At 73.3% G+C, this 115,343-nt stretch carries 95 protein-coding genes, 1 pseudogene and 1 riboswitch (1 of these 97 cut by a window edge); of the genes and pseudogenes, 65 read left to right on the top strand and 31 right to left on the bottom strand.

The features are described 5' to 3' along the window. From D7147_RS12845 to D7147_RS12830, 4 genes are all read left to right on the top strand, one after another. A protein-coding gene (locus D7147_RS12845; protein ID WP_120677140.1) for a polyribonucleotide nucleotidyltransferase crosses the window boundary here: on the top strand, positions 1-1,375 show its 3' portion. 983 nt of this gene lie to the left of the window's left edge; only the last 1,375 of its 2,358 coding nucleotides appear in the window; its start codon lies beyond the left edge, outside the window; its stop codon occupies positions 1,373-1,375. A gap of 91 nt (positions 1,376-1,466) precedes the next feature. Beyond that, positions 1,467-2,858: a M16 family metallopeptidase gene (locus D7147_RS12840; RefSeq protein WP_120677138.1), complete on the top strand. Its 1,392-nt coding sequence runs from the start codon at positions 1,467-1,469 to the stop codon at positions 2,856-2,858. Between the two features lie 140 nt (positions 2,859-2,998). After that, a complete protein-coding gene (dapB, locus tag D7147_RS12835) occupies positions 2,999-3,772 on the top strand; it encodes a 4-hydroxy-tetrahydrodipicolinate reductase (RefSeq protein ID WP_120677136.1) in 774 nt (257 codons plus the stop codon). Positions 3,773-3,830: 58 nt separating this feature from the next. Continuing rightward, complete coding sequence (locus tag D7147_RS12830; RefSeq protein ID WP_120677134.1) at positions 3,831-4,325, top strand: GNAT family N-acetyltransferase; 495 nt, start codon at positions 3,831-3,833, stop codon at positions 4,323-4,325. A 64-nt stretch (positions 4,326-4,389) separates the two neighbouring features. On the opposite strand, the gene D7147_RS12825 is transcribed toward D7147_RS12830, so the two are convergent. Further along, positions 4,390-6,513: an amylo-alpha-1,6-glucosidase gene (locus D7147_RS12825; protein WP_120677132.1), complete on the bottom strand. Its 2,124-nt coding sequence runs from the start codon at positions 6,511-6,513 to the stop codon at positions 4,390-4,392. A 144-nt stretch (positions 6,514-6,657) separates the two neighbouring features. Here D7147_RS12825 and D7147_RS12820 point away from each other — a divergent pair, with 144 nt between their 5' ends. The 4 genes from D7147_RS12820 (at position 6,658) to D7147_RS12805 (ending at position 11,008) form a co-directional block, all read left to right on the top strand. Beyond that, a complete protein-coding gene (locus D7147_RS12820; RefSeq protein ID WP_120677130.1) occupies positions 6,658-7,650 on the top strand; it encodes a LacI family DNA-binding transcriptional regulator in 993 nt (330 codons plus the stop codon). A gap of 25 nt (positions 7,651-7,675) precedes the next feature. After that, a complete protein-coding gene (locus D7147_RS12815) occupies positions 7,676-8,923 on the top strand; it encodes a sugar ABC transporter substrate-binding protein (protein ID WP_120677129.1) in 1,248 nt (415 codons plus the stop codon). Positions 8,924-8,994: 71 nt separating this feature from the next. After that, positions 8,995-10,116, top strand: a complete 1,122-nt coding sequence (locus D7147_RS12810) for a carbohydrate ABC transporter permease (RefSeq protein ID WP_120677127.1) — start codon at positions 8,995-8,997, stop codon at positions 10,114-10,116. Between the two features lies 1 nt (position 10,117). After that, positions 10,118-11,008, top strand: coding sequence for a carbohydrate ABC transporter permease (locus tag D7147_RS12805; RefSeq protein WP_120677125.1), 891 nt, complete (start codon positions 10,118-10,120; stop codon positions 11,006-11,008). A 69-nt stretch (positions 11,009-11,077) separates the two neighbouring features. Here the strand turns inward: D7147_RS12805 and D7147_RS12800 are convergent, their stop codons facing one another. Then, positions 11,078-11,683: a GNAT family N-acetyltransferase gene (locus D7147_RS12800; RefSeq protein ID WP_120677123.1), complete on the bottom strand. Its 606-nt coding sequence runs from the start codon at positions 11,681-11,683 to the stop codon at positions 11,078-11,080. A gap of 35 nt (positions 11,684-11,718) precedes the next feature. Here D7147_RS12800 and D7147_RS12795 point away from each other — a divergent pair, with 35 nt between their 5' ends. Continuing rightward, the gene (locus D7147_RS12795) at positions 11,719-12,993 is read left to right on the top strand and encodes a glycosyltransferase family 87 protein (RefSeq protein WP_120677121.1); all 1,275 of its coding nucleotides are present in this window, start codon (positions 11,719-11,721) and stop codon (positions 12,991-12,993) included. Here the strand turns inward: D7147_RS12795 and D7147_RS12790 are convergent. Next, complete coding sequence (locus D7147_RS12790) at positions 12,892-13,446, bottom strand: GNAT family N-acetyltransferase (RefSeq protein WP_120677119.1); 555 nt, start codon at positions 13,444-13,446, stop codon at positions 12,892-12,894. The genes D7147_RS12795 and D7147_RS12790 overlap by 102 nt on opposite strands. 79 nt (positions 13,447-13,525) lie before the next feature. Here D7147_RS12790 and D7147_RS12785 point away from each other — a divergent pair, with 79 nt between their 5' ends. From D7147_RS12785 to D7147_RS12770, 4 genes are all read left to right on the top strand, one after another. After that, on the top strand, positions 13,526-14,755 hold the full coding sequence (locus D7147_RS12785) for a winged helix-turn-helix domain-containing protein (protein ID WP_120677117.1): 1,230 nt from the start codon (positions 13,526-13,528) through the stop codon (positions 14,753-14,755). Continuing rightward, a complete protein-coding gene (locus D7147_RS12780) occupies positions 14,752-15,384 on the top strand; it encodes a DUF2752 domain-containing protein (RefSeq protein ID WP_407663335.1) in 633 nt (210 codons plus the stop codon). The genes D7147_RS12785 and D7147_RS12780 overlap by 4 nt, the downstream gene beginning before the upstream one ends. Before the next feature lie 157 nt (positions 15,385-15,541). Continuing rightward, positions 15,542-16,468 (top strand): 4-hydroxy-tetrahydrodipicolinate synthase, encoded by a 927-nt coding sequence (dapA, locus tag D7147_RS12775; RefSeq protein WP_120677113.1) that lies wholly within the window; start codon positions 15,542-15,544, stop codon positions 16,466-16,468. A gap of 52 nt (positions 16,469-16,520) precedes the next feature. After that, positions 16,521-18,209, top strand: a complete 1,689-nt coding sequence (locus D7147_RS12770) for a ribonuclease J (RefSeq protein ID WP_120677111.1) — start codon at positions 16,521-16,523, stop codon at positions 18,207-18,209. 51 nt (positions 18,210-18,260) lie between these two features. Here D7147_RS12770 and D7147_RS12765 read toward each other — a convergent pair whose 3' ends face one another. Both D7147_RS12765 and D7147_RS12760 read right to left on the bottom strand, forming a co-directional pair. Beyond that, entirely contained in the window at positions 18,261-19,802 is a 1,542-nt protein-coding gene (locus D7147_RS12765; protein WP_233563146.1) for a type III secretion system chaperone family protein, read from the bottom strand. Between the two features lie 182 nt (positions 19,803-19,984). Then, on the bottom strand, positions 19,985-20,464 hold the full coding sequence (locus tag D7147_RS12760) for a YbjN domain-containing protein (RefSeq protein ID WP_120677109.1): 480 nt from the start codon (positions 20,462-20,464) through the stop codon (positions 19,985-19,987). Positions 20,465-20,577: 113 nt separating this feature from the next. Here D7147_RS12760 and D7147_RS12755 point away from each other — a divergent pair, with 113 nt between their 5' ends. Then, positions 20,578-23,034 carry a DNA translocase FtsK gene (locus tag D7147_RS12755; protein WP_120677108.1) on the top strand — a complete coding sequence of 819 codons (2,457 nt, stop codon included), beginning with the start codon at positions 20,578-20,580 and terminating at the stop codon, positions 23,032-23,034. Beyond that, positions 23,027-23,404 carry a VOC family protein gene (locus tag D7147_RS12750; RefSeq protein ID WP_120677812.1) on the top strand — a complete coding sequence of 126 codons (378 nt, stop codon included), beginning with the start codon at positions 23,027-23,029 and terminating at the stop codon, positions 23,402-23,404. The genes D7147_RS12755 and D7147_RS12750 overlap by 8 nt, the downstream gene beginning before the upstream one ends. 66 nt (positions 23,405-23,470) lie before the next feature. Here D7147_RS12750 and D7147_RS12745 read toward each other — a convergent pair whose 3' ends face one another. Continuing rightward, positions 23,471-23,716, bottom strand: coding sequence for a hypothetical protein (locus D7147_RS12745; protein ID WP_120677106.1), 246 nt, complete (start codon positions 23,714-23,716; stop codon positions 23,471-23,473). Between the two features lie 141 nt (positions 23,717-23,857). Next, entirely contained in the window at positions 23,858-24,172 is a 315-nt protein-coding gene (locus D7147_RS12740; protein WP_120677104.1) for a DMT family transporter, read from the bottom strand. Positions 24,173-24,232: 60 nt separating this feature from the next. Beyond that, a riboswitch (guanidine-III (ykkC-III) riboswitch) is annotated at positions 24,233-24,299 on the bottom strand. A 121-nt stretch (positions 24,300-24,420) separates the two neighbouring features. Between D7147_RS12740 and D7147_RS12735 the strand changes: the two genes are divergently transcribed. From D7147_RS12735 to pspM, 7 genes are all read left to right on the top strand, one after another. Beyond that, on the top strand, positions 24,421-25,344 hold the full coding sequence (locus D7147_RS12735) for an ornithine cyclodeaminase family protein (RefSeq protein ID WP_120677102.1): 924 nt from the start codon (positions 24,421-24,423) through the stop codon (positions 25,342-25,344). A 106-nt stretch (positions 25,345-25,450) separates the two neighbouring features. Beyond that, the gene (rimO, locus tag D7147_RS12730; protein WP_120677100.1) at positions 25,451-26,956 is read left to right on the top strand and encodes a 30S ribosomal protein S12 methylthiotransferase RimO; all 1,506 of its coding nucleotides are present in this window, start codon (positions 25,451-25,453) and stop codon (positions 26,954-26,956) included. A gap of 77 nt (positions 26,957-27,033) precedes the next feature. Next, positions 27,034-27,633, top strand: a complete 600-nt coding sequence (gene pgsA / locus D7147_RS12725) for a CDP-diacylglycerol--glycerol-3-phosphate 3-phosphatidyltransferase (RefSeq protein ID WP_120677099.1) — start codon at positions 27,034-27,036, stop codon at positions 27,631-27,633. A gap of 125 nt (positions 27,634-27,758) precedes the next feature. Continuing rightward, positions 27,759-28,307, top strand: coding sequence for a CinA family protein (locus D7147_RS12720; RefSeq protein ID WP_120677097.1), 549 nt, complete (start codon positions 27,759-27,761; stop codon positions 28,305-28,307). 261 nt (positions 28,308-28,568) lie between these two features. Then, entirely contained in the window at positions 28,569-29,024 is a 456-nt protein-coding gene (locus D7147_RS12715; protein WP_120677095.1) for a helix-turn-helix domain-containing protein, read from the top strand. Positions 29,025-29,220: 196 nt separating this feature from the next. Continuing rightward, entirely contained in the window at positions 29,221-30,081 is an 861-nt protein-coding gene (locus D7147_RS12710; protein WP_120677093.1) for a PspA/IM30 family protein, read from the top strand. Positions 30,082-30,104: 23 nt separating this feature from the next. Continuing rightward, positions 30,105-30,890 (top strand): phage shock envelope stress response protein PspM, encoded by a 786-nt coding sequence (pspM, locus tag D7147_RS12705; RefSeq protein WP_120677091.1) that lies wholly within the window; start codon positions 30,105-30,107, stop codon positions 30,888-30,890. A 97-nt stretch (positions 30,891-30,987) separates the two neighbouring features. On the opposite strand, the gene D7147_RS12700 is transcribed toward pspM, so the two are convergent. Both D7147_RS12700 and D7147_RS12695 read right to left on the bottom strand, forming a co-directional pair. Continuing rightward, positions 30,988-34,638 carry a hypothetical protein gene (locus D7147_RS12700; RefSeq protein WP_120677089.1) on the bottom strand — a complete coding sequence of 1,217 codons (3,651 nt, stop codon included), beginning with the start codon at positions 34,636-34,638 and terminating at the stop codon, positions 30,988-30,990. A 272-nt stretch (positions 34,639-34,910) separates the two neighbouring features. Next, entirely contained in the window at positions 34,911-35,789 is an 879-nt protein-coding gene (locus D7147_RS12695) for a zinc finger domain-containing protein (RefSeq protein ID WP_120677087.1), read from the bottom strand. 110 nt (positions 35,790-35,899) lie between these two features. Between D7147_RS12695 and D7147_RS12690 the strand changes: the two genes are divergently transcribed. Continuing rightward, positions 35,900-37,147 carry a hypothetical protein gene (locus tag D7147_RS12690; protein ID WP_120677084.1) on the top strand — a complete coding sequence of 416 codons (1,248 nt, stop codon included), beginning with the start codon at positions 35,900-35,902 and terminating at the stop codon, positions 37,145-37,147. A gap of 60 nt (positions 37,148-37,207) precedes the next feature. Here D7147_RS12690 and D7147_RS12685 read toward each other — a convergent pair whose 3' ends face one another. Together D7147_RS12685 and D7147_RS12680 are read right to left on the bottom strand one after the other, a co-directional pair. Next, positions 37,208-38,044, bottom strand: a complete 837-nt coding sequence (locus D7147_RS12685) for an SAM hydrolase/SAM-dependent halogenase family protein (protein WP_120677082.1) — start codon at positions 38,042-38,044, stop codon at positions 37,208-37,210. A 62-nt stretch (positions 38,045-38,106) separates the two neighbouring features. Then, complete coding sequence (locus D7147_RS12680) at positions 38,107-38,598, bottom strand: GNAT family N-acetyltransferase (protein ID WP_120677080.1); 492 nt, start codon at positions 38,596-38,598, stop codon at positions 38,107-38,109. A gap of 214 nt (positions 38,599-38,812) precedes the next feature. Here D7147_RS12680 and D7147_RS12675 point away from each other — a divergent pair, with 214 nt between their 5' ends. Continuing rightward, complete coding sequence (locus D7147_RS12675) at positions 38,813-39,394, top strand: hypothetical protein (protein ID WP_120677077.1); 582 nt, start codon at positions 38,813-38,815, stop codon at positions 39,392-39,394. A 183-nt stretch (positions 39,395-39,577) separates the two neighbouring features. Here D7147_RS12675 and D7147_RS12670 read toward each other — a convergent pair whose 3' ends face one another. Further along, on the bottom strand, positions 39,578-44,206 hold the full coding sequence (locus D7147_RS12670; RefSeq protein WP_120677076.1) for an ATP-dependent helicase: 4,629 nt from the start codon (positions 44,204-44,206) through the stop codon (positions 39,578-39,580). A gap of 179 nt (positions 44,207-44,385) precedes the next feature. Between D7147_RS12670 and D7147_RS12665 the strand changes: the two genes are divergently transcribed. From D7147_RS12665 to D7147_RS12620, 10 genes are all read left to right on the top strand, one after another. After that, positions 44,386-44,805 carry a hypothetical protein gene (locus D7147_RS12665; RefSeq protein ID WP_120677074.1) on the top strand — a complete coding sequence of 140 codons (420 nt, stop codon included), beginning with the start codon at positions 44,386-44,388 and terminating at the stop codon, positions 44,803-44,805. Between the two features lie 674 nt (positions 44,806-45,479). Beyond that, on the top strand, positions 45,480-48,314 hold the full coding sequence (locus D7147_RS12660; protein ID WP_120677810.1) for a Na+/H+ antiporter subunit A: 2,835 nt from the start codon (positions 45,480-45,482) through the stop codon (positions 48,312-48,314). Next, positions 48,311-48,793, top strand: a complete 483-nt coding sequence (locus D7147_RS12655) for a Na(+)/H(+) antiporter subunit C (RefSeq protein ID WP_120677072.1) — start codon at positions 48,311-48,313, stop codon at positions 48,791-48,793. Before D7147_RS12660 ends, D7147_RS12655 begins: the two co-directional genes overlap by 4 nt. Before the next feature lie 28 nt (positions 48,794-48,821). Next, positions 48,822-50,327, top strand: a complete 1,506-nt coding sequence (locus tag D7147_RS12650; RefSeq protein ID WP_120677070.1) for a Na+/H+ antiporter subunit D — start codon at positions 48,822-48,824, stop codon at positions 50,325-50,327. Next, positions 50,324-50,929, top strand: a complete 606-nt coding sequence (locus D7147_RS12645) for a Na+/H+ antiporter subunit E (RefSeq protein WP_120677068.1) — start codon at positions 50,324-50,326, stop codon at positions 50,927-50,929. The genes D7147_RS12650 and D7147_RS12645 overlap by 4 nt, the downstream gene beginning before the upstream one ends. Further along, positions 50,926-51,189 (top strand): monovalent cation/H+ antiporter complex subunit F, encoded by a 264-nt coding sequence (locus D7147_RS12640; RefSeq protein ID WP_120677066.1) that lies wholly within the window; start codon positions 50,926-50,928, stop codon positions 51,187-51,189. The genes D7147_RS12645 and D7147_RS12640 overlap by 4 nt, the downstream gene beginning before the upstream one ends. Continuing rightward, on the top strand, positions 51,189-51,521 hold the full coding sequence (gene mnhG / locus D7147_RS12635; protein WP_120677064.1) for a monovalent cation/H(+) antiporter subunit G: 333 nt from the start codon (positions 51,189-51,191) through the stop codon (positions 51,519-51,521). The genes D7147_RS12640 and mnhG overlap by 1 nt, the downstream gene beginning before the upstream one ends. Positions 51,522-51,729: 208 nt before the next feature. Then, positions 51,730-53,088 carry a hemolysin family protein gene (locus D7147_RS12630; protein ID WP_120677062.1) on the top strand — a complete coding sequence of 453 codons (1,359 nt, stop codon included), beginning with the start codon at positions 51,730-51,732 and terminating at the stop codon, positions 53,086-53,088. A 106-nt stretch (positions 53,089-53,194) separates the two neighbouring features. Then, positions 53,195-54,259: a hemolysin family protein gene (locus D7147_RS12625; RefSeq protein WP_120677060.1), complete on the top strand. Its 1,065-nt coding sequence runs from the start codon at positions 53,195-53,197 to the stop codon at positions 54,257-54,259. A 147-nt stretch (positions 54,260-54,406) separates the two neighbouring features. After that, positions 54,407-55,336 (top strand): sporulation protein, encoded by a 930-nt coding sequence (locus D7147_RS12620; protein WP_120677058.1) that lies wholly within the window; start codon positions 54,407-54,409, stop codon positions 55,334-55,336. 21 nt (positions 55,337-55,357) lie between these two features. Here D7147_RS12620 and leuE read toward each other — a convergent pair whose 3' ends face one another. Together leuE and D7147_RS12610 are read right to left on the bottom strand one after the other, a co-directional pair. Next, a complete protein-coding gene (gene leuE / locus D7147_RS12615; protein ID WP_120677808.1) occupies positions 55,358-56,026 on the bottom strand; it encodes a leucine efflux protein LeuE in 669 nt (222 codons plus the stop codon). Then, complete coding sequence (locus D7147_RS12610; protein ID WP_120677056.1) at positions 56,026-57,294, bottom strand: bifunctional pyridoxamine 5'-phosphate oxidase family protein/GNAT family N-acetyltransferase; 1,269 nt, start codon at positions 57,292-57,294, stop codon at positions 56,026-56,028. Before D7147_RS12610 ends, leuE begins: the two co-directional genes overlap by 1 nt. Before the next feature lie 36 nt (positions 57,295-57,330). Between D7147_RS12610 and D7147_RS12605 the strand changes: the two genes are divergently transcribed. The 7 genes from D7147_RS12605 to rny all read left to right on the top strand — a co-directional run bounded on the left by D7147_RS12605 (position 57,331) and on the right by rny (position 65,898). Beyond that, a complete protein-coding gene (locus tag D7147_RS12605; protein WP_120677054.1) occupies positions 57,331-58,671 on the top strand; it encodes an aminotransferase class I/II-fold pyridoxal phosphate-dependent enzyme in 1,341 nt (446 codons plus the stop codon). A 358-nt stretch (positions 58,672-59,029) separates the two neighbouring features. Then, the gene (locus D7147_RS12595) at positions 59,030-59,734 is read left to right on the top strand and encodes a UdgX family uracil-DNA binding protein (RefSeq protein ID WP_120677049.1); all 705 of its coding nucleotides are present in this window, start codon (positions 59,030-59,032) and stop codon (positions 59,732-59,734) included. A 101-nt stretch (positions 59,735-59,835) separates the two neighbouring features. After that, a complete protein-coding gene (locus D7147_RS12590; protein ID WP_120677047.1) occupies positions 59,836-61,203 on the top strand; it encodes an MFS transporter in 1,368 nt (455 codons plus the stop codon). Positions 61,204-61,207: 4 nt separating this feature from the next. After that, positions 61,208-61,408 (top strand): DUF3046 domain-containing protein, encoded by a 201-nt coding sequence (locus tag D7147_RS12585; protein ID WP_120677045.1) that lies wholly within the window; start codon positions 61,208-61,210, stop codon positions 61,406-61,408. Positions 61,409-61,592: 184 nt separating this feature from the next. After that, positions 61,593-62,639: a recombinase RecA gene (gene recA, locus D7147_RS12580; protein WP_120677043.1), complete on the top strand. Its 1,047-nt coding sequence runs from the start codon at positions 61,593-61,595 to the stop codon at positions 62,637-62,639. Between the two features lie 8 nt (positions 62,640-62,647). Beyond that, positions 62,648-63,355, top strand: coding sequence for a regulatory protein RecX (locus D7147_RS12575; protein ID WP_120677042.1), 708 nt, complete (start codon positions 62,648-62,650; stop codon positions 63,353-63,355). A gap of 779 nt (positions 63,356-64,134) precedes the next feature. Then, positions 64,135-65,898 carry a ribonuclease Y gene (rny, locus tag D7147_RS12570; RefSeq protein ID WP_120677040.1) on the top strand — a complete coding sequence of 588 codons (1,764 nt, stop codon included), beginning with the start codon at positions 64,135-64,137 and terminating at the stop codon, positions 65,896-65,898. 134 nt (positions 65,899-66,032) lie between these two features. Here the strand turns inward: rny and D7147_RS12565 are convergent, their stop codons facing one another. The 5 genes from D7147_RS12565 to D7147_RS12545 form a co-directional block, all read right to left on the bottom strand. Continuing rightward, complete coding sequence (locus tag D7147_RS12565) at positions 66,033-66,341, bottom strand: hypothetical protein (RefSeq protein WP_120690349.1); 309 nt, start codon at positions 66,339-66,341, stop codon at positions 66,033-66,035. Positions 66,342-66,465: 124 nt separating this feature from the next. Further along, positions 66,466-67,434, bottom strand: a complete 969-nt coding sequence (locus D7147_RS12560) for an amino acid ABC transporter permease (protein WP_120677036.1) — start codon at positions 67,432-67,434, stop codon at positions 66,466-66,468. Continuing rightward, a complete protein-coding gene (locus D7147_RS12555) occupies positions 67,431-68,138 on the bottom strand; it encodes an amino acid ABC transporter permease (protein WP_120677033.1) in 708 nt (235 codons plus the stop codon). Before D7147_RS12555 ends, D7147_RS12560 begins: the two co-directional genes overlap by 4 nt. A 41-nt stretch (positions 68,139-68,179) precedes the next feature. Next, positions 68,180-69,064, bottom strand: coding sequence for a glutamate ABC transporter substrate-binding protein (locus D7147_RS12550; RefSeq protein ID WP_120677031.1), 885 nt, complete (start codon positions 69,062-69,064; stop codon positions 68,180-68,182). A 57-nt stretch (positions 69,065-69,121) separates the two neighbouring features. Continuing rightward, complete coding sequence (locus D7147_RS12545) at positions 69,122-69,877, bottom strand: amino acid ABC transporter ATP-binding protein (protein ID WP_120677029.1); 756 nt, start codon at positions 69,875-69,877, stop codon at positions 69,122-69,124. Positions 69,878-70,072: 195 nt separating this feature from the next. Here D7147_RS12545 and selD point away from each other — a divergent pair, with 195 nt between their 5' ends. Both selD and D7147_RS12535 read left to right on the top strand, forming a co-directional pair. Next, positions 70,073-71,062, top strand: coding sequence for a selenide, water dikinase SelD (gene selD / locus D7147_RS12540; RefSeq protein ID WP_120677027.1), 990 nt, complete (start codon positions 70,073-70,075; stop codon positions 71,060-71,062). A gap of 247 nt (positions 71,063-71,309) precedes the next feature. After that, on the top strand, positions 71,310-71,789 hold the full coding sequence (locus D7147_RS12535; protein ID WP_120677025.1) for a hypothetical protein: 480 nt from the start codon (positions 71,310-71,312) through the stop codon (positions 71,787-71,789). 236 nt (positions 71,790-72,025) lie between these two features. Here the strand turns inward: D7147_RS12535 and D7147_RS12530 are convergent, their stop codons facing one another. Next, positions 72,026-72,268: a DUF2277 domain-containing protein gene (locus D7147_RS12530; RefSeq protein ID WP_120677022.1), complete on the bottom strand. Its 243-nt coding sequence runs from the start codon at positions 72,266-72,268 to the stop codon at positions 72,026-72,028. 160 nt (positions 72,269-72,428) lie between these two features. Between D7147_RS12530 and D7147_RS12525 the strand changes: the two genes are divergently transcribed. Genes D7147_RS12525 through fxsT form a run of 6 tightly spaced genes read left to right on the top strand, consistent with a single transcriptional unit; the run spans position 72,429 to position 81,714 of the window. Next, positions 72,429-72,617 (top strand): hypothetical protein, encoded by a 189-nt coding sequence (locus tag D7147_RS12525; protein ID WP_120677020.1) that lies wholly within the window; start codon positions 72,429-72,431, stop codon positions 72,615-72,617. A gap of 3 nt (positions 72,618-72,620) precedes the next feature. Continuing rightward, a complete protein-coding gene (locus tag D7147_RS12520) occupies positions 72,621-75,059 on the top strand; it encodes an FxsB family cyclophane-forming radical SAM/SPASM peptide maturase (RefSeq protein ID WP_120677018.1) in 2,439 nt (812 codons plus the stop codon). Then, the gene (locus D7147_RS12515; protein ID WP_233563114.1) at positions 75,043-75,879 is read left to right on the top strand and encodes an aminoglycoside N(3)-acetyltransferase; all 837 of its coding nucleotides are present in this window, start codon (positions 75,043-75,045) and stop codon (positions 75,877-75,879) included. Before D7147_RS12520 ends, D7147_RS12515 begins: the two co-directional genes overlap by 17 nt. Before the next feature lie 53 nt (positions 75,880-75,932). Beyond that, entirely contained in the window at positions 75,933-76,589 is a 657-nt protein-coding gene (locus D7147_RS12510) for a TIR-like protein FxsC (RefSeq protein ID WP_147437393.1), read from the top strand. Beyond that, positions 76,586-77,857 (top strand): TIR-like protein FxsC, encoded by a 1,272-nt coding sequence (locus D7147_RS12505; protein WP_120677014.1) that lies wholly within the window; start codon positions 76,586-76,588, stop codon positions 77,855-77,857. Before D7147_RS12510 ends, D7147_RS12505 begins: the two co-directional genes overlap by 4 nt. Beyond that, positions 77,854-81,714 (top strand): FxSxx-COOH system tetratricopeptide repeat protein, encoded by a 3,861-nt coding sequence (gene fxsT, locus D7147_RS12500; RefSeq protein ID WP_120677012.1) that lies wholly within the window; start codon positions 77,854-77,856, stop codon positions 81,712-81,714. Before D7147_RS12505 ends, fxsT begins: the two co-directional genes overlap by 4 nt. Positions 81,715-81,873: 159 nt before the next feature. Here the strand turns inward: fxsT and D7147_RS12495 are convergent, their stop codons facing one another. Then, positions 81,874-82,782 carry an alpha/beta fold hydrolase gene (locus D7147_RS12495; RefSeq protein WP_233563113.1) on the bottom strand — a complete coding sequence of 303 codons (909 nt, stop codon included), beginning with the start codon at positions 82,780-82,782 and terminating at the stop codon, positions 81,874-81,876. Between the two features lie 212 nt (positions 82,783-82,994). Here D7147_RS12495 and miaB point away from each other — a divergent pair, with 212 nt between their 5' ends. Continuing rightward, complete coding sequence (gene miaB, locus D7147_RS12490) at positions 82,995-84,473, top strand: tRNA (N6-isopentenyl adenosine(37)-C2)-methylthiotransferase MiaB (protein ID WP_120677008.1); 1,479 nt, start codon at positions 82,995-82,997, stop codon at positions 84,471-84,473. A 100-nt stretch (positions 84,474-84,573) separates the two neighbouring features. On the opposite strand, the gene D7147_RS12485 is transcribed toward miaB, so the two are convergent. After that, positions 84,574-85,782, bottom strand: coding sequence for a DUF349 domain-containing protein (locus D7147_RS12485; protein WP_120677006.1), 1,209 nt, complete (start codon positions 85,780-85,782; stop codon positions 84,574-84,576). 152 nt (positions 85,783-85,934) lie between these two features. On the opposite strand from D7147_RS12485, the gene D7147_RS12480 reads away from it, so the two are divergent. Genes D7147_RS12480 through dapF form a run of 3 tightly spaced genes read left to right on the top strand, consistent with a single transcriptional unit; the run spans position 85,935 to position 88,505 of the window. After that, positions 85,935-86,708: a class III extradiol dioxygenase subunit B-like domain-containing protein gene (locus D7147_RS12480; protein WP_120677004.1), complete on the top strand. Its 774-nt coding sequence runs from the start codon at positions 85,935-85,937 to the stop codon at positions 86,706-86,708. Then, positions 86,693-87,652 (top strand): tRNA (adenosine(37)-N6)-dimethylallyltransferase MiaA, encoded by a 960-nt coding sequence (gene miaA / locus D7147_RS12475; protein WP_407663344.1) that lies wholly within the window; start codon positions 86,693-86,695, stop codon positions 87,650-87,652. Before D7147_RS12480 ends, miaA begins: the two co-directional genes overlap by 16 nt. Positions 87,653-87,659: 7 nt before the next feature. Continuing rightward, positions 87,660-88,505, top strand: a complete 846-nt coding sequence (gene dapF, locus D7147_RS12470) for a diaminopimelate epimerase (RefSeq protein ID WP_120677002.1) — start codon at positions 87,660-87,662, stop codon at positions 88,503-88,505. A 102-nt stretch (positions 88,506-88,607) separates the two neighbouring features. On the opposite strand, the gene D7147_RS12465 is transcribed toward dapF, so the two are convergent. After that, positions 88,608-90,074 carry an NAD-dependent malic enzyme gene (locus D7147_RS12465; protein WP_120677000.1) on the bottom strand — a complete coding sequence of 489 codons (1,467 nt, stop codon included), beginning with the start codon at positions 90,072-90,074 and terminating at the stop codon, positions 88,608-88,610. 262 nt (positions 90,075-90,336) lie between these two features. Between D7147_RS12465 and hflX the strand changes: the two genes are divergently transcribed. Continuing rightward, positions 90,337-91,785: a GTPase HflX gene (gene hflX / locus D7147_RS12460; protein WP_120677802.1), complete on the top strand. Its 1,449-nt coding sequence runs from the start codon at positions 90,337-90,339 to the stop codon at positions 91,783-91,785. 263 nt (positions 91,786-92,048) lie between these two features. Further along, positions 92,049-93,815, top strand: a complete 1,767-nt coding sequence (locus D7147_RS12455) for a hypothetical protein (protein ID WP_199734167.1) — start codon at positions 92,049-92,051, stop codon at positions 93,813-93,815. 108 nt (positions 93,816-93,923) lie between these two features. On the opposite strand, the gene lexA is transcribed toward D7147_RS12455, so the two are convergent. After that, positions 93,924-94,709, bottom strand: coding sequence for a transcriptional repressor LexA (gene lexA / locus D7147_RS12445; protein ID WP_120676999.1), 786 nt, complete (start codon positions 94,707-94,709; stop codon positions 93,924-93,926). 626 nt (positions 94,710-95,335) lie between these two features. On the opposite strand from lexA, the gene nrdR reads away from it, so the two are divergent. Together nrdR and D7147_RS12435 are read left to right on the top strand one after the other, a co-directional pair. Beyond that, on the top strand, positions 95,336-95,836 hold the full coding sequence (gene nrdR, locus D7147_RS12440) for a transcriptional regulator NrdR (protein WP_120676997.1): 501 nt from the start codon (positions 95,336-95,338) through the stop codon (positions 95,834-95,836). Positions 95,837-95,860: 24 nt separating this feature from the next. Next, on the top strand, positions 95,861-98,773 hold the full coding sequence (locus D7147_RS12435; protein WP_120676995.1) for a vitamin B12-dependent ribonucleotide reductase: 2,913 nt from the start codon (positions 95,861-95,863) through the stop codon (positions 98,771-98,773). 150 nt (positions 98,774-98,923) lie between these two features. On the opposite strand, the gene D7147_RS12430 is transcribed toward D7147_RS12435, so the two are convergent. Further along, positions 98,924-100,036 carry an FAD-dependent monooxygenase gene (locus D7147_RS12430; RefSeq protein ID WP_233563111.1) on the bottom strand — a complete coding sequence of 371 codons (1,113 nt, stop codon included), beginning with the start codon at positions 100,034-100,036 and terminating at the stop codon, positions 98,924-98,926. A 185-nt stretch (positions 100,037-100,221) separates the two neighbouring features. Between D7147_RS12430 and D7147_RS12425 the strand changes: the two genes are divergently transcribed. Then, positions 100,222-101,157 carry a DUF2332 domain-containing protein gene (locus D7147_RS12425; RefSeq protein WP_120676993.1) on the top strand — a complete coding sequence of 312 codons (936 nt, stop codon included), beginning with the start codon at positions 100,222-100,224 and terminating at the stop codon, positions 101,155-101,157. Between the two features lie 109 nt (positions 101,158-101,266). On the opposite strand, the gene D7147_RS12420 is transcribed toward D7147_RS12425, so the two are convergent. Further along, entirely contained in the window at positions 101,267-102,547 is a 1,281-nt protein-coding gene (locus D7147_RS12420) for an MFS transporter (protein WP_120676991.1), read from the bottom strand. A gap of 153 nt (positions 102,548-102,700) precedes the next feature. On the opposite strand from D7147_RS12420, the gene D7147_RS12415 reads away from it, so the two are divergent. From D7147_RS12415 to D7147_RS12405, 3 genes are all read left to right on the top strand, one after another. Further along, positions 102,701-103,690, top strand: a complete 990-nt coding sequence (locus D7147_RS12415; protein ID WP_120676989.1) for an asparaginase — start codon at positions 102,701-102,703, stop codon at positions 103,688-103,690. Between the two features lie 140 nt (positions 103,691-103,830). Continuing rightward, entirely contained in the window at positions 103,831-104,115 is a 285-nt protein-coding gene (locus D7147_RS12410; RefSeq protein WP_120676987.1) for a DUF5522 domain-containing protein, read from the top strand. Positions 104,116-104,199: 84 nt separating this feature from the next. After that, positions 104,200-104,748, top strand: coding sequence for a hypothetical protein (locus D7147_RS12405; protein WP_120676985.1), 549 nt, complete (start codon positions 104,200-104,202; stop codon positions 104,746-104,748). A 150-nt stretch (positions 104,749-104,898) separates the two neighbouring features. Here the strand turns inward: D7147_RS12405 and D7147_RS12400 are convergent, their stop codons facing one another. Further along, the gene (locus tag D7147_RS12400) at positions 104,899-105,585 is read right to left on the bottom strand and encodes a metal-dependent transcriptional regulator (protein WP_120676983.1); all 687 of its coding nucleotides are present in this window, start codon (positions 105,583-105,585) and stop codon (positions 104,899-104,901) included. A gap of 97 nt (positions 105,586-105,682) precedes the next feature. Between D7147_RS12400 and D7147_RS12395 the strand changes: the two genes are divergently transcribed. The 3 genes and pseudogenes from D7147_RS12395 to D7147_RS12385 all read left to right on the top strand — a co-directional run bounded on the left by D7147_RS12395 (position 105,683) and on the right by D7147_RS12385 (position 110,375). Further along, the gene (locus D7147_RS12395; RefSeq protein ID WP_120676981.1) at positions 105,683-106,528 is read left to right on the top strand and encodes a sulfurtransferase; all 846 of its coding nucleotides are present in this window, start codon (positions 105,683-105,685) and stop codon (positions 106,526-106,528) included. 97 nt (positions 106,529-106,625) lie between these two features. Continuing rightward, complete coding sequence (locus D7147_RS12390) at positions 106,626-107,807, top strand: acetoin utilization protein AcuC (RefSeq protein WP_120676979.1); 1,182 nt, start codon at positions 106,626-106,628, stop codon at positions 107,805-107,807. Between the two features lie 19 nt (positions 107,808-107,826). Further along, positions 107,827-110,375, top strand: a pseudogene (locus D7147_RS12385) (bifunctional acetate--CoA ligase family protein/GNAT family N-acetyltransferase). A 46-nt stretch (positions 110,376-110,421) separates the two neighbouring features. Here D7147_RS12385 and D7147_RS12380 read toward each other — a convergent pair. Together D7147_RS12380 and sigB are read right to left on the bottom strand one after the other, a co-directional pair. Continuing rightward, positions 110,422-110,829 (bottom strand): VOC family protein, encoded by a 408-nt coding sequence (locus D7147_RS12380; RefSeq protein ID WP_120676977.1) that lies wholly within the window; start codon positions 110,827-110,829, stop codon positions 110,422-110,424. A gap of 138 nt (positions 110,830-110,967) precedes the next feature. Continuing rightward, positions 110,968-111,984: an RNA polymerase sigma factor SigB gene (gene sigB / locus D7147_RS12375; RefSeq protein ID WP_120676975.1), complete on the bottom strand. Its 1,017-nt coding sequence runs from the start codon at positions 111,982-111,984 to the stop codon at positions 110,968-110,970. 246 nt (positions 111,985-112,230) lie between these two features. Between sigB and D7147_RS12370 the strand changes: the two genes are divergently transcribed. Continuing rightward, complete coding sequence (locus D7147_RS12370; protein ID WP_120676973.1) at positions 112,231-113,019, top strand: sporulation protein; 789 nt, start codon at positions 112,231-112,233, stop codon at positions 113,017-113,019. 156 nt (positions 113,020-113,175) lie between these two features. Here the strand turns inward: D7147_RS12370 and dtd are convergent, their stop codons facing one another. Together dtd and D7147_RS12360 are read right to left on the bottom strand one after the other, a co-directional pair. Further along, positions 113,176-113,598 carry a D-aminoacyl-tRNA deacylase gene (dtd, locus tag D7147_RS12365; RefSeq protein WP_120676971.1) on the bottom strand — a complete coding sequence of 141 codons (423 nt, stop codon included), beginning with the start codon at positions 113,596-113,598 and terminating at the stop codon, positions 113,176-113,178. Between the two features lie 100 nt (positions 113,599-113,698). Then, a complete protein-coding gene (locus D7147_RS12360; RefSeq protein ID WP_199734166.1) occupies positions 113,699-115,183 on the bottom strand; it encodes a DUF7782 domain-containing protein in 1,485 nt (494 codons plus the stop codon). Positions 115,184-115,343 lie beyond the last annotated feature (160 nt).

Below are 115,343 nucleotides of genomic sequence, written 5' to 3'. Positions count from 1 at the left end.
GTCCGAGGTCCGCAACCGGGTGCTGCGCGAGCAGATCCGCATCGACGGCCGCGGCCCGCGTGACATCCGTCCGCTGACCGCCGAGGTCGGCGTGCTGCCCCGGGTGCACGGCTCGGCGCTCTTCGAGCGCGGCGAGACCCAGATCCTGGGCGTCACGACGCTCAACATGCTCCGCATGGAGCAGGCGCTGGACACGCTCTCCCCGGAGAAGTCCAAGCGCTACATGCACAACTACAACTTCCCGCCGTACTCCACCGGTGAGACCGGCCGGGTCGGCTCGCCGAAGCGGCGCGAGATCGGCCACGGCGCGCTCGCCGAGCGGGCGCTGATCCCTGTGCTGCCCTCGCGTGAGGAGTTCCCGTACGCCATCCGGCAGGTCTCCGAGGCGCTCGGCTCCAACGGCTCCACCTCGATGGGTTCGGTCTGCGCCTCGACGCTGGGCCTGCTCAGCGCCGGTGTGCCGCTGAAGGCGCCGGTCGCCGGCATCGCCATGGGCCTCATCTCCGACGAGGTCGACGGCAAGACCCAGTACGTGACGCTGACCGACATCCTCGGTGCCGAGGACGCCTTCGGTGACATGGACTTCAAGGTCGCCGGTACGTCGGAGTTCGTCACCGCGCTCCAGCTCGACACCAAGCTCGACGGCATCCCGTCGGACGTGCTGGCCGCCGCGCTCCAGCAGGCGAACGAGGCCCGGCAGACCATCCTCGGCGTGATGCAGGCGGCGATCGAGGGTCCGGCCGAGATGTCGGAGTACGCGCCGCGGGTCACCACCGTCAAGATCCCGGTCGACAAGATCGGCATGGTCATCGGCCCGAAGGGTCAGACCATCAACGCGATCCAGGACGAGACCGGCGCCGAGATCTCGATCGAGGACGACGGCACGATCTACGTCGGCGCGACCAACGGCCCGTCGGCCCAGGCCGCGGTGGACCGGATCAACGGCATCGCCAACCCGACGCTGCCGAAGGTGGGGGAGCGGTTCCTCGGCACGGTGGTCAAGACCGCCGCGTTCGGCGCGTTCATCTCGCTGCTGCCCGGCCGCGACGGCCTGCTGCACATCTCGAAGGTGGGCGACGGCAAGCGGGTCGAGAAGGTGGAGGACTTCCTCAACGTGGGTGACCGCGTCGAGGTGGAGATCGCCGACATCGACCAGCGCGGCAAGATCTACCTGGACAAGGTGCGCCCCGAGGGCGCCGAGGCGCCGGTCGCGGCTGCTCCGGAGGCCGCCGGTGGCGAGCGTCCGGCCGGCCGCGAGCGGGCTCCGCGGGAGCGTGGTGACCGCGAGCGCGGTGGCCGCGGCGGCTCGGAGCGGGGCGAGGGTGGCGAGGGCGGCGGCGACTCGCGTCCGCGTCGCCGGACCCGGCACAGCTGATCACCGACCGGCCGGACGGCGCCCCGACGGGTGCCGTCCGGCCGGTTTTCTTCGTACCACCCACCCCTCGTCGAAGTGAGAGCAGGTTTCCGTGAGTCGGGCCCAGCGTGCGCCTTTTCCTGCGGGTCGACGGGGGGTGGCGGCGTCCGGGGCCGCGCGTTCCGGCGGCGCCGGCAAGGCGGTAACCCGGACCATCAGCGAGGACCCGCTGGGTGGCACCGTGCGCCGTACCGTGCTGTCGAACGGGCTGCGGGTGCTGACCGAGGCGATCCCGACGATGCGCAGCGTGTCGTTCGGGATCTGGGTGTCGGTCGGCTCGCGGGACGAGACCGGCCCGGACTCCGGGGCCGCGCACTTCCTGGAGCATCTGCTCTTCAAGGGCACCCGTAAGCGCAGCGCGTTGGAGATCTCCTCGTCGATCGAGGCGGTGGGCGGCGAGACGAACGCCTTCACCACCAAGGAGTACACCTGCTACTACGCCCGCGTGCTGGACGAGGACCTGCCGCTGGCGATCGACGTGATGTGCGACCTGGTGGCCGACTCGGTGCTCGAGGCGGCGGACGTGGAGACCGAGCGCGGCGTCATCCTCGAAGAGATCGCCATGCACGACGACGAGCCCGGCGACGAGGTGCACGACCTCTTCGCCCGGGCCGTCTACGGCGACCACCCGCTGGGCCGGCTGATCTCCGGCACGGAGGAGACGGTCACCCCGATGACGCGGCCGCAGATCCGGGACTTCTACCGCCGGCACTACACCGCGCCGCAGATCGTCATCGCCGCCGCCGGCAACCTGGACCACACGACCGTGGTCGACCTGGTCCGGCAGGCGCTGCACGGCACGCCGCTCGACACCGACCAGGGCACGCCGGCCCCGCACCGGCCGGCGAGCCCGGCGGTACGCACCCGTCCCGCCACCACGCTGGTGGAGACGAAGGAGACCGAGCAGGCGCACGTCATCCTCGGCTCCCCGGGCATCGACCGGACCGACGAGCGGCGGTTCGCCCTGGGGGTGCTCAACAACGTCCTCGGCGGCGGCATGTCGAGCCGGCTGTTCCAGGAGATCCGTGAACAGCGTGGCCTGGCCTACTCGGTCTACTCCTACGCGAGCCAGTACGCCGACAGCGGCCTCTTCGCCGTCTACGCGGGCTGCGCACCGGGCAAGGTGGACGAGGTGTTGGAGTTGACCCGCGCCGAGCTGGCCCGGGTCGCCGCGGGCGGGCTGACCGAGGCGGAGATCGCTCGCGGCAAGGGCATGTCGAAGGGCTCGTTCGTGCTCGGACTCGAGGACACCGGTTCGCGGATGAGCCGGCTCGCCAAGGGTGAGCTGCTCTACGGCGACCTGATGCCGGTGGACGCGCTGCTCGCCCGGGTGGACGCGGTGAGTCTGGACGACGTCAACGCCCTCGCCGCCGACCTGCTCGCTCGGCCGATGTCCCTGGCGGTGGTCGGCCCGTTCGGCGCCGGCGATTTCGCCACCGCCTGACCAGGCGCCCCCGGGAATCCAGCGAGGCGACCAAGGCACGGATCGGCCGGCCCGGCCGCCCGGGGCAGCCGTACCGGGCGGGTGCCCGGGTCCCCGGGTGCCGGGCTGGGTCGCGTCCCGATTGGGATAGGTTGTGCCCCGTGACTGACGAGCAGGAGAGAAACCCGGCCGAGCCGCTGCGGGTCGGCGTCCTGGGCGCGCGGGGCCGGATGGGCCTCGAGGTGTGCAAGGCGGTCGACGCCGCCGCCGACATGGAGCTGGTGGCGACGGTCGACCAGGGGGACGACCTCTCTGCCGTCGCCGAGGCCGGCGCCGAGGTGGTCGTGGACTTCACCACCCCGGACGTCGTCATGGAGAACCTGCGGTGGTGCGTCGAGCAGGGCGTCCACGCCGTGGTCGGCACCACCGGCTTCACCGAGGAGCGGCTGGAGCAGGTTCGCGGCTGGTTGGCGGACAAGCCCGGAGTCGGCATGGTGATCGCCCCGAACTTCGGCATCGGCGCGGTGCTGATGATGCAGTTCGCCGCGCGGGCGGCCCGGCACTTCGAGTCGGTCGAGATCATCGAGCAGCACCATCCCCGGAAGCTCGACGCGCCGAGCGGCACCGCGACGCACACCGCGCGGCAGATCGCGCAGGCTCGCGCCGAGGCGGGCCTCGGTCCGGTGCCGGACGCCACGAAGGACGAGGTGCCGGGCGCCCGAGGTGCGCAGATCGACGGCATCCGGGTGCACGCCGTACGCGCCACCGGGCTCGTCGCGCACCAGGAGGTGCTCTTCGGCACCACCGGCGAGACGCTGACTATCCGGCACGACTCGTACGACCGGGCCTCGTTCATGCCGGGCGTGCTGCTCGCCGTGCGCGCGGTGGGCGACCGGCCCGGCCTCACCGTGGGTCTCGACCCGCTGCTCGGCTGAGCGCTCCACCGGCGGAAATCGGTTCGCCGCCGGGTCGGCGTCCGCCTAGGCTGCCCCGATGATCAATGCTGGCTACCGGGATCGGAGCGGACGCGCCGTCACCCTGCGTCCGGTGGACGACGACAACTGGCGGGCGGTGGCCGACGTCGCGCCCCGCGACGACCAGCGCGACTGGGTGGCCGCGCTGGCCGCGCGCTACCTGCTGCTGACGATGCGCGGCGACGTGTGGAGGTCGCTCGCCGTGTACGCGGACGAGACGGTCGTCGGACACGTGATGTGGGGCGTCGACGACGACGGCTCGCACTGGATCGGCGGCATGATCATCGATGCCGCTGAGCAGGGGCGGGGCGTCGGGCGGGTCACCGTGGCGACCCTCGCCGGGTGGCTGGCCGGCCGGGAGGGGAGGCCGCCGGTGCGATTGTCGTACCACCCGGGGAACACGGCGGCCGCCGCCCTCTACACGTCCCTCGGCTTCCACCCCACCGGCGAGGTGGATGACGACGAGCTGATCGCCGAGCTGGCCGCCCCGCCGCCGCCCTTGTCGTCCAGCTGATCATGAGGTTGGCGGCGCTCCGGGAGATCGAAGTCACCGCCAACCTCATGATCAACGTTGTGGGTCAGCCACCGACCGGGTGGTCGGTGGGGGCCGAGCGGCGGGGGGTCGGGATGGTCGGCGTCGCGTCCACCGTGACGGTCAGGCCGGCGGGGAGGCCGGTGATCGTCGGCCGGCCGGCCCGGTCCACCGCCACGTCGACCGGGGCGCCGGCGACGGTCAGGTGCTCCGCCGCGACCGCGCCGAGCTGCGCGCCGGCGAGCGGGGCGAGCCGGACCGTGCCGCCGGGCACGTCGGGGTAGAGCCCGGTGGCGGCCTGGAGCAGCAGCACCGCCCCGGCCGCGGCCCACGCCTGCGGCCGGCACGCCGCCGGGTAGGGCACCGGCCGGCCGAGCAGCGAGCGGTCGTCGCCGCCGTAGAGCTCGGGCAGGCGGTAGTCGAACGCCTCGGCCGCCCCGAGCAGGCCGTCGGCGAGGGTGAGGGCGGTGTCCCGGAAGCCGGCGCGGGCCAGGTTGCCGAGCACGATCGCGGTGTCGTGCGCCCAGACCGAGCCGCAGTGGTACGACAGCGGGCTGAACCCGGCGTCGTCGGTGGACATCGTGCGCAGCCCGAACGCGCCGGCCAGCGCGTCGGTGCCGAGCAGGCGGGCCACCTGCGCCTCCTCCTCGCCGTTGAGCAACCCGGTGCCGAGCAGGTGGCCGATGTTGCTGGTCAGCGAGTCGACCGGCCGCTTGTCCCGGTCCAGCGCGAGAGCCGGCTGCGGCCCGTACGGCCCGTCGACCCAGAACGCCGCCCGGAACCGGCGCGCCAACCCGGCCGCGTGCTCGCGCCAGCGGTCGCCGCCGGGGCGGCCGAACGCGTCCAGCAACCGGGCGCCGTTGACCGCCGCCTCGTGCGCGTACCCCTGCACCTCGGCGAGCACGATCGGCGGCGCGGCGAGGGTGCCGTCGCGGAACCGGACTGCGTCGCCGGAGTCCTTCCAGCCCTGGTTCGCGAGGCCGCGTCCGGTGGTGTCGATGTACTCGACCAGGCCGTCGCCGTCGGCGTCGGCGTGTTCGCCGACCCAGTGCAGCGCCGCCTCCAGTTGCGGCAGCAGCGGCTCGATCTGCTCCGCGGGCAGGCCCCAGCACCACGCGTCGTGCAGCAGGTTGACCCAGAGCATGGTGGCGTCGACGGTGCCGTAGTACGCCGGCGGGAGGTGCAGCCCGTCGCCCGGGGCGAACTCGTGCCGGCGCAGCTCGTGCAGGATCTTGCCGGGCGCCTCGCCGGTGGCCGGGTCTACCCGGGCGCCCTGCCGTCTGGCGAGCACCCGCAGCGTGCCGCCGGCCAGGTCGGTGCCGAGCGGCAGCATCATCCGGGCCGCCCAGAGGCTGTCCCGCCCGAAGAGGGTGAGGAACCAGGGGACTCCGGCGCCGAGGAAGACGTCCTCCGGCGCGCCCGCCTCGGCCAGCCGCAGGCCGCGCAGGTCGTCGAGGCTGCGGTCGATCAGCCGGACCAGCCGGCGGTCGTCGGCGTGCAGGTCCGGCCGGGACCAGGCGGGCTCACCCGGTGGGCAGACCACCACGGCCCGCGGGTCGTCGACGTCGAGTCGCCAGCTCAGCTCCACCCGACCGCGGGGCGGCAGCTCGACCGGCCAGGTGAGTCGGGGCGTGGCGGCCCCGTGGCCCGTCTCGGTCGTGGCGCCGTCGCCGGTCACGGTGACCGTGATGCCGGCCGCGGCCCAGACCAGCTCGCCGGGCTCGCCCGTCTTGGCCTCCAGTGCCTCGGTGGCGCCGCCGGACTTGACCACCTCGATGGGGGCCAGGTCGCAGGCGAGTTCGACGCTCACGACGGCCCGGACCGGCACCGAGGCGGTGGAGACGACCTGGATCTCCTCGGTGAGTCCGCCGGGTGAGACGCGGCGGAGCCGCTCGACCCGGACGGTCGGGTCCGGCCCGGGGTCGCCGAGCCACCGGGTCAGCCCGACGAAACGTACGGCGTGCGGACCCACGGATCCCCGGGCCAGGCTCTCCGGTTCCCGGTCGTCGACCCGCAGCTCGGCCCGGGACAGCACCCGGGCGTCGGCGTGGAAGACGCCCTGGACGCCGGTCGGGCGGATCTGCCCGGCCGCGTCCCCCAGCGCGCTGGTGGGGGCGAGCACGACTCCGACCAACTCGTGCAGCAGGGGTTGCAGTTGGCGCTCGGTCACGATGTTGCTCCAGATCCTGTAGCTGCGAAACGACGTCTTGACAAGTCGCTCCGTCCGGTGCAAAGTGCGAAACATTCCAGAAACTTGAACGATCCAATCCTGCCTTATCCAAATTGGATCGTTCAAGATGGCGAGAGGGATTTTGTGGCTGAAAAGGTGACCATCGCGACGGTGGCCCGACACGCCCGTGTGAGCCGCCAGACGGTTTCCAACGTGCTCAACACGCCGCAGATCGTGCGGGAGGAGACCCGGCAGCGGGTCCAGGAGGCGATCGTCGCCCTCGGCTACCGCGTCAGCCAGGCCGCCCGGCAGATGCGCACCGGCCGCTCCCGTCTCATCGCCATGAGGATCGAGCCGACCCGGGACGGCATCAACGGCTCGGTGCTCGACCGCTTCCTGCACGGCCTCACCGAGAGCGCGGAGGTCGCCGGCTACCGGGTGATGCTCTACACCGCCGGCGACACCGAGCGGGAGATCACCGCCTACGACGACCTGCTCAGCGCGTACGACCTGGACGGCTTCGTGCTGACCGGGACGGACCACGGCGACCCCCGGACGGCCTGGCTGGCCGAACGGGAGGTGGCGTTCGTGGCCTTCGGCCGCCCCTGGGACGACCTCACCGCCCACCCGTGGGTCGACGTCGACGGCGCGGCGGGCACCGCCCGAGCGACCCGGCACCTGCTCGAACGCGGCCACCGCCGGATCGGCTTCCTGGGTTGGCCCGCCCCCTCCGGCGTCGGCGACGACCGCCGCGCGGGGTGGCGAGCGGCCCTGCACGCCGCCGGGATCGACCCGGCGGGGCTGGAGCGGGCGGTCGAGGACGGCATCGCCGAGGGGGAGTGGTCGATGCGTGACCTGCTCAACGCCGACGAACCCCCGACCGCCGTGGTCTGTGCCAGCGACTCCCTCGCCCTCGGCGCACTCCAGGCGGTACGCGCGAGCGACCCGGCCGTCGCGGTGGTCGGCTTCGACGACACCCCCGTCGCCGCCGCGACCGGGCTGACCAGCGTCAGCCAACCCCTCGGCGAGGCCGCCGCCCGCTGCGTGGACCTGCTCACCGCGGTCCTCGACGGGGACCAGCAGTCTCCCGAACCCGTGCTGCTCCAGCCCTCGCTGGTGCTCCGGCACACCGCGTAACCCATCCCCGAACAGGAGAAACCAGATGGCACCTCGACCCCTCGCCCGGGTGGCGGTGGCCGGCCTCGCCGCCGTCGCACTGCTCGGCTCCGCCGCCTGTGGCAGCGGCTTCGACGACAGCTCCGAGGGCACCGCCCAGTCCAGCGGCCCGGCCAGCCTGCAGATCCTGATCGGCTCGTCCGGCGACGCCGAGACGAAGGCCGTGCAGGACGCGGCGGCCAAGTGGGCCGGCGAATCGGGCAACACCGCCACCGTGACCCCCGCCCAGGACCTCACCCAGCAGCTCGGCCAGGGCCTCGCCGGCGGTACGCCGCCGGACGTCTTCTACGTCGACGCGGCCCAGTTCGCCGACTACGCGAGCGTCGGCGCGCTCGAACCCTACGGCGACAAGATCAGTAACACCGGCGACTTCTACGAGAGCCTGCGCACCGCGTTCACCTACGACGGCAAGCTCTACTGCGCGCCGAAGGACTTCTCCACGCTGGCCTTGCAGATCAACACCGACCTCTGGACCAAGGCCGGTCTGACCGACGCCGACATCCCCACCACCTGGGACCAGCTCACCGCCACCGCCCAGAAGATCAAGGCGAAGGGGCAGGTGCCGCTGGCGCTGGGCGACACGCGGGACCGCGTCGGCGCGTTCATGGTGCAGAACGGCGGCTGGCTGATGAGCGAGGACGGCAAGCAGCCCACCGCGGACACCCCGGAGAACCTGGCCGCCCTCCAGTACGTGAAGGACCTGGTCACCAAGGGGCTGGCCCAGTACCCGAAGCAGCTGGACGCCGGGTGGTCCGGCGAGGCGTTCGGCAGGGGCAAGGCGGTGATGACCATCGAGGGCAACTGGATCAAGGGTGCCCTGCAGAACGACTTCCCGAACGTGAAGTACCAGGTCGTCCCGCTGCCGGCCGGTCCGAAGGGGCCGGGCACGCTCTCCTTCACGCAGTGCTGGGGGATCGCCGCCAAGTCGAAGTACAAGGAGCAGGCGATCAAGTTCGTCGAGGCGATGACCGCCGGCGAGCAGCAGATGGCCTTCGCGCGGGCGTTCGGCGTGATGCCCTCCCGGCAGTCGGTCCACGACCAGTACGTCAGCGCCTTCCCCGCCGACAAGCCCTTCATCGACGGCGTCGAGTACGCGCAGGGCCCGGTGAACGCGCCGAAGATGGACAGCGTCCTGCGTGACCTCGAGGCGGGGCTGCAGGCCCTCTCGACCGGCGACCCGAAGACGATCCTGGCGAACTTCGACAAGAACGCCAAGGCGGCGCTCGGCGACTGAGGTGTGCTGTGAGGGCCCCGGTCTCGGCCGGGGCCCTCGCCCCGCACCTCCTTTCTCGTGAGGGAGGGACAATGGCAACGGAGGCACCGGCGGCTCGGGTGGTCGTACGCGGCGGCGCGCCTCGACGGCGTGGGCGTGGCACCCGGAGCAGCGAGAACCTCGCCGGTTGGCTCTTCGTCGCGCCGGTCGTGGCGATCCTCGGGCTCTTCCTGCTGCTGCCGATCCTGATGGCGCTCTGGGTGAGCCTCACCGACTGGAACGGCCAGGGCAGCCCCTTCACCCGGAACGTGCCGTTCGTCGGGGTGGAGAACTACACCCGGCTCTTCGCCGAGGACGGGCTGGCGCGGCGCGACCTGATGACGAGCCTGCGCAACAACATCTACTACGTCGGGATCGTCGTGCCGGCGCAGACCATCCTCGCCCTCGGCCTGGCGCTGGTCGTGAACAACCGGATGCTCAAGGGGAAGGGCTTCTTCCGGAGTGCCTTCTACTTCCCCTCCGTCACCAGCTCGGTGGCGATCAGCGTGGTCTTCCTCTTCCTCTTCGCCAACTCCGGGGCGGTCAACAAGCTGCTCAGCCTCTTCGGTGTCGCCGGCCCGCAGTGGTTCGCCGACTCCCGGGGCGTGCTGCACCTGCTCCTCGGCGCGCTCGGGGTGGACGACCCGCCCGCCGCGCTGACCGGCGGCGGACCGTTCGGGCTGAGCTGGTGGGAGTGGCTCTCCGGGCCGAGCGTCGCGATGGTCTCGATCATCACGCTGGTGGTCTGGACCACCAGCGGCACGTTCATGCTGATGTTCCTGGCCGCGCTGCAGAACGTGCCGGTGACGCTGGACGAGGCGAGCACCCTTGACGGCGCCGGCCGCTGGCAGCGCCTCCGGTACGTCACGCTGCCGATGATCAGGCCGACCATGTTCCTGGTGGTGACGCTCGGCCTGATCGGCTCCTGGCAGGTCTTCGACCAGGTGTACGTGATGAGCCAGGGCGACCCCGCCAAGACCACCCTCACCCCGGCCTACCTGTCGTACCGGACCGCGTTCCGGGAGTTCGACTACGGCTCCGGAGCGGCGATCTCGTTCGTGCTGTTCCTGATCATCATCGTGTTGACCCTGATCCAGCGCCGCGTGATGGCCGACCGCGATCCGGTCGCCCGGCGACGCGGCCGGTGGCGTCGACGCGTACCGGAAGGGTCGTGACATGGCCGTGCTGACCGACCGGCCGCCGGTCGCGGCGAAGCCCGCGCGGCGGCGTCGCGCCCGCCGCAGCCTGGTCTCCCGGGTCCTGGGGTACGCCACGCTGATCTTCTTCGGGTTGGTCTTCCTCTACCCGTTCGTGATCCAGCTCGGCAACTCGTTCAAGACCGAGCCGGACGCGGCCGCCAACCCGCTCTCGCCGATTCCCGACCCGCTCACGCTGGCCGGCTTCGAGCGGATCTTCGCGGGCACCAACTTTCCGCTCTGGCTGGGCAACTCGCTGCTGGTCACCGTGCTCGTGACGGTCGGCCGGGTCTTCTTCGACTCGCTGGCCGGTTACGCGCTGGCCCGGTTGCGGTTCCGGGGCCGCTCCTGGCTCTTCGCCATGGTCGTCGCGGTCATGGCGGTGCCCCCTGTGGTGCTGCTCATCCCGAAGTTCCTGGTCCTCAACCAGCTCGGCATCTACAACAGCTACAGCGGGCTGATCGTGCCGCTGCTCGCCGACGCGGCAGGCGTCTTCATCATGAAGCAGTTCTTCGAGTCGATCCCGGTGAGCGTGGAGGAGGCGGCCCGCATCGACGGGGCGAGCGTCTTCCGCACCTTCTGGTCGGTGGTGCTGCCGATGGCGAAGCCTGCGCTGATCACCCTGACGATCCTGTCGTTCCAGGGCTCCTGGAACGAGTTCCCGCACAGCCTCGTGGCGGTGCAGGACCCGGATCTGTTCACCCTGCCGCGCGGTCTGGCCGACCTGGTGAGCGGGTCGCTCGGCAAGGGCAGTCAGTACCCGCTCAAGCTCGGTGCCGCCCTGCTCGCCACGATCCCCGTGGCGATCATCTTCGTGGTGTTTCAGCGCTACTTCGTACGTGACGCCAACGACGGCTCCGACAAGGGCTGAGCCGCCCCGCCCGGTTCGCGGGCCTCCGGCACCCGGAGGCCCGCGACGCACTCCATTCGGAGGCGGCGCTCAGTCGACCGGCGCGGCTGGCGCCGGCGGGGTGGGCGCGGGCTCGGCGGGGAGCGCCACGTGCAGCCGGAGCTGCGGGACCAGCATGTCCTCCACGTCGAGGGCCCGGGCCGCCCCGTCGGCCGCCCAACCGGTGCTGGTCAGGAACTTGCGGGTCGCCTCGTCACCGTCGAACGCCCAGGCCACCGCGCTGGCGAAGCCGTCCGAGCGCCACAGGTCGACGCTGGCGGCGAGCAACCGGCTGCCGTGCCCACGCCGGCCCCACCGCGGTTCGACGAGCAGGTCGGTGACCGCCGCGACGTCGGCGCCGAGCGCCTCGGCCGGCTCGTTCGGCGCGAGCGCCTCGGCATCGGCCGGACCGAACGCCGTGAACCCCACCAGATACGATTGCTCGGCCTGTTCGACGGCGACCAGCACCCGGTGGGCGGCCGACGGCGGTTCCTGCACCGCGGCGGTCCACCGCCGGGCCAGCCACGCCTCGTCCAGGTTTTCGAGGACGTGCCGGGGCAGGATCCGGCGGTAGGCGACCCGCCAGGTCGCGAGCTGGATGCGTGCGATCTCGCCGGCGTCTTCCGGACGCGCCGGGCGGACGTACCCGAGAGCCATGGGACGTGAGCCTACGCAGGGCGAGGGAGGCGACGGTGCTGCAGGGTGCCAGTAGGACGGTCACGCAGGTGGTGGGCGTGCTCCTGCTCGCCGTCGCGGTGGCGGCCTTCCTCTCCGTCGCCGCCGTCCGGCACGGCTTCTTCGATCTCCAGGTCTACTACGGGGCACTCACCTGGTGGGTGCACGGCGGGGAGATCTACGACTACCTGCGGCCGCTGACCCAGTACGGCTTCACCTATCCGCCGTTCGCCGCCCTCGTCATGCTGCCCATGGCGTACCTGCCGTGGCTGGCCGCCATCGTCGTCAGCGTGATCGCCACCGTCGCCGTGACCGCGGTGCTCTTCTGGTGGCTGATCGACCCGATCTCGGTGCGCGCGGGCTGGACCCGCTGGTTCGCGCTCGCCGTCGCGCTCTGCCTGGTCGCCGCGTACGAGCCGATGCGCGAGACGGTCAACTTCGGCCAGGTCAACATGCTGCTGCTCTTCCTGGTCGCGGTGGACCTGCTGCGGCTGCTTCCGGCCGGGAGCCGCTGGGCGGGCGTGGGCATCGGGCTGGCCACCGCGATCAAGCTGACTCCCGGCATCTTCATCGTCTACCTGCTGGTGACCCGGCGCTGGCGGGCGGCCGTCACGTCGATGGCCACCGCGGCGGCCGCGAGCCTGGTGGCCGGCGCGCTCTTCCCCGACGCCTCGCGGGAGTTCTGGACCGAGGCGCTGTGGAACACCGGCCGCGTCGGCGAGCTGGCGTTCGTCTCCAACCAGTCGCTGCGCGGAGTGGTGGCCCGGCTCGACCCGGAGCACCCGAGCACCCTCGCCTGGCTGGCGCTGGCCCTCGGCACCCTGGCGCTCTGGGCGTGGCGGTCCCGCCGCGCCGCGGCCGCCGGCGACGAGGCGACCGGGCTGGCGCTGACCGGCGCGGTGATGTGCCTGATCAGCCCGGTGACCTGGGTGCACCACCTGGTCTGGCTGTTGCCGGCGCTCATCCTGCTGGTCGACAACGCCATGGCCGCGCCCGCCCGTACCCACCGGCGCCGGCTGCTCCTGGCCGCCGCGCTCGCCGGGTACGCGCTCCTCACCAGCCGGATCGTCTGGGCCTGGGAGCAGGACTTCACCGGGCTGGACGGCTTCCTCGGCAGCAACACGTACGTGTGGATCAGCCTCGCGCTGCTGGCCTTCCTGCCGGTCCGCCGCCGGCTGGTCGCGCCCGGATCAACCGCCGAGAGGTCCGGCGTACCGCAGCTCGACGAGCCGGACGGGCGGGCGCCCGCCGCTGAGCGGCACCGGATAGGTCGTCCACTCTCCGTCCGGTGACAGCCCGGCCCGCGCGTAGAACCGCCGGGCCCGTTCGTTCTCCGCCAGCACCCAGGCCCGGTACGTCGGGAAGCCCCGCGCGGCCAGCCCCTCGCGGGCGGCGGCGAGCAGCGCCGTCGCCGTGCCGTCGCCCCAGTGCCCCGGCTCGACGTAGAGGGCGAGGAGTTCGCCGTGCGTCGGGTCGAGGTTGGCGCGATCCTGGTCGACCCGGTACGGCCCGAAGGAGGCGAACCCGACGACCTTCGAGCCGCCCGCCTCGGCCAGCAGGGTGGTGAACGGATGCTCCGGGTCGGCGGTGCCCAGGTCACGTCGACGCTGTGCCCAGGCGGAGACGTTCAGCCGCCCCAGCACCTCCTCCGGCATGATGGCGGCGTAACCGGCCTGCCAGCCGTGCACGTGCACCTGGGCGATCGCCTCGGCGTCATCGGGCTCCTCGGGTCGGATCGTCAGCACGGGTCCGTTCTATGCCCCTATAGGCGAGCCGTCCAGCGTCCGCGCCGGGATGTCGGACCGCTGAGCTAGGGTCGCCGCGATGGCCGCTCCGGAATCGCTCTCGCTCGCCCAGGCCCGCCGGGTGGCGCTCGCCGCACAGGGCTTCGCCGATCCCGCGCCCGCCGGCGTGCCCACCCGCCGCCACCTGCGGCGGGTGCTCGACCGGGTCGGTCTGATCCAGATGGATTCCGTCAACGTGCTGCAGCGGGCGCACTACCTGCCGCTCTACAGCCGGCTCGGGCCCTACCCGACCGCCCTGCTCGACACCGCGGCCTACCGCCGGCCCCGCGACCTCTTCGAGTACTGGGGGCACGAGGCGTCCCTGGTCCCGGTCGGGCTGCACGCGGCGCTGCGCTGGCGGATGGCCCGCGCCCACAGCGAGGCCTGGGGCGGCATGCGCCGGATCGCCCAGGAGCAGCCCGAACTGGTCGCCTGGGTCCGCGCCGAGGTGGCCGCCCGGGGGCCGCTGACCGCCGCCGAGATCGAGCACGACGCCCCCCGGGAGACGGGCAACTGGGGCTGGAACTGGTCGGCGGTGAAGCGCGCCCTGGAGTTCCTCTTCTGGGCCGGCGAGGTGAGCGCCGCCGAGCGCACCAGCTCCTTCGCCCGCCGCTACGACCTGCCCGAGCGGGTGCTCCCGGCCGCGGCGCTCGACGCGCCGACCCCGACCGACGCCGAGGCGTACCGGGCGCTGGTGGCGGTCGCCGCCCGGTCGCTCGGGGTGGCCGCCGAGCCGGAGCTGCGTGACTACTTCCGGCTCCCGGTCGCCGGGGCCCGCCAGGCGATCGCCGAGCTCGCCGAGGCCGGTGAGCTGCTGCCGGTCACCGTGTCGGGGTGGCGGCAGCCCGCCTGGCTGCACGCCTCGGCCCGGCTACCCCGCTGGGTGCGGGCCAACACCCTGGTCAGCCCGTTCGACCCGCTGGTCTGGGAGCGCAACCGGGCCGAACGGCTCTTCGACTTCAGCTACCGCATCGAGATCTACGTGCCGGCTCCGCAGCGCGTCCACGGCTACTACGTGCTCCCGTTCCTCCAGGGGGAGCGGTTCACCGCCCGGGTCGACCTGAAGGCCGATCGGAAGGCGCGTGCGCTGCTGGTGCCCGCCGCCTGGGTCGAGCCGGGCGCCGACCCGGGCGAGACGGCCGTGGCGCTCGCCGCCGAGCTCTACCGGCTCGCCGGCTGGCTCGGCCTGGACTCGGTGGCCCCGCCCGTCGTGGGCGACCTGGCCGCCCCGCTCGCCGCCGCCCTGGTGGGCGTCGCGGGTGTACGGTGATTCGCGTGTCGAGCGTTGACGGGCCCGCCGTTCCACCGCAGCCGCCGACCGGTGCGGTCCCCCCACCCGGCACGGCCGCCGCGCACGGGGCTGTCGCGGCACCCGAGGTGATCCCGCCGGCCGGCTGGCCGACGGAGGCGGGCGCCGGGGCCTATCCGATCCCGCCCTATCCGGTGCCGGAGCCGGACCGCTTCACCCGGTTCGTGGTCCGGCTCTACGACCGCTCGCCCCGGTGGGCGGTGCCGCTGGCCGCGCTGGGCTGCGTCGCGCTGGGCATCGGCTACACGTTGATCACCGACCCGACCCGGTCCGACCCCACGGCCGCGCCCAGCTGCGTGCTCAAGCTGACCACCGGCCTGGACTGCCCGGGCTGCGGCGGCACCCGCGCGCTCTGGTACGTGCTGCACGGCGACGTTCCCGCCGCCGCCCGCCACCACTTCCTGCTGGTCTTCGCGCTGCCCTTCCTGGCGTACCTCTTCGTCGCCTGGGCGGGCCGGCAGGCGTTCGGCTGGCGGCTGCCGGAGCTGCGCGTCAGCAACAAGCTGATCGGTGGCTTCCTCGCCGCCTGGCTGGCCTTCTCGGTGCTGCGCAACCTTCCGCTGGCCCCGTTCACCTCGCTGTACGTCTGACCCTCGGCGGGCAGCCGGTCCGTGCCGGGTCTTCGCCGACTCGGTGCTCGCCACTGCGCCGGGACGGCACCGACCGAGGTGGCGTCGAGCCCGTACGCCGCGCTCTCCTGAGCCCTTCCCCGGCGGGTGCTCCCGGGTCGTCCGCTAGGTTAGGAGGATGACGCACGACCACCCTGACACCCCCGCCCGGGCGGCGTCCCGCCCCTTCGGGCGGGTGCTCACCGCAATGGTGACTCCGTTCACCGCTGACGGCGAGCTCGACCTCGACGGTGCCGCCCGACTGGCGAACCACCTGGTCGACGAGCAGGGCAACGACGCGCTGGTGATCAACGGCACCACCGGCGAGTCGCCCACCACCAGCGACGCGGAGAAGGAGCGCCTGATCCGGGCCGTCGCGGAGGCGGTCGGCGACCGGGCCAGGATCGTGGCCGGGGTGGGGACGAACGACACCCGGCACACCATCGAGTTGGCCGCCGCCGCCGAGAAGGCGGGCGCCCACGGGCTGCTGGTGGTCACGCCGTACTACAACAAGCCGCCGCAGAGCGGCCTGCTGCGCCACTTCACCGCCGTGGCGGACGCCACCGGCCTGCCGGTGATGCTCTACGACATCCCGCACCGCGCCGGTGTGCCGATCGCCACCGAGACGATGGTGCGTCTCGCCGAGCACGGGCGAATCGTGGCGGTGAAGGACGCCAAGGGCGACCTGACCGCTACGAGTTGGGTGACCAGCCGCACCGACCTGGCCTTCTACAGCGGCGAGGACTCGCTCACCCTGCCCGCCCTCGGCGTCGGCGCGGTCGGCGTGGTCGGTACCTCCACCCACTTCACCGGCGCGCTGACCAAGCAGATGATCGAGGCTCACGACGCCGGCGACAACGGTGCCGCGCTCGCCCTGCACCGCCGGCTGCTGCCGCTCTACACCGGCATCTTCCGCACCCAGGGGGTCATCCTGGTGAAGGCGGGGCTGAACGCCGCCGGCCTGCCCGCCGGCCCGGTACGGCCCCCGATGGTGGACGCCACCGACGACGAGATCGCCCAGCTGCGCGCCGACTGCGCCGCGGCGGGCCTCGCACTGCCCGAATGATCGAACGACACGACGGACGCCCTATGACGGCGTCGCAGAATGAGGTGAACGCGTGACCGAGGCGCACATCGAGGCGGAGCTTCCCCCACCGCTGCCGGAGGGCGGACTGCGGATCATTCCGCTCGGCGGACTCGGCGCCATCGGTCGGAACATGACCGTCTTCGAGTACGACGGCAAGCTGCTGGTGATCGACTGCGGGGTGCTCTTCCCCGACGTCGAGCAGCCCGGGGTGGACCTGATCCTGCCCGACTTCGGGCCGATCCTGGACCGGCTCGACGACGTGCAGGCGATCGTGCTGACCCATGGCCACGAGGACCACATCGGCGCGGTGCCGTACCTGCTCGCGCACAAGCCGGACATTCCGCTGGTCGGCTCGCAGTTCACCCTCGCCCTCGTCGAGGCGAAGCTCGCCGAGCGGCGCATCCAGCCCTACACGCTGACCGTGCGGGAGGGCGGCCGGGAGCAGCTCGGCCCGTTCGAGTGCGAGTTCTTCGCGGTGAACCACTCGATCCCGGACGCGCTCGCGGTGGCCGTGCGTACCCCCGCCGGCCTGGTGCTGCACACCGGCGACTTCAAGATGGACCAGCTCCCGCTGGACGGCCGGATCACCGACCTGGCCGGGTTCGCCCGGCTCGGCGCCGAGGGTGTGGACCTGCTGCTGTCGGACTCCACGAACGCGGAGATCCCCGGCTTCGTCACCCCGGAGCGCGAGATCGGTCCGGTGCTCGACTCGATCTTCGGGAAGGCGCGAGGGCGGATCATCGTCGCCTCGTTCGCCTCGCACGTGCACCGCGTGCAGCAGGTGATGGACTCGGCCGCCGAGCACGGCCGCAAGGTCGCGCTCATCGGCCGGTCGATGGTGCGCAACATGGGCATCGCGCGTGACCTGGGTCTGCTCAACATCCCACCCGGTCTCGTCGTCGGCCTCGACGAGGCGACCGCGATGCCGCCGGAGCAGATCGTGCTCATGTCCACCGGTTCGCAGGGCGAGCCGATGAGCGCGCTGGGCCGGATGGCCAGCGGCGACCACCGGCACATCACCATCGCCCCCGGCGACACCGTGGTGCTCGCCTCCTCCCTGGTGCCGGGGAACGAGACCTCCGTCTACCGGGTGATCAACCGGCTGGCCCGGGCCGGCGCGGTGGTCGTGCACAAGGATGTGGCCAAGGTGCACGTCTCCGGTCACGCCCCGGCCGGCGAGCTGCTCTACCTGCTCAACGTGGTGCGCCCCAGCAACCTGATGCCGGTGCACGGCGAGTGGCGTCACCTGCGCGCGCACGCCCGGCTCGGTATCGAGTCGGGGGTGGCGGCGGACCGGGTGGTGCTCTGCGAGGACGGCGACGTCGTCGACCTGGTCGACGGGCGGGCCAGTCTGGTCGGCCGCGTGAAGAGCCGGTACGTCTACGTCGACGGTCTGGCCGTCGGTGACGTGAGCGAGTCTTTGCTGACCGAGCGGCGGATCCTCGGGGACGGCGGGTTCATCGCCGCCACCGTCGTGGTCGACTCGGTCACCGGCAAGGTGGTCGCCGGCCCGACCGTCTCCGCGAAGGGCTTCTCGGAGGACCCGGAGGCGTTCAACGCGGTGGTTCCGCTGGTCACCGAGGCGCTCAACCGGGCCGCCGCGGACGGGATCACCGACCCCCACCAGCTCCAGCAGATCGTCCGCCGGACGGTGGGGCGCTGGGTCAACGACGCGTACCGGCGGCGTCCGATGATCGTGCCCACCGTCGTCGAGGTCTGACCCGACCGACGCCTGCGACCGGCCCGACGCCTCGGCGCGGGCCGGTCGCCGTCAGGGCAGGGCCGCCACCGCGTCGGCATAGGCGACGCCCGTGGTGATGGCGGCGTTCAGCAGCACGGCCAGCTGCGTCGAGGTCACCCCGTGCGTCAGGTCCGTGCTCACGTCGCCGGCCAGCACCAGCTCACCGCCCGGGTCGTGCACGTACGCCTTCGGCAGCAGCCGGTCGTGGTTCCACCCGTTGCAGAACGCGTACGCCTCCGCGCGTCGGCTGGCGGGCAGGCGGCGGGTGGCGAGCGACCGGGCGTGCAGGATCTCGCCCCGCTCCCCGAGCCGCCGGAACTGGATCACCGCGTCGCCCCAGCGGCCGACCACCGTCGCGCCGGGCTCCACCGCGTACCGGTCGCCGCGCCGATCCAGCGCGCTGGTGATCATCTCCAGGGTCAGCGGCGCCGGCTCCAGGTCGGCCGGCCCAGGATCGTCCTCCGCGCCCTCGGCTTCGTCGATCGGGTCGTCGGCGGGGAGCGGCACCGCCCCGGCCACCGGCCGCTCGGCCAGCCACGCGGCGATCCGGCCCGACTGGTGCCCGGTGCCGTTGCGGGCGTCGAAGCTGCCCGCCAGTTCGGTGGCGACCGCCAGCAGCACCGCGCCGAGCGTCCCGATCTCCAGGTCGGCGGCGGAGCGCTGCCCGTACGCCGGCCGGCGCACCGTACGCCCGCCCAGCCCCGCCTCGACGGCGAGGTGGCAGACCAGCGCCCCGGCGGCGGCGAACTCCATCGCGGAGAGGTCGTCGTACGGGTGGTCGAGCCGGGGCAGCTGCTCGGCGAGGATCTCCAGCGCCCGACCCGGGTGCCCGCCGAGCGCGCAGAAGCGCAGGTGGGTGGCGAGGTACGGGAAGGACCCGCGCTCGGTGCGGTGCCGCCGGTACGCCCGCACGTGCGCGACGCCGGCCCGCTCCGGCTCGCCGCTCCTCAGCCACGGCAGCAGCGCCGCGGTGAGCGACCGCTCCGGCTGGTCGGTGCAGTCGACCGCGCCGTCGAGGACGTCGGCCAGCTCGGCCAGCGCGGCGGCCTGGTCGCCCCAGTCGGAGAGTAACTCCGCCCGCCGGACGGGTGCGCAGCCGGGACAGCCACCCGTCACGTCGGGATCGGCGCCCGCCCAGCGCTCGTACCACTCGCGGGCGGTCGGCTCGTCGCCCAGGTGGTCGGCGATCCGGCAGCGCAGCTCGGCCACCGCCTCGGCGTCGGCGCCGACCCGTCGGGCCAGGTCGTCGACCGCGCGGAGCTGGTCGAGCCCGACCCGCGGAGTGCCGAGCAGCGCCTCGATCGCGTACCGCTGGTAGCGCGTCAGCAACTCGCCCTCGCCCTCGGCGAAGATCTCGGGACGGCGGTCGAGCACGGCGAGGCAGCGCCGGGCCGGCTCGACGAGTCGCCACCGTTCACCCTGGACGAGGGCCGTCTCGATCAGCGCGAGCCGGGCGTCGACCGCGGCCCGGTCGTCGCCGGCCGCGTCGGCCGCCGTGGCGATGCGCTCCAACTCCATCATCCGCTCCGGGCCGTCGGGCAGGTCCCGGGCCTCGGCGAGCGCGCTGATCAGCTCCCGGCTGCGGCCCGCCGGCGCGCGGCCGGGCCCGACGAGGCCGACGTCACCGAGCGGCGTGGCCCGTACGCCGGGCCCCCGCGCGCCCCGGTCCGGGCGACCGACGGGGCCGCTGGAGTCGCCGCCGCGCGGACCACCGGGCCCGCTCACCTCACGACGGGGCCGCCCGCCGGGCCCACTCACGGCGCGGTTTCCCGGGGGAGTTGCCCGACCGCCGTGGCGAGTTGGCACCCGGTGGAGATGCCGCAGTCGAGCAACCGGTCGAGCTGGTGCGGGGTGACGCCGCGCTCCAGGTCGGTGATCACCTCGCCGCAGACCCGGGCCCGGCCGTCGTCGTCGACGTGCACGAACGCCTTCGGCCAGAGCCGGTCGTGGTTCCACGAGTTGCAGAAGGCGTGCAACCCGGGGACCTGCTCGATCGGGAAGGTCGACGCGATCAGGGTGCGGATCTGGAGCAGCTCCCCGGCTTCGCCCAGCCGCAGGAACCAGACCAGGTTCTCCCCCCAGCGACCGACCAGGTCGCCGTCCGCGTCGGCGGTCACGGCGTACCCACGGTTGCCCAGCACCGCGGCGATCAGCTCGCGGGTCAGCGGTCGCAGCTGTCGCGGGTGCCCGGCCAGGGGATCGTCCGGACCGTCCTCGATTCCCGGCGACGCCATCGGGCATCCCTTCTGAGGCAGATATCACGTCATGTGGCGGAGTCCGTGCTGCGACGCGCGGACACGACCCGGAAAAGCGGCGATCCGCCGGGCCGCGCCGTTACGGTGATGCTATGGCGGGCCGTACCTCTCAGGCGAGCCGGCGGCGCGGCGCGTCGCCGCGCGGTGCGACGAACAACCGCGCACGTCAACCGGCGAAGAAGACCCGGACCCCGGTGCGCCGCCGAACCCGGCCTGCCCGCCCCAGCCCCGCCGTCTACGTCGGACGCGCGGTCGGTGCGCTGTGGATGGGTCTGGCGCACGGCATGGGGTGGGCCGTCCGGGCCGCCGGTCGCCAGGCGGCCTCGGCCCGGGAACTCGACCCGGAGCACCGCCGCGACGGGGCCGGGCTGCTGCTCTTCGGCCTCGCACTGCTCAGCGCCGTGGGGATCTGGTTCTCCGGCGCCGGCCCGGTGGGGGAGCGGCTGGCCGACACCGTCCGGCTCTTCCTGGGCGCGATCGCCGTCGTGGTGCCGGTGCTGCTGGGGATCGGCGCCTGGCGGCTGATGCGCCAGCCGGTCGATCCGCAGCACCGCGGCCGGGGGCTCGTCGGCTGGGGGTCGATGCTGCTCGCCACGGCCGCCATGCTGCACATCGGACAGGAGCCGGTCGACCCGGCGCAGCGCGACTACGCGGGCGGCTTGATCGGCGCGGGCATCGGCGGCCTGCTCGAGCGGGCGGTGACCGCCTGGGTGGCGATGCCGCTGCTCGTCCTGCTGCTCCTCTTCGGACTGCTGGTCGTCACCGCGACCCCGATCAACAAGATCCCGGAGCGGCTCGGGCTGCTGGCCGGCACGCTCGTCGCGCCGTCCACGAAGGAGGAGGAGGCCGAGGAGGCCCCGGCGAAGCCGGCCCGCAAGCGGCCGGCGAAGCGTACGCCCTCGCCCGTCGACCCGGACGACTTCGACGACCTGGACGGCGTCGACCTGCAGGAAACCCTCGTGCTGACCCGTACGCCCCCGACCAAGGTGCCGGTCAGTCGCAAGCCGGTGGAACCGCCGGAGCACTCGCCGCTGCCCACCCGGGCCGAGCAGCTCGCACTGACCGGGATGGCGGGCGACTACACGCTGCCCCCGGCGAACCTGCTCGGCAGCGGTGCGACGCCGAAGACCCGGAGCAAGGCGAACGACGAGGTGATCGCCGCGCTGACCGGGGTCTTCGAGCAGTTCGACGTGGACGCGGCGGTGACGGGCTTCACCCGGGGGCCGACGGTCACCCGGTACGAGGTGGAGCTGGGACCGGGCGTCAAGGTCGAGCGGATCACGCAGCTCTCCCGCAACATCGCGTACGCGGTCAAGTCACCGGACGTGCGGATCCTCAGCCCGATCCCGGGCAAGAGCGCGGTCGGGGTGGAGATCCCCAACACCGACCCGGAGAACGTGGCGCTCGGCGACGTGCTGCGCTCCCGGGCGGCCACCGGCGACCACCACCCGATGGTCGTGGCCCTCGGCAAGGACATCGAGGGCGGCTTCGTGGTGGCCAACCTCGCGAAGATGCCCCACATTCTGATCGCGGGGGCGACCGGCGCCGGTAAGTCGAGCTGCCTGAACTCGCTGCTGGTGTCGGTCCTGACCCGGGCCACTCCGGACGAGGTGCGGCTGCTGCTGATCGACCCGAAGCGGGTCGAGATGACCGGCTACGAGGGCATCCCGCACCTGGTCACGCCGATCGTGACCAACGCGAAGAAGGCGGCCGACTCGCTGGAGTGGGTCGTCCGCGAGATGGACATGCGCTACGACGACCTCGCCGCCAACGGGGTTCGGCACATCGACGACTTCAACCGCAAGGTGCGCAACGGCGAGATCAAGGCCCCGCCGGGCAGCGAACGGGAGATGCGGCCGTACCCGTACCTGCTGGTGATCGTGGACGAGCTGGCCGACCTCATGATGGTCGCGCCCCGGGACGTGGAGGATTCCGTCGTCCGGATCACCCAGCTCGCCCGGGCCGCGGGGATCCACCTGGTCCTCGCCACCCAGCGACCCTCGGTCGACGTGGTGACCGGCCTCATCAAGGCGAACGTGCCGTCCCGGCTCGCCTTCGCCACCTCGTCGCTGGCCGACTCGCGGGTCATCCTCGACCAGCCCGGCGCGGAGAAGCTGCTCGGCCGCGGTGACGGGCTCTTCCTGCCGATGGGCGCGTCGAAGCCGATCCGGATCCAGGGTGCCTGGGTCACCGAGCGTGAGATCGCCGACGTGGTCAAGTTCTGCAAGGACCAGCGTGAGCCGGAGTTCCGCTCGGACGTGCTGACCGTCGCGCAGGAGAGCAAGAAGAAGATCGACGAGGACATCGGCGACGATCTCGACCTGTTGTTGCAGGCGGTGGAGCTGGTGGTCACCTCGCAGTTCGGTTCCACCTCGATGTTGCAGCGCAAGCTGCGGGTGGGGTTCGCCAAGGCCGGCCGGCTGATGGACCTGATGGAGACGCGGGGCGTCGTCGGGCCCTCCGAGGGCTCCAAGGCCCGGGACGTGCTGATCAAGCCGGACGAGCTGGAGGAGGTCATGGCCGGCATCCGGGGCGGTGGCGATGAGTGACGCCCCGCTGGCGGAGGAGCTCTTCCCGATCCTCACCACCGGCGACCTGGCGGCGGCGCTGCGCTTCTACGGTGAGCTGCTCGGTGGCACGGTGAGCTACCGGTTCCCGGAGGAGGGCGAGCCGGTGTACGTCACGCTCCGCCTCGGCGCCGCGCAGCTCGGTCTCGGTCGGCAGGACGAGCCGGGCAGGCTGGAGAACGACCGGGTGACGCTCTGGGTGTACGTCGCCGACTGCGCGGCCGCGGTGCGGCGGCTACGCGCCGCCGGCGTCCGGGTGGTGGCCGAGCCGGCGGCGCAGCCGTGGGGGGAGCGGATGGCGGTCGTGCTCGACCCGGACGGCAACCGGGTGCTGGTGGCCGACCGGGGCTGACCGGCCCGGCCGGTGGATCAGCGCGGGGGGCCCGCCGGTCGACCGACGGGCCCGGAGCGGTGCGGTTCAGGAGTTGACGAGCGCGGCGAAGAGCAGCATGCCGAGGAGCGCGCCGACAACGCTCGCCGCTGCGGCGTACCAGCCGAGCGGCTTGTCGCCGAGCACCGCGCCGACGATGCCGAGGATCACGCCGAGCACGCCGAAGATCAGTGGCGGCAGGAAGATCGCGAGAACGGCGAAGACGAAGCCCAGGATGGTGCAGACGCGGGCCGCGCTGCTGCGCGGGCGGGCGGTGCTCGGAATGTCGGCCATGACGTCCTCCGGGGTGAGAGCCGTGACTGTCGGCCGATCACTACCCAGCCGGACCTCGATGTACTCATGCGGGCCGATGCCGGGCGGGTTACCCGGGACCGGTGGGGCGTTGCGGGCGGCCCGGCGGGGCGGCCGGTGCGCTCAGTGGAAGAACTTCAGACCGACCACGCCGGCGATCACCAGGAAGAGGCAGAGGATCCGGGGCAGGCTGGCCGATTCGTGCAGCGCGAGCATGCCGACCAGGGCGGTGCCCACCGCGCCGATACCGACCCACACCGCATAGCCGGTGCCGACGGGGATCTCGCGAAGCGCGTAGGCCAGGCCGCCCATGCTGAGGACCAGGGCGACCACGAAGATCACTGAGGGTACGAGCCGGCTGAGGCCGGCGCTGCGGTCCAGGGCGATCGCCCACGCCGTCTCGAGCAGTCCGGAGAGTACGAGCACGATCCAGGCCATTGCCGCCACCTTCGGTGAGCGCCCGGACCACCGGGGCCGGGACGAGTCGGTTTCACACTGATCGGGGCGTCTTGCCTGACCGGGTACGCCCACCGCTCGTCCGGGGCGGCCGCACGAGGGCCACCGGAGCCGAGGCTAGCACCGTGTGCCGGGCCGTGCCGGTGATCCGGGCGTCCGCGGGGTGGGGGCGCGAATCGGGCCGCGGAGGGTTGACTTGAACCTCGCTTCAGCTTGCAGTATTTGCGGTTATGACCCTCTTCTACTCCGACGCGGAGGTGTCTGCCGCGCTGGACGCCCCCACCACGGTCGATGCCATGCGGAGCGCCCTGCTGGCCGCGTACGACAGGCGGTTGACGGCCCCACCGCGGACCTCGGCGCCGCTCGGCGGCGGCCGGATGGTGTTGACCGCGGGTTGCCTCACCGGCGAGTGGTACGGCTACCGCTCGTACGACACCTTCGGTCACCCGGAGTCCCAGCAGCTCGTGGTGCTGCACGACGGGCGGACCGGCGCGGTGCGGGCGGTGGCGGTCGGCGAGGAGCTGGGATCCCGGCGCACCGGCGGCCTCGGCGCGGTGGCGGTCGACGTCCTGGCCCGTCCGGACGCCGAGACGGTCGGCGTGATCGGCTCCGGTCGGCAGGCCTGGACGCAGGTGTGGGCCACCGCCGCGGTACGCCCCCTGCGCGAGGTCACCGTCTACAGCCGCTCGGCTGCCCGGCGGGAGGCGTTCGCCGCCCGGGTCGGCGCCGAGCTGGGCGTGACAGCTCGGGCGGTGGGCGATCCGGCGAGCGCCGTCACCGGGCGGGACGTGGTGGTGCTCGCCACCACCAGCCCCACGTCGGTGCTCGACGCCGCCGACGTCTCGCCGGGCACGCACGTCAACGCCGTCGGGTTCAAACAGCAGGACCGCGCCGAGTTCGGGCCGGACCTGCTCGCCGCCGCCGACGTCCTGGCCACCGACTCACCGGCCCAGGCGCACGCGTACACCCCGCCCATGCTCGCGGCCGAGCCGCCGCACGTCGAGCGCCTGCACGACCTCGGGGCCGTGCTCGCCGGCGCCGTGCCCGGCCGGACCGCCCCGGAGCAGATCTCGGTCTTCTGCTCGGTCGGCCTCGCCGGCACCGAGGTCTTCCTCCTCGACCGCCTGGTCCGCGTCGGCGCGGCCACCGTCTGAGCCGCCGCCCGCGCCACGGTGCCCGACGGGGGCGGTGATCAATGGGCCGCTGCCGGCTCGGCGGGCCGCCGTTGGTGGGCGGCCCGCAGCGGCCCGGTACCCTCGGATGGTGTCTGCCACCTCTGCCACCTCCCCTGCCACCGACGGCCGCCGTGTAGCCCTGCTGACTCTGGGCTGTGCCCGCAACGAGGTCGACTCGGAGGAGCTCGCCGCCCGGCTGCACGCCGACGGCTGGCAGGTCACCACCGACGGTGAGGGCGCCGACGTGGTGCTCGTCAACACCTGCGGCTTCGTGGAGAAGGCCAAGCAGGATTCGATCCAGACCCTGCTCGCCGCCGCGGACACCGGCGCCAAGGTGGTGGCGGCCGGCTGCATGGCCGAGCGGTACGGCCGGGAGCTGGCCGAGAGCCTGCCGGAGGCGCAGGCGGTGCTCAGCTTCGACGACTACCCGGACATCGCCGCCCGCCTCGACGCGGTGCTCGCCGGCGAGCAGGTCGACGCGCACACCCCCCGCGACCGGCGTGAGCTGCTTCCGCTGACCCCGGTCAACCGCCGTACGGCGGCGGTGTCGCTGCCCGGCCACGGCACCCCGCTGCGGGCCGTCGTGGAGACCGACGAGCACACCCCCGCCCACCTGCGCCCGGTGCTGCGTCGCCGGCTGGAGAGCGGCCCGGTCGCCTCGCTCAAGCTGGCCAGCGGCTGCGACCGGCGCTGCGCGTTCTGCGCCATCCCCGCGTTCCGGGGTGCCTTCGTCTCGCGCACGCCCGACGAGCTGCTCGCCGAGGCCGAGTGGCTGGCCAAGACCGGCGTCCGTGAGCTGGTGCTGGTGAGTGAGAACTCCACCTCGTACGGCAAGGACCTGGGTGACCCCCGAGCGCTGGAGAAGCTGCTGCCGCAGCTCGCCGCGATCGACGGCATCGTCCGGGTGCGCGCGAGCTACCTCCAGCCGGCCGAGACCCGGCCCGGCCTGGTCGAGGCGATCGCCACGACGCCGGGCGTGGCGCCCTACTTCGACCTGTCGTTCCAGCACTCCAGCGAGCCGGTGCTGCGCCGGATGCGCCGGTTCGGCTCCACCGACCGGTTCCTCGAGCTGCTGGCCGGCGCCCGGGCGCTCGCGCCCGACGCGGGGGCCCGGAGCAACTTCATCGTCGGTTTCCCGGGCGAGACCCGCGCCGACGTGAACGAGCTCGTCCGGTTCCTCTCCGCGGCGCGGCTCGACGCGATCGGCATGTTCGACTACAGCGACGAGGACGGCACCGAGGCCGCCGGGCTGCCGGGCAAGGTCTCGGCCGCGACGATCAAGCGGCGGTACGACAAGCTCAGCGCGCTCGCCGACGAGCTCTGCGCCCAGCGGGCCGAGGAGCGGCTCGGCTCGACGGTCGAGGTGCTCGTCGACTCGGTCGAGGGCGGTGTCGTGGAGGGCCGGGCGGCCCACCAGGCGCCCGAGGTCGACGGCTCCACCACCCTGGTCGCCCCCGAGGAGGGTGGCGTCGACCTGGCGGCGCTGCGCCCCGGCGATCTGGTACGCGCCACGGTGACGGGCACCGAAGGAGTGGACCTGTTCGCCGTGCCGGATGGGATGATCTCGGCGGCGCCCGGCGCGGCACGGTGACGGCGGGCCCGGACGGAGCGGGGAGGCCACGTGGTGGGGTACGGGAGACGCCACGGCCGGCCGGGCGGAGTGCGGCGGTGACCGAGGCGACCGACTCCACGCCGGCCCGGGTGGCCCGCCCGGTGCCACTGCTCAACGCGGCCAACGCGCTCACCGCGCTGCGGTTGCTGCTCGTGCCGGTCTTCGCCGCCACGGTGGTCGCCTCCGCCATGACGCACGCCGGCTGGCGGATGGCCGCCTGCCTGATCTTCGCCTTCGCCTCGGTGACCGATCTGGTGGACGGCTGGATCGCGCGCCGGTTCGGGCTGGTCACCTCGGTCGGCAAGGTGGCCGACCCGATCGCCGACAAGGCGCTCACCGGCGCCGCCCTGGTGCTGCTCTCCTGGTACGACCGGCTGCCCTGGTGGGTGACCGCACTCATCCTCCTGCGTGAGCTGGGCATCACGGCGATGCGGTTCTGGGTGATCCGGCACGGAGTCATCGCGGCGAGCCGGGGCGGCAAGATCAAGACTGCGCTCCAGATCCTCGCCATCGCCTGGTACCTCTGGCCGATGCCGGCCGCTCTCGCCCCGGTCGGTCCGTGGATCATGGGGGCCGCCGTGGTGGTGACCGTGGCCACCGGCTTCGACTACCTGGCCCAGGCCGTGCGCCTGCGCCGCCCCCGTCCCGACGCCTGACCCCTCCCGCGCCCAGCCCCGGTGATCATGAGGTTGCCGGTCGGCAGCCTCGTGATCGACGGCGAGCGCCGAGGTCGGAGCGGGGGTCGGCGGTTGCTCGGCGGGAGCCGGGGAAGGATGGGGGCATGGAGAGCGACGCGAACGGGGAGCGGCCGGTCGGCAGCCCGGCGGCAGGGGTGGTGCACAGCCTCTCCCAGCGGAACGAGACGCTGGCGACGATCGAGTCGCTCACCGGTGGCCTGCTCTCCGCCTCGGTGGTCGAGATCGCGGGTGTGAGCGGGATCTACCGGGGCGGCCTGGTGGTCTACGCCACCGAGCTGAAGTCGGAGCTGGCCGACGTACCGGCCGAGCTGCTCGCCCAGCGTGGCCCCGTCGACCCCGACGTCGCGGTGGCGCTCGCCGAGGGCGGCCGGCGCCGCTGCCGCGCCGATTGGGGGCTGGCCACCACCGGGGTGGCGGGCCCGCAGCCGCAGGACGACAAGCCGGTCGGGCTGGTCTACGTGGCCGCGGGCGGGCCGAACGGCACCGCCGTGCGGCAGCTCGACCTGACCGGTGGCCGGGACCACATCCGCTCCGCCGCGGTTATCGAGGCGCTGCGGCTGCTCGCCGAGCGGATCCACGAGGCCGACGCCGCCGAGGCCGAGGCCGCCGAAGCCGACGCCGTCGCGGGCTGACGAGCCGACACCGACCGGCTGCGGACGCCGGCTGACGAGCCGACGCCGCTGCCGGGGCGGACGCCGACGCCCTCGCCGGCTGACGGGCCGAGGCCGGCCGGGTGTGCACACCGGCGCCGGCAATCCGACGGGCGGGGCGGGATGTCGCCGGGCCGGGTACCGGGTACCGTTGCGGAAAGGCTCCGTCGGTCGGTGCCGGTCTGGTCCGCCACGTTCGGCCCGTGAAGCCGGGAGACGTGCGGCCGGAGAGGGGGAGGTGCGATGGTCCTGCTACGCCGAGTGGTCGGGGACGCATTGCGGGCACGCCGGCAGGGGCAGCAACGCACCCTGCGTGAGGTCTCCTCCGCCGCCAACGTCAGCCTCGGTTACCTCTCCGAGATCGAGCGTGGCCAGAAGGAACCCTCCAGCGAGCTGCTGGCCGCCATCTGTGACGCGCTGGGCGCCCGCCTCTCCGAGCTGCTGCGTGAGGTGAGCGACACCGTCGCGCTCGCCGAGCAGATGCCGAACGTGCTGGTCCCCGTCCAGGACGAGCCGGCCGACTCCACGCCGGTCTCGCCGGCCGCGGCCGCCAAGGCCACCGGTCGGGCCGTACGCCAGGTCAGCTCCGACGGCACGGTCGCCGTCTCCGTCCGCCAGGACTCGCCGCTCAAGGCCACCCTGCGCAGCACCCGGGTCCGCCCCGCCGAGCGCGACCGCGACGTCGTCTGCGCCGCCTGAGTCTCCTTCGCAGCGCCGTAGCCGCCCTCGCGCGGTCCGCGTAGGGTTGATCGCAGACGGTGTCGGCCGCCTGCTCGCCGGTACGGGTGCCGGTCTGGCGCCCGCCTGGGACGATGGAGGAACTGCCGCGCCGGTGGTCCGTCGTCGCGTCCGGCTCGAGCAGGCGCAGCGACGCTACTGAGGGGATACCGCGGAGATGGCGAACCCGTTCGTCAAGGGGTGGAAGTACCTGATGGCGCTCTTCGGCGCCCGGATCGACGAGCACGCCGATCCGAAGGTCCAGATCCAGCAGGCCATCGAGGAGGCGCAGCGCCAGCACCAGGCCCTCGTCCAGCAGGCCGCCGCGGTGATCGGCAACCAGCGCCAGCTGGAGATGAAGCTCTCCCGGCAGATGTCCGAGGTCGAGCGCCTCCAGGCCAACGCCCGCCAGGCGCTGGTCCTCGCCGACCAGGCCCGCGCCCGGGGCGACGAGGCCGAGGCCGGGCGGTACGAGCAGAGTGCGCAGACCCTCGCCACCCAGCTCGTCGCCGCCGAGCAGTCCGCCGAGGACCTGAAGACCCTGCACGACCAGGCGCTCGCCGCAGCCGGGCAGGCCCGCCGCGCGGTGGAGAACAACTCGATGATCCTCCAGCAGCGTCTCGCCGAGCGCACCCGCCTGCTCAGCCAGCTGGAGCAGGCGAAGATGCAGGAGGGCGTGGCCCGCTCGCTGGAGTCGATGTCGGCGCTCACCGCGCCCGGCACCACCCCCTCGCTCGACGAGGTTCGCGACCGGATCGAGCGCCGTTACGCCAACGCGATGGGCCGCGCCGAGCTGGCTGGCAACTCGAACGAGGGGCGGATGCTCGAGATCCAGAAGGCGAGTCTCGACTCGGCGGGTTCGGCCCGGCTGGAGCAGATCCGCTCCAGCATGGCCGGCGAGCAGCTCGGCGCGCAGCGACAGAGCGCCGAGCAGTCCGCGCCTCCGGCGGCCGATCCGGCCGCCGCCGCCCGCCTCGACGAACTCCGCGCGACGATGGCCCGCGAACGGGGCACCGGGGACACCACCCCCGCCGGCTGAGCGGGCGGCCAGAGGAGGTCAGGGTGGCAGACGAGCGTACGCGGTACTTCCGGCGGCTGACCCGGCTTCGCCGGTCGGCGCGACGGTGGAGCGTGCTGGCCGGCGGCCTCGGGGGCGCCGCCGCCGTGCTGACCCCGTACGCCGGGCTCGGGCTGCCGGACGCGGCCTGGGCCGGTGCGGCGGGCAGCGCGGTGGCGCTCGCCGCCTGGCGCTGGATCGATCTGCGGGCCCTCGCCGCCCAGCCGGCGCCGCCGCCGGTCGACCCGGTCGAGGCCGCCGCCCGGTCCCGGGCCCGGCTGATCGCCGCCGTCGAGCGACTGCCGGCCGGATCCGGTGTGGTCGCCGAGGTACGCCGGGTGCGCGCCCGGGTGGCGCTGCGCGGCACCAGCGCGGCGCAGCTCTGGGCCCGGCTGGACCGGGCGACGCTCACCCTGGGCGGGATGACGCAGCGGTTGACCGGCCCGGCCGAGCCGGCCGTGCAGGAGGCCACCGCCGCCGACCGTTCGCTGCGGGAACTCGCGCACCGGGTGGCGAGTGTGGAGCGGGCGCTCCGGCTCGCCCCGGTCGACGCCCGGGCGCCGCTGGGCGACACACACCGGATCCTCACCGAACAGCTGGAGAGCGGAGTGGCCGCGTACGAGCGGCTCGTCGTCGCCGCGGCCGGCTACGTCGCCGAGGACGCCCGGCCGGACGCCCCGCACCCGGCCGCCGCCCGGCTGACCGAGGCGACCGACCTGCTGCACGGCGTCGCCGGGGCGTTGGCGGAGCTGCGTACCGCCGCCGACCCCCTCCGCACCCCGCTGCCCTGACCCCCCGGCCAGGTCCGGGCCACTCGTTCACGGAAAGAGTGGCTGTTCCACGCGGAATGAGCACTCTTTCAGTGAAAGTGCGGCACCCGATCCGGGGTCAGGACGGGGTGGTGATGGTGGCGGGGGCGGTGAAGGCGGAGCTGCCGACCACGTTGAACGCGCGGATCCGGTAGTGGTACGTGACGCCGCGGGCCAGCCCGGTGTTGGTGAAGCTCGGCCCGGTGACCGTGAACGTGGCGACCTCGCGGCTGAACGCGGGATCGACGGCGCGCTGGACGATGAACCCGGCGCCCGGACCGGGCGCGGTCCCCGGTGACCAGCCCAACAGCACCGTCGCCGTGTCCGGCCCGGGCGCGTCGGCGCCGACGGTCACCGTGGTCGGGGTCGCCGGAGCCGGCGGGGTGGTGACCGTGCCCACCGTCGACCAGGGCGAGGCGGCGCCGAGATAGGTCGTCCGCACCCGGTAGTAGTACGTGGTGTCCGGGGCGACCGCGGTGTCCAGGTGGTTGTCGCCCACCGCGATGGCGGTGGTGGCCGGTCCGCTGGTGAACGTCGGGTTGGTGGCCCGCTGCACGTCGATCCCGGTGGCGAAGGAGCGGTTCGACCAGCGCAGCGCGACCCGGAGCGGAGCGGCCGGTGGGATCGCCGCGGCGAGCCCGGCGGGGGCGGTGAGCCGCACCGATGCGGGCACGCTGTTCGACCAGGACGAGCAGCTCACGGCGTTCTCGGCCCGGATTCGGTAGTGGTAGGTGATTCCCGGGGTGACCGTGGCGTCGGTGTACCGGGTGGCGGTGGCCGCCACGGTGATCGTGGTGACCCCGGTGGTGAAGGCCGCGTCGGTGGCCCGTTGCAGCAGGTGGCTGGTGGCCGGTGGCCGCCCGCCGTTGCCGGTCCAGGTGAGGGCGATGGCGGGCAGCGCGGTGGCCGAGCCCGGCGCCGAGGTGGCGGTCAGCCCGGTGGGCGCCTTCGGCGAGACGCGGAGCACCAGCGGACGGTTCATCCCCAGGTCGCGGCGACTGCCGAGCTGGCTGTGCCAGCGGTACTCCCAGCCGAGGTTCACCAGCTGGTTCACGACCACCGCGGGCCGCCCGTCGAACGGGCTCACCGGGGTCGAGCCGGTGCGGGTGCCGGCCGGTCGTGTCGGGTCCAGCAGCCGGACACTGTCGCCGATCTTGAAGGGCAGGGTCGGGGCGACCGCACGCAGCGCGACGACCAGGTCCTCCCGGGGGTTGACCCGAACCACCTCCTTCCAGCCCAGCTCACCGGGCTCCGGCGGGCGGATCGTGCCATCCCACCCGACCCGGTTGACCACCTGCAGGTCGCAGCCGTCCAGACGCAGCGCCTCGGTCTGCCGGCTGCTGCCCACGATCCGCCAGAGCTGAGTGCCGTCGGCCGGGGCACCGATGGGCACCGCCGGGTCGGCCGCGAAGAGGATTTCGGTGGCCGGGTCGTCGGGGCCGAGCGGCAGCGTGGCGGGGGAGAGCGGCCCGGCGTGCGGGTGCGCCACGCCGAGCCGGCCGGCGGCCCGGCCGTACCCGGGCTCGAAGACCTGCTGCACGGCCTTCACCGCGATCGGAACCGCGACCGGCACGGCGCCGCCGGCCGGGGTGAAGGTCACCGTCGCGGCGTGCACCGGCACCACCGTCTCCCGGGGCGTGCGGGTGCCGATCGCCGCGTCGTAGGCCGGCTGCGGCACGATCGGCGGACGCTGGCTGGCCGCGTACGCCCGGGGCAGCCGCTCCCGCAGCCGGGCCAGGTCGTACGGGGCCGCCGGGGTGCCGCGTACGCGGAACTGGAGCAGGGTCCTTGTGTTCGGCCCGTACCCGGGGAGGGTGGGCGGTGAGCCGCCCTCGGTGGTGCGGTCGGGCGCGTCGGTGTGGTGGTCGTAGCGAGGGTCGAAGCCGGGCAGCGGGGCGGGGCAGTCGTTGTAGAGGATCAGCGTGCCGCCCGGTGGCACGGTCGAGAAGTCCACCACGACATCCGCGCGCTCGCCCGGGGCGAGCAGCAGCGCCTGCCCGTCGACGTTGAGCACCGTCGGATCGCGTCGGTCGTACCGGTAGCCGACCGGACGGTTGCGGATCACCACCGGCGCGGGCAGCAGGCCACCGTCGTTGCCGATCTGGATCAGCTCCGGCCCGGCCGCGCGCGGGTCGGGCACCCCGCCGTCGCGCCCGTCGGCCGGCCAGTCCACCGGCCGGCCGGGTGCCCGCGCCGCCGGCACCATCGGCACCTCGCCCGCGTCGGCGTCGAGCAGGCCGCCCTCGTCGTCCCACATCGGAGCGTCCGAGCCGGCCCGGTAGAGCTGCAGGTTGAGGCCGCGGTCCAGGCAGGCGTTGAGGATCCGGAACCGGTACGCCCGCGGCTCCACCTCCAGGTAGGGGTAGGCGACCCCGTTGACCAGTGGGGTGTCACCGAACGCTTCGGGAACCGCGCTGGGGTGCGGCACCCCCGGCGTCAACGGCGGCTCCTCGGCCGCGGCCACCGGGTCGTGGTGCGGGTTCGGCACCGGCCCGGGACGCGTCGAGCCTCCGTCCTGGTCGAGTTCGCGGTCGTCGTCGGCGACCCGCGACCAGGGCCCGTAGTCCCAGCGGCCGGTGGGGTTGGTCCCCTCGCCGCGGTACGGATTCTGCCGGGGCTGGTAGACGTGCGGGAACCAGAGGCTGCCGCGCGCTCCCCAGCGGTCCCGGTCCCAGGTCGGGTCCTCCGCGGCGAGCTGGGTGTCGTCCGGCACGAACGTCTTGTCCTGGATCACCAGTGGCAGCTCGTCGCCGGGGAGCACCCCGTCGGCCACGAGCTGTTCCTCGACCGGGTCGGTGAGCAGGTAGAGCGCGAGCTGCCCGGAGTAGACGGTCAGCCGGGACAGGCCCAGGGTGTTGTCGTGGAACCACAGGAGCCGGCCGCTCTGCTCGTTCGGGTAGTAGAGCGTGGTGGCGCCGGTGCCGGGTGGTGGCATGTCCGGCACGTGGTTCAGGCACACGCCCGTCGGGTACGGGGTGATCTCGCCGGCCGGCGTGACCCACTGCAGCGGGTTGCCCGCGCTGATCCAGCCGGTCTGGGCGCCCGCGAGGTGCAGCACGGCCCGGTTCTGCGGGTACGGTGCCGGGCCGTCCAACGGCCCGAGGCCGGCGCCCTCGACGGACTCGTCGACCGGCAGGAAGAGTTCGCCGGCCCGGCCGGTGGGGAGCTGGTTGATGAACTTGATCCGCACCGGTCGGCCGCGCCGGGCGCGGATCAGCGGGCCGAGGTGCCATGGACGGCCCGGCGGCGCCACGGTGTTGTGCCCGGACCGGTCGGTACCGAGGTTGAGCTGCCGGTAACCCCGCAACCGGGTGGCGGGCAGGTCCCGGTGCAGCCGCTGCGCGTACTGCTGCAGGCCGATCTCGTAGTAGTCGCAGCCGGGGTAGGTGATGGTGTCCGGCACCGCCACCGGCAGGTAGCCGCCCAACTCGGTGCGGTGCAGCGGACCCGGCCCGGGCAGCGCGTCGACGAACTTGCGCAGGCCGGTGCCGGGCAGCACCTTGCCGTCGGGCTCGCGGATCGGCAGCGGGCTGCGGGCGAAGTTCGGCACCGGACCGAAGCAGCGCGGGACGGCGGCGGGATCCAGGCTGGCCGGTGCGGCCGTGACCGTCTCCTCGGCGGCGCGGGCCGTCGGGACGGTCGTCGCCGCACCGTTGTCGGCGGAGCGGTCGGTGCCGCCGCGCGTCGCCCGCTCCGCCCAGCTGGTCCGGAGTCTGCGGAACATCGCCATGGCTCTCCCCGGGGTCGGGGCACGACCGCCGCCACCCCGGCGTGGCGGATCCGGTCGGGCCGGCTCTGCTGACGTCTGGTGAACGCCCAATCGCAGCATGCGACCTCGGGGTCGGGTTAGGAATTACCCAATCGTCCCATTCTGGGCAACGGGTGGCGTAGCCCGTGGCGTGCGGAACGGCAGGCCACGGTGAAACGTCGCGGGGCACGTCACCAGCGGGCGCGTGTTCGTCAACCCGGTGGCCGACCCGGCGGGGCGCGGCGGCCGTCGCGTCAGCGGGCCGGGTCCGGCTGGCAGACCGGGCACCAGTAGGTGACCCGCTCGCCCAACTCCTCCTTGCGGATCGCCGTGCCGCACCGGCGGCACGGCTGGGCCCGCCGCCCGTACACGTAGGTGGTCTGCCCCCGGTGCAGCGAGCCGGTGCTGCTCTGCGTCCAGCGGCCCCGGTTGGCGCCGAGCAGCCGCTGCGCGAGGGCGACCAGGCCGGGCAGGTCGGGCACCGCGCGCACCGGCGTCCACGGCGAGACGCCGCGCAGGAAGAGCAGTTCGCACTTGTAGAGGTTGCCGACCCCGGCGAGGTTGCGCTGGTCGAGCAGCGCCTCGGCGACGGGGGTGTCGGGGTGGGCGGCGAGCCGCCGGAGCGCCTCGGCCGGATCCCAGTCCGGACCGAGCAGGTCCGGGCCGAGGTGACCGACCAGCTGCTCCTCCTCCGCGCTGGGCACCAGCGCCAACTCGTGCAGGTGGTAGCCGACCGCCACCGCCTCGGTGCTGCGCAGCACCACCCGGATCAGGTGGCCGGGGCGGGCGGCCCAGCGGTCCCCTGGCGCGTACGCCCGCCAGGCGCCGTCCATCCGCAGGTGCGAGTGGAGCGTCCAGCTCGCCGCGGGCGTGCTCCCGTCGGCGGTCGAGGCGACCGGGGCGGCGCCGTTCGTGCCCTCGGGCCCGCCGGCCGGGGTGGCGCCGGCGCTGACCGGGGCGGTGAGGCGAAGCAGCAGGTGCTTGCCGCGGGCGACCGACTCGCGCACGGTCCAGCCGGCGAGATCGGTGGTGGCGAGCTGCGGCACCCGGAACTCGCTCGCCGTCAGCGTCGCGCCGGCCAGCGCCCGGTGCAGGACGCGGGCGGTGTTCCAGACGGTGTCGCCTTCGGGCATCCTGCCATTCTCCCTCGGCCGAGCCTGATTCGCATGTATCGCTATTTGTACCGTGGTTACGCTTGATCTCCTGACATGGGCACTATCAGGGAGTTCTGAGGAGAATGCCCATGAGACACCGTCATCGTCGTATCCGATTCGCAGTCCTCGCCTCCCTGACCGTCCTCCTCACCGCCGCACTGCTCCCCGCCGCCGGCCCGGTGCCGGCGGCCCCACCGCTCGTCACGGCCTTCGCCGCCGCGGCGCCGGGCGACGCCGAACGGTGGAGCGTCGACCTCTCCGTCGTCGGCGGCGACGACGTCAACGTCCGGCGCACTCCCGCCGGGCTCCGCCTGCGCGACCCCCGATCGGGAGTCGCGCGGTCCACCCGGCCCACAGCCGAGGGGATGCTCCTCGGCGCGCCGCACAACCTGGCGAGGCCGGCCACCCGGGTGCACGCCGAGGTCACCGCGGCGGTCCCGCCGGGCGCCACCGTGGAGACGCAGGTGCGCGGCTGGCGCACGATCGGCGGCTGGACCGAGTGGCGCGCCACCACCGCCGTCTTCGACCAACCGGTGACCAGGGTGCAGCCCCGGCTGGTCCTCACCGCCCGCGACGCCCGGGCCGTCGCCACGATCCGTGGAGTCCGACTCACCGCCGACGCGCGGGCCGCCGTGACGGCCGCCAGCCCCGGCCGCACCTACCGCGTCTTCGCCACCCGGATCGGCCTGGTCGGCGAGGTCACCGCCAACGGGCGGACCATCCAGCCGCGCGACCACTTCGTGGCGCTGCCCTCCCGGCGTGGGCTCGCGCCGAACAACACCGGGGACTACACCGTGCGGGTCTGCACCACCAGCGGCAGCCGCTGTACCTACGCCCCCGTGTGGGACGTCGGACCGTGGAACACCCGGGACGACTACTGGAACCCCAGCGCCGTACGGGAGAACTGGAAGGACCTGCCGCAGGGCCGGCCGCAGGCGCAGGCGGCCTACCAGAACGGCTACAACGGCGGGCGCGACCAGTTCGGCCGGGTGGTGCTCAACCCGGCCGGCATCGACCTCGCCGACGGGACCTTCTGGGACGGGTTGCTGCTCACCACGAACGTCTTCGTCGACGTGGCCTACCTGTGGACCGGCTCCGGCCCGCACGGTGTCGTCGGCGACGGCCCGCTGAACATCCGCGCCGGCGCGAGCACCACGTACGCGTCCCGAGGGCTCGCCGCCCGCTACGCGAACGTGCCGATCCAGTGCTACGTGACCGGCCAGACCGTCGCCGGCCCGTTCCGCACCACCAACCGGTGGAACCGCCTCGCCACCGGCCAGTACGTCAGCCACGGCTACATCTCCGCCGTCTACGGCGGCACCGTGCCCCGCTGCTGAGCCCGCCCCGGGCCGGGACCCTGCGTCCCGGCCCGGCGCCCGGCGTCGACCGACCGACGCTCAGCCGCTGATCCGCACCAGGTCCCCCGGGCGTACGCCGAGCCGGTCCACGGCCCGGCCGCCGTTCACGGCCACCGCCACCCGGCCGGCCGAGTCGGGGTGCACCACGAGCCCACCCGGCCGGGCGTCGCCGAACGTCCGCCCCCGCACGGCCACCCGGCCCGACGCACTCTGCTCGACCGGTTCCGGCGCCGGCAGCGGGGCGGCGGCCGGCGCGCTCACCCGCACCGTCGGGGCGAGCCCGTCCAGCAGCTCGGCCGCGGCCGCGAGCTGCACGTTGCCGAAGTGGTCCACGGTCAACACCTCCGCCGTGAAGCCGGCGGGGTCCGCCGCCACGATCGGCTCGGGCAGCCGGACCAGCCCCGCCGGGTCGATCGCGGGTCCGGCCTCGTGAAGCGACGCACCGAGCGCCAGCCGCGCCGCGACCGGTGCGAAGACGTCCCGGCCGTGGAACGTGCCGGACACCCGCGGGGCCAGCCAGGCCGGGTTGGTCAGCTCGACCGCGGCGGTCACCCCGCCCAGCGCGTCCGCGGCGTCGGGCAGCAGCCCGTTGTCCGGCCCGATCAGCAGCCCGTCCGGGGCGGCCAGGGCGACACCGCGACGGGCGGTGCCGACACCCGGATCGACCACCGCGACGTGCACCCCGACCGGCAGGTACGCGACGGTCTGGGCGAGCACGGCCGCGCCGTGGCGTACGTCGGCCGGCGGCACCAGGTGCGTCACGTCGATCACCCGGGCGGCCGGGGCGAGCCGGGCGATCACTCCGTGGCAGGCGGCCACGAAGCCGTCGGTGAGACCGTAGTCGGTGGTCAGGGAGATCCAGGGCGTGCCGGGCATGGAGAGCAGGCTAACTCCCGGGCGGGCACGTCGGCCCGGGATCCGACCCGGCGCCGCCGCGCTCACCGGGCGGTACGCAGCTCCAGGATCAGCTCGTCGTGCAGCGGGATGCCGTCCTCGCCGACGAACGGGATCTCCGGCTTCAGGCGACGGGCCCGGTCCACCGCCCCCGGGTCCACCGCGACCAGCCGCAGGCCGCGCCGCTGGTAGAAGCGGAGCGCCCGCAGGTTGTCGTTCGTGGTGATCAGCCAGAGCCGGTGCAGGCCCGCCGCCCGGGCCCGCGTCGCGGCCGCCTCCAGCAGGGCGGTGCCGACCCCTTCGCCGGGGACGGCGGCCACCACGCTCACCACCTCCAGCCCGTCGGCGTCGCAGTGGAACGCGAGCGCGCCGACCACGGCGCCGGCGCCGTCCACCGCCACCAGCGTCGGCACGGTACGCAGGTCGTAGCGGACGTCGTGGGCGATGACGTACGGGCCGCCCCACTCCCGGTCGTGCAGCGCGTCCACGCCCGCCCGGTCGTCGCGCTCCGCCTCCCGTACGGTGACCTCGCCCATGCCGTCTCCTCATCCGCCGGTGTCACGTCAGCCGGCGATGCTAGCGGGGACACCCGGCGAGCGCCCGCGAGTTCCGCGTCGGCGAGCGCGCTCGCCCGTCCGCACCGACGCACCCGGTGCCTGCGCGACAGCGGCGTCTCGTGCCGGATATGGGACACGGCCACTGGCCGACCGGCCACTGCCGCCCTGCGCCACCGTTCGGGAGACTGCCCTGGTGACACATCGGAGCCTGCCCGCGGTCGCGGTGCTCGTCGTGGCTGTCTCCCTCATCGCCGGATGCGGCGACGGGGACAGGCCCACGGGGGCGGCGGCCGTGACGTCCAGCACCCCGACCACCAGCCCGTCCCCGGTGCTCTCGCCGAGCCCGTCCGTCGCCGGGCCGAGCCCCACTGCTCCGGCGGTGCCGCCGGCCGGCGACGCACCCGCCGTGCAGGAGCCCACCGAGCGCCGCCCGGCCAGCCCGCCACCGGTGGTGCTGCCCCGCCGTCCGGCCGGCGCCCCGGGTGCCAAGCAGGTGATCGACGCGTTCCGGGCCGCGGGTCTGAAGGTGCCCAACCCCCGTGACCGCTCCGTCGACTGCGGACCGGACGGGCTCGGGCTGGGCTGCTCGGAGATCGTCGCCACGGATGCGCTCACGGTGTACGTCTTCCCCGACGCCACCAGCGCGAGCGACATCGCCGACACCTGGAGCGGTCAGTCGTACCGGCGGGGCGCGGTGGTGCTCAACTACCTGGCGGCCCGGACCCCGGCCGCCGACCGGCCACGCTACGAGAAGGTGCTCGCCGGCCTCGGCTGACCGATCCGCCCGCGTACGGTCGTCCCGTGGTCAACCGCGGGCTCTGCGCCGGTTCATCCCGTGGTCGGGCGGGTAGCTGCGGGCTTCTGCGCCACGCCGTCCCGTGGTCGGTCGGTCAACCGCGGGCTCTGCGCCGGGTCATCCCGGGTCGGGCCGCGTAGCCCGCGGCGCGTCGTCGCCGGGTCAGCCGCGTAGCCGCAGGCCCCGCGGGGTGGTCCGGAAACCGGCGGCGGTCAGCGCGTCGCGCAGCGGCGAGGCGTGCACCGCCTCGCCGTCGGCCCGCTCCACGGAGATGGCCCCGAGCGCGCCGGAGTGGACCGCGTCGGCGAGCGCCTTGCCGGCCGCCGCGAGCACGTCCGCGTCGTCGGTGAAGGAGAGCAGGGTGCGCCCACCCCGCTCCACGTAGAGCACCAGGTCGCCGGCGACCTGGACGACCAGGGCACCCGCCTTGCGGCCGGCCCGATGCCCGGTCGCCGGGGTGTCGCCGTCGCCCGAGTCGACCGCCCGATCCGGCCAGGGCAGCGCGGCGCCGTACGGGTTGGCCGGATCGGTCGCCGCGAGCACCAGGGTCGCCCCGCCCCGCCCGCCCCGCTCGCCGTCGGCCGACTCGGCCAGTGCCCGGATCCGCTCCACCGCGCCGGGCACCGCGAACTGCGCCGCGCCCAGCCCCTCGACGAAGTAGCCCCGCCGGGCCGCCCCCCGCTCCTCGAGCGCGGAGAGCACCGGGTAGACCGCCGAGAAGCCGCCGACGACCTGCTCGGCCACGACCGCGCCCCGGGTGACCACGCCGTGCCGCTCCAGCAGCACGTCGGCGAGGGCCGCCGCCCGGCGGGTCGGGTCGACGTCCCGCTCCGGGAGTCGGGACCAGCGCCCGGCCACGGTCGGTGGGCCGCCGCGGCTGGGCAGCGCCACCCGGCCCGGACGCCGGTAGCGGGTGCGCGGGGCGGACGGCCGGGAGCGGTGCGCTCCGCCGGCGCCGAGCACCGCCCGCAGCGGGGCGAGCGTGTCGTTGGTGAGCTGACCGGCCCAGACCAGATCCCAGATGGCGCCGGTCAGCGCGGCGTCGTCGGTCGAGCCGACCCGGTCGGCGAGCGGACGGAAGAAGAGCGCCTGCCCGTCGGAGAGCGCGTCGAGCACGGCCTCGTGCAGCGGGGTGAGGGTCAGCGCCTCGTCCGGTGGGGGCAGCAGCAGCGGCGCGGTGTCCGCGTACGCGAGGGTGACCCAGCCGTCCCCGCCGGAGATGGCGCCGGAACCGGCCCAGAGCACCTCGCCGCTGGCGCAGAGCTCGTCGAGCTGGGCCGGCGAGTAGTCGGCGACCCGGCTCGGCAGCACCAGCCGCTCCAGCGCCGACGCCGGCACGGCCGCGCCCTGCAGCTGTTCGACCGTGGCCGCGAGGGCCTCCACGCCACGGGCGGACGAGCCGACCTGCTGCCAGCGGGGCAGAAACGCGGCGAGGGCTCGCGGCGGCACCGGTTCGATCTCGCGGCGCAGCGCGGCCAGGGACCGGCGGCGCAGCAGCCGCAGCACCTCGGCGTCACACCACTGCGTGCCGACGCTCTCCGGGGTGAACTCGCCGGAGACCACCCGGCCGGTGGCGGCGAGCCGGCGCAGCGCCTGCTCCACCACGAAGACACCGAGCCCGAACCGGGCCGCGCAGCTGGCGGCCGCGAACGGACCGTGGGTGCGGGCGTACCGGGCGACGAGATCGCCGAGCGGGTCGGCGACCGGGGCGAGGTACGCCTCGGCCACCCCGACCGGCAGCGCCACCCCGAGCGCGTCGCGCAGCCGGGCGGCGTCCTCTACGCCTACCCAGCGCTCCTCACCGGCGATGCGTACGCGCAGCACCCGGCGGGCCGCCGCCAACTCGGTGAGCCAGCCGTCCGGTACGCCGCGCTCGGCCAGCTCGGCGGCGTTGAGGTCGCCGAGCACCCGCAGCAGCTCGACCACGTCCTCGGCGTCGCGCGGGCGACGTTGCTCGGTCAGCCACCGCAGCTGCCGCTCGGACTCGGCGAGGACCGTCGGGTCGAGCAGCTCCCGCAGGTCGACCCGGCCGAGCAGCTCACCGAGGAGCGCCGAGTCGAGCGCCAGCGCGGCGGCGCGCCGTTCGGCGAGCGGAGCGTCACCCTCGTAGAGGAACGCGCCGACGTAGCCGAAGAGCAGCGAGCGGGCGAAGGGCGACGGCTGGTTGGTCTCCACCTCGACCAGGCGGACCCGGCGGGCGGCCAGGTCGCGCATCACGTCGGCCAGCGCGGGCTGGTCGAAGACGTCCTGCAGGCACTCCCGGGCCGCTTCCAGGGTGACCGGGAAGTCCGCGTACTCCCGGGCGACGTCGAGCAGTTGGGCGGAGCGCTGGCGCTGCTGCCAGAGCGGCTGCCGGCGGCGGGGGTCGCGGCGGGGCAGCAGCAGGGAGCGGGCCGCGCACTCGCGGAAGCGGGCCGCGAAGAGCGCGGAGGTGCCGACCGACTCCTCCACGAGCTGGCCGATCTCGTCGGGCTCGAAGGCGACCAGGTCGGCGCCGGGCGGCTCGTCGAGGGTGTCCGGCAGGCGTACGACGATGCCGTCGTCGGAGGGCATCACCTGGGCGTCCACGCCGTAGCGTTCGGTCAGTCGCCGGGCGATGGCCAGCGCCCAGGGCGCGTTGACCCGGGCTCCCAGCACGCTGTGCACGGCGAGCCGCCAGTCACCCAGCTCGTCGCGGAACCGCTCGACGACGATCGTCCGGTCGTCCGGCAGGGATCGGGTGGACGCCCGCTGCTCGCGCAGGTAGGCCATCAGGTTGCCGGCGGCCCAGTCGTCGAGCCCGCCGGCGCGCAGCGCGTTGATCGCCGCCTCGTCGCTCTGCCGCAGCAGGGTACGCACCCGGGCGCCGATGGCCCGGCCCAGCTCGACGGGGCGGCCCACGGTGTCGCCCTTCCAGAACGGCATCCGGGCGGCCTGCCCGGGCGCGGGGGAGACGAGCACCCGGTCGGGGGTGATCTCCTCGATCCGCCAGGAGGAGGAGCCGAGCAGGAAGACGTCGCCGACCCGCGACTCGTAGACCATCTCCTCGTCGAGCTCCCCGACCCGGGCGGCGCGCTCGGCTCCGGCCAGGAAGACGCCGAAGAGACCCCGGTCGGGAATCGTGCCGCCGCTGGTCACCGCGAGCCGCTGCGCCCCGGGCCGCCCGGTGAGCAGGTCGGTGGCCCGGTCCCAGACCAGCCGGGGGCGCAGCTCGGCGAAGGCGGTCGACGGGTAGCGGCCGGAGAGCATGTCGAGCACGCCGTGCAGGGCCGAGTCGGGCAGCTCGGCGAAGGGCGCCGCCCGGCGGACCAGGACGGCCAGGTCGCCGACGCCCCACGGTTCGAGCGCCACCATCGCGACGATCTGCTGGGCCAGCACGTCGAGCGGATTGCGCGGCAGGCGCAGCTCCTCGATCGCGCCCGCGCCCATCCGTTCCGCGACCACGGCGCAGGAGAGCAGGTCGCCACGGTGTTTCGGGAAGACCACTCCGCGGGAGACCGCACCGACCTGGTGCCCGGCGCGGCCGACGCGTTGCAGCCCGGCGGCGACGCTGGGCGGCGCCTCGATCTGCACGACCAGGTCGACGGCGCCCATGTCGATGCCGAGCTCCAGGCTGGAGGTGGCGACCACGGCGGGGAGCTGCCCGGATTTGAGCGACTCCTCGATGTGCTTGCGCTCCTCCCGGGAGACGCTGCCGTGGTGGGCCCGGGCGATCACCGGCGCGGCGCCGACGGCGGCGCCGGACTGCGCCATCACCTCGGCCGGCGGGCGGGGTGCCCGCAGCGGGCCGGCCGTCCGCGCCTGCGCCTCGCGGGCGTTGCCGGGCTCGCCGTCGGGGCCGCCGGCCAGCTCGTCGGCGGCCAGTTCGTTGAGCCGGGCGCAGAGCCGTTCGGCACCGCGGCGGGAGTTGGTGAAGACGATGGTCGAGCGGTGCGCCCGGATCAGGGAGTAGACCCGCTCCTCGACGGCCGGCCAGATCGAGGCGCGCCTCGGCCCCGGCCCGCCCAGCCCGTCCTCGGGGGGCTGCTCCTGCTCGTCGAGGCGGGTCATGTCCTCGACCGGAACCTGGACGGTGACCTCGATGGTCTTCGCGGTGGCCGGCTGGACGACGTCGACGGGCCGGGCGCCGCCGAGGAACCGGGCGCAGCCGTCGATCGGGCGGACCGTGGCGGAGAGGCCGATCCGCTGGGCGGGCGTGGGTAGCAGCTCGTCGAGGCGTTCCAGGGAGAGCGCGAGGTGCGCGCCGCGCTTGCTGCCGGCCACCGCGTGCACCTCGTCGACGATGACCGTCTCCACGCCGCGCAGCGAGTCGCGGGCGGCGGAGGTGAGCAGCAGGAAGAGCGACTCCGGCGTGGTGATGAGGATGTCGGGCGGGGTGCGCGCGAAGGCCCGCCGCTCGTCGGCGGGGGTGTCGCCGGTGCGCATCCCCACGGTGATCTCGGGCGGGGCGATGCCGAGCCGGGTGGCCGCCTGGCGCAGGCCGGCGAGCGGGGCGCGGAGGTTGCGCTCCACGTCGACGGCGAGCGCCTTGAGCGGGCTGACGTAGAGCACTCGGCAGCGCTGCCGGGCGTCGGCCGGGGCGGGCTCGCGGGCGAGCCGGTCCAGCGACCAGAGGAACGCGGCGAGGGTCTTGCCGGAGCCGGTCGGCGCCACCACGAGCGCGTTGTGGCCGGCGGAGATCGCGCGCCAGGCCCCCGTCTGGGCGGCGGTGGGTGCGGCGAAGGCGGCGCTGAACCACTCGCGCGTCGCCGGGCCGAACTCGCCCAGCGTGTCTGTGCCGCCCGCTGCCGGGCCGGCTGCCATCTCCGCCATCTCTCTATCCTGCCGCGCGCCTCTGACAAGCCGTAGCGGCGGGCAATGGTTTTGTCCGACTACAAGAGCTTCAACCGTGGATATGACACTTAACGTATTAAGTCTCACTTAACTGCTTGCTTGGGTTGAGCAACATAAAGTAACTTCACTCACGACACGCTGCGGGTGGAGGGGATCGGATGACCGTCGAACAGCGGAACCTCGAGCCCGGCACCGACGTGCTCATCCGCAAGGTCGACAGTCATCTCGCCGCGGTCCGCGCCGGCCTGCGCGGCGCCGAGCTGGAACTCGCCGAGCGGCTGGGCCGCTGCCTGCGCGAGTTGGTCGTCTCCACCGCACACGCCAGCGCCGCCGACCGGGGGCAGGTCCGCGCCGCCGTGCACTACTTCGTGCTCCGCCGCGAGAGCCGAGGGCGGCTGCTCTCGGTCCGCTCGCTGGCCGCCGCCGAGCGGGTGGTGCGGCGGGTCGCCGAGCAGCTCGGGCACGCCGACCTGCTGGCCGAGCTGCCGCTCGACGACCGGCCCGGCCCGGAGTCGTGCGGCGCCGGGGTGGGGCGGGCCGTCGACCCGGGCCCCGCCGGCCGCGCCGTCACCCGCTGAGTCCTCGCCGGCACCCGCCGGGCCGGCCGCGCGTCCGCGCCGACGACCAGACCCCTGCGCCGAACCGCCCGGCCCCGGTCGTCGCCGCGCCCGCGCCCGCGCCGACGACCAAACCCTCTCGGCGAGCCGCCCGGCCCCGGCTGAGCCGCCCGGCCCCGGCTGAGCCGCCCGGCCCCGGCTGAGCCGCCCGGCCCCGGCTGAGCCGCCCGGCCCCGGCCGTGCCGCCCGTTGCTCGGTCTGGTGGCCTCGCCCCGATTGGGAGCGCAAGACCAACTCGACCTCCTTGATGTCGGGCCATCCACGCCGCCGGCACGCCCCGACATCGAGGAAGTCGAGTCGATCAACGCCCGGCGCAGGTCCGGGCCGGTGCATCGGGTGAACCCGGGACACGGACAACGCGGGCGACTTTGCGTAAACGCGCCCGAAGCGCGCAGAACTGGCGTCTGATCGCAGCTAGGGCATGTGTCAAAGTCCCTGGCCGGCCTGCGGCGGGCCCAGACGACGACCGGCGGCGTCGGCGCTTCGTCCGGATACAACACCGGTATCCGAACGAATCCCCGCCTTGCCGGACCGCCGCCTGGACTCCGCCTCGGCTCGACCGAGGACTTCGACACACGCCCTAGGCGCCGACCCGCCGGAGGCGTCCGCCGCTGCCACCACGACCGGGAGTGCGGGTGCTCGTACTGCTGATCCTCCACCTCGTGGCGGCACTCCTCGCGCCGCTCTTCGTGCGATGGTGGGGTCCGCGCGCGTGCTACCCGTTGGCCTTGGCGCCGGCCGCCGCGTTCGGCTGGGCACTGGCGCAGACCCCGACCGTCCGCGACGGGCGGGCGGTGGTCGAGACGTACCCGTGGGTCGGGCAGCTCGGGCTCGAATTCGCGTTCCGGCTCGGCACGCTCAACTGGCTGATGACCCTGCTGGTCGGCGGGGTCGGCACGCTCGTCCTGGTCTACTGCGCCCGCTACTTCAGCCCCGGCTCGCTCGGCCTGGCCCGGTTCGCCACCGTGCTGGTCGCGTTCGCCGGGGCGATGCTCTGCGTCGTCCTCGCCGACGACCTGCTGCTGCTCTACGTCGGCTGGGAACTGACCACGATCTTCTCCTACCTGCTGATCGGGCACAGCACCGAACGTCGATCCAGTCGGTGGGCGGCCGCCCAGGCGCTGATGGTCACCACCCTCGGCGGGCTGGCCATGCTGATCGGCTTCATCCTGCTCGGCGAGCACGCCGGCACCTACCGATGGTCGGAGATCGCCGCCGGCTCGCTGCCCGCCGGCGGCTACCTGATCACCGCCGTGGTGTTGATCCTGATCGGCGCGCTGTCGAAGTCGGCGGTGCTGCCGTTCAGCTCCTGGCTGCCGGTGGCGATGGCGGCACCCACCCCGGTGAGTGCGTACCTGCACGCGGCGGCCATGGTGAAGGCCGGTGTCTACCTGGTGGGGCTGCTCGCGCCGGCGCTCGCCACCGTCGGGCCCTGGCGTCCCGTGGTGCTCGGCGCGGGGCTGGCCACCATGATCGTCGGTGGTTGGGCCGCGCTGCGGCAGACCGACCTGAAGCTGCTGCTGGCGTACGGCACGGTGAGCCAGCTCGGCCTGCTGGTGGTGCTGACCGGGGCGGGCACCCCGGACGCCGCGCTCGCCGGGATCGCCATGCTGCTCGCGCACGCCCTGTTCAAGGCGACGCTCTTCCTGGTCGTCGGGATCATCGACCACGGTGCCGGCACCCGGGACCTGCGCGAACTGTCCGGGCTCCGGCACGGCGCCACCCCACTGGTCGCCGTGGCGCTGCTCGCGGCGGCCTCCATGGCCGGGATCCCCCCGCTGATCGGGTTCGTGGCCAAGGAGGCCGTCTTCGCGGCGTTTCTCGACCGGCCGGTGATCCTCGCCGGACTGGTCGCCGGCACCGTCCTCACGGTCGCCTACAGCGCGCGCTTCCTCTGGGGCGCCTTCGCCGACCGGCCCGGCGTGCCGCCCGCCCGGCTCGACCGGATCGCCGCGCCGCTGCTGCTGCCCCCCGCCCTGCTCGCCGTCGCCGGGCTGGTCGCCGGTCCGCTCGCCGGTGGCCTGGACGGCGTGCTGCGGCCGTACGCCGAACTCTTCGGCGTGGTCCACGCGCACCTGGTGCTCTGGCCCGGCCCAACCCCGGCGCTCGGCCTCTCGGCGCTGGTGCTGGTCGCCGGCGGCGCGCTCTTCGCGTTGCGCGGTCCGCTCACCCCGCTGCTGGCCCGGCTGCGCGCGCCCGTCGGAGGCAACCCCGGCTACGAATGGGTGGTCGGCCGCTTCGACCGGTTCGCCGTCGAGGTCACCGGCGCCACCCAGCGCGGCTCCCTCCCGCAGTACCTCGGCACCATCCTGGTCGTGCTCGTCCTGCTGCCCGGCGGTGCGATGCTCGCCGCGCGGCCGTGGGGAGAGCAAATCGCCCTCTGGGACACCCCGCTGCAACTCGTGGTCGCCACGGTGCTCGCCGTCGCGGCGGTGCTGGCCGTGGGCTCGCGCAGCCGGATGACCGCGATGCTGTTGGTCGGGGTGACCGGCTACGGCACCGCCATGCTCTTCGTCCTCTACGGCGCGCCCGACCTGGCGCTGACCCAGTTCCTGGTGGAGACCGCGACGATCGCGGTCTTCGTGCTGGTGCTGCGCCGGCTGCCCGCCCGCTTCTCGGCCCGGCCGCTGCGCCGCAGCCGGTGGCTGCGCCGGGCGGTCGGCGCCGCGGTCGGGCTGGTGACCGCCGGCCTCGCGCTGGTCGCCGCGAGCGCCCGGAACGCACCCACCATCTCGGCGGCCTTCCCCGACCTGGCGGTCGCCGAGGGGTACGGCCGCAACGTGGTCAACGTGACCCTGGTGGACATCCGGGCGTGGGACACGATGGGCGAGATGGCGGTGCTCGTGGTGACCGCGACCGGGGTGGCCAGCCTCGTCTTCCAGCGCTCGCGGACCGGGCCTCGACCGCGACGGCAGCAGCGGGGAGCCCGGCCGCAGCGTCCCGGCCGCCCGGTCTGGCTGCGCGGCGGCGCCCGCCTGGAGGAGCGGCGCCGGTCGATCGTGCTGGAGGTGATGACCCGGCTGATCTTCCACACCGTCGTGCTCTTCTCGCTGTACCTGCTCTTCTCCGGCCACAACGCGCCGGGCGGCGGCTTCTCCGGCGGGCTGGTGGCGGGCCTCGCGCTGGTCGTGCGCTACCTGGCCGGGGGCCGGTACGAGCTGGCCGAGGCGGCGCCGATCGGCGCCGGTACGGTGCTCGGCGCCGGGCTGGCCGTCTCGGTCGGCACCGGCGTGGTCTCGCTGCTGGCCGGTGGTTCGGTGCTGCAGAGCGCGCGCGTCGACCTGTACCTGCCCGGGGTCGGTGACTTCTACCTGGTCACCTCGATCTTCTTCGACATCGGCGTCTACCTCGTGGTGGTCGGGCTGATGCTGGACATCCTGCGCAGCCTGGGCGCCGAGGTGGATCGGCACATCGAGGCGGCCGGCGGCGCCACCAGTCGGCTGGCCGTCGAGCGGGGCGAGGGCGCGTGAGCGCCGGCGGGGCGGGCCCGACGCTGGTGTTGGTGGTCATCGTCGGCGTGCTCGTCGGTTGCGGCGTGAGTCTGCTGCTGGAGCGGAGCCTGACCCGGATCCTGCTCGGCGTCATCCTGCTCGGCAACGGGGTCAACCTGCTGATCCTGCTGGGGGGCCGGCCGGGCATCGCCCCGGTGGTCGGCACCGGCGCGGTCGAGGAGATGAGCGACGCGGTGCCGCAGGCCATGGTGCTGACCTCGATCGTGATCACCTTCGGGCTCACCGCGTTCCTGCTCGCGGTCGGCTACCGCAGCTGGTACCTGACCGGCGACGACGAGGTGCCGGACGACATCGAGGACCGGCAGATCATCCGCCGGGCCGAGCGGGACGAGGTGACCACCGAGGACCTCGGCGGCGAGGGGGCGGACGCCGACCCGGAGCAGGTCGACCCCGAGCCGGCGCGCCGCCGGCTGCGGCGCGGGGAGGGCGTCGAGTGATCGGGTACCCGGCCGCAGGGGTGGCCCGGTGAACCGGCTGTTGCCGCTGCCGGTGGTGCTGCCGCTGCTCGGCGCGGCGCTGACCCTGGTGCTGGGCCGGTGGCCACGGCTGCAGCGGGGCATCAGCGTGGTCGGCCTGGCCACCACCCTGGCGGTGGCCGCGGTGCTGCTGGTCGAGGCGTACCGGCACGGACCGGTGGTGCTCGCGGTCGGCGGGTGGCCGCCGCCGGTCGGGATCGTGCTGGTCGCCGACCAGCTGGCGGCGCTGATGCTGGTGGTCTCCTCGGCGGTCACCCTCTGCGTGCTGCTCTACTCGATCGGCCAGGGTCAGGCGGATGCCGGTGAGAGCGCCCCGGTCACCATCTACCACCCCACCTACCTGGTGCTGACCGCCGGCGTGACCAACGCGTTCCTCGCCGGTGACCTGTTCAACCTCTTCGTCGGGTTCGAGATCCTGCTCGCCGCGAGCTTCGTGCTGATCACGCTGGGCGGCACCGAGGTCCGGATCCGGACCGGCTCAACGTACGTGGTGGTCAGCATCCTCTCCTCGATGGTCTTCCTGGCCGCCGTGGGGCTGGTCTACGCGGCCACCGGCACGCTCAACCTGGCCCAGCTCGCCCAGCGACTGGACGCGCTGCCGGACGACGTCCGCCTGGCGCTTCAACTCATGCTGCTGCTCGCGTTCGGCGTCAAGGCGGCGGTCTTCCCACTGTCGGCCTGGCTGCCGGACAGCTACCCGACGGCGCCGGCCCCGGTCACCGCCGTCTTCGCCGGCCTGCTCACCAAGGTCGGCGTGTACGCGGTCATCCGCACCGAGACGCTGCTCTTCCCGGACGGGCAGGTCGCCCCACTGCTGATGGTGGTGGCCGGGCTGACCATGCTCGTCGGCATCCTCGGCGCGGTCGCCCAGTCGGACCTGAAGCGGCTCTTCTCGTTCACGCTGGTCAGCCACATCGGCTACATGATCTTCGGGGTGGCGCTGAGCACCGTGGCCGGGCTCTCCGGCGCGATCTTCTACGTGGTGCACCACATCACCATCCAGACCACCCTCTTCCTGGTGGCCGGTCTCGTGGAGATCCGGGCCGGCAGCACCGACCTGCGGCGTCTCGGCGGGCTGGCGCGGCTGGCGCCGCTGCTGGGCGTGCTCTTCTTCGTACCGGCGATGAACCTCGCGGGCGTGCCGCCCTTCTCGGGTTTCCTCGGCAAGCTCGGTCTGCTCCAGGCCGGGGTCGCGGACGGCGGTGCGCTGCCCGCCGCGCTGGTGGCGGCGGGCACGCTCACCAGCCTGCTCACCCTCTACGTGGCCGCCCGGGTGTGGAACATCGCCTTCTGGCGGTCGCCCCGGCTCGCCACCGACGAGCCAGCGGTGCGGCTGCCCGCGCTGATGGTGGGGGCCACCGTCGCCCTCGTCGCGCTCGGGCTGGCGCTGACCGTGGCCGGCGGGCCGCTCTTCGACGTGACCGCCGACGCCGCCCACGACCTGCGCGACCGCACCCCGTACCTCCGCGCCGTCTTCCCGGCGGGTACGCCGTGACCGGCGGGTCCGGCAGGACCAGCGGGCGGCCGGCCGGGCGGCTGCGCGGCCGGGCGGCGACCTGGCGCGACCAGGGCGTCGCGTTCGGCTGGCTGGTGCTGATCTGGAACCTGCTCTGGGGCCAGTTCACCTGGGGCAACCTGCTCGGCGGCGTGCTGGTGGGGGCCGTGGTGCTGGTCTTCTTCCCGTTGCCGCCGGTCACCTTCGGCGGCCGGTTGCGGCCCCGGGCGCTGCTGGTGCTCGTCGCCCGGTTCGTCGTCGAACTGGTGGTCGCGAGCGTGCGGGTGGCCCGGATCGCCGTGCAGCCCGGGTTCCAGCCGCGCAGCGCGATCATCGCGGTGCCGCTGCGGGTCCGCACCGACCTGAATCTGGCGCTCACCGCCGAACTGGTCTCGCTCGTTCCGGGCACCCTCATCCTCGAGGTGGACCGGGAGGCGGGAGTGCTCTACCTGCACGTGCTCGACGTACGCCGGCCGCAGGACCTGGCCGACAACCGGGCGCGGGTCCTCGAGATCGAGCGGCGCATCGTCCGGGCGGTCGGCTCGGCCGCCGAGGTACGCCGGCTGAACAGCGAACCCGACGAAAGGGAGAAAAAACCGTGACCACGTTCCTCGCCGTCGTCCTCACCGGACTCTTCTCGGCGGCCGCGCTGCTCGTGCTGGTCCGGCTCTACCGCGGCCCGTCGCTGCTCGACCGGGTGGTCGCCGCCGACATGCTGCTCGCCACGATGGTCGGCGCGGTCGCCGCCGAGGCGGCGGTGAACCGGCACGCCACCACCCTGCCGGTGCTGGTGGTGCTCTCGCTGCTCGGCTTCGTCGGCTCGATCTCACTCGTCCGCTTCGCGGCCCGCAAGGGCGCCTGATGCCGGCCACCGTCGCCGACTGGCTCGGCGCCGCCTGCCTGGTCTCCGGCGCGCTGCTCGCCCTGGCCGCCGCGATCGGCGTGCTGCGCTTCCCGGACGTGCTGGACCGGATGCACGCCGCCACCAAGCCGCAGACGCTCGGCGTGCTCCTCCTGCTGGCCGGGGTCGCCCTGCGGCTGCGTACGCCGGCCGACCTCGGAATGGTGGCGCTGGTCGCGGTCTTCCAACTGGCCACCGCTCCGGTGGCCGCCCAGATGATCGCGCGCTCCGCCTACCGCGCCGGCCGCGTGGACCCCACCCTCCTCGACGTCGACGAACTCGCCGACCGGTGAGACCGCGGAACCGCCCTTCCCGGCCGATTCGTCGCCGGGCGAACCGGACAACGGGGAGGCTTCGCCGCACCTTCAGCGGGCGTACAGCCAACGCCGATAAAATGACCCGCATGATCGACTCTTCTGCCCAGGAGGGCAGCAGTAGCCAGCCGGGTCGTGCCCGGCATTCGAAGGCCCCGACGTGGTTGCGAGGAGCCCTGAGCCTCCCGTGCTGATCGTCCTGGGCCTGGTCCTGATCATCGTTCTCACCGCACTCACCGGCTACTTCGTGGCCCAGGAGTTCGGCTTCGTCGCCGTGGACCGAGGCAAGCTGCGCCAGCTCGCCGACGAGGGCGACCAGCCGGCCGCCCGGGCACTCGAGGTGACCGGCCGACTCTCCTTCATGCTCTCCGGAGCCCAACTCGGCATCACCGTCACCGCCCTGCTGGTCGGTTACGCCGCCGAGCCGTACCTCGGCGCCGGCCTGGCCGATCTGCTCGGCGTCGCCGGCGTCTCCGAGACGCTGAGCGTCACGCTCTCCGTGGTGCTGGCGCTCGTCATCGCCACCGTGGTGCAGATGGTCCTCGGCGAGCTGGCTCCGAAGAACCTCGCCATCGCCCGCGCCGAAACGGTCGCCCGGGCGCTGTCCCGCTCGACCCTCATGTACCTCAAGGTGGCCGGACCGGTCGTCCGGCTCTTCGACAAGGCCGCGGTACGGCTGCTGCGTCGCGTCGGCATCGAGCCGATCGAGGAGCTGCCCAGCGGCGCCACCCCGGAGGACCTGGAACAGATCATCGCCGAGTCCCGGAACGAGGGGCACCTGGACGCGGAGATGTCCACCCTGCTCGACCGGGGGCTCGACTTCCGCGAGCTCAGCGCCGGCGAGGCCATGGTGCCGCGGGTGGACGTGCACACCGTACGCGCCGACGAGCCGGTCAGCCGGGTCGTCGAGCTGCTGGACACCGGGCACTCCCGGTTCCCCGTCCGGGGCGCCGAGGGGGTGGACGACCTCGTCGGCGTGGTCGGCATCGCCGACGTGCTCGGCGTGCCGTCGCACGAGCGGGCCACCACCCTGGTGGGCTCGGTGGCCGGACCACCGCTGCTGGTCCCGGAGACGCTGCCGCTGCCGACGGTGCTGGACCGGCTGCGGTCCGGGCACCGGCAGTTGGCCTGCGTGGTCGACGAGTATGGCGGCTTCGCCGGGGTGATCACCCTGGAGGACATCGCCGAGGAGCTGGTCGGCCCGATCCGCGACGAGGACGACCCGCCGGAGCGGGCGCCGGCCCGGCAGGCCGACGGTTCCTGGGTCGTGCCGGCCCGCTGGCGGATCGACGAGGTGGCCGACAGCACCGGCATCCTGCTGCCCGAGGCCCCCGAGTACGACACCCTCTCCGGCCTGGTCATGCGCGAGCTGGGGCGGGTGCCCGAGGTTGGTGACCGGCTCGAGATCGGCCCGGCCGCGGACGCCGAGGACGGCGCGGCGGAGCCGCGTGTGCTGGTGGAGGTGCTCGCCGTCGACCGGCACGTGGCCGACTCCGTACGCCTGCGGGTCACCGAGTCCGGCAAGCGCCCGGAGGTGTCCGCGTGAGCGCGAGGAGTGAGCTTGCGAGCCCCGCAGTCGCGAACGAAGGCGGTGCGGTGAGTGCGAGGAGTGAGCTTGCGAGCCCCGCAGTCGCGAACGAAGGAGGGCTGCGATGAGCCCCGGGGTCGCGCTGGTCACCTCGGTGGTGCTGCTGGCGTTGAACGGCTTCTTCGTGGCCGCCGAGTTCGCCCTGGTCGCGAGCAAGCGGTACCGCCTGGAGCAGGCGGCGGCCGGTGGCGGACGGGCCGCCCGGGCGGCTCTGGACGGCGTACGCGAACTGTCGCTGATGCTCGCCGGCGCGCAGCTCGGCATCACGCTGTGCACGCTGGGTCTCGGTGCGCTCGCCGAACCGGCGATCGAGCACCTGGCCAGCCCGGTGCTGCACGCGGTGGGGCTGCCCGACGCGGCGAGCCACATCGTGGCGTTGGTGTTCGCGCTGGCGCTGGTCACCTTCCTGCACCTGGTGGTCGGCGAGATGGCGCCGAAGTCCTGGGCGATCACCGACGCGGAACGCTCGGCCATGCTGCTGGCGCTGCCGTTCCGGGCGTTCGCCCGGGTCGCCCGGCCGGTGCTCAGCGCGCTCAACGCGCTGGCCAACTCGATCCTGCGGCTGGCCCGGGTCAATCCGCAGGACCAGCTGGCGCAGGTGCACGGCCCGGACGAGCTGCGGATGCTGCTGGAGCAGTCCCGGGAGCACGGGCTGCTCGGCGCCGAGCAACACCAGCTGCTGACCAGCATGCTGGAGCTGCAGGGCACCACGGTGGCCCAGGTGATGGAGCCGTTCTCGACCATGGTGACGGTCCACCGGGACGACTCCGCCGAGCGGATCGAGCAGGTCAGCCGCGAGAGCGGCCGGTCCCGCCTGGCGGTGCTGGACGCGGCCGGCGACGTCTGCGGTCTGGTGCACGTCCGGGAGGCGGTGCGCGCCGTCACCACGGGTCAGCGGAGCACCGCCGGTGAGCTGATGGGCAGCGCCTTCACCCTGCCCGCGGAGGCGACGGTGACCGAGGCGGTGGCTGCCATGCGTGGCCGTCAGTCCCAGCTCGCCCTGGTGCGCAACGGCGGCGGGCCCACCCGGCCGGTGGGTTTCGTGGCGCTGGAGGACCTGCTGGAGGAGGTCATCGGCGAGTTCGACGACGAGACCGACCCGGTGCCGCGCGGCCGCCGGCTGAGATGAGCCGGCCCGCCCGGGTCTGACATCACCGTGAGCCGGGCGCCGGTTCCGCACGCCGCGATCCGGGCGGCGGAACCGGCGAACCCCGAGTGACCGGGGGCGCGTTCCGCCACAGTGGGGGTGGAGGCGCGAGCGGCGGGAGGAGGTCCGGTGCCGTACACGGGGGTGTCACCGGAGTCCAGCTGGACCGGCCTGACCGTGACCACGGCGCTCACCAATCCGAGTACCCGGCCGGGGCTGCGGCTGCCCGGCCGGGTGACGGTGACGGCCGGCTCCACGGACGTGCCGGTGCGGCACGTCCGGCTCGGTCTGGTGACCACGGCCGAGCCGGACGACCCGTCGGCGCCGCGCCGCCTGGTGCAGTTCCACGGCGCGGCGCTGACCGGCGCGTTCGTGCTCCGGGCCGGGCGGGGACGGACCATCCCGTTCCAGTTCCCGATGCCCTGGGAGACCCCGGTGACCATCTTCGGCGGCGTGCCGCTGCTGAGCCTCAGGATGGGCCTGCGTACGGAGGTCGCGATCGAGCCAGAGCTCGACCAGGGCGCGATGGTGCCGGTCTTCGTGCATCCGCTGCCCACCCAGGGGCACGTGCTCGCGGCGCTGGACACCCTCGGGTTCACCCTGCGTCAGGCCGGGTTGCTCGACGCGCGGCTGCCCGGGGTGCAGCAGACCCTGCCGCTGCACCAGCGCATCGGCTTCTGGGTCGCCCCGCTCTACGCCGGGCCGATCACGGAGCTCGAACTGATCTTCGTGGCCGACTCGGCCGGCCTGGAGGTGATCCTCTGGCTGGACCGCCGGCTCGCCCTGGCCGGGGTGACCCATCAGAGCATCAGCCGTTTCCGGATCTGGCACACCGGCGCCGAGCAGCGGGACTGGGTGAGCACCGTGGACGGCTGGCTGCGTACGGCGATCAATCAGCACGCGGCGGTCGCCGCGCACTCCGACTGGTCCGCCCAGATCACCGAGTCCGCGCATGTCAGCCGCCCGCCCGACGAGCCAGTCCATCCGGGGACGGGGCTCGGCGGGACCGCGGGGGGCCCGGGGGTCGGCGGCGGGGGCGGGGGCGGCGACGGCACCTGAGCCGGCCGTACGCCCCCGACCCTAGATGCTCGCGGTCGCGAGCTTGACGCTGAAGCCCAGGAAGAGGGCGGCGATGCCGGTGGTGGCGCCCGCCGCGAGCCGTCGGCGCTGACGGAACTGCGCGGCCAGGAAGGTACCCGTGAAGATCAGCGCGGTCAGGTACAGCGCGCTGGTCAGGTGCGCGATCAGCCCGAGCAGCAGGAACGAGAGCGCCGGCCAGTGGTACGCCGGGTCGACGAACTGGATGAAGAACGAGACGAAGAAGAGGATCGCCTTCGGGTTGAGCAGGCTGATCACCAGCGCCTTGCGGAACGGGCTGCGCAGCTCCGCCGGTTGTGCCGCGTCGATCAGCCGCGGCATGGTCGGGTCGTTGCGGTCGCGCCAGCGCCGCCAGGCGCCACGCAGCATCGTCAGACCCATGTAACCGAGGTACGCCGCACCCGCGTACTTGATGACGAGGAAGAGCGGCGGGTACGCCTTCAGCAGGGACGCCACCCCGGCGGCGGAGAGGAGCATCAGCACCCCGTCGCCGAGGAAGACCCCGCCGGCGGCCCGGTAGCCCGCGGCCACGCCGCGCTTTGCGGCGGTGGAGAGCACGAAGAGCGAGTTGGGTCCGGGCAGCAGGATGATGGCGACGGTGCCCAGCACGTACGTTCCGATGTCGGTGATCCCCAGCACGCCGGCCATCATCACGCCGCCGGTGCCGTGCGACGAAGCCTTTCCCACAGCGCCTGCTGTGTGTTCGGCCACTCCTGGACGGTGAGGGCGTACTGCACGGTGTCGCGCCACGAGCCGTCCGGGCGCTGCCGGTGCATGCGCAACACCCCTTCGCGGGTCGCGCCGAGGCGCTCGATGGCCCGCTGGGAGCGCTCGTTGCGGATGTCGGTGTGCCACACCACCCGGACCGCGCCCAGTTCCTCGAAGGCGTGCGTGAGCAGCAGCAGTTTCGCCTCGGTGTTGATGCCGGTACGCCACCAGGGCCGGCCGAGCCAGGTGTGGCCGATCGCCACCGAACGGCGCTGCGGGTCCACCTCGTAGTAGGAGGTGCTGCCGACCACCGCGCCGGTGGCCGCGCAGCGCTGCACCCAGGGCACCCGCTCGCCGCGGTCGTGGGCGGCCAGCGCTTCGGTGATCACCGCGGCCGTCGCGGCGGCGTCGGTCGGCACGGCCCGCGACAGGTGCCGCCAGACCTCCGGGTCGGCGGTGGCGGCGTGCAGCTCGCCCGCGTGCGCGAGCTCGAGCGGTTCGAGCGTCACGTGCTCGCCGCGCAGCACCACCGGGTCGAGCCAGGGCGAGCGCTCCGGCCGCAGGTACGCCGGGATCGGGGCGGTCACGGCCGGGTCGGTCTCGGGACGTCCCCGGGTGAGCCGCAGCGGCACCACCCCGGCCCAGTGCGGCAGGCCGAGGTCCGACTCCTCCTCGCGGACTCCGCCGACGCGGCGGCGGAGCGAGACCTCGTGCAGCGGCAGCGCCAGCACCGCGGTCTCGGCCAGCTCCTTGCGGCTGGGCGGGCGGCTGTCCGCGCTGCGCCCGGCGGCGGCCTTCTCCACCAGGGCGGTCATCGCCGCGGCCTTCTCCCGTTCGTCGGTCACCAGGTGGGCGGTGCCGTGGGCGACCACGGACCGGTAGTTGGCGCTGTGGTGGAACTGGGACCGGCCGTAGATCAGCCCGTCTAGCAGGGTGACCGCCACGGCGACCGGCAGCCCGTCGCCCCGGGCGGCGAGCAGCGGCCGGCTGCCGGTGGAGCCGTGCAGGTAGAGGGTGTCGTCGACGCGTACGTGCAGGGTGGGCAGCACCCGCGGCTCGCCGTCCACGGTGAACCCGAGCACGCAGTGGTACGCCTCGTCCAGCACGGCGTGCACGCCCGCCCGGTCGTAGCTCATCCGGTCGCGGGAGCGGTTCGGGGTGGTCCGCGTGGTCCGGGGGTAGGTGGTCGGGTCGGTTCCAGGGGTGACCATCGCGATCCGCCTTTGTTCTAGTACAATCCCGTATTTGTGTCAGCACGCTATCAGGTGACCGGGGCGACGGCCGTCGAGATTTCGGCCAGCATCGAGTCCGGCATCCGCACCGCAGCCCTGCCGCCCGGGGCCGCCCTTCCACCGGTCCGGGCGCTCGCCGCCGAACTGGCCGTCAGCCCGGCCACCGTCTCCCGCGCCTACCAGGAGCTCCGCCAGCGCGGGCTGGTCGCCACCGCCGGCCGGCACGGCACCCGGGTCCGTCCCCGCCCGCCGGTGGCGGCCCGCCGTTCGGCGCTGCGCCCGCCCCCGTCGCCCGGCCTGCGAGACCTCTCCGCCGGTGAGCCCGATCCGTCGCTGCTGCCGCCGTTCGGCCCGCATCTGGCCGCCCTCGCCGCCGACGCCGGAGCCTCGATCGGCTACTCGGGCGGAGGCGTCCTCCCCGAGCTGGCCGAGGCGGCCCGCGCCCGGCTCGCCGCCGACGGCGTACCGGCCGGCGAACTGACCCTCACCGGCGGCGCGCTCGACGGCATCGAACGGCTGCTCGGCGCCCACCTGCGCGCCGGTGACGCGGTCGCCGTCGAGGATCCGGGCTGGGCCAACCTGCTCGACCTGATCGCCGCGCTGGGGCTGCGCCCGATCGGCGTACCGGTCGACGACGAGGGGCCACTGACGGCCGGGGTCTCGGCCGCGCTCAGCGCCGGGGCCCGCGCGCTGATCCTGACCAGCCGCGCGCAGAACCCGACCGGCGCCGCGATCTCCGCCGCCCGCGCCGCGGCGCTGCGGGAACTCCTCACCGGCTGGCCGGAGCTGCTGCTGATCGAGGACGACCACGCCGCCGAACTGGCCCGCGTACCGCTGCACCCGCTCGCCGGGGCGACGCGAAGCTGGGCGTTCCTTCGCTCGGCCAGCAAGCCCTTCGGCCCGGACCTGCGCCTCGCGGTGCTGGTGGGCGACGAGACCACGGTGGCCCGGGTCGCCGGCCGGACCCGGGTCGGCGCGGGCTGGGTCTCCACCGTGCTGCAACGGCTGCTGCTCGCGCTCTGGCGCGACCCGGCCGTCGCCGCGCAGGTCGACCGCGCGGCGGAGAGCTACGAACGGCGGCGTACGGCACTGCTCGCCGCGCTCGCCGAGCGGGGCATCGAGGCGCGCGGGCGAAGCGGCATCAACGTCTGGCTGCCCGTCCCGGAGGAGACCAGCGCGGTGACCGCGCTGCGCGACGCCGGCTGGTCGGTCGCGCCCGGCGCGCTCTACCGGATCGCCGCCGAGCCCGGCCTGCGGATCACGGTCAGCCCGCTCGTCGACACCGACGTCACCCCGCTCGCCGACGCGCTGGCCCGCGCCGTCCGACCGCCGCACCCGGGCGGCTTCACCGCCTGACCGGGCCGCGCCGACGTCGCCCCCGCACCCGGCCCCGGCGCGGGCGGGCCGGCCGGCCGGCGAGCGCAGCGGGCGGGAGGGGCGAGGTCACCGTGGTCGACCCGCCACGGGGGCGTCAGGCGGGAACGGGCGGGTAACCGCGGTGCGGGAGGTGGGCGTCCATGGCGTCTTCGGGAGCGAGGAAGGGAATCTGGATCGCGATCGCCGTGGCGGTCATCGCGATCATCATCGTGATCGTCGTGGTGGTCTCCGACGGTGCCGGCGGCCGCCCCTGAACGAGGACGACCGGGCGCCCGCGCCGGACGCCCACCGGTCGGGTATCCGGCATCGATCCCGGAACGGGTATATAACAGTCGGCATGGCCGAGCAGACCGCTAACGCCCCCGGCGCCCAACGGTTCATCCCGCCCGGGGCGGAGAGCCTCGACGAGCTGCGCACGGCGGCCGCCGACTGCCACGGCTGCGAGCTCTACCGCGACGCGTCGCAGACCGTCTTCGGCCGGGGCGACGAGAGCGCCCGAGTGGTGTTCGTGGGTGAGCAGCCCGGCGACATGGAGGACCAGAAGGGGCTGCCCTTCGTCGGCCCGGCCGGCCGGCTGCTGCGGCGGGCCGTCGACGACGCCGGCCTCGACCCCGCCTCGATCTACCTGACCAACGCCGTGAAGCACTTCCGATTCGAGCTGCGCGGGAAGCGGCGCATCCACCAGACGCCGGACCGGGTGCACATCACCGCCTGCCGGCCCTGGCTGGTCGCGGAGTTCGCCCGCCTGCGTCCGGCGGTCGTCGTGGTGCTCGGCGCCACCGCCGCCAAGGCGCTGCTCGGGCCGGCGTTCCGGGTCACCCGGCAGCGCGGCGAGCTGCTGCCCTGGCCGGACTCCGCCCAGCACCCCGAGGACTTCCGGGGCGTGCCCGTGGACAGCGCCGGGAAGCGGGCCGACACTCCGCCGGCCCAGCTGCTCGCCACCATCCACCCCTCCGCGGTGCTGCGCGCCGACGATCACGACAAGGCGTACGAGGGGCTGGTCACCGACCTCACCGTCGCCGCCCGCGCCCTCGCGACCTGACCGGGCGGGCGTCGGCCCGGCCCTCGCCCGGGCACCGGCGACCGCCGGTCGTGCGCGAGGATGGGCGGCGTCATACCGCCGTACCCACCCCGGAGCCGCCGATGGCCACCGAACTGACCGCGTCGACGCCGGTCCGCCCGGACGTCGCGCCTATTCAGCGGCGTACGCTGCGGCTGCTCTTCGGCACCCAGATCGTCGGCGGGATCGGTGTCACCATCGGCATCTCGGTGGGGGCCCTGCTCGCGGCGCGGGTCGCCGGCACCGCGCTGGCCGGTGTGGCGCAGAGCGCCTCCGTGGTGGGTGGTGCCCTGCTGGCGGTCCCGGTCACCCGGATCATGAACGGGCACGGCCGCCGCCCCGGGCTCGCGGTCGCGTACCTGGCCGGCGCCGTCGGGGCGGTGCTGGTCGTGCTCGCCACGGTCACCGGCTTCGTACCGCTGCTCTTCGTCGGCATGCTCTTCTTCGGCGGCGGGACCGCCGCCAACCTCCAGGCCCGCTACACGGCCGTGGACCTCGCCGAGCCGGCTCGGCGGGGCCGCCAGCTCTCGCTGATCGTCTGGGCCACCACGATCGGCGCGGTGGCCGCCCCGAACTTCGCCGACCTGGCCGACCACGCCACCACCGGCTGGGGGCTGCCCCCGCTGGCCGGCCCGTTCGCGTTCAGCGCGGTCGCGTTCGTGCTCGCCGCCGGTGTGCTCCTGGCGTTGCTGCGCCCCGATCCGCTGTTGACCGCGCGCCGGCTGGCCACGCCCGCTGCGCCGGTGGCGGTCGGCGCCGCGGCCGAGCTCCCCCCGCCGGCCGAGGCCACCTCCGCGCCGGCCGAGGCCACCTCCGCGTCGGCCAGGACCGCCCGGCGCGGTGCCGGGATGCGTGCGGCCTGGCGGGTGGTACGCGGCCTGCCCGCCGCCCGGCTCGGCATCGTCGCGGTGGCGGTGGGTCACACGGTGATGGTGGCGGTCATGTCGATGACCCCGGTCCGCCTCGGTGAGTCGCACGGCGACGCGGACGTGCTGCGGGTGGTCGGCATCGTGCTGAGCCTGCACATCGCCGGGATGTACGCGCTCTCGCCGGTGGTGGGTTGGCTCACCGACCGGCTCGGTCGGCGGGCGGTGATCCTCGTCGGCGTCGCGCTGCTGCTCGCCGCGTGCGCGGTCGCCGGTACCGCGGGGCACCACACCCCCCGCCTCTCGATCGGTCTGGTCCTGCTCGGGCTGGGTTGGTCCGGCACCATGGTGGCGGGTTCCACGCTGCTCTCGGAGTCGGTGCCGGCGGCCGTCCGGCCGAGCGTGCAGGGCTTCTCCGACCTGACGATGGGGCTGGCCGGCGCCGTGGCCGCGGCGGTCAGCGGGTTTGTCATGCGGGCCGCCGGTTATCCCGTCCTCACCCTGCTCGCCGCGGTCGCCACGGTGCCCCTGGTGGCGCTAGCGTTGCGGCCGGTGCCGGCGGGGGCACCGGACGAGGAGGAGTGATCACGTGCGGCTGACCGACTTCTGGACGCGGCTGGAGGAGGCCTTCGGCCCCGGCTACGCGGCCAGCATCGCCAGCGACCAGGTGCTCTCCCAGCTCGGCGGACGGACCATCGAGCAGGCCCTCGCCGGGGGTGAGGAGACGCACGTGGTGTGGCGGGCGGTCTGCGCGGCCTACCCCGACCGGGTGCCGGCGCGACTACGCTGAGCAGCGTTTTCCACCGGTCCGCGTGTCGCTTGCCGACTCGTACACCTGTTCGGCTATTGTCCACAGCGGGGTGCTCGTCCACAGCTCGCGGCCCGTCGGCTGGTTTTCTGTCGGACCCAGCGCCTAGCGTGTCCGCGTGACGCGAAGCTCAGCAAAGACGCCGGCGAAGGCAGGGGTGGCAACGATGGTGGCAGCGCCTGACCGGGAGAAGGCACTCGACCTTGCTCTCGCTCAGATCGACAAGCAGTTCGGCAAGGGCTCGGTGATGCGTCTGGGGGAGCGGCCGGTCGTCCAGACCGCCGTGATCCCGACCGGTTCCATCGCGCTCGACGTGGCGCTCGGTGTGGGCGGCCTGCCTCGTGGCCGGGTCATCGAGGTCTACGGCCCGGAGTCCAGCGGTAAGACCACAGTGGCCCTGCACGCGGTGGCCAACGCCCAGCGGGCCGGTGGCATCGCGGCCTTCATCGACGCCGAGCACGCGCTCGACCCGGAGTACGCCAAGGCCCTCGGCGTCGACACCGACGCGATGCTGGTGTCCCAGCCGGACACCGGCGAGCAGGCGCTGGAGATCGCGGACATGCTGATCCGCTCGGGCGCGCTCGACATCATCGTGATCGACTCGGTGGCGGCCCTGGTGCCGCGCGCCGAGATCGAGGGTGAGATGGGCGACAGCCACGTGGGTCTCCAGGCCCGGCTGATGAGCCAGGCGCTGCGGAAGATCACCGGTGTGCTCAGCAACACCGGCACCACGGCGATCTTCATCAACCAGCTCCGCGAGAAGATCGGTGTGATGTTCGGCAGCCCGGAGACCACCACCGGTGGACGGGCGCTGAAGTTCTACGCCTCGGTCCGGCTCGACGTCCGCCGCATCGAGAGCCTCAAGGACGGCACGGACGTGGTCGGTAACCGCACCCGGGTCAAGGTCGTGAAGAACAAGGTCGCCGCGCCGTTCAAGCAGGCCGAGTTCGACATCATGTACGGCAAGGGCATCTCCCGTGAGGGCTCGCTGATCGACGTCGGTGTGGAGCAGGCGATCATCCGCAAGTCCGGCGCCTGGTACACCTACGACGGCGACCAGCTCGGCCAGGGCAAGGAGAAGGCCCGGGAGTTCCTCAAGGAGAACCCGGACGTGGCGGCCGAGATCGAGAAGAAGATCCTCGAGAAGCTCGGCGTCGGGGTCGGCGCGGGCGACGCCGCCGGTGGCCCGGAGCTGCCGCCGGTCGACTTCTGACCTGAACTGTGGCAGGACGACGAGCCCGTGCGGGGCGAGGCTGGGATGCCAGCCCACCCCGCCCGGGCGATGACCCCAGCACGCCGCGCCCTCGTCGTGGTCGGCGGGGCAGGGCCGAGGAGTCTGATCCGGAGGCGGCGGCGGCTGCGCCCGCCCCGCCCCGGGACGAGGCCGAGGTTGCCCGGGAGATCTGCCTGCGGCAGCTCGCCGTGCGGCCGCGTACCCGCGCCGAGCTGGCCGGGGCGCTCACGAAGCGGGGCATCTCCGAGGAGGTGGCCGCTCAGGTCCTCGACCGCTACGACGAGGTCGGCATCATCGACGACGCCGCGTTCGCCCGGGCCTGGGTGAGCAGCCGGCACGCGGGGCGGGGCCTGGCTCGCCGCGCGCTCGCCAACGAGTTGCGCCAACGCGGCGTCGACGGTGAGGTGGCGAGCGAGGCGCTCGGCGAGCTCAGCGAGGAGGCCGAGGCGGAGACCGCGCGGGCGCTGGTCGAGCGGAAGCTGCGCACCGCCCGGGGTGAGCCGGACGCGGTCTTCCGCCGCCTGGTGGGGATGCTGGCCCGCAAGGGCTACCCGCCGGGAGTGGCGATCCGAGCCGTCAAGGAAGCGCTCGCCGCGCAGAGCGCCGAGGCCGCCGAGTTCGCCGAACAGATCGACGCGGACGCCCTGGCTGAGGCGGAGGGTGAGATCGAGCGCGACGGTCGGGCGACCGGCTGACCGGTCTCGCGCTGGCGCGCGGTGATCGACTCGGTTTCCTTGATGTCGCGGTGTCTGGGCCGCGTGATGCCCCGACTTCAAGGAACCCGAGTCGCGGCTGGCGGTTCGGGATGTGACGGGTGGCATCCTCAGGCCGGAATCGTGGCCGGGGCGCCGGTCCGGCGGGTGGCGTCTCGACTCGTCCTCAGTGAACTCCCGGTGACCGGCGAGCGAGCTGCCCGACCTCCGCGGTACCTGAGTCGATCACGCGCGGAATCAGCCCACTGGCGGGACGTGACGTCATGCTCGGCGCCGTGGCGAGCGACGGTGACGGGGCGATGGTCGACCGCCGGTGGTGTTTGTCCGCTGGTGTCCGGCGCATGGTGAGCGCTGGGTGACGGGGCAACTTCTCTCCGTTCGGGGGGTTTGATCATCACTCCTTGACCAGACCACCCCTGGCGACCTAGCCTCGCCATACAGGCTCACATTGCCCGACCAGCGCAGGCTAAGCGCACAACATAGATCGCGTAACGGAAGAACAACACTTTGGTCGGCTCGCCCGACCTATGGCGGCAGCTCCGGACAGGCCGGTCCGGAGCTGAAGCGACAACTGCACCAGGCCACCGGCGATGCCCGCGAGCACCGCCGGTGGAGGAAGCTACCCACGGCCAGTCGCTCCGGTCGGGCGTCCGAAGCCGCAGGAGCGTGCCTCCGGCACGGTTGCTGCGGCGCCGACGTTCAGGGGAGGCGGCCATGGCGGGACGGCACAGGTTGACCGGTGGTCCGCGCGGAGTCCCCGCATGAGCGCCTTCGACACGGTGCTCCTGGTCGTGGTCCTGATCCTGACCCTGGTGGTCGTCGGCGCGCTGACGGTCGGCCTGCGGACCCTGCGCCAGCTGGGCGGCGCCCGACCGGCGGACCCGGCCTTCATCGCCGAGAAGGACCGCCAGGAGCAGTCCCTGGCGGCGCTGCGCAACGCGGCCGACGAGGCGAACAGCACCATCGACGTGGCGAAGTCCGCGGCGGCTGCGGCGCGCGCCGAGGCCGCGGCCGCGAAGGCGGAGGCGAAGGCGGCTCGGGCGGAGGCCCGCCGGATGCTCGACGACGCCCGCGCCGAGGCCGACACCGTCCTGGAGCGTGCCCACAAGCAGGCTGAGGCCGACGCGGAGCAGCTGCGCACGGCCGCCCGCCGCGGCGGCGAGCGGGAGGTCGCGGTGCTCGCCGCGACCACCCGCGAGCAGGCCGCCGAGGTGGACCGACGGGCGGCCCGGATGGACGAGCGGGAGCGCCTGCACACCGAGGAGGTCGAGCGGCTCGCCGAGCGCGAGCGGCAGCTGAGCGCCGCGAGCGCCGCGCTGGCCGCCCGAGATGCCGCGCTCGACCAGCGGGAGGCCGGCCTCGCCGAGGCGGAGCTGCATCGTCGCCGCGAGCTGGAGCGGGTCGCAGGGCTCACCGCCGAGGCCGCCCGAACGGAGCTGATCGAGGCGATCGAGGGCCAGGCCAAGCGGGAGGCGGCGCTGCTGGTCCGCGACATCGAGGCCGACGCGCGGGGCACCGCCGAGCAGCGGGCCCGCCACATAGTCGTGGACGCGATCCAGCGGGTGGCCAGCGAGCAGACCGCGGAGAGCGTGGTCAGCGTCCTGCACCTGCCCGGGGACGAGATGAAGGGCCGGATCATCGGCCGGGAGGGGCGCAACATCCGCGCCTTCGAGTCGGTGACCGGCGTCAACCTCATCATCGACGACACCCCGGAGGCGGTGCTGCTCTCCTGCTTCGACCCGGTCCGCCGCGAGGTCGGGCGGCTCACCCTGGAGAAGCTGGTGCTCGACGGGCGGATCCACCCGCACCGGATCGAGGAGGTCTACGACCTGGCCCGGCAGGAGGTCGAGCAGCTCTGCCGGCGGGCCGCCGAGGACGCGCTCGTCGAGGTCGGCATCACCGAGATCCACCCGGAGCTGATCACCCTGCTGGGCCGGCTGCGCTACCGGACGTCGTACGGGCAGAACGTGCTCAAGCACCTCGTCGAGACCGCTCACATCGCCGGCGTCATGGCCGCCGAGCTGCGCCTGGACGTGCCGCTCATCAAGCGGTCCGCGTTCCTGCACGACATCGGCAAGGCGCTCACCCACGAGGTGGAGGGGAGTCACGCCATCATCGGCGCCGACCTGGCCCGCAAGTACGGCGAGAGCGAAGAGGTGGTGCACGCAATCGAGGCGCACCACAACGAGGTGCAGCCGCAGACCATCGAGGCGGTGCTCACCCAAGCCTCCGACGCCTGCTCCGGCGGTCGGCCGGGCGCGCGGCGGGAGAGCCTGGAGGCGTACGTCAAGCGTCTGGAGCGGATCGAGGAGATCGCCGGCGGCAAGGGCGGGGTGGAGAAGGTCTTCGCCATGCAGGCCGGCCGGGAGATTCGGGTGATGGTCAAGCCGGAGCACGTGGACGACATCGGCGCGGCTGTGCTCGCCCGGGACGTGGCCAAGCAGATCGAGGAGGAGCTGACCTACCCCGGTCAGATCCGGGTGACGGTGGTCCGCGAGTCCCGGGTCACCGAGATCGCCCGCTGACGGGGCGCCCTTGAAGAACCACGGCGGCTCCCCGGACACGGTGGAGCCCGGCAGCGCTCCGCAGCGGTGTGCAGCCGGTTGAGCCGCTCGTCGGCACCGCCGCTGCCCTGGTGCGGGAGCGGCGGTGCTGATGATCATGGACGGCGGGCGGACCGCAGGGTGAGCGCCGTGCAGGCCACCGCGACGGCCAGACAGAGGAACACGATCGGGTTGACGTACGCGGGAACCAGATCCGTTGTGGTGCCGTCCGCGTAGCGGCAGAGGTGCCGCAGTGGCAGCCAGTCGGCGCTGGTCGAGGTGGAGTCCAATGGCTTGGCGGGGCAGTACTCACTGGTGGCACGGAGGTCGAGGAAGTGCCCCGCCCACACTCCGTGCAGGTAGACGGCTACGGCAGCGGACGGCGCTGCCACCATTCCGAGGGCGACCCGGGCGACAGTGTTCATCGATTTGGATTCTGCCTCCCGCGTGGGGCGCTCAGTCGTAGGGCGGGTGCCCGGGTTGGGAGAACAGATACGTGAAGGGCCGGCCCCGAACTGCGGGCCGGCCCTTCACGCCGTCAGGTGGGCGTCAGATTCCCTGGCCGGAGCTCTCCGACTGGGAGGCCAGCGCCGCGGGCGGCGGGTTCTGCGCCGGGGTGCCGGCCGTCTTGCGGCCCCGGGCGAGGCGGCGCTGCACGTACTGGGCGAGCTTCGACAGCGAGTAGTTGACAGCGATGAAGAGCACGGCGATCACCACGTACACCTGGATGGGGTTTTCCAGGGCGCCGATGATCTGCTTGCCGATGTTCAGGGTCTCCTCGTAGCTGATGATGAAGCCGAGCGAGGTGTCCTTGAGCACCACGACCAGCTGGCTGATCAGCGCGGGGAGCATGATCCGGAACGCCTGCGGCAGCAGGATCATCCGGGTCGTCTGCAGCGGCGAGAGACCGATCGCGGCGGCCGACTCGGCCTGGCCGCCGGGCAGACCCTCCATGCCGGAGCGTAGGATCTCGCCGATCACCACCGAGTTGTAGATGGTGAGGCCGATGACCAGGTACCAGAGCGTCTCGAAGGTGACGCCGAACTCGGGGAAGCCGCGCGCCACGAAGAAGATGGTGATGACGACGGGGAGCCCGCGGAACACCTCGACGCAGACCCGGGTGATCGCCGACAGCACGAGGCTCAGCCCGCGCAGCAGGTACGACAGCGGCGTGGCGAGCCCGGTGAACCGGCGCTGGGTCAGGCTCTTGAGCTGGATCCGCAGCACCGCCAGGAGCGTGCCGACCACCAGCGAGGAGGCGATCGCGAGCACCGCCGCGATCAGGGTGTTCTTGAGGCCGAGCCCGATCCGCTTCCAGACCAGCGAGAAGTTCTCGTTGGAGGGGTCGACGAGCGGCCCCCACAGCTCCATCGAGAACTGGCCCTTGTCGTCCAACGGCCGGTAGATCAGAAAGTACACGCCGACGGCCACCAGCACGATGGCGACGAGGCTGCTGACGAGGGTGATCCGGCGCTGCCGGGGCCCGGGTACGTCGTAGAGGACGGTCTGCTGGCTCATCGGGCCACCGCCTGCCGCTTCTCGATCCGGTCGAGGAGCGCGCCGAGGGGGACGGTCATGATCAGGTATCCGATCGAGATGCCGATGGCGACGGGGATGAAGGCGTAGCCCTCGGCCCCGGTGAGCTGGTCGGCGGTGGCCGACAGATCACCGACCACGCCGAAGAAGCCGATCAGCGCCGAGTTCTTGATCATCGCGATGATCACCGAACCGAGCGGCACGATCGAGGCCTTCCAGGACTGGGGCAGCACCACGTAGCGCAGGTTCTGTCCGAAGGTCAGGCCCAGCGACCGGGCGGCCTCGGCCTGACCGGCCGGCACCGCGTTGACCCCCGAGCGCAGCGCCTCGCAGACGAACGCCGCGGTGTAGAGCACCAGCGCGATCAGCGCGAAGCGGAAGTAGGGCAGGTCCGTGCCGAGCCGGTTGAAGAGCGAGTCGAGGACCGGGATTCGCAGGAAGTCCGCGTTCGAGCCGAGCGCCGGCAGGCCGAACGCGGCGAAGAACATGACCACGGTGAGTGGCAGGTTCCGGAAGGTGTTCACGTACGCGGTGCCGACGGCTCGCAGCGGCGGTACGGGTGAGATGCGGAGCACCGCCACGACGGCGCCCAGGATCAGGGCGCCGATCGCGGCGAGTACGCAGATCTGGAGGGTGAGCCAGAAGCCCCCCGCGAAGACGTCGAACTTGTCGATGAGCACACTCACGGGTCGGACTTCCTCCCCACCCTCCGGATCAACGGGTCAGATCAGTAGCGGTTGATGGTCGGCGCGCTGCCCAGCTCGGCGCCGAACTTGCCGGCGGTGTCGTCCCAGGCCTTCTGCCAGCTGCCGTCGCCGTACGCCTTCTCCAGCGTGTCGTTGACGAAGGTGCGGAAGTCGGTGTCTTCCTTCTTCACGCCGATGCCGTACGGCTCCTTGGTGAAGTTCTCGCCGGCCAGCTTGAACGAGGCCTCGTCCTTGGCGATGTAGCCGAGCAGGATCACGTTGTCAGTGGTCACCGCGTCGACCTGGCCGCCCTTGAGGGCGTCCCGGCATTTGTCGTAGGTGTCGAAGAGCACCAGCTGGGTGGCGACGTCCTTGACGTGCTTCTTGATCTCCTCGGCCGGGGTGGAGCCGGTGACCGAGCAGACCTTCTTGGCGCCGTCCTTGAAGGAGTCCGGGCCGGTGATCGTGGTGTCGTCCTTCTTCACCATGATGTTCTGGCCGGCCTCGTAGTACGGGCCCGCGAAGGCGACGCGCTCCTTGCGCTTGTCGTTGATCGTGTAGGTCGCGGCGACGAGGTCGACCGTGCCGTTGACGATGACGTCCTCACGGACCTTCGAGGGGGCCTCGACCCACTCGATCTTGTCCTCGGGGATGCCGAGCTCCTTGGCGATGATCTTCGCGACCTCGACGTCGAAGCCCTCCGGCTTGCCCGACAGGCCCTTGAGGCCGAAGCCCGGCTGGTCGAACTTGGTGCCGATCTTGATGGCCTGGGCCTTGTTGAGCCGCTCCATCGTGCTGCCGGCCGCGAACGACTTGGTCTCCCCGCCGCTGCCGGTACCTTCACCGGACCCGTTGTCGCCACAGGCAGCCAGCCCGAGGGCGAGGGTCGCGGCCGCCGCGACCGCCGCCACGCGCTTCATACGCATACTCTTCTCCTTCTTCGACGAAGCCCGCCGAGGGATGGCGCGCTCCTGGGTGGACGCCTAGTGCGTGAGGATCTTGGAGAGGAAGTCCTTGGCCCGCTCGCTGCGCGGGTTGGCGAAGAACTCGGCCGGCGGAGCATCCTCCACCAGCTGGCCGTCGGCCATGAAGATGACCCGGTTGGCCGCGTGCCGCGCGAAGCCCATCTCGTGGGTGACCACGACCATCGTCATGCCGTCGCTCGCCAGCGACGTCATCACGTCCAGCACCTCGCCGACCATCTCCGGGTCCAGCGCGCTGGTGGGCTCGTCGAAGAGCATCGCCTTGGGCTGCATGGCCAGCGCGCGGGCGATCGCCGCCCGCTGCTGCTGGCCGCCGGAGAGCTGGGCCGGGAACTTGTCGGCCTGGTTGGCGATGCCGACCCGGTCGAGCAGCGCCATGGCGCGCTCCCGGGCCACCGCGGGCTTCTCCTTGCGGACCTTGATCGGACCGAGGGTCACGTTCTCCAGGATGGTCTTGTGCGCGAAGAGGTTGAACGACTGGAAGACCATGCCGACCTCGCTGCGCAGCTTGGCGAGGGCCTTGCCCTCAGCCGGCAGGGGCTGCCCGTCGAAGGTGATGGCGCCGGAGTTGATCGGTTCCAGCCGGTTGATGGTCCGACACAGCGTCGACTTGCCCGAGCCGGACGGTCCGATCACCACGACCACCTCGCCGCGGCCGACCGAGAGCGAGACCTCGTCGAGCACGTGCAGCGGCCCGAACCACTTGTTGACCGAGTCCAGCACGATGAGCGGTTCGCCCGTCGTCACGTAGTCCACCGTCCCTGTCGTCTCCCGCTCGGGGCCGGTTGACCCCTGGTTGGGCAACTGTAGGCGGCGAGTTGTGGCGGAATGCAACTCAGTTGGTCACGGAGCGGTAACACCCACCGCGGCCGGCGTCGAGTGTCCGGTTTCGACCAGGCGACTTGTCCGGCACCTGTAGCGGTGACCTTCCGACGCGGCGATCATGTGTGAATGACCGAACCGGTACGGCTGACCCGATACGCCCGAGGCGGCGGCTGCGCGTGCAAGATCCCACCCGGTGAGCTCGAAGCGATGGTCGCCGGGCTCGCACCCGCGACCGGCACCGCCGAGCTGCTGGTCGGCCTGGCCCACGGCGACGACGCCGCCGTGGTCCGCCTGGACGAGCGGACCGGCCTCGTCGCCACCGCCGACTTCTTCACCCCGGTCGTCGACGACGCCTACGACTGGGGGCGTATCGCCGCGGCCAACGCGCTCTCCGATGTGTACGCGATGGGCGGTACCCCGCTGGTGGCGCTGAACCTGCTCTGCTGGCCCCGGGACGTACTGCCGATGGAGTTGGCCCGTGAGGTGCTGCGCGGCGGGCAGGACGTGGCCCGCGAGGCGGGTTGCCATCTCGCCGGCGGGCACAGCGTCGACGACGACGGCCCGAAGTACGGGCTGGCGGTCACCGGGGTGGTCCGGCCGGAGGAGCTGATCACGCTGGAGGCGGGCCGGCCGGGGCAGCCGTTGTCGCTGACCAAGCCGCTCGGCGTCGGGGTGCTGAACACCCGGCACAAGGCCACGGGTGAGGTGTTCGCCGAGGCGGTCGCCTCGATGAGCGCACTGAACCGGGACGCCGCCCGCGCGGCGGTCGCCGCGGGGATCCGGTGCGGCACGGACGTGACGGGCTTCGGTCTGCTCGGGCACGCCTCGAAGCTGGCCCGGGCCAGCGGCCTCACCGTGGCGATCGACGCGGCCTGGGTGCCGTACCTGGCGGGCGCCCGAGAGGCGGTGCGGGACGGATACGTCAGTGGCGGAAGCCGCCGCAACCTGGAGTGGGTCACCCCGTGGACCGACTTCGGCGCGGCGGGAGAGGAGGAGCGGCTGCTGCTGGCCGACGCCCAGACCTCCGGCGGACTGCTGGTGGCGGGGGAGCTGCCCGGTGCCGCGGTGGTCGGTGAACTGCTGCCGCGCGGCGAGCAGCTGGTCGTCCTCCGCTGAGGGGTGTCCGGGGGGCTCGTCCGACGTGATTCCGGGCGTCTGACGGCCCGGTGCGGCGGCGCGGGAAGCCGCACCATACCCGATAAACTGTCATCTTCCCGCTACTCCGAGCGATGCGGTGGCGGGAAATTTTGCCCGGAATGGTCACAGACAGGTAACTTGCCCACGGCTGGGGTCAAATGCACCGCACCATCGTCAGTAAGGCCCGATCCGGAGGCCGGTGGGACGAACGCAGCGAGGAGGCGGCATGACCGAGCTGTGGAACTGGAGAATCGACCAGGTACGACCCGTGGAGGTCTACCCGGCGCTGGCCGAGGCGCTCGGCCGGGTGGTGATGCCCCTGGCGATCGCCGACCCGGCTCGACTGCCCGCGTACGCGGTCATCTGCGACGTCTGGCAGGCACCGGGCGAGTTCGCCACGATCGTTGACTGCTACGGGGTGCCCGACGGGCTCTCCGAGCACGCCAGCATCGCCGCGCTGGCTCGGCTGCTGGACCACAGCTGCCTGCTGCGCGACGACACGCTCGACGCCGGACGGCATCTGCTCGTCGCCCCCGACGGCACGATCCGACCGGTGCACTTCGACGTCCGGGAGACCGACGACGGCGAGATGCTCACCAATCAGCGCCTCTGCACCGAGGCCGATCCGGGCTGCCGCGGCTGGTCGCAGTGCCACCGCTCGCGGTGGGCCCCCGACACGGTCGCCCCGGCGCTCGCCGCGGCCTGACCGGCGCATCCCCGCCCGGCGAATCCGGGCGGGGATGACGGTCGGAAGGGCGTGGAACCGGCCGGGGTGCTTAGGGCGTGTGTCAAAGTCCCTGGCCGGCCTGCGGCGGGCCCAGACGACGACCGGCGGCGTCGGCGCTTCGTCCGGATACAACACCGGTATCCGAACGAATCCCCGCCTTGCCGGACCGCCGCCTGGACTCCGCCTCGGCTCGACCGAGGACTTCGACACACGCCCTAGGATCCGGCCGCGGCGGTGGCCCCGCCCGACCGTGCGCCGCGCACCACGAGCTGGTCGAGCAGGGTGGCGGTGGCGGCGGCGACCGCAGCCACCGCGGCGTCGAAGGCCTCCGCGTTGTGCGGGGCCGGTGCGCGGAAGCCCGAGATCTTCCGGACGTACTGCAGCGCGGCGGCGTCGATGTCCGCCGGCGTCACGTCCGGGACGTACGGCTCCCGCAGGGTCTTGATGCTCCGGCACATGCTCAGCTCCTCCTCGCCCGACCACGGTCTGCACAAGCGGTGCTCGGTGTCGCACCGACGGTGACAAGCGGTCGAGACTTGTCTATTCTGGTCACGGATCAGAGCCCTTCGAGCCATGCTGCCGCCTGCGCCGTCGCGCCTCGGGCCCCCGGAGACAATTGTGGACCAGACAGCCCCTCGTCACAGCCCACCGTCCGTCGACCTCCTGACGCGTAGCCTGCGGACTCCGCTCGGTCGGGTCGCCACCGAGCACCCCGACACGCTCGCGCTCGTCCGCCGGCGCGTCCTGGCGGGCCAGGCCGCCCAGCCGGGCACCGTGCCCGTCGCGGCGTTCAACTCGTCCATCTGAGGTATGACGTGTCGGTGCGGCGCCGCCGGTTCGGCCGCGCCCTGCCGGCCGATCAGCCAGTACGTCCTCAAGGTGCACAGCCGGTGTGACCTCAGCTGCGACCACTGCTACGTCTACCAGGGGGCGGACCAGACCTGGCAGACCAGGCCGATCCGGATGGCCGCGTCGACCGTCCGGGCCGCCGCCGACCGGATCGCCGAGCATGCCCGGGCGCACGCCCTCCCCGTCGTGCACGTGGTGCTGCACGGCGGCGAGCCGCTGCTGCTCGGTCCGGCCGGGCTGCGTGAGGTGCTCGCCGAGCTGCGCGCCGCGCTGACCCCGGGCGTCGTGCTCGACCTGCGCATGCAGACCAACGGCGTGCTGCTCGACGAGGAGCTGTGCCGCCTGCTGGTGGCGTACGACGTGAAGGTCGGGGTGTCGCTCGACGGCGACCGCGCGGCCAACGACCGGCACCGGGTCTTCGCCCACGGCGGAAGCAGCCACTCCCAGGCGCGACGCGCGCTGGCCCTGCTCCGCCGCCCCGAGTTCCGCAGCAGCTACGCGGGCATCCTCTGCACGGTCGACGTGCGCAACGACCCGGACGAGGTCTACTCGGCGCTGCTGGCCGAGGCGCCACCCCGGATCGACCTCCTGCTGCCGCACGCCACCTGGGACCGGCCACCCTGGCGCCCTCCGGGCGTCGCCACCCCCTACGCCGACTGGCTGGGCCGGATCCACCAGCGCTGGGTGGACGACGGGCGGCCGGTGCCGATCCGGCTCTTCGACGCCCTGACCCCCGGGCAGCCCGGCGGCGGCACCGAGGCCGTCGGGCTCGCCCCGGCCGACCTGCTGGTGGTGGAGACCGACGGCAGCTGGGAGCAGGTCGACTCGTTGAAGGTCGCCTTCCACGGGGCGCCCGACACCGGCCTGGACGTCTTCTCCCATCCGGTCGACGACGCCGCGCGCCACCCCGGGGTGGCCATCCGCCAGGTCGGGCTCCCCGGGCTCTGCGCCGAGTGCCGCGCCTGCCCCGTGGTGAGCCGCTGCGGCGGCGGCCTGTACCCGCACCGCTGGCGTACCGGCACCGGCTTCGACAACCCCTCCGTCTACTGCGCGGATCTGTTGGCGCTCATCGCCACAGTGGACAGCCGTCCGCGGCCGGATCGGGCCGTCGCCCCAGAGTCGGGCTCCGGTGCGGCTCCGGCCGCGGCCGACGGTCAACCACCGCGCCGGCCGGGCATCCCCGCACCGCGGGCTGGCGAGAGTGCCGGGAGTGCCGAGGACCGGCCCGGGGAGTCGGCCACCGACCGGCTGCTCACCGAGATCGCCGGCGGCCACGGTGACTCCTGGGCGCTGGGGGTGCTCGCGCAGACCCAGCTCTCCATCACCCGGGCGCTGCTCGCAACCTGGCGGGACACCACCGGCGACAGCGTCGCGTGGGAGCTGCTCACCGAACTCGACGCGACCGCCGGCGACGCGGTCGACGCCGTGCTCACGCACCCGTTCCTCCGCCCCTGGCTGGTGCGCCGGCTCGCCCGGCCCGGCACGCCCGACGACGACCTCCTGCCGGCGCTCGCCGTCGTGGCCGCCGTACGGGCCGGGGTCGACACGGTGGTGGAGGTGCCGACGCGCGGCGACGCGCTCGTGCTGCCGACGCTGGGCCGGTTGACGCTCGCCGGCGAGCGGACCGCCACGGTCCGCACCATCGCCGGTGGGCTGCGGGTCCGCGCCGGGTCGGTCGAGCGGATGGTCCCACTCGACGGCGACGCCGCGGCGCGGGTCGGCTGGCAGCCGGTCCGCCGCGCGCCCGTCGTCGGCGCGGCGCTCGCCATCGAGGACGTCGACCCCGAACGGAACTGCTACGGCCAACCGGTCGCGCCGACGCTGGACGAGCCGGCGGCCGTCGCTCTCGGGCGTACGCTCGCCCGGGCCTGGCAGGTCGTGCACCGTGACGTGCCGGCGCACGGCGCCGCGCTCGACACCGGGCTGCGGGCCGTGGTGCCGCTGGCGCCGGATCCGGGGGCACCGCTGCGCAGCGCCACCGCCCGGGAGGCCTTCGGCGCGGTCGCCGTGACCCGGACGCCCGACGCGGAGGCGTTGGCCGTGCTGCTCGTGCACGAGTGGCAGCACGGCAAGCTCGGTGCCCTGCTGGACCTCTACGACCTCGTCGACCCGGCGTCGACGGTGCTCATCCCGGTGGCCTGGCGCCCCGATCCGCGCCCCGTCGAGGGGGTGCTCCAGGGTGTCTACGCGCACCTGGCGGTGGCCGAGGTGTGGCATGCCCGAGCCGCGACCGACCGGCCCGACGCGCGGCCCGCCCGCGAACACGCGCTGCGCTACCGGGACTGGACCCGAGACGCCGTCGACGCCCTGCTCGGCTCCGGGGCGCTCACCGATCTCGGCGAGCGGTTCGTCCGGCGGATGCGGCACGCCCTGGAGGGGCTCCGTGCCGACCCGGACTGACCACACGGTCGAGGCGGTGCGTGGCGGCGTCGACGGGGCGCGCCTCGTGGCCGACCTGCGCGCGCTCGGCCTCGCCGCCGGCCGCGACGTGCTGGTGCACTCCTCGCTGAGACAGCTGGGACGGCCGGCAGGCGGCCCGGCCACCCTGGCGGCGGCGCTGCGGGAGGTTCTCGGCCCGACCGGCACGGTGCTCGTGCCCACCGAGAACGCCGGCAACTCGACGAGCTCACGGACCTACCTGGCCGCGACCCGGGGGATGGACGCGCGGCAGCTCGCCGCCTTCCACACGACGATGCCCGGCTGGGACCGCGCCGGCACACCCTCGGAGGGCACCGGGGCGTTCGCCGAACACGTCCGGCTGGCCCCGGACGCCGTCCGCAGCGACCATCCGCAGACCTCGTTCGCCGCGCTGGGCCCCCGTGCCGTCGAGCTCACCGATGACCACGAGCTGGACTGCCACCTGGGGGAGCGGTCACCGTTGGGCCGGCTCTACGCCGCCGGCGGCTGGATCCTGCTGCTCGGCGTGGGCTACCAGGCGTGCACGGCGCTGCACCTGGCGGAGTACCGACTACCGGTGTCACCGCCCCGCCGGCCGTACCGCTGCTACCGCCAGATCTCCGGGCAGCGGGTACGCCTGGACTTCGAGGCGCTCGACCTGGACGACAGCGACTTCCCCGTCGCCGGGCAGGCCCTCGACCAGGAGCAATTCGTCCGCCGAGGCCGGGTCGGCAGGGCCGACGCCAGGCTGCTGCCGGTACGCGACACAGTGGACTTCGCGGTCGACTGGTTCAGCGTCCATCGATCGCATCGGGGGCGTTGACGTGGGGACTAGGCTGATGGTTCGGCCGCGCGGGGAGGGGCGGAGGCACACGGGTGAGCACAGTGGACATGCCCGTCGGCATGCGGGCCCCGCTGTTCTTCCTGAGCCATTCCCGCTCGCCCGCCCGCCGGGCCGCCGTGGGCCCCTCAGAGGACCTGCTCCGCTTCTACGACGACCTTTCGGTGCACGTGAGCGAGCTGGTCGGTCCGGAGACCGGGGTCGATCCGGGCTTCATGGACACCGTGATGACCGGCGGGGAGCGGTGGACGCCGGAGCTGCTGCGCGCCGCCGGGACCTGCCAGGTCTTCGTGCCCCTGCTCTCCAGCGCGCTGCTCGGCAGCGACTGGTGCGGGATGGAGTGGCACGCCTTCTCGCGCCGGCGTATCGAGCGGCGACGCGACGACGTCTCGGCGCACGAGACGGCGATCGTCCCCGTCACCTGGTCACCGACGGAGGGTGCGCGCCTACCCAAAGCGGTCCGCGAGATCCAACGGTTCTCGCCCAACCCGATGCCGGCGGAGATCGTGGCCCAGTACCAGCGGGAGGGGGTCTACGGATTGCTGACCTTGCAGATGGAGAACGCGTACCGGGCGGTGGTGTGGCGGCTCGCCCAGCGCATCGTCGCGATCCATCGGGCGTACCGGGTCGAACCCCTGGTGCCGTCGGGCGTCGGCGAGCTGCGCAACCTGTTCGCCAGGGAGCCGGGGTGAGCCGCCCCGGCACGACGCCGCGCGCGCGGCCGGCGGCACGCGGCACCTACTTCTTCCTCAGCTACGCCCACTCCGCCCCGCCGCAGGGGGCGGGCACCGACCCCGACATCTGGGTGGGACAGTTCTTCGCCGAGCTGTCGGCGGAGGTGGCTCGACACGCCAGGCCGGTGGCCGGGATGCGGATCGGCTTCTTCGACCAGCAGATCCCAGCGAACGCGGACTGGAAGGCCGCGCTGGCCGAGGCGCTCGGCGGCGTCGAGGTCTTCGTGCCGCTCTACTCCCCGGGCTACTTCCGGCGCCCCTGGGCGCTCGGCGAGCAGGAGTCCTTCCGCGCTCGGCTGGCCAGCGCCAACGCGCCGGACACCGCCGCGCACGTCCTGCCGGTCCTCTGGATCCCGTTTCCGAGCTGGGAGAGCCGTGCCGAGCTCGACGACGCGTTGGCGCTGGGCCGGGACCTCCCCGAGTACGCCGAGAACGGGTTGCGCGCGCTCTGCATGCTCGCCGCCTACCGGCAGGAGTACGAAGAACTGCTCGACCGGTTGGCCCGCCGGATCGTGGCGACCGCGGAGCGGCACCCGCTCGGCCCGTCCCGGGCACCGGGCCTGGACGAGGTGAGCCGACCCGCGCCGGCCGACCCGGACCTCGTGGTGGCGGTGCTGGCACCCACCCGAGGGCGACTGCCCTCCGGTCGGACCAAGAGCGGATATGCGGGCACCGCCCGCCAGTGGCGGCCCTTCGGTGGCCGGCAGAAGCTCCCGGCGGCCGAGTACGTGGCCAGCACCGCCGAACGGCTCGGGCTCTCGGCGCGTACCGCGGACTTCGACGACGCCGGTGACCTGATCGAGCGCCGGCCCACCGTGCTGCTCATCGACCCGTGGGCGGCCGCGGCGCCCGACGCCGCCCAGACCCTCGAGGCGGTGCGTGGCCTGCGCCCGTGGGTGGTGCCGATCGTGGTGACCGACGGCGACGACCCGCAGGACGCCACGCGGCACGCCGCGGAGGTCGCCGACGTGCTGCACAATGCGGGCGTACGGCAGGTCAAGCGGGCCAGCAGCGTCCAGGAGTTCGTGGACCTCATGCCGGCCCTGGTGACCGAGGCCCGCCGGCAGTACCTGAAACACGGTCCGGTGACGGAGTTCCCCGAAGCCGAACCGCCGCCCAGCCTCCGGCACGGGCGGGAGCCGCGCCCGCGCCCCGGCGCGTCGTTCGACCCGCCGCCCGCCCACGACGATCCGGCGTCGCCGCGTCCCCACGGAGAGAACCGATGAGCAACGATCGTGAAGGTCAGGTCGTCACGTTCTACTCGTTCAAGGGTGGTACGGGCCGGACGATGGCGCTGGCGAACGTCGCCTGGATCCTGGCCGCCAACGGCCGGCGGGTGCTGGTCGCCGACTGGGACCTGGAATCCCCCGGCCTGCACCGCTTCTTCCACCCGTTCCTGGACGCCGAGGCGATCCAGAGCACCAGCGGGGTCATCGACATGATCCGCGACTACGAGTGGGAGACCACCCGCACGGTGGACCGGCCGGACCGCTGGGTCGAGCAGTTCGCCCGGGTCCGCCGGCACGCCTTCTCGCTGCGCTGGAACTTCCCCGACGGCGGCAGCCTGGACTTCCTCTCCGCCGGCCGGCAGAACAGCGACTACGCGGTGTCGGTGAGCGGCCTGGACTGGGACAACTTCTACAACCGGCTCGGCGGCGCGCAGTTCTTCGAGGCGCTGCGCGCGGACATGAAGCGGGAGTACGACTACACGCTCATCGACAGCCGGACGGGCCTCAGCGACGTCGCCGACATCTGCACCCTGCACCTGCCGGACACCCTGGTCGACTGCTTCACCCTCAGCGACCAGGGCATCGAGGGGGCGGCCCGGGTGGCCCACTCGGTGCGGGACCGGTTCCGCCGCCGCGACATCCGCATCCTTCCGGTGCCGATGCGGGTCGACCAGGCGGAGAAGGAGAAGGCGGAGGCCGGCCGTTCGCTGGCGATGCGCCGCTTCGCCGGCCTGCCCACCGGCATGACCGAGGCGGAGCGCCGACGCTACTGGGCCGCGGTGGAGGTGCCGTACCGGCCGTTCTACGCGTACGAGGAGACCCTCGCCACCTTCGGTGACCCGCCCGGCTCGCCGACCTCCCTGCTCTCCGCGTTCGAGACGCTGACCGGGATCCTCACCGACAGCGACGTGGCCGCGCTGCCGGTGATGGACGAGTCGGTCCGGGAGCGGGGCAAGGCCCGGTTCCGCCGCCGCGCCGAGGCCGTCGACGACCAGATCGTGCTCCGGCACGCGCCCGAGGACACCGTCTGGGCGGAGTGGCTGGAGCGGGTGCTCAGCGCGGCCGGAATGCAGGTGGTGGCCCCCGCCGCCGCGGTCGGCTCGGCGGCCACCCCCGCCCCGCGGACACTCACCGTGATCTCGCCGGCCTACCTGGCGACCCCGACCGGCGGGCTGCCGCCCCGGGAGTCGAGCACCGGCTCGACGGCGCTCGCCGTCTACGTCGCGGATCTGCGCCCGCTGGCGGAGTTCCCGGCGCAGGTCTCCGCCCATCTGGTCAACGTCTCCGCGGAGACGGCGGTCGAGCGGGTGCTGCGGCTGGTGGGCCGGCCGGTGCCGCCGGCCGCGCAGGGCGCCCCGGCCGGTGCCACCCGCTTCCCCGGCGCCGAGCCGCTGATCTTCAACGCTCCGAACCGGAACGCCCGGTTCACCGGCCGCGAGGACGACCTCGCCGAGCTGCGCCGGCAGCTGCAGAGCGGGGGCAGCGCGGTGGTGCTCCCGGTCGCCCTGCAGGGCATGGGCGGTGTCGGTAAGACGCAGGTCGCCCTGGAGTACGTGCACCGGTTCCGGTCGGCGTACGACGTGGTCTGGTGGGTCGTGGCGGACCCGCCCCAGTTCGTCGACACGGCCCTGGCCGACCTGGGCACCCGCCTCGGCCTGCCCGCGAGTCCGGCCCTGCCCGAGACCGTGCAGGCGGTGCTGCAGGCCCTCGGCCGGGGTGAGCCGTACGAGCGGTGGCTGATCGTCTTCGACAACGCCGAGGAGATCGAACACGTCGAGCAGTTCCTTCCGCAGGGGCCCGGGCACGTGCTGCTGACCTCACGCAACCGGGCGTGGGGGGAGCGGGCGACCCCGGTCCAGGTGGACGTCTTCGACCGGTCCGAGAGCGTCGCGCACCTCGCCCAGCGGGTGCCGGCGATCAGCCGCGAGGAGGCCGACCGGGTCGCCGAGGCGCTGGGCGACCTGCCGATCGCCGTCGCCGCGGCGGGCGCCTGGCTGGCCGACACCGGCACGCCGGTCCCCGAGTACCTGCGGCTGATCGAACGGCACGGCCCCAGCGCCCTGTCGGTCGAGGCCACCTGGGACCTCTCCCTCAACCGGCTGCGGGCCCAGGCGCCGGCCGCGTACCGGCTCCTGCAGCTCTGTTCGGTGCTGGCGCCGGAGATCGCGTTGGACCTCATCTACAGCGACGAGATGGCGGCGGCGCTGGTGCCGTACGACCCGGCGGTGTCGGAGCGGCTGGTGCGGGGCGCCCTGGTCCAGCAGATCAACCGGCTGGCGTTGCTGAAGCTGGACGTGCAGGGTGGCCGGATCCAGGTGCACCGGCTGTTGCAGGCGGTGGTCCGGGAGCGGATGGACGCGGAGGAGATCACCGAGGCTCGGCACCAGGTCCACCTGGTGCTGGCGGCGTCCCGGCCGCGCGAGAACGTGGACGACCCTGCGACCTGGCCGCGCCTGCGGATGCTCTGGCCGCACCTCGAGGTCTCCGACGCGTTGAGCTGCCGCGAGGAGTCGGCGCGCCAGCTGCTCATCGACCGGGCCCGGTACCTGTGGCAGCGCGGCGGCCTGACGCAGGCCGAGGAGTTCACCCGGCAGGTCGACGAGATCTGGTCGGCCCAGCTCACCGGGGCGGGGGGCGAGGTCGAGCCGGACCAGCACCTCCTGCACCTGCGGTTCAACCGGGCGAACATCCTGCGCACCATGGGCCGGTTCGCCGAGGCGTGGGAGCTGGACAAGCAGGTCCTCGACGACCAGCAGCGCCGGCTCGGGCTGCACCACCCGCACGCCCTGATGACGGCCGGCAGCCTCGCCGCCGACCTGCGGGCCCTCGGCCGGTACGGCGAGGCGCTGGAGCGGGACCGCGCCACCTACGCCTCCTGGGTCGACCTGCTCGGCGAGGAGCATCCCCGCACGTTGAGCGCGGCCAACAACCTCGCCGTGTCGTACCGGTTGGTCGGCGACTACCGCTCGGCCCGGCAGTGGGACGAGGACGTGCACCAGCGGCGGCGGGCCGTTCTCGGCCCCACCGACCCGTACACGCTGCAGTCGGCCGTACGGCTCGGCAGCGACCTGCGGGAGGCCGGCGAGTACGAGAACGCGGTGGCGTTGCTGCGCGGCGTGTTCGACAGCTTCGTCGAGGTGTTGGGCGCCGACGATCCGCTGACCGTCACCGCCCAGGTGAACGTCGCGGTGTCGCTGCGCAGCGTGGGCCGGCCCGCCGACGCCATGCCCATCTTCGAGGACGCCTACCGGAAGCTGGAGGAGCGGTTCGGTCCGAACAACCCGGACACGGTGGCCTGCCGGTCGAGCCGGGCCGCGAACCTGCTGGCGATCGGCGAGGGGAACCGGGCGTTGAGCGAGATGGTCGCGGTCGGCCGGACGTACGAGGACGCGCTGGGCCTCGGCCCGTCGCACCCGCACACGCTGGCCACGTTGAGCAACAGGTCGGCGGCCGAACGGGCCCTCGGTCAGCTGCCCGCGGCCCGGGCCACCGCCGCCCACGCCGCCGACGAGCTGCGCAAGGTGCTCGGCCCGGAGCATCCGCACACCCTGGCGGCGGAGGTCAACCACGCGGTCTGTCTCGCGGAGGACGGCGAGTGGGAGTCGGCCCGGCAGCGGCTGCGGGACACCGCCGACCGGCTGGTGCTGGCCATCGGCGCGGACCACCCCGACACGCTGCGCTGCCTCGGCGACCTGGCCGTGGTGACCCGACGAATCGGTGCCGCCGGAGCGGAGGCCGACGCCGGTGCCGCTGCGGATCGGCTGGCGGACGTGATCGGTCAGGAGCACCCCAGCGTGCAGACGCTGCGGGGTGGTCGGCTGGTGGCCCGGGTGATCGACCCGAACGCGTTCTGACCGGCCGCCAGGTCGGGGCGGCTCTTCACCGGTCGGTCGTGCGGGGTGTCCGGCGGCCGACAGGGAAGCGCCGTGGCCGCGATCACCGCGGGACGGACCGCCCTGCCGGGTGACCGCTCGGGCGGGCGCCCGGTCCGGAGGGGACCGGCGCCGGTGGGCTCAGAGCCGCGGAGCGGCGGCCAGCTCGGGGGTGCTGAGCCAGGCGAGGGTCTGCGGCAGGATCTCCACCGCGCCGAAGTGCGCCGCCCCCGGTTGCACCTGGACCTCGGCGTTCGGGATCCGCGCGGCGAGCCACCGCGAGTGCGCCACCGGTGAGAAGCGGTCCTGCTCGCCGTGCCACAGCCGGACGGGTAGCCGGATCGCGCCGAGGTCGAAGCCCCACGACCGGTGGACGGCGAGCACGTCGTCGATCCAGCCCTCCGGACCGTGCCGGAGCGCCTCGGCGTACATGTCGGTGAGCAGCCGGCGGATCGCCACGTCGTCGACCACCCGGATGTCCGGCTCGGTGAGCTGCGGGCGGAGGAACTCCAGCAGGGTCATCGGATCCCGCTGGACGTCCTTGGCCCGCACGGTGAGCAGATCGCGCAGCTCGGTGGCGTCCGCGTCGGCGAGGCTGTGCTCGTCGACGTTCTCGCTGGTCATGCCGGCGTACCAGTCGAGGTCGGGGGCGCCGGCCGGGGCGAGCCCGACCAGGACCGCCGCCCGGGTCACCCGGTCCGGCAGCAGCGCGGCGCAGGCCAGCGCGTGCGGACCGCCGCCGGAGCGGCCCACCAGGGCGAACCGGTCGATGCCGAAGGCGTCGGCGATCGCCGCGACGTCGGCGGCCGTGTCGGCCACCCGACGGCCCTCGTGCCGGTCGGAGTCGCCGTAGCCGGGCCGGTCGTAGCAGATCAGGTGCACGCCGAGGCGGTAGAGGACGACCGGGCGGGGGCGGGGGCCGCTGCGGCTGCCGGGGGTGCCGTGCAGCAGGAAGACCGCGGGGCCGTCGGGAGCACCGGAGGTCTCCACCGCGAGCCGCCGCCCGTCGCGGGTGACGACGGTGTGTTGTGCCGCGTTTTCTAGCGTCACGGTGGCCTCCCGCGGCTTCGTCATGTGCTTCCCCGAACGCACACCGGTGGGTCTTGAGTGCAAAGCCCCCGAAACCACCCAGAACACAGTCCTGGTGTGCAGCGTACTGCCCGCCGGGTGACCCCGCCATGGGCCGCCGGGCCAATGCCGGGCGATCGGCTCGGCCGAGCGGGCCGCTACCCTGGTACCCCGAAGAAAGGGGCGCCGAGCAGGTGGCTAGGACCTACAACGTCGTGACGTACGGCTGCCAGATGAACGTGCACGACTCGGAACGCATCTCCGGCCTGCTGGAGCAGGCGGGTTACGTGCGCGCCGCCGGGGGCGACGACACCCCGGACATCGTCGTCTTCAACACCTGCGCGGTCCGGGAGAACGCCGACAACCGGCTCTACGGCAATCTCGGCCGGCTGCGTCCGGTCAAGGACAAGCACCCCGAGATGCAGATCGCCGTCGGCGGCTGCCTGGCCCAGAAGGATCGCGGCGACATCGTCCGCAAGGCCCCCTGGGTGGACGTGGTCTTCGGCACGCACAACATCGGCTCGCTGCCGGTGCTCCTCGAGCGGGCCCGGCACAACGCCGCCGCCGAGGTGGAGATCCTGGAATCCCTCGACGTCTTCCCGTCGACGCTGCCGACCCGCCGCGAGTCGACGTACGCCGGCTGGGTGTCGATCTCGGTGGGGTGCAACAACACCTGCACCTTCTGCATCGTGCCGTCGCTGCGCGGCAAGGAGAAGGACCGCCGTCCCGGCGACATCCTCTCCGAGGTCCGGGCGCTGGTCGACGAGGGCGTGCTGGAGGTGACCCTGCTCGGGCAGAACGTCAACTCGTACGGCGTCGAGTTCGGGGACCGGCTCGCTTTCGGCAAGCTCCTGCGCGCCACCGGCGAGGTCGAGGGGCTGGAGCGGGTCCGCTTCACCAGCCCGCATCCGAAGGACTTCACCGACGACGTGATCGCGGCGATGGCCGAGACGCCGAACGTCTGCCACTCGCTGCACATGCCCCTGCAGTCCGGCTCCGACACGGTGCTGCGCGCCATGCGCCGCTCCTACCGGGCCGACCGTTACCTCGGGATCATCGAGAAGGTCCGGACGGCGATGCCGGACGCGGCGATCACCACGGACATCATCGTCGGCTTCCCCGGTGAGACCGACGCCGACTTCGAGCGCACCCTCGACGTGGTGCGGGAGGCCCGGTTCTCCTCGGCCTTCACCTTCCAGTACTCCAAGCGCCCCGGCACCCCCGCCGCGACGATGGAGGGGCAGCTGCCCAAGCAGGTGGTGCAGGAGCGCTACGACCGGCTGATCGCCTGCGTCGAGGAGATCACCTGGGCGGAGAACAAGAAGCTGGTCGGTGAGAACGTCGAGGTGCTGGTCGCCGTCGGCGAGGGCCGCAAGGACGAGCGCACCGGGCGGATGTCCGGCCGCGCCCGAGACGGCCGCCTCGTGCACTTCGACGCGGGCTCCCTCGCCGGGCAGCTCCGCCCGGGTGACATCGTGCACACCACCGTCACGTACGCCGCCCCGCACCACCTGAACGCCGACGGTGAGCCGCTCTCCCACCGACGTACCCGGGCCGGTGACGCGTTCGAGGCGGGGCGCTCACCGCGCACCCCCGGCGTACTGCTCGGACTGCCCACCATCGGGGCGCCGGCGGCCCCGCCCGCCCCCACCTCCGGCTGCGCCGCGCACTGAGCTGGAGCGGGCCCCCGTCGACGTCAACCGGCGTGCCGGGTGACCGCGACGCGAAAGCCCCGGTCCCGCGAGGGGACCGGGGCTTTCGGGTTGGATCAGGTCAGCTGGACTGCTCGGCGAGCTGAAGGAACTGCCGCTTGGACGCGAGCGCCTGCTCGGCCTCGCGGACCCGGCGGGCGTCACCGGCGGCCTGAGCCCGGGCCAGCCGCTCCTCCGCCTCGGCGACCTGCGCCCGCATCTGGGCGAGCAGGGGGCTGTCCTCCTTGGAGGTCCGCCGCCAGGCCGAGTCCATCACCTCGCGGACCTTCTCGTCGATGACCCGGAGCCGACGCTCCAGCCCGGCAGCCGCCTCGCGGGGCACCCGGCCGGCCTCGTGCCACTGCGCCTGGATGTCCCGCAGCTTCGCCTGGGCACCCTTCGGGTCGCTGTCGATGTCCAGCGCCTCCGCCTCGGCGAGCAGCGCCTGCTTGCGCTCCAGGTTGCCCCGCAGCTCGTTGTCCCGAGCCGAGAAGACCTCGCTGCGCCGCGTGAAGAAGTCGTCCTGCGCCGCGCGGAACCGTTCCCAGAGCCGCTGCTCGGCCTCCTTGGACGCGCGTGGCGCCGCCTTCCACCGCGTCATCAGGTCCTTGAGCTGGTTGGCGGTGGCCGCCCAGTCGCTGGAGTCCTTGAGCTTCTCGGCCTCGGTGACCAGCTCCTCCTTCTCCGCCTGCGCCTGCTTGCGCTGCGCGTCCAGGGACGCGAAGTGCGCGCCCCGGCGGCGGGTGAAGCCGTCACGGGCCGCGGCGAACCGCTTCCACAGCTCCCCGTCGGCCTTCTTGTCGACGCCGCGGATGGTCTTCCACTCGTCGAGGATCTCCTTGAGTCGGTCCCCGGCGGTCTTCCACCCGGTCGACTCGGCGGCGAGCTTCTCCGCCTCCTCGACCAGCGCGGTCTTACGGGCCAGCGCCTCGCCGCGCGCCGCGTCCCGCGCCGCACGGGCCTCGCCCGCCTTCTCCTCGGCCACGGTCGCGAGCCGGTCCAGCCGTGCGGCCAGCGCGTCGATGTCGCCGACCACGTGCGCCTCGGCGAGCGAAGCCCGGATCCGGCGGATCGTGCTCAGCGAGTGGCCGGCGTCCGCCGCACCCGAGTTGAGCCGGGCCTCGGTCAGATCCACCTCGGTCACCAGGTCGGCGAAGCGGCGGGCGAAGTGCGCCAGCCCCTCCTCCGGTGCCCCGGCCTGCCAGGATCCGACCACCCGCTCGCCCTCGGTGGTCTTGACGTACACGGTGCCGTCCGCGTCCACCCGTCCGAAGGCAGTCCAGTCGCTCATGTGCCCATCCTCGTTCTCCCGGCGTCGGGAGAGCAGTGTCCCGATCGCCGCCACAGCGCAGCCAAGTTTCTCCCCGGCATTGTCACAGGTACGACCCCGTCCCCGTCGAGCGCCTATCGCCGACCGTGACCATACGGTGTCCTAGCGCCCGGATGACCGGATCGGCGCACAGACGCACCGGCGCGTCCCGCTACCGTGAACGGGTGCCACTGGTCGCCGCCGCCGTCTGCCCCCACCCGCCCCTGCTCGTGCCCGAGGTGGCCGGTGCCGCCGCCGCCGAGCTCGACGCGCTCCGCGCCGCCTGCGACGCCGCGCTGAGCCGGCTGCTCGCCGCCGAGCCGGACTGTGTCGTGGTGCTGGGCTCCGGCCCGTCGACGGAGTGGATCATCCCACCGGCGATCGGCACGCTCGGCCCGTTCGGCGTCGACCTGACCGTTCCGCTGGCTCCGACGCCGGGGGAGGCGGGCGGGGGCGCGGTGCTCCCGATCAGCCTGACCATCGGAGCGTGGCTGCTCGCCCGACACCCGGTCCGCGCGCGGGTCGTCGGCGTGCAGGTGGCGCCGGCCGCGTCAGCCGACGAGGTGACCCGGCTCGCGGAGGAGGTCGACGAGTACCGACCGCGGGTCGGGTTGCTGACGATGGGGGACGGGTCGGCCTGCCGGGGGCAGAAGTCGCCCGGCTACGACGACCCGCGTGCGCAGGCGTACGACGAATCGGTGGCCACGGCCCTGGCCAGCGCGGACGCCGAGGCCCTGCTCGGCCTGGACCCGGTGCTGTCGGCGGAGCTGAAGGTCGCCGGCCGCGCGCCCTGGCAGGTGCTCGCGGGTGCGGTGCACGCGGCGGGCGGCGACTGGCGCGGCGAGCTGCACTACGCGGCGGCCCCCTACGGCGTGGCCTACTTCGTGGCCGGCTGGGAGGCGGCGTGACCGGGCCGGTCGAGGCCGGTGGCGGCCGCCCGCCGGTCGGGACGGTGGTGGCCGTGGTCGGGCCGACGGCGGCCGGCAAGTCGGCGCTGAGCATCGCGCTGGCGCACGCCCTCGACGGCGAGGTGGTCAACGCCGACTCGATGCAGCTCTACCGCGGCATGGACATCGGCACGGCGAAGCTCACCCCGGCCGAGCGGGAAGGTGTTCCGCACCACCTGCTGGACATCTGGGACGTCACCGAGCCGGCGAGCGTCGCCGAGTACCAGCGGCTGGCCCGTACGGCGATCGACGACATCCTGGCCAGGGGACGGGTGCCGCTGCTGGTCGGCGGCTCCGGCCTCTATGTCCGGGCGGTGCTGGAGCAGTTCGAGTTCCCGGGCACCGACCCGGCGATCCGGGAGCGGTTGGAGCGGGAGCTGGTCGAGGTCGGCCCGGCGCCGCTCCACGCGCGGCTGCGCGCCGCCGATCCGGCCGCCGCCGAGGGGATCCTGCCGGGCAACGGTCGCCGGATCGTCCGGGCCCTGGAGGTGATCGAGCTGACCGGGGCGCCGTTCACGGCGGCGCTGCCCGAACCGATCCCGTACTACCCGTCCGTGCAGGTCGGTGTGGATCTGGACACCGCGTCCCTGGACGAGCGGATCGCCCTGCGGGTGGACCGGATGTGGGCCGACGGGCTGATCGCCGAGACCCGTGAGCTGGTCGGGCACGGTCTGCCGGAGGGGCGTACGGCCAGCCGGGCGCTCGGTTACCAGCAGGTGCTGCGCTTCCTCGCCGGCGAGCTGACCGAGGCCGAGGCGTACGAGGAGACGATCCGGGCGACCCGGCGCTTCGTCCGCCGGCAGCGCTCCTGGTTCCGGCGTGACCCCCGGGTCCACTGGCTGGACTCGGCCGATCCGGGCCTGGTCGTCGAGGCCCTGCGGCTGGTCCCCGCCGCTGCGCGATGATGGGGGCGTGGAGTTCACCAAGGGACATGGCACCGGCAACGACTTCGTGATCCTGCCCGACCCGGACGGGGCGCTCGACCTCACCCCCGGGCTGGTCGCCGCGCTCTGCGACCGGCGGCGCGGGATCGGCGCGGACGGGGTGCTGCGGGTAGTCCGCTCCGCCAAGCACCCGGAGGGCGCGGCGCTCGCCGGCGAGGCCGAATGGTTCATGGACTACTGGAACTCCGACGGTTCCGCCGCCGAGATGTGCGGCAACGGCGCCCGGGTCTTCGTGCGCTACCTGATCGACACCGACCTGGCCACGGTCACCGACGAGGGGCTGCCGGTGGCGACCCGGGCCGGTGTCGTACGCGCCCTCGTCGACGGTGACACCATCTCCGTCGAGATGCGCCGCCCCCGGCTCTACGACACCTCCACCGCCACCCTGGGCGGGCTCACGCTGGCCGGTACCGCCGTGGACGTGGGCAACCCGCACCTGGTCTGCGCGCTGCCCGCCGGTCTCGACCTGCCGGCGCTGGACCTGACCCGGGCGCCCGAGTTCGATCCGGTGGTCTTCCCGGCCGGGGTGAACGTCGAGTTCACCGCTCCCGGAGGCCCGGTGGACGGAACGGACGGGCACGTGCTCATGCGGGTCTACGAGCGCGGCTCGGCCGAGACCCTCTCCTGCGGCACGGGCACCTGCGCGGTGGCGGCGGTGGCTCTGCGGGACGCGCACCGGGACACCGGGGTGGTCGCGGTCGACGTGCCCGGCGGACGCGTCACCGTCACCGTCACCGCGGACAGCTGCTGGCTCGCCGGTCCCGCCGTGCTCGTGGCCACCGGCCGGCTGGACCCGGCCAACCTGCACGTCTGACTCTCCGCCCGCGGACGATCCAGCTGATGTCGGAAGGGCGGTGCCCCGTGAGAGGCACCGCCCTTCCGACATCTCAGGCAAGACCCGCGAGGGTCGGGTAGCTCAGGGGTTGGCGGAGGCCTCCGCGGCGATCTCCGGCAGGTCGGCCGGGCCGGGGTCGGCCGCGGGCGCGGGGGCCGGGTTGTGCGCGGCGGCGCGTACGGCGGCGGCCACGGCCGGGGCGACCCGGGAGTCGAAGACACTCGGCACGATCACCGTTGGGTTGATCTTGTCCTCGCCGACCACGTCCGCGATGGCGTTGGCGGCCGCGGTCGCCATCTCCTCGGTGAACTCCTCGGCGTGGGCGTCCAGCATGCCGCGGAAGACACCGGGGAAGGCCAGCACGTTGTTGATCTGGTTGGGCTGGTCGGAGCGGCCGGTGGCGACGATCGCGGCATGCTTGCGCGCCTCCCGCGGGTCCACCTCCGGGTCCGGGTTGGCCAGCGCGAACACGATCGAGTCCTTGGCCATGGTGGCGATGTCCTCGCCGGTGAGCAGGTTCGGCGCGCTGACGCCGATGAAGACGTCGGCGTCCCGGATCGCGCCGCGCAGGTCGCCGGAGTAGTTCTCCTTGTTGGTGTTCTCCGCCAGCCACTGCCAGGCCGAGTTCAGGTCGGTCTGGCCACGGTGCAGGGCGCCCTGCCGGTCGTACGCGATGATGTCGCCCACGCCCTGGCGCAGCAGCAGCTTCATGATCGCGGTGCCGGCGGCGCCGGCGCCGGAGACGACCACCCGGACGTCCGCGAGCTGCTTGCCCACGACGCGCAGCGCGTTGGTGAGGGCGGCCAGCACGCAGATGGCGGTGCCGTGCTGGTCGTCGTGGAAGACCGGGATGTCCAGCGCCTCGCGCAGCCGGGCCTCGATCTCGAAGCAGCGCGGCGCGGCGATGTCCTCCAGGTTGATGCCGCCGTACGCGGGCGCGATCGCCTTGACGATCGAGACGATCTCGTCCGTGTCCTGCGTGTCGAGCACCACGGGCCAGGCGTCCACGCCGCCGAACCGCTTGAAGAGCGCCGCCTTGCCCTCCATCACCGGCAGCGAAGCCGCGGGCCCGAGGTTGCCCAGGCCGAGCACAGCCGAGCCGTCGCTGACCACGGCGACGGTGTTGCGCTTGATCGTCAGCCGCCGGGCGTCCGCCGGGTTCTCCGCGATGGCCATGCAGACCCGGGCCACGCCGGGGGTGTATGCGCGGGACAGTTCGTCACGGGTGCGCAGGGCGACCTTCGAGCTGACCTCGATCTTGCCGCCCAGGTGCAGCAGGAACGTCCGGTCGGAGACCTTCCGCACGTCGACCCCGTCGAGCGCGGAGATCGCCTGGACCACCTGGTCGGCGTGGCCGGCGTCGGCGGTGTCGCAGGTGAGGTCGACGAGGACGTGGGTGGGGTCGGAGTCGACCACGTCCAGCGCGGTGACGATCGCCCCGGCCTCTCCGACGGAGGTGGTCAGCCGCCCGATCGACGAGGCGTCCGCCGGTACGGCGATCCGGATCGTGATGGAGAATCCGGCACTCGGGAGTCGGGTGATGGCCACAGGTCTTTCCTCCGTCAACGCTGAGCGGCTCGACTCGCATTTCTACCCGCTCGCCGAGGTCGACCGGCATCCGGCCCCGCTACCGGCTGGTACGGCCACACCTCGCGCACCTGGTGCGGCCCGTGGTCGACGGCCGACGATCATGAACTCGGGGACGGGTGGCCGGGCTGAGAAGCGGCCACGCGGGCATATAGCAGGTGCGTCGGGCGTTGACACATGTCAGGATTGCTTGGTACCCGAACAGAACGGACAGGAGATCGGCTTGCGCGACCAGGACACCGTCGTCGTCCCCTTCGAGGACGAGGAACTCGACGCCACCACGGGCGAGTTCGAGCTGTCAGAGCGGCAGGCGCTGCGGCGGGTCCCCGGCCTCTCCACCGAACTCACGGACATCACCGAGGTCGAATACCGGCAGCTCCGCCTGGAGCGGGTGGTGCTGGTCGGGGTCTGGACCGAGGGTACGCAGATCGACGCCGAGAACTCCCTCACCGAGCTGGCCGCGCTGGCCGAGACCGCCGGCTCGCAGGTGCTGGAGGGGCTGATCCAGCGGCGTAACCGGCCCGACCCGGCGACGTACATCGGTCGGGGCAAGGTTGCCGACCTGGGCTCCGTGGTGCTCGCCTCCGGCGCTGACACCGTCATCTGCGACGGTGAGCTCTCCCCGTCCCAGCTGCGCAACCTCGAACAGCGCACCAAGGTCAAGGTCGTCGACCGGACGGCGTTGATCCTCGACATCTTCGCCCAGCACGCGAAGAGCAAAGAGGGTAAGGCTCAGGTCGAGCTGGCCCAGCTGGAGTATCTGCTGCCCCGCCTGCGCGGTTGGGGTGAGACGCTCTCCCGGCAGACCGGCGGTAGCGCGCGCGGCGGCGGCGCCGGCGGTGGCGTGGGTCTGCGCGGTCCCGGTGAGACCAAGCTGGAGACCGACCGGCGCCGGATCCGCACCCGGATCGCGCGGCTGCGCCGCGAGATCAAGGGCATGCGGACGGTACGGCAGACCAAGCGCGCCCGACGTACCCGCAACGCGGTGCCCGCGGTCGCAATCGCCGGCTACACGAACGCCGGCAAGTCGAGCCTGCTCAACCGCCTGACCGGCGCCGGCGTGCTGGTGGAGAACGCGCTCTTCGCGACCCTGGATCCGACCATCCGCAAGGCCACCACCACCGACGGGCGGGTCTACACGCTCTCCGACACGGTGGGCTTCGTCCGGCACCTGCCGCACCAGATCGTCGAGGCGTTCCGCTCGACGCTGGAGGAGGTCGCCGACGCCGACCTGGTGGTGCACGTCGTTGACGGCGCCCATCCGGATCCGGAGGAGCAGGTCCGGGCCGTGCGTGAGGTGCTCGCCGAGGTGAGCGCCGACCGGCTGCCCGAGCTGCTGGTGGTCAACAAGACCGACGCGGCGGACGAGGAGACCCTGCTGCGGCTCAAGCGCCTCTGGCCGGATGCGATCTTCGTCTCCGCCCACTCCGGGCGTGGGATGGACGAGCTGCGCGCCGCCATCGAGGACCGGCTGCCGAGGCCGGCGGTGGAGGTCCGGGCGGTCCTGCCGTACGACCGGGGCGACCTGGTCGCCCGAGTGCACCGCCTCGGCGAGATGCTCGGCACCGCGCACCTGCCGGAGGGCACCCGGGTGCACGTCCGGGTCAACCAGGCGCTCGCCGCGGAGTTGGCCCCGTACGCGGAGCAGAGCATGGCGCCCGCGCGCCCGTAGGGTCCGTTTCACAAGATCGTGCTCGGTTGCGCCGGCCCCCGGTGACGACCGGCTGCGTTGGCGGTTCGTCCGGATACTCGGTGTTGTGTCCGGACGAACCTCCGCCTTTCCGGATCGCCGTTCGGGCATCGGCTCGCTCGGGCGAGCCCTGTGAAGCGGACCCGAGCCGCCTTGCCGGCACCACCCGAGCCGCCTTGCCGGCGTCACCCGAGTCGCCTTGCGGGCGTCACCCGGTCGAAACCGGGGCATGCGACACTTGCGCAATGCGCCGCGCTGTTTCCTTGGTCACGGTCGCCCTCGGACTATTCGGGGCGACCGTGGCGCTTCACGGAGTCGCGCTGGCGGCTCCCGCTGCTTCGACCGCCGTCGACCCGGTTCCGGGTAAGAAGCGGTGCACGATCACCGACGAGCGGGCCCGTCAGCTCTCCGGCCTGGTGGCGACCAGCAGTGGATACGTCGTCATCAACGACGGTAGCGAGATCGAGTCGCGCGAGCGCGTCTTCCTGCTGAACAGCAAGTGCGAGATCGCCAAGGACCCGGTGTCGTACTCGGGCGACGGGCCGACCGACACGGAGGATCTGGCGCTCTCCCCGGACAAGAAGACGCTCTGGATCGCCGACACGGGTGACGAGCCGATCGGCGAGCGCCGGAAGTCGGTCTCGGTCTGGACGATGCCGGTCAGCGGCGGCAAGAAGCCGACCCAGTACCGTCTCACCTACCCGCAGGGGAAGCCGCACGACGCCGAGGCGCTCCTGATCGCGGACGACAAGTTGCCGCTGATCATCACGAAGGTCACCTCGGGCGCGGCCGAGATCTACCGTCCGACGGCGGCCCTCACCGCCGGCGACCCGGTGCCGATGGAGAAGGTCGGCACGGTCAAGCTGCCGAAGACGCAGACGGAGAACCCGCTCGGCGTCATGGGCCGGGTGGCGATCACCGGTGCGGCGCGCTCGCCGGACGGCAGCAGGGTGGTGCTGCGGACGTACGCGGACGCCTTCGAGTACGACGTCACGGGCGGCGACATCGTCAAGGCGCTCTCCAACGAGCCCCGGGTGACGCCGCTCACCGACCCGTTCGGTGAGGCGATCACCTACACCCCGGACGGGAAGAGCTTCCTCACGGCCTCGGACGTCGGGAAGCTCGACGACGACGAGGCCAAGGTCGAGATCCTGGGCTACACCCCCTCCGCGAAGGGCGCCGAGCCGATCGCCGAGGACGCGGAGGTCGAGGCGACGGCGAGCCGCTCGTGGTTCTCCGACCTCAGCATCGAGGACATCACCTACCTGGTCGCGGCGATCGGCGCGGTGGGCTTGCTGCTGGTCGGCGCCGGCATCGTCGGGATCCTCCGGTCCCGCAAACGTAAGGGGGCCGGCGACGACGCCTCCGGCGGAGACCGTGGCGACGGCTCGCCCGGCGGCCGTAGGGCCGACGAGCTTCCGGGGGCCGACCCCGGTCGGGGTGGTGTCTACGGCGGCGCCCCGAGTCGTGATCGGGGCGCGCCCGCGGACGGCGGGGTCTACGGCGGTGGTCCGAGTCGGGGTGGTGCCGCGCCTGCGGGCGGCGGAGTCTACGGCGGTGGTCCGAGCCGGGGTGGTGCCGCGCCGGCCGGCGGCGGGGTCTACGGCGGTGGCCGGGGTAACGGCGCTGGTGGCGGCCGCCCGGCCGGCGGTGGCGGTGGCGGCGTCTACGGCGGTGGCGGCCAGCCTCCCGGTGGCGGTCAGCCTTCCGGCGGTGGCCGGCCCTCCGGTGGTGGCCGGCCCTCCGGCGGTGGCCGACCCCCGGCTGGTGGCCGACCCGGTGGTGGTGGCGGACAACCCGGCGGCGGGCAGGGCGGCGGCGGCGTCTACGGCGGCGGGCAGCCCGGCGGTGGTGGCTACGGCCGCGGTGGCGGTCGTGCCGAACCGCCTCGACGCGGCGGACCGGACCAGGACTACCGGGGTCAACGCGGCGGTCGCCGACGCCAGGAGGACGACCCGTACGGCCAGTACCCCGGTGGCGGCGACGGCTACCGCGGCGGGGACCGTTACTGATCCCCTCGGCGCCGGCTGAGTTCGCGGCGCCGGCTGAGTTCGCGGCGAACGGACGGAGCGGGCGGCGCGCCCACCCGGCGGCACGGCCGACCGGGTGGGCGCCGCCTGTCAGATCCGGCGCAGCACCGCCACGACTCGGCCCATGATCGTGGCGTCGTCACCGGGGATCGGGTCGAAGGCCGGGTTCTGCGGCATCAGCCAGACATGGCCGTCACGGCGCCGGTAGGTCTTGACGGTGGCCTCACCGTCGAGCATGGCCGCGACGATGTCACCGGACTCGGCGATCGGCTGCTGCCGAACCACCACCCAGTCGCCGTCGCAGATCGCCGCGTCGAGCATCGAATCGCCCTTGACCTGGAGCATGAAGACCTCGCCCTCGCCGACCAGCTCGCGGGGGAGGGGGAAGACGTCCTCCACGGCCTGCTCGGCGAGGATCGGGCCACCGGCGGCGATCCGACCCAGCATCGGCACGTACGCCGGAGTGGGCCGTTGCGAGCGGGTCAGCTCGTCGTCGAGCGCGTCGCTGGGGGAGCGGACGTCCACGGCGCGTGGACGGTTCGGGTCCCGGCGCAGGAAGCCCTTCTTCTCCAGTTCCTTCAGCTGGTAGGCGACGCTGGAGGGCGACACCAGCCCGACCGCCTCGCCGATCTCGCGGACGCTGGGCGGGTAGCCGTGCCGCTCCACCCAGGTGCGGATGAACTCGAGGATCCGCCGCTGCCGAGCCGTCAGATCGACCGTGGCCGGGTCGGGGAAGCTGCTGACCACAGGGGTGACGGGCCGTACGGTGGGTTGCCCCGTCCGGCTGCGTGCGGCGCTCCGGCGCCGAGTGGCCGGCGGACCCGCCTCGGCGACCTGCTGCGGGTTCTTCGGCCGGCTGGCCCCGTCGTCGGTCACGTCCGTCCTCCCTGTCGGCGCTGGGTGCGCCCGGCGTCCCGTGCTGCGTGCGGTGATGCCGGTGTGCGTACCGGTGCGGCGGAATCCCGCCCCGACCGGTTGGTCATGACCGTATAGGTGAGATCAGCCATTTTCAAACATCTGTACGACCTGTCACCGGCGTGTCGCGGGCAAAGGTGCTTCTTTCGTACTGCTGTTCTGCTAAATGTTACGTCAGTTGGCACTCCTGTTCGAATTCTGTCGGTCCGTCGGCCGAATCCCGACCGGGCGGACGGTAACTCCGGATGCCCCCGGCCGTTGGGCTCACCGGTGGCGCGGGCGGGCCGATCGGCCCGCCCCGGCGGGCCGCTCGACCGGGTCCGCTCGTCCGTCCCGGCGGGTGCCGGCGGCAGGTGCGGGAGTGACACGCGGGACATGCCGCCAACTTGACCGGGGTCGGCTGGCGACATACGGTCGACCCCTAGATGTAGTAGTCACACGGGCGTAAGTTGCCTATAGGTTGGGTCCGACTACCGACCGCACTCCCGTACAGTGTCACGGCGGGCGGCCATCGGGTGATGGCTCCGCCGTGGTGAGCCGTGCCCGGGAATCCCCGGTGCGACAGTGGTCGATCAAGGAGGTCAGCGATGCGGTGTCCGTACTGCCGGCACGCCGACTCACGCGTGGTCGACTCGCGGGAGGCCGACGACGGCCAGCTCATCCGGCGGCGGCGGTCCTGCCCGGAGTGCGGCAAGCGCTTCACGACGGTCGAGGAGGCCGTCCTCGCGGTGGTCAAGCGCAGCGGGGTGACCGAGCCGTTCAGCCGGACGAAGATCATCGGTGGGGTGCGCAAGGCGTGCCAGGGCCGGCCGGTCGACGACGACTCGATCGCGCTGCTCGCCCAACGGGTGGAGGAGACGGTCCGCGCCAAGGGCGCCGCCGAGATCCCCAGCCACGAGGTGGGGCTCGCGATCCTCGGCCCGCTGCGGGACCTGGACGAGGTGGCGTACATGCGGTTCGCCAGCGTCTACCGCTCCTTCGACTCCCTCGCCGACTTCGAGCGCGAGATCGAGTCGTTGCGGGCCGCCGCCCGCGCCCGCGAGAACGGCGGGGCCGACGCGGTCGAGACCGCGGGCCGCACCAACTGACTTTTCGGTTTTCTCTATATCGGTATGGGACGCGTGGTGGGTGACCGCGCAGACAAGGGGGGCGACGGCGTGACGACGAGCAGGTCGCGGAGCAAGGCAGGCGCAGGGCTGAAGGTCGAGCGGGTCTGGACGACGGAGGGGGTCCACCCGTACGACGAGGTCACCTGGGAGCGCCGGGACGTCGTGATGACGAACTGGCGGGACGGCTCGATCAACTTCGAGCAGCGCGGGGTGGAGTACCCCGAGTCGTGGAGCGTCAACGCGGCGAACATCGTGACCACCAAGTACTTCCGGGGAGCGGTGGGGACCCCGGAGCGGGAGTGGTCGCTCAAGCAGCTGATCGACCGGGTGGTGACCACCTACCGGACGGCCGGTGAGGAGTACGGCTACTTCGCCAGCCCGGCGGACGCCGAGATCTTCGCCCACGAGCTGACCTGGATGCTGCTGCACCAGGTGTTCAGCTTCAACTCGCCGGTCTGGTTCAACGTGGGCACGCCGTCGCCGCAGCAGGTCAGCGCGTGCTTCATCCTCGCCGTCGACGACTCGATGGACTCGATCCTCGACTGGTACAAGGAAGAGGGCCTGATCTTCAAGGGCGGCTCCGGCTCCGGGGTCAACCTGTCCCGGATCCGCTCCTCGAAGGAGCTGCTCTCCTCCGGCGGCACCGCCTCCGGCCCGGTGAGCTTCATGCGCGGCGCCGACGCGTCCGCCGGCACCATCAAGTCCGGCGGCGCCACCCGGCGCGCGGCCAAGATGGTCATCCTCGATGTCGACCACCCGGACATCGAGGAGTTCGTGGTCACCAAGGCGCGCGAGGAAGACAAGATCCGCGCCCTGCGGGACGCCGGATTCGACATGGACCTGGGCGGCGCCGACATCGTCAGCGTCCAGTACCAGAACGCCAACAACTCGGTCCGGGTCTCCGACGAGTTCATGACCGCGGTGGAGAAGGACGGCGGCTTCGACCTGCGCGGCCGGCTGGACGGCGCGGTGATCGAGACGATCAACGCGAAGAAGCTGTTCCGCACCATCTCCCAGGCCGCCTGGGAGTGCGCCGACCCCGGTCTGCAGTACGACGACACGATCAACGACTGGCACACCTGCCCGGAGACCGGGCGGATCACCGCGTCGAACCCGTGCTCGGAGTACCTGCACCTGGACAACTCCTCCTGCAACCTGGCCTCGCTGAACCTCATGAAGTTCCTCCGCGCCGACGGTGGCTTCGAGGTGGAGAAGTTCGTCAAGTCGGTCGAGTTCGTCATCACCGCGATGGACATCTCGATCTGCTTCGCCGACTTCCCGACCGAGAAGATCGGTGAGACCACCCGCGCCTACCGGCAGCTCGGCATCGGCTACGCCAACCTCGGCGCGCTGCTGATGGCCTCCGGCCTGCCCTACGACTCGGAGCAGGGCCGCTCGGTCGCCGCCGCGATCACCTCGCTGATGACCGGCACCGCGTACCGCCGCTCCGCCGAACTGGCCGGCATCGTCGGCGCGTACGACGGCTACGCCCGCAACGCCGAGCCGCACAAGCGGGTCATGCGCAAGCACGCCGCCGCGAACGACGAGATCAAGCCGGCCGGCACGGTGGCCACCGCCATCCAGCGGGAGGCCACCAGGCAGTGGACGCAGGGCAACAAGATCGGTGACAAGTTCGGCTGGCGGAACTCGCAGGCCAGCGTGCTCGCCCCCACCGGCACCATCGGCCTGATGATGGACTGCGACACCACCGGCGTCGAGCCGGACCTGGCGCTGGTCAAGTTCAAGAAGCTGGTCGGCGGCGGCTCGATGCAGATCGTCAACCAGACCGTGCCGCGCGCCCTGCGTAGCCTCGGCTACCCGGAGGAGCAGGTCGAGGCGATCGTCGAGCACATCGCCGACCACGGTCACGTGGTGGACGCCCCCGGTCTGAAGCCGGAGCACTACGCGGTCTTCGACTGCGCGATGGGCGAGCGCTCCATCGCCCCGATGGGGCACGTGCGGATGATGGCGGCCGTCCAGCCGTTCATCTCCGGCGCCATCTCCAAGACGGTCAACATGCCGGAGCAGGCAACCGTCGAGGACGTCGAGAAGATCTACTTCGAGGGCTGGAAGCTCGGCCTCAAGGCCCTGGCGATCTACCGCGACAACTGCAAGGTCGGCCAGCCGCTCTCCGTGGCGAAGCCGAACAAGGCCGTCGCCGAGACCCCGACCGCCGAGGTGCAGAAGGTGGTCGAGAAGGTCGTCGAGTACCGGCCGGTGCGTAAGCGGCTGCCGAAGAAGCGCCCGTCGGAGACCATCTCCTTCTCGGTCGGTGGCGCCGAGGGCTACCTCACCGCGTCGTCCTACCCGGACGACGGCCTCGGCGAGGTCTTCCTCAAGATGTCGAAGCAGGGCTCGACCCTGGCCGGCGTGATGGACGCCTTCTCGGTGGCCATCTCCATCGGTCTCCAGTACGGCGTCCCGCTGGAGACGTACGTCAGCAAGTTCACCAACATGCGCTTCGAGCCGGCCGGCATGACCGACGACCCGGACGTGCGGATGGCCGCCTCGGTGATGGACTACATCTTCCGTCGGCTGGCGCTGGACTTCCTGCCGTACGAGCGCCGCGCGGAGCTGGGCATCTTCACCGCCAAGGAGCGGGCGGCCCAGCTTCAGGCCGAGGCGGAGGCGGAGGCGAGCGGTGCGGACCTCACCGCGATGGCCGCCTCCGCCCCGGTCGAGGTCAAGGTGGTGGAGGAGCCGAAGACCGGTCCGGTCGCCCAGCCCGCGCTGGAGACCGCCGACGTGGCCGCCGTGAAGCCGGCGCCGTCGGTGGGTTCCAGCACCGAGCTGCTGGAGGCCGTGCTGGGCCAGGTCGCCGACGCCCCGCTCTGCTTCACCTGCGGTACGAAGATGCGCCCCGCCGGTAGCTGCTACGTCTGCGAGGGCTGCGGCTCGACCAGCGGCTGCAGCTGACCTACGCACGAACGGCGCTGCCCCGATCCCCGGTAGGGGGTCGGGGCAGCTCCGTATTCAGGTGATCGACCCGACATCCTTGATGTCGCGGTCTCCGGTGCGGGGGACGCCCCGACATCAAGCCCGTCGGGCGGAGAGCGGAAGTCGTGCTCAGGGCTGGGCGAAGAGGGGCCCGTAGTTGGCGCGGAACATCTTCTCGCCGAGGCGGCGCATGACCGTGTCGCGCAGGACGGGCGGCAGGCCGACGGCCTTGTCCCGCCGGTGGGTCTGACCGAGCACCCAGTCCGCCCGCGGCCGGCGGCGTGCCTCGTACCCGCGCAACGCCTCGGTGAGGCTGTCGGCGGTCGCGAGCGAGTCGGCGAGCACCACGGCGTCCTCCAGCGCCATCGCGCCGCCCTGCGCCATGTTCGGGGAGGTGGCGTGGGCGGCGTCGCCGATCAGCAGCACCGGGCCGCGCGACCACGAGTCGAGCACGACCTCCTGGTTCGGGCCGGTGTGCAGGGTGGAGGCATCGGCGTCGAGCGCGTCGAGCATGGCGGCGGCCGGGCCGGCGAACGTCGCCCGCAGCTCGTCGCGCCAGCCCGGCCGGTCGGCGACCGCGCCGTCGTTGTAGTAGCAGTACGTCAGCTCGTCGTTGATGGGGATCGTGAGAAACTGGGTGCCGCGCCCCAACTGCACGGACCAGACCGGTTCGGCGTCGATCCGTGGGGCGAGCCACCGGTACGCGTGCTGGCCGAGGGGCCGGGCCGGCTGCCCGTCGAAGGCGAGCCGCCGCACGGCCGAGTTCACCCCGTCCGCGCCGATCACCAGGTCGTACGACTCCGTGGTGCCGTCGTCGAACTCGACCGCGACCCGCTCTCCCTCCCGGGTGAGCGCGACCGGCCGGCGGCCCCACCGGATCGGGAAGTCCCCGACGCCGGCGAGCAGCGCCCGGTGCAGCTCGGCCCGGGGGAGCGAGACGCACGGCCCGACGCCGTGCCACAGCGCGGCCACGTCGATGTCGAAGAGGCGGCGGCCGCGCTGGTTGGCGCTGCGCTGCCGCTTGATCTCCACGGCCACGTCGGCGACCGGCTCCCACATCCCCAGCACGTCGAGCATCCGGGTCGCGTTGCCGGTCAGGTAGATGCCGGTGCCGGAGTCGGCGGGAGCCTCGGTCCGTTCGACCAGGTCGATCGTCGCGCCCCAGTCCCGCAGTGCGGCGACCGTCGCCAGTCCGGCGACACCGCCGCCGACGATCAGTACCCGGACACCTTCACCCCGCACGACCAGTCCTCCCCGCTGCGCCTGGGCCGGGCTGAGCCGCCCCGGCCGTCGCAGACTCTACGAGGCACCGGCGGCGCTGCCCCACGTCGTTCCCACGGGAAGGGATGTGCCCTTCGACTCACTGCGCCGTCCGTCACGTCCGGCGGGGGTTCCCGTCCAGCGCCGCCCACTGCGAGGATCGACAGATGTCCATAGCTGGCGACTACGCGAACTTCGCCGCCCGCGAGCTGCGCGGGGTGTCACCCGTCTACGAACGCCTGGCGTTCGCGGTCTCCGCGGACGACGAGTTGCTCGACCTGCTCGGCACGCTTCCGCCGGCGAAGCGGCAGCCGAACCTGCTCTTCGGGGTCGTACGACTGCTCGGTGGCCCGGTCGAGGACCCGGCGGCGTTCCACGACTTCACGGTGACGCATTGGTCGGCGGTCGACGCGGAGCTGCGGGTCCGGGCCACCCAGACGAACGAGGCCGGCCGCTGCGCCGTGCTGCTGCCGCTGCTCGCCGCGCTGCCGCAGCCGCTCGCGTTGCTGGAGGTCGGCGCGTCCGCTGGGCTCTGCCTCTACCCGGACCGGTACGCGTACCGCTACGGCGACCGGCGGCTCGGCGCGGGCGAGCCGGTCCTGGAGTGCGCGGCCGACGGTCCGGTGCCGCCCACCCGGCTGCCCGAGGTGGTGTGGCGGGCCGGCCTGGATTCGAATCCGCTCGACGTGACCGACCCCGCCGACGTGGCGTGGCTGGACGCCCTCATCTGGCCGGAGCACGCCCATCGCCGGGAGCGGTTGCGGGCCGCCGCTGCCGTGGCCGCCGCCGAACCACCCCTGCTGGTCCGCGGCGACCTGGTCGAGGACCTGCCGGCGCTGGCCGCGCAGGCGCCGGCGGGCGCGACGCTCGTGGTGTTCCACACCTCGGTGCTCTACCAGGTGCCCCGACGCCGGCGCGACGCCTTCGTCGACCTGGTACGCGGACTGCCCGGTCACTGGATCTCCAACGAGGCTCCCGACGTGCTGCCGTACGGCGGGCTGCCCGATCCGCCCGACGCGGGGCTGCACAACGTGCTCGCGCTGGACGGCACGCCGCTCGCCTGGTCCCGTGGGCACGGCCAGTCGATGCTCTGGTTCGGCTGACCCACCGTCTCGACGCTGGTGGTCCACCGGGTCGGCGGTGAGGCGGCGGCCCATCTCCGCGTGACCGGGGGATTCCGGCGCGGACGTCCCGGTCGAGTCTGCCCGTCCCCTACGACGCAAGCCCCGGTTCCGGGGTGTCCCGCATCCGACGCAGCGGTGAGAAGACCACGAAGAGGCACGCGCTCCACGTGCCCAGTACGCAGATCCAGAGCGCCGTACGCAGGCCCAGCGCCGTACCGAGCGCCCCACCGAGCAGCGCGCCGAGCGGGATCACCCCGAAGCAGATCCAGAGGAACGCCGCGTTGACCCGGCCGAGGATCGCCGACGGGGTGATCCGCTGCCGGTAGCTCGTCGACGCCACGTTGTAGAGCACCGCGTTGGCGGAGAACGCGGCCAGCCCGACGCCGTAGAGCAGCACACCCCAGCCCGGCTGCGCCAACGGCATCAACAGGTAGAACGGTCCGGGCGCGGCCATCGCGACCCAGATGACCCGGGCCGAGCCGATCCGCGCCGACAGCCGTCCGGCGAACGCGCCGACGACCAGTCCGCCGATCGCGCTGACCGAGAAGACCAGGCCGACCTGCACGGGCGAGGCGTGCAGCTCGCGCAGCAGGAACGTCACCTCGATCGAGCTGGCCGCCATGACGAAGAAGTTGGAGGTGGTCGTGCAGGCCAGGATGCTCAGCAGGATCGGCTGGCTACGGATGAACGTCAACCCGTCTGTCATCTCCACCCGCAGCGGCATCCGCTCCCGTTTCTCCGCTGGGCGAGGCACCGGGCGGATCAGCAGCAGGGTCAGCGCGCTCACCAGGAAGGCCAGCCCGTTGCTCAGGAACGTCCGGGCGGCCCCGACCAGTCCGATGAGGACACCGCCGGCCGTCGGACCGATCAGCTCGGCCGCGTCCTGGCTCATGATGAGCTTGGCGTTGGCGTCCACCAGCTGCGTCGCCGGGATCAGCCCCGGCAGCAGGCTCTTGTACGCCACGGTGAAGAGCACGGTGAGCACGCCGGAGAGCCCCACCACCGCGTACAGGTAGCCGAGGGTGAGCTGCCCGACCAGCGCGGCGGTCGGGAGCGACAGCATGAGCGCGCCCCGGCCGAGGTCGCAGAGGATCATCAGGCGGCGCTGGTCCACCCGGTCGGCGAGGATCCCGGCCGGCAGCGAGACGAGCAGGTACGGCAGCCAGGCCAGGAAGGTGAGCAGCGAGACCTGGAAGACGCTGGCGTGCAGGGTCTCCGCGGCGAGCAGCGGAACCGCCACGCCGGCGATCCGGGTGCCGAGCTCACTGACCGTCTGCCCGCTCCACAACAGCAGGAAGTTGCGGCTGCGCAGCAGCGAGGGCGGTCGGACGGTCGCGGGCGCCGGAGGATCGGCGACGTGCTGGCTCACGGGTCTGCCTGTCTGTGCGAACGAAGCGTCGATGGGGGCGGTCACAAGATCCACGCCAGCCTGCCGCCGTTGCTGCCGCCCGCGCCACCCGATATCGGCCCGGGTACGGTCCGAGGGCCCGCCCGGGCGGGCGGCGGAACGGAGGCCCACCCGATGTCGATCGTCCTCATCACCCTCGGCGGCACGATCGCGATGGGCGGGGTGGACCGGGGGCGGCCCGGGGTGGTCACCCGGCTCAGCGGCGCCGACCTGACGGCCGCCGTGCCGGGCCTCGCCGAGCTCGGGGTGCCGCTGGATGTCCGGGACGTCCAGGCGGTGCCGAGCGCGAGCCTCACCTACCGGCAGGTGCTCGACGTGGTCGACGTCGCCTCGACCGCGGTGGCCGCCGGGGCGAGCGGTGTGGTGGTCAGCCAGGGCACCGACACCCTGGAGGAGTCGGCGTTCCTGGCGGATCTGGTCTGGTCGCACGCCGCCCCGCTGGTCTTCACCGGTGCGATGCGCAACCCCACGCTGGCCGGTCCGGACGGTCCGGCGAACCTGCTGGCGGCGATCCGGGTCGCCGCCGCGTCCGAGGCCCGTGGCCTGGGCGTGCTGGTGGTCCTCGACGACGAGGTGCACGCAGCCCGCTGGGTACGCAAGACGCACAGCACCAGCACCGCGACCTTCGCCTCGCCGAACACCGGTCCGCTCGGGCAGGTGATCGAGGGCGAGGTTCGCGTGCTCGTGCGGCCGCAGCGGCGCGACCCGCTGCCGCCGGTCGACCGGGGACGGCTCGACGCCACCCGGGTCGCCCTCTACCCGGTCACCCTGGACGACGACGGTCTGCTCCTCACCGGTGTCGCCGACACGCACCACGGGCTGGTGGTCGCCGGTTTCGGCGTGGGGCACGTGCCCGCCGCGTTGGCGCCGCGGCTCGGGGAGTTGGCCGGGCGGATGCCGGTGCTGCTCACCTCCCGCACCGGCGCCGGGTCGGTGCTGCGCCAGACGTACGGGGCGGTCGGCTCGGAGACCGACCTGCAGCGGCGCGGTCTGCTCAACGGCGGGCTGCTCGACCCGTACAAGGGGCGGGTGCTGCTCAGGCTCCTGCTCGCCGCCGGCCTGCACGCCGACGCACTGGTCGTCGCGTTGGCCCGGTTCCGCTGAGCGGGCCCGCCGTACCCACTGCCTGTGTCAGGAGACCGTGCTCGGCCGCGCCGGCCCCGGGCGACGGCCGACGGCATTGTCGGTCCGCCGGGGCCCGGCTCGCTCGGGCGAGCCTCACGGAACAGGCCTAGACTGCGGCGGTGACCGGGGAGCGACGACCGTTGGCCGCGCGCCCGCTGACGGAGCCGCACCCGTCCCGGCTGCCGCTCGACCACCCGGAGCGCGAACGCGTTCTCGCCGCCCACGCCGCGGCGCTCGACGCCGGGGAGGCCGGCTATCTCGATCCGGAGTCGGGTCTCTTCGTGCTCACCGCCGGTTTCCTCGCCCGCCGCGGAACCTGTTGCGGCCGTGGCTGCCGCCACTGCCCGTACGTCGATGATCCGTCCGGTGACGCGGACGTGACGCCGCAACGACGCGACGGGTGAGGGGTTCCGTCCGGCCCGGACATTCCGTACGGTGTCCGACGGACATCCGGCGGCCGCCCCCGCCGACTACCGCGGAGGTTCCACGTGCGTTCCCGGATCTTGCCCGTCGTCGCGGCCGTACTGCTGACCGCGGGCTGCTCGACAGAGCGGGAACCGGTGGAGGTGCCGCCCCCGGCGCCGATCGCCCTGGACGTGGCCGCCGCCTCCTCCGGTGGCGCCTGCCGGCTGCTCGACTTCGCCGTCATCGAGCAGCACGTGAAGGTCCGTCTCGACGTGGCCGCGGCGAGCGAGCGCGGTGACACCCACACCTGCGTGACCCGGGCCGGCGAGGCGACTCTGCCGGAGTTGACCTTGACGGTCACGGAGACGTCGATGGACAAGGCCACTTTCGCCGCCGACGTGGTGCCCGACTCGGCCGGCAAGGTGTCCGGGTTGGGCCAGCAGGCCTACCGGCGTACCACTGGCGCGGCGGACGGCCACGGCCCGGTCGCCGAGGTGGGCTGGCTCTCCACCGAGGGTCGGCTCGCCGTCCTGAGCTGGACCACCGCCAAGGGAACCGCCAAGTCCGCGGCGGAGAAGGTGGCGGTTCAGCTCGCGGCCCTGGCGAAGAAGGTCAACACCCGCGCCCTGTGACGCCGGTCGCGGGTGATGAACTCGCTGCGCCCGAGCACCGGACGGACCCGTGCGGACCGGACGCCCGGCGGCAAACACCGTGAACCAGGCACCGGTCGCAGCGAGGCGCGCGGGGTGAGCATGGCCGGCCGGGTAGCCCGGCCGACCAGGTCAGCCGGCGGCGACGAAGACCCGGGAAGCGACCTCGCGCGGAAGCCGGACCCGGTCGCCGGAACGATCGATCGACACCCCGTCGCGCTCCTGGGCCACGGTCACGATGGCACCGGGATCGACGCCGGCGGCGTGCAGCTGACGCAGCACGTCCGCGTTCGTCTGCACGCTCTCGCAGATCCGCCGGACGACAACCTTCCCGGAGAGGCCGGGGAAGGCCAGGTTCCGCTCACCGTCGAGGATTGCGGCGTCCTCCGGCTCCGGCGAGCCGAGCTCCTCCAGGCCGGGGATCGGGTTGCCGTAGGGCGAGCGGGTCGGCCGGTTGAGCAGGTCGTAGACCCGCTTCTCGACCGCGTCGCTCATCACGTGCTCCCACCGGCAGGCCTCCTCGTGGGCCTCCTCGTAGGGCATCCCGATCACGTTCACCAGCAGCAGCTCGGCGAGCCGGTGCTTACGCATGACGGAGACGGCGGCGTTGCGGCCGTCCGCGGTGAGCGTGAGGTGCCGGTCACCCTCGACCGTGAGCAAGCCGTCGCGCTCCATCCGCGCGACAGTCTGACTCACTGTGGGACCGCTCTGTTTCAACCGCTCGGCGATCCGGGCGCGCAGCGGCGGCACCCCCTCCTCCTCGAGTTCGAGGATGGTGCGCAAGTACATTTCCGTCGTGTCGACCAGGTCGTGTTTCACGTCAGCGGCCCTCCGGTGATCGATGTTACCGCGTCGCAGGTGTAACGACCGAAGCCGAAACGCGAGTCCGCTCACCGAATGGTGTTGACTGGTCGCCATGTCCGGTACCGACGACCTGCTGGTCGAGCCCGAACGACTCGCCGCCGAGCTCGAATCCGCCGACCCGCCCACCGTGCTCGACATCCGCTGGCGGCTCACCGGGCCGCCCGGCCGGGACGACTACGCCGTCGGCCACCTGCCCGGCGCGGTCTTCGTCGACCTGGACACCGAGCTCTGCGGAGCGCCCGGCGCCGCCGGCCGGCACCCGCTGCCCGATCCCGCGGCGTTGCAGGCCGCGCTGCGGGCCGCGGGCGTCCGGGCCGGTCACCCCGTGGTGGTGTACGACGGCGGGGACGGCATGGCGGCCGCCCGCGCCTGGTGGACGCTGCGTTGGGCAGGGCACGAGCCGGTTCGCGTGCTGCACGGTGGCTATCCGGCCTGGACGGCCGCCGGCCTGCCGGTCGGCGCCGACGTGCCCGCGCCGGTGCCGGGTGACGTCCGGGTCCGACCCGGAGCGCTGCCCGTGCTCGACGCGGGGGAGGCAGCCCGGCTGGCCGCCGCGCAGGGCGCGGTGCTGATCGACGTGCGGGCCGCGCCCCGCTACCGGGGGGAGACCGAGCCGATCGACCCGGTGGCCGGGCACGTGCCGGGCGCGGTGAACGTGCCCGCCCCGGAGTACGTCACGAACGGCCGCTTCCCCGCCGCCGAGGCGCTGCGGGACCGGTTCGCCACCGTCGGGGTCGCCGAGGGCACGGCGGTCGGGGCGTACTGCGGATCGGGGGTGACCGCGGCCCAGGCGGTGCTCGCCCTGCACCTCGCCGGCCGGCTGGACGCCGCGCTCTACGTCGGCTCGTGGAGCAACTGGGTCGCGGACCCGGAGCGCCCGGTGGCCACCGGAGCGTGAGACCCCCGCGCGGGCCACGACCGGGGATGTGACCGGTGCCACGGCGACACCCAGCGCGTCCGGCGCGGGGGGCCGGTCCACGTGCGACGATGGGCGCATGTCCGACGACACGGTGGTGGTGTGGGACGAGTCCCTGCTCGCCTACGACATGGGCGACCATCCGCTCGACCCGGTCCGGGTGGAGCTGACCGTCGCGCTCGCCCGGGAGCTCGGAGTCCTGGACCGGCCCCGGGTGCGCCTGGTCAAGCCGGAACCGGCCGACGACGCGCTCCTGACCCGGGTGCACGATCCGCGTTACCTGGCGGCGGTCCGGGCCGCACCCGCCGACCCGCTCTTCGCGGGGTTCGGGCTGGGCACCTCGGACAACCCGATCTTCGGCGGGATGCACGAGGCGAGCGCCCTGGTCACCGGGGCCACGGTGGCCGCCGCCGAGGCGGTCTGGCGGGGCGAGGCGCGCCGGGCGGTGAGCGTGGCCGGTGGGCTGCACCACGCCATGCCGGCCCGGGCCTCGGGGTTCTGCGTCTACAACGACCCGGCCGTGGCGATCGCCCGCCTGCTCGACCTCGGTGCCGAGCGGATCGCGTACGTCGACGTGGACGTGCACCACGGCGACGGCGTGCAGCAGATCTTCTGGAACGATCCGCGGGTGCTGACGATCAGCCTGCACGAGACCCCGCTCGCCCTCTTTCCCGGCACCGGCTTCCCCGACGAGACCGGCGGCCCGGAGGCCGAGGGCAGCGCGGTCAACGTGGCGCTGCCGCCGGGTACCGGCGACGCGGGCTGGCAGCGCGCGTTCCACGCGGTCGTTCCGTCGGTGCTGCGGGCGTTCCGGCCGCAGGTGCTCGTCACCCAGTGCGGCGCGGACGGGCACCGGCTCGACCCCCTCGCGGACCTGCACCTCTCCGTCGACGGCCAGCGCGCCACCTACCTCGCCCTGCGGGCGCTCGCCGACGAGCTCTGCGGGGGCCGTTGGGTGGCCACCGGCGGGGGCGGGTACGCCCTCGTCGAGGCGGTGCCCCGGGCCTGGACGCACCTGCTGGCGGTCGCGACCGGCGAGCCGATCGACCCGGCGACGCTGACCCCGCTCGCCTGGCGTGAGCTGGCCGCCGCGCGCGGGCCGGGCCGCGACGTGCCGCTGCGGATGACCGATGACGTCGACCCGTCGTACGAGCCGTGGCAGCCCAGCGGCGAGCCGACCGCGGTGGACCGGGCGATCGCGGCGACCCGCAAGACGGTCTTTCCGCTGCTCGGGCTCGACCCGTACGACCCACGCGACTGAGCGCACGGGAGCCGGGCCCGTGACGACCGTGGACCGACCGGTGGACGTGCTGCTCAGCGACGGCAGCACCGTCCAACTGCGACCGATCCGTCCCGAGGACGCGCCGGAGATCGTGGCGATGCACGGCCGGTTCTCCGAGCGCACCCGCTACCTTCGCTACTTCTCGCCGTATCCGCGGATCCCGGAGCGCGACCTGCGGCGTTTCGTCAGCGTCGACCACCGCGACCGGGAGGCGCTCGTGGTCCTGGCGAGCGGCCGGATCGTCGCCGTGGGCCGGTACGAGCGGCTCGGCCCGGCGGCCCCCGAGGCCGAGGTCGCCTTCGTGGTCGAGGACGCCCACCAGGGGCGCGGCATCGGCTCGGTACTGCTGGAGTACCTCGCGGACGCGGCCCGCCGGGTGGGCATCGTGCACTTCGTCGCCGAGGTGCTGCCCGCCAACGGCACGATGCTGCGGGTCTTCTCCGACTTCGGTTACCAGGTGCGGCGGCAGTTCGCCGACGGGGTGGTGCACCTGACCTTCCCGATCGCGCCGACCGAGGCGACGCTGGCGGTCCAGCGTGGCCGGGAGCACCGCACGGAGGCGCGTTCGATAGCCCGTCTCCTGGCGCCGAGAGGCGTCGCCGTCTACGGTGCCAGCGCCACCGGGCAGGGCGTCGGTGCCGCCGTACTCGGGCACCTGCGCGACGGCGGCTTCGTGGGCGCCGTCGTGCCGGTGCACCCGACCGCGGCGACCGTCGCCGGGCTGCCCGCGTATCCGCATGCGGTCGACGCCGGGGTACCGCTGGACCTCGCGGTGGTCGCGGTCGCGCCGGACGCGGCACCGGCGGTGGTCGCCGACGCGGCTGCCGCCGGGGTGCACGGGCTGGTGGTGATCTCGGCCGGATTCGCGGAGGCCGGCGCGGAGGGCGCCGCCGCGCAGCGGGCGCTGGTCCGGGCCGCGTACGCCGCCGGCATGCGGGTGATCGGGCCGAACTGCCTCGGCGTGGCGAACACCGATCCGGCGGTACGCCTCAACGCCACGCTCGCGCCGGTGCTGCCACCGCCCGGCCGGGTCGGCATCTTCAGCCAGTCCGGGGCGTTCGGGGTGGCGTTGCTGGCCGAGGCGGACCGCCGTGGCCTGGGCCTGTCCGGTTTCGTCTCGGCGGGGAACCGGGCCGACGTCTCCGGCAACGATCTCCTTCAGTACTGGCAGGACGACCCGGGCACCGACGTGGTCATGCTGCACCTGGAGACCTTCGGCAACCCGCGGAAGTTCGCCCGGCTGGCCCGGCGGATCGGGCGCACGAAGCCGGTGGTGGCGCTCGCGTCGCCGGCCCGGCCGGTCGGTACGGCCAGCTCCGCCGGCCCGGACGAGGTGGCGGTGGCCGCCCTCTTCGCCCAGTCCGGAGTGATCCGGGTCGACACCGTCGGCGAGCTGCTCGACGTCGGGCTGCTGCTGGCCAACCAGCCGCTGCCCGCCGGCCCGCGGGTGGCGGTGGTGGGCAACTCGTCGGCGCTGACCGGGCTCGCCGCCCGCGCCTGCGTCGCTCAGGGACTCACGCCGGCCGAGGGCGGCTCCCGCGACGTCGGGCCCAACGCGACCGCCGCGGAGTTCGCCGCCGCGCTCGCCGCGGCGGCCGGCGACGACCGGGTCGACGCGCTCGCGGTGATGCTCGCCCCGCCGCTGCCCGGTCAACCGGCGGAGGCCGACCTCGCCGTCGCGTTGCCCGCCGCGCTGCGTCCCGGCAAGCCGGTCGTGGTGACCGTACTGGCGGGACGGACCGTGTCCGGGTTGCCGGCGTACGCGGGTGTCGAGGAGGCGATCCGGGCGCTGGCCCGGGTGCACCGGTACGCGGACTGGCTCCGCCGGTCGCCCGGTGCGCTGCCGGAGCTGACCGGCATCGACCCCGCCGCCGGTCAGGCCGCGCTGCGTCGCGACGGTGTGGACACCGCCGGTCTGCTCGCCGCGTACGGAATCGACCTGGTCGAGTCGGCGTCGGCGCGCTCGGCGGACGAGGCGGTCGAGGTGGCCACCCGGCTCGGCTTCCCGGTGGCGCTCAAGGCGGCGGCGTACGGGCTGCGGCACCGCCTCGACCTGGGTGCCGTACGCCTCGACCTGCCCGACCCGGCCGCGCTCCGCCGGGCGTACGCCGAGCTGGCCGCGGCCTTCGGCCCGGACGTCCTGGTGCAGCGGATGGTGCCGCCCGGGGTGGCCTGCGTGGTCGAGCTGGTGGAGGATCCGGCATTCGGGCCGGTGGTCGGCTTCGGGGTCGGGGGTGTCGCCACCGAACTGCTCGGCGACCGGGCGTGGCGGGCGGTGCCGTTGACCGATCGCGTGCCGAGGAGCTGGTCGACGAGCCGCGGGCCGCCCCGCTGCTGCGGGGGCATCGCGGAGCCGCCCCGGTGGACCGGTCCGCCCTGGCCGAGCTGCTGCTGAGGGTCGGCCGGCTGGCCGACGAGCAGCCTCGCGTGCGCGCCCTGACGTTGAATCCGGTGCTCGCCCGCCCGGACGGACTCTCGGTGCTGCACGCCACCGTGCGCCTCGGCGCCGCCACCGACCGACCGGACACCGGCCCTCGCCGCCTGTAGTTGCTGGCCCTTTCACCCTCGCGGGGCGGTGGTGCGTAGAGCGGGGTCAGGCGCGGCTGGAGATCTGCTGGACGGCCCAGGAGTTGCCGTCCGGGTCGGAGAAGAAGACGAAGCCCACGTTGTCCAGCGGGTCCGGCACCGGCCCCGGGTTCTCCCCGAGGACCTGGACGTCGCTGACCTCGACGCCGCGTTCCACCAGCTCCAGGTGGGCCTTGCGCAGGTCGGGCACCACCAGCTGGAGTCCCTTGAGCGAACCCGGCGGCATCTCCGGGACGACGCCGGCGCCGAAGACGATGGAGCAGCTGGAACCGGGTGGGGTCAGCTGCACGATCCGGCCGAGCCCGCCGATGGCGGTGTCATGGTCGACGACGAATCCGAGCTGGTCGGCGTAGAACGCCTTCGCCCGGTCCACGTCGGACACGGGTACGACCACCACTTCCAACGTCCAGTTCATGCTGCGTCCTCTCAAGCCGCGAGTGAAGCTGGTCACGCCCTGAGTAGCCCACCGAACCCGTCGAGTCAATCACCGCCGCGCCCGGCGGGGGCATGCGAGAGGCCCCGGCGAACCGCCGGGGCCTCTCACCACGCGCCGTCAGCAGGCGTACGCCTCCAGGCGCTGCGCTCGCTCCGGGGCGCGCAGCTTCAGCAGCGTCACCTTCTCGATCTGCCGGATCCGTTCCCGGGAGAGGCCGAACTCACGGCCGACCTCGTCGAGCGTGCGCTGCCGGCCGTCGTCGAGACCGAACCGCAGCCGGATCACCGCCTGCTCCCGCTGCGAGAGGGTGGCCAGTACGATCCGTACCTCGTTACGCAGCTCGCCCTGGGCCGCCGCGTCGCCGGGCTCCTGGCGCGGGTCCACCGCGGCGACGAAGTCGCCGAGCGCGCTCTCGCCGTCCTCGCCGACCGCCTGGTCCAGGCTGACCGGCTCCCGGTCGTACGAGATCAGCTCGATGACCTGGAACTCGGGAACGTCGAGCGCCCGGGCCACCTCGGCGACGGTGGGTTCGCGACCCAGCGCCACCGACAGTTCGCGGCGGGCCCGGACCATCCGGTTGACCTGCTCCACCATGTGTACGGGGATGCGGATGGTGCGGGCCTGGTCGGCCATGGCGCGGGTGATGGCCTGGCGGATCCACCAGGTGGCGTAGGTGGAGAACTTGTAGCCCTTGGTGTAGTCGAACTTCTCGACGGCGCGGATGAGGCCGAGGTTGCCTTCCTGGATGAGGTCGAGGAAGGCCATGCCGCGACCGGTGTAGCGCTTGGCGATGCTCACCACCAGGCGCAGGTTCGCCTCGAGCAGATGGTCCTTGGCGGCCCGACCCTCCGTGGCGATCAGCTCCAGGTCGGCCCGCAGCTGCGCGGAGACCGGGGTGCAGGTGGCGAGCTTCTCCTCGGCGAAGAGCCCGGCCTCGATCCGCTTGCTGAGCTCGACCTCCTGCGCCGCGGTGAGCAGCTTCGTCCGACCGATGCCGTTGAGGTACGCCCGGACGAGGTCCGTGGAGACGCCCCGCTCGTCGGTGGCGTCCAAGTCGGTGAGGACCTCGGCGCTCAGGTCGGTGTCCGTGCCCGCGGTCGGGCGCATCTGGTGCTCCGTCATCTGCAGGGCCATCTTTCGTCTCTCCCCGTGTCCGTGTCGTGCGTTCCCGGCCCAGTACCGCCGGTGACAAACAGCTTGGCGGGCGGGGCGTAAAACGGGAGTGAGGCGATCGGGGACCCGACAGCAATCCGGTCGGGTCGGTGGACCCGGCGGGGCGTGAGCGGGGTCGGGAGTGTCGACCGGGCTGCTTTGCCCGACCCGGTTACCGTGCGATCGATCGGCCGGTGAGGCCGGCCCGCGAGGCTACGGAGGGGCGCAGTGGTCTTCAAACGGCTCATGCAGGCGATGGGTGTGGGTGGCCCGTCGGTGGAAACCGTGCTGACCAACCCGAACTGCCGCCCCGGCGGCCAGCTCGAGGGCCGGATCCAGGTAACGGGGGGTGACCATCAGGTCGACATCGAGTATGTGGCGCTCGGGCTGGTCACCCGGGTCGAGGTGGAGAGCGGCGACAACGAGTACGACACGAACCAGGAATTCCACCGGCAGCGGGCCACCGGCGCGTTCCGGCTGGAGCCGGGGCAGCGCCACGACATTCCGTTCCGCTTCGACGTGCCGTGGGAGACGCCGGTCACCGAGCTGTACGGGCGACACCTGCACGGGATGACCATGGGTCTGCGTACGGAGCTGGAGGTGGCGAGGGCGGTCGACAAGGGTGATCTGGACGCCGTCGCCGTGCATCCGCTGCCCGCGCAGGAGCGTCTGCTGGAGGCGCTGCTGCGGCTGGGCTTCCGGTTCACCCGGGCGGACGTGGAGCGGGGCCACATCTACGGCGTACGGCAGTCGCTGCCGTTCTACCAGGAGATCGAGTTCTATCCGGCGCCGCAGTACGGCCGGGCCATCAACCAGCTGGAGGTCACCTTCATCGCCGACTCGCGGCAGATGCAGGTGGTGCTGGAGCTGGACAAGCGAGGCGGCCTCCTCACCGAGGGGCGGGACGCCTTCGGCCGGTTCACCGTCGACTACGCCACGATGGACCGTGTCGACTGGGCCGCCCAGCTCGACGGCTGGCTACGCCAGTCCCTCCAACGCCGCGGCCTCTTCTCCTAACCCCCACCCCCTCCCTCCCTCCCCCTCCTCCCGCCCCCCTCTACTCCCGGTGATCAAGAGGTTTCCGTCAGCTGGGGCCAGGATCCTGACGCACACCTCTTGATCAACAGGGCGAGGCGGGGAGGGGGTGGGGGTGAGAGGTGTGGGGGAGGGGGGTTAGAGGTCCAGGAGGATGGTGCGGGGGCCGACGTTGACGCTCTCGACCAGCATGTGAGCGCGGAAACGGCCGGTCTCCACCTTGGCGCCGCGCTCACGCAGCGCCTCGACCACGGCCGTCACCAGCGGTTCGGCGACCTCCGCGGGCGCCGCGGCCGTCCAGCTCGGACGGCGGCCCTTGCGGGCGTCGCCGTAGAGGGTGAACTGACTGACCACGAGGATCGGTGCGCCGGTGTCGGCGGCGGAGCGCTCCTCGTCGAGGATCCGCAGCTCGTGCACCTTGCGGGCCATCGTCCGGGCGGTCTCCCCGGTGTCGGTGTGGGTCACGCCGAGCAGCACCAGCAGCCCGTCGTCGATCGCGCCGACCACGTCGCCGTCGACCGTGACGCTGGCCCGGCCGACCGTCTGCACCACCGCCCGCATCAGCAGGCTCCCCGTCCGCCGCTCCGCCCGACCACCCGGGCGTGCCGGGCAACGAGGACCTCGACGATCTGGCCGACGCCGGCCGGCGTCGTCGCCAGCATCAGTCGGTCACCGGCTCGATGATGCCCCGCGCGACCAGGTGCGCCACGATCGGACCGGCCGCCTCGGCGAGCTCGTCGGGCGCCACGTCGTGCGCCACCGCGAGCAGGGCGAGCTGGTCGCGCAGCGGCAGGCGGCCGTCGGCTCCACCGACCAGCGCCAACACCAGCGGATCGATCTCCTCGGTCCAGCGCAGCCCGTGCGGCATGGCCAGCACCTGCCGGTCCACCGCCCAGCCCTCGTCGCCGAGGGTCGCCTCCTGCCGAAGTTGGAGCCCCTCGGCGGCCCGGTAGCGCTCGGCGAGCAGCGCCTCGGGGTCGCGTACCTGAAGGAAGTCCTGGCGGTCGAACCAGGCGCCGATCTGGTCGCCCATCGGCGGCTCGACCCGCTGCCGGAGATCCTCCACGCGGACCACGGGGTCGGCGTGCCCGCCGCGGCGCAGCGAGATGATGCCGAAGCCGATCGCCTCCACCTTGTGCGCGTCGAACCAGTCCAGCCAGGCGGCCATCCGCTGCGGGTCGGCCGCCTCGCCGACGTCGGTCAGCCACAGGTTGACGTACGCCATGGGGTCGGCCACCTCACGCTGGATGACCCAGGCGTCCAGGCCGGTGCCGGCGAACCAGTCCGCGACCCGCTCGTCCCACTGCTCACCGGCGACGTGCACCCAGTTCGCCAGGTACTGCATCGTGCCGCCCTCGGTGAGCAGGGCGGGCGCGGCTGCGGCCAGTTCGCTCCCGATCGCGTCGCCGACCCGGCCGGAGTCCCGGTAGACGTGCGTGGTGGTGCCCGGCCCGACCACGAACGGTGGGTTGCTCACCACCAGGTCGAACCGGCGTCCCGCCACCGGGGCCACCATGTCGCCGCGGAGCAGCTCCCAGTCCTGGCCGTTGAGAGCGGCGGTGGTGGCGGCGAAACGCAGGGCCCGGGGGGAGACGTCGGTGGCGGTGACCGAGCGCGCATGGGTGGAGAGGTGCAGTGCCTGTACGCCCGAGCCGGTCCCCAGGTCGAGCGCGGTGCCGACCGGTCGGCGGACGGTCGCGCCGATCAACGTCTGGGTCGCGCCGCCGATGCCGAGCACGTGCTCGGAGTGCAGCGGCCGACCGGGGCGGGCACTGGCCGGCACGTCGGCGAGTACCCACCACTCGTCCCCGTACGGCTCCAGGTCGACGCCGGCGCGCACACCGTCGCCGTGCCGTTCGAGCAGCCCGCCCTCGACCGCCTCGGCGAGGTCGAGCGGCGCGAGCGCGGCGGCCACCACCGCCTCCGACTCGGTCTGGTCACAGATGAAGACCCGGATCAGCGTGGCGAGCGGGTCGCGGTCCTCGGTCGCTTTCAGCGCGGCGCGGAAGTCGTTGCGCGCCACCCCGCCGGTCGCCTGCGGACCGAGCCGGTCGGCGATGCCGTTCGAGGTGAAGCGGGCCCGGGTCAGCGCGGTACGCAACGCCTCGACGCCGGCGGGGGAGAGCAGCATGTCTTGTTCGGCCACCTCGCCATCCTGCCTGCTGCCGTTGTCCCGGGCGGGCCCACCCGGGACATCCGCGCCGTGAGCAGGCGCGATCGACCGATCTCCGGGCCGAGGAGACCGGCACGACGGCCACCGTCCGGGGGCTGCGCGCGGGGGCGCGCCCGCGTCGTCGTACGGCGGG

Source organism: Micromonospora musae, assembly GCF_003626545.1.
GTDB lineage: Bacteria > Actinomycetota > Actinomycetes > Mycobacteriales > Micromonosporaceae > Micromonospora > Micromonospora musae.
Note: the sequence above shows the minus strand (reverse complement) of the source record. Positions and strands in the feature narration are given on the sequence as shown.

What these genes read in the sequence shown, in the direction of transcription:
- D7147_RS12830 (WP_120677134.1), top strand. Translation starts at nt 3,831, where the DNA reads ATGATCAATGCTGGCTACCGGGATCGGAGCGGACGCGCCGTCACCCTG.
- D7147_RS12815 (WP_120677129.1), top strand. Translation starts at nt 7,676, where the DNA reads ATGGCACCTCGACCCCTCGCCCGGGTGGCGGTGGCCGGCCTCGCCGCC.
- D7147_RS12810 (WP_120677127.1), top strand. Translation starts at nt 8,995, where the DNA reads ATGGCAACGGAGGCACCGGCGGCTCGGGTGGTCGTACGCGGCGGCGCG.
- D7147_RS12805 (WP_120677125.1), top strand. Translation starts at nt 10,118, where the DNA reads ATGGCCGTGCTGACCGACCGGCCGCCGGTCGCGGCGAAGCCCGCGCGG.
- D7147_RS12800 (WP_120677123.1), bottom strand. Translation starts at nt 11,683, where the DNA reads ATGGCTCTCGGGTACGTCCGCCCGGCGCGTCCGGAAGACGCCGGCGAG.
- D7147_RS12785 (WP_120677117.1), top strand. Translation starts at nt 13,526, where the DNA reads ATGGCCGCTCCGGAATCGCTCTCGCTCGCCCAGGCCCGCCGGGTGGCG.
- dapA (WP_120677113.1), top strand. Translation starts at nt 15,542, where the DNA reads ATGACGCACGACCACCCTGACACCCCCGCCCGGGCGGCGTCCCGCCCC.
- D7147_RS12760 (WP_120677109.1), bottom strand. Translation starts at nt 20,464, where the DNA reads ATGGCGTCGCCGGGAATCGAGGACGGTCCGGACGATCCCCTGGCCGGG.
- D7147_RS12755 (WP_120677108.1), top strand. Translation starts at nt 20,578, where the DNA reads ATGGCGGGCCGTACCTCTCAGGCGAGCCGGCGGCGCGGCGCGTCGCCG.
- D7147_RS12750 (WP_120677812.1), top strand. Translation starts at nt 23,027, where the DNA reads ATGAGTGACGCCCCGCTGGCGGAGGAGCTCTTCCCGATCCTCACCACC.
- D7147_RS12745 (WP_120677106.1), bottom strand. Translation starts at nt 23,716, where the DNA reads ATGGCCGACATTCCGAGCACCGCCCGCCCGCGCAGCAGCGCGGCCCGC.
- D7147_RS12740 (WP_120677104.1), bottom strand. Translation starts at nt 24,172, where the DNA reads ATGGCCTGGATCGTGCTCGTACTCTCCGGACTGCTCGAGACGGCGTGG.
- D7147_RS12735 (WP_120677102.1), top strand. Translation starts at nt 24,421, where the DNA reads ATGACCCTCTTCTACTCCGACGCGGAGGTGTCTGCCGCGCTGGACGCC.
- rimO (WP_120677100.1), top strand. Translation starts at nt 25,451, where the DNA reads ATGGTGTCTGCCACCTCTGCCACCTCCCCTGCCACCGACGGCCGCCGT.
- D7147_RS12720 (WP_120677097.1), top strand. Translation starts at nt 27,759, where the DNA reads ATGGAGAGCGACGCGAACGGGGAGCGGCCGGTCGGCAGCCCGGCGGCA.
- D7147_RS12715 (WP_120677095.1), top strand. Translation starts at nt 28,569, where the DNA reads ATGGTCCTGCTACGCCGAGTGGTCGGGGACGCATTGCGGGCACGCCGG.
- D7147_RS12710 (WP_120677093.1), top strand. Translation starts at nt 29,221, where the DNA reads ATGGCGAACCCGTTCGTCAAGGGGTGGAAGTACCTGATGGCGCTCTTC.
- D7147_RS12700 (WP_120677089.1), bottom strand. Translation starts at nt 34,638, where the DNA reads ATGGCGATGTTCCGCAGACTCCGGACCAGCTGGGCGGAGCGGGCGACG.
- D7147_RS12695 (WP_120677087.1), bottom strand. Translation starts at nt 35,789, where the DNA reads ATGCCCGAAGGCGACACCGTCTGGAACACCGCCCGCGTCCTGCACCGG.
- D7147_RS12690 (WP_120677084.1), top strand. Translation starts at nt 35,900, where the DNA reads ATGAGACACCGTCATCGTCGTATCCGATTCGCAGTCCTCGCCTCCCTG.
- D7147_RS12685 (WP_120677082.1), bottom strand. Translation starts at nt 38,044, where the DNA reads ATGCCCGGCACGCCCTGGATCTCCCTGACCACCGACTACGGTCTCACC.
- D7147_RS12680 (WP_120677080.1), bottom strand. Translation starts at nt 38,598, where the DNA reads ATGGGCGAGGTCACCGTACGGGAGGCGGAGCGCGACGACCGGGCGGGC.
- D7147_RS12670 (WP_120677076.1), bottom strand. Translation starts at nt 44,206, where the DNA reads ATGGCGGAGATGGCAGCCGGCCCGGCAGCGGGCGGCACAGACACGCTG.
- D7147_RS12665 (WP_120677074.1), top strand. Translation starts at nt 44,386, where the DNA reads ATGACCGTCGAACAGCGGAACCTCGAGCCCGGCACCGACGTGCTCATC.
- mnhG (WP_120677064.1), top strand. Translation starts at nt 51,189, where the DNA reads ATGCCGGCCACCGTCGCCGACTGGCTCGGCGCCGCCTGCCTGGTCTCC.
- D7147_RS12625 (WP_120677060.1), top strand. Translation starts at nt 53,195, where the DNA reads ATGAGCCCCGGGGTCGCGCTGGTCACCTCGGTGGTGCTGCTGGCGTTG.
- leuE (WP_120677808.1), bottom strand. Translation starts at nt 56,026, where the DNA reads ATGATGGCCGGCGTGCTGGGGATCACCGACATCGGAACGTACGTGCTG.
- D7147_RS12610 (WP_120677056.1), bottom strand. Translation starts at nt 57,294, where the DNA reads ATGGTCACCCCTGGAACCGACCCGACCACCTACCCCCGGACCACGCGG.
- D7147_RS12595 (WP_120677049.1), top strand. Translation starts at nt 59,030, where the DNA reads ATGGCCGAGCAGACCGCTAACGCCCCCGGCGCCCAACGGTTCATCCCG.
- D7147_RS12590 (WP_120677047.1), top strand. Translation starts at nt 59,836, where the DNA reads ATGGCCACCGAACTGACCGCGTCGACGCCGGTCCGCCCGGACGTCGCG.
- recA (WP_120677043.1), top strand. Translation starts at nt 61,593, where the DNA reads ATGGTGGCAGCGCCTGACCGGGAGAAGGCACTCGACCTTGCTCTCGCT.
- rny (WP_120677040.1), top strand. Translation starts at nt 64,135, where the DNA reads ATGAGCGCCTTCGACACGGTGCTCCTGGTCGTGGTCCTGATCCTGACC.
- D7147_RS12565 (WP_120690349.1), bottom strand. Translation starts at nt 66,341, where the DNA reads ATGAACACTGTCGCCCGGGTCGCCCTCGGAATGGTGGCAGCGCCGTCC.
- D7147_RS12560 (WP_120677036.1), bottom strand. Translation starts at nt 67,434, where the DNA reads ATGAGCCAGCAGACCGTCCTCTACGACGTACCCGGGCCCCGGCAGCGC.
- D7147_RS12550 (WP_120677031.1), bottom strand. Translation starts at nt 69,064, where the DNA reads ATGCGTATGAAGCGCGTGGCGGCGGTCGCGGCGGCCGCGACCCTCGCC.
- selD (WP_120677027.1), top strand. Translation starts at nt 70,073, where the DNA reads ATGACCGAACCGGTACGGCTGACCCGATACGCCCGAGGCGGCGGCTGC.
- D7147_RS12535 (WP_120677025.1), top strand. Translation starts at nt 71,310, where the DNA reads ATGACCGAGCTGTGGAACTGGAGAATCGACCAGGTACGACCCGTGGAG.
- D7147_RS12530 (WP_120677022.1), bottom strand. Translation starts at nt 72,268, where the DNA reads ATGTGCCGGAGCATCAAGACCCTGCGGGAGCCGTACGTCCCGGACGTG.
- D7147_RS12520 (WP_120677018.1), top strand. Translation starts at nt 72,621, where the DNA reads ATGACGTGTCGGTGCGGCGCCGCCGGTTCGGCCGCGCCCTGCCGGCCG.
- fxsT (WP_120677012.1), top strand. Translation starts at nt 77,854, where the DNA reads ATGAGCAACGATCGTGAAGGTCAGGTCGTCACGTTCTACTCGTTCAAG.
- D7147_RS12485 (WP_120677006.1), bottom strand. Translation starts at nt 85,782, where the DNA reads ATGAGCGACTGGACTGCCTTCGGACGGGTGGACGCGGACGGCACCGTG.
- D7147_RS12480 (WP_120677004.1), top strand. Translation starts at nt 85,935, where the DNA reads ATGACCGGATCGGCGCACAGACGCACCGGCGCGTCCCGCTACCGTGAA.
- D7147_RS12455 (WP_199734167.1), top strand. Translation starts at nt 92,049, where the DNA reads ATGCGCCGCGCTGTTTCCTTGGTCACGGTCGCCCTCGGACTATTCGGG.
- nrdR (WP_120676997.1), top strand. Translation starts at nt 95,336, where the DNA reads ATGCGGTGTCCGTACTGCCGGCACGCCGACTCACGCGTGGTCGACTCG.
- D7147_RS12435 (WP_120676995.1), top strand. Translation starts at nt 95,861, where the DNA reads ATGGGACGCGTGGTGGGTGACCGCGCAGACAAGGGGGGCGACGGCGTG.
- D7147_RS12425 (WP_120676993.1), top strand. Translation starts at nt 100,222, where the DNA reads ATGTCCATAGCTGGCGACTACGCGAACTTCGCCGCCCGCGAGCTGCGC.
- D7147_RS12415 (WP_120676989.1), top strand. Translation starts at nt 102,701, where the DNA reads ATGTCGATCGTCCTCATCACCCTCGGCGGCACGATCGCGATGGGCGGG.
- D7147_RS12395 (WP_120676981.1), top strand. Translation starts at nt 105,683, where the DNA reads ATGTCCGGTACCGACGACCTGCTGGTCGAGCCCGAACGACTCGCCGCC.
- D7147_RS12390 (WP_120676979.1), top strand. Translation starts at nt 106,626, where the DNA reads ATGTCCGACGACACGGTGGTGGTGTGGGACGAGTCCCTGCTCGCCTAC.
- D7147_RS12380 (WP_120676977.1), bottom strand. Translation starts at nt 110,829, where the DNA reads ATGAACTGGACGTTGGAAGTGGTGGTCGTACCCGTGTCCGACGTGGAC.
- sigB (WP_120676975.1), bottom strand. Translation starts at nt 111,984, where the DNA reads ATGGCCCTGCAGATGACGGAGCACCAGATGCGCCCGACCGCGGGCACG.
- dtd (WP_120676971.1), bottom strand. Translation starts at nt 113,598, where the DNA reads ATGCGGGCGGTGGTGCAGACGGTCGGCCGGGCCAGCGTCACGGTCGAC.